The sequence below is a fragment of the Pseudomonas sp. Pme6b genome (assembly GCF_058129925.1).
In genome coordinates this window covers 5,383,403-5,498,745 of sequence record NZ_CM176704.1, presented here as the reverse complement: position 1 = coordinate 5,498,745, position 115,343 = coordinate 5,383,403, and the positions used below count along the sequence as shown (strand labels likewise).

Annotated in this window: 94 protein-coding genes, 1 tRNA gene, 18 pseudogenes and 3 other annotated features (2 of these 116 running past the window's edge); of the genes and pseudogenes, 64 read left to right on the top strand and 49 right to left on the bottom strand. The window is 55.4% G+C overall.

From position 1 onward, the window contains the following. The 3 genes from AC4ANE_RS25110 to AC4ANE_RS25100 form a co-directional block, all read right to left on the bottom strand. On the bottom strand, positions 1-715 hold the 5' end (the start) of the coding sequence (locus tag AC4ANE_RS25110; RefSeq protein ID WP_002555557.1) for a flavin monoamine oxidase family protein. Its footprint begins 965 nt before the window's first position; 715 of the gene's 1,680 nt are visible here — the first part of the coding sequence; the start codon lies at positions 713-715; its stop codon lies off the left edge, out of view. Between the two features lie 150 nt (positions 716-865). Then, positions 866-1,327, bottom strand: coding sequence for an Lrp/AsnC family transcriptional regulator (locus AC4ANE_RS25105; RefSeq protein WP_002555556.1), 462 nt, complete (start codon positions 1,325-1,327; stop codon positions 866-868). 10 nt (positions 1,328-1,337) lie between these two features. Further along, positions 1,338-2,405: an FUSC family protein gene (locus tag AC4ANE_RS25100; RefSeq protein ID WP_002555555.1), complete on the bottom strand. Its 1,068-nt coding sequence runs from the start codon at positions 2,403-2,405 to the stop codon at positions 1,338-1,340. Between the two features lie 311 nt (positions 2,406-2,716). Between AC4ANE_RS25100 and AC4ANE_RS25095 the strand changes: the two genes are divergently transcribed. The 10 genes and pseudogenes from AC4ANE_RS25095 (at position 2,717) to AC4ANE_RS25050 (ending at position 13,915) form a co-directional block, all read left to right on the top strand. Next, positions 2,717-3,040: a helix-turn-helix domain-containing protein gene (locus AC4ANE_RS25095; protein WP_004654729.1), complete on the top strand. Its 324-nt coding sequence runs from the start codon at positions 2,717-2,719 to the stop codon at positions 3,038-3,040. Next, a complete protein-coding gene (locus tag AC4ANE_RS25090; RefSeq protein WP_031596855.1) occupies positions 3,040-4,266 on the top strand; it encodes a type II toxin-antitoxin system HipA family toxin in 1,227 nt (408 codons plus the stop codon). Before AC4ANE_RS25095 ends, AC4ANE_RS25090 begins: the two co-directional genes overlap by 1 nt. 302 nt (positions 4,267-4,568) lie before the next feature. Continuing rightward, positions 4,569-5,864 (top strand): M20 family metallopeptidase, encoded by a 1,296-nt coding sequence (locus AC4ANE_RS25085; RefSeq protein ID WP_031596857.1) that lies wholly within the window; start codon positions 4,569-4,571, stop codon positions 5,862-5,864. Positions 5,865-5,981: 117 nt separating this feature from the next. Further along, positions 5,982-6,485 carry a GNAT family N-acetyltransferase gene (locus tag AC4ANE_RS25080; protein WP_005735085.1) on the top strand — a complete coding sequence of 168 codons (504 nt, stop codon included), beginning with the start codon at positions 5,982-5,984 and terminating at the stop codon, positions 6,483-6,485. A gap of 327 nt (positions 6,486-6,812) precedes the next feature. Beyond that, positions 6,813-10,853: a Pls/PosA family non-ribosomal peptide synthetase gene (locus tag AC4ANE_RS25075; RefSeq protein WP_460408583.1), complete on the top strand. Its 4,041-nt coding sequence runs from the start codon at positions 6,813-6,815 to the stop codon at positions 10,851-10,853. Next, positions 10,850-11,494, top strand: coding sequence for a 4'-phosphopantetheinyl transferase family protein (locus tag AC4ANE_RS25070; protein WP_031596860.1), 645 nt, complete (start codon positions 10,850-10,852; stop codon positions 11,492-11,494). Before AC4ANE_RS25075 ends, AC4ANE_RS25070 begins: the two co-directional genes overlap by 4 nt. A gap of 107 nt (positions 11,495-11,601) precedes the next feature. Next, entirely contained in the window at positions 11,602-11,853 is a 252-nt protein-coding gene (locus AC4ANE_RS25065) for a helix-turn-helix transcriptional regulator (protein WP_460408582.1), read from the top strand. A gap of 15 nt (positions 11,854-11,868) precedes the next feature. Continuing rightward, a pseudogene (locus AC4ANE_RS25060) lies at positions 11,869-12,324 on the top strand (HipA domain-containing protein); the annotation flags it as partial. Between the two features lie 129 nt (positions 12,325-12,453). Beyond that, complete coding sequence (locus AC4ANE_RS25055; RefSeq protein WP_031596862.1) at positions 12,454-13,290, top strand: AraC family transcriptional regulator; 837 nt, start codon at positions 12,454-12,456, stop codon at positions 13,288-13,290. Positions 13,291-13,339: 49 nt separating this feature from the next. Further along, positions 13,340-13,915 (top strand): LysE family translocator, encoded by a 576-nt coding sequence (locus tag AC4ANE_RS25050; RefSeq protein ID WP_460408581.1) that lies wholly within the window; start codon positions 13,340-13,342, stop codon positions 13,913-13,915. A 172-nt stretch (positions 13,916-14,087) separates the two neighbouring features. On the opposite strand, the gene AC4ANE_RS25045 is transcribed toward AC4ANE_RS25050, so the two are convergent. After that, complete coding sequence (locus AC4ANE_RS25045; protein ID WP_005735093.1) at positions 14,088-14,903, bottom strand: formate/nitrite transporter family protein; 816 nt, start codon at positions 14,901-14,903, stop codon at positions 14,088-14,090. A gap of 236 nt (positions 14,904-15,139) precedes the next feature. On the opposite strand from AC4ANE_RS25045, the gene AC4ANE_RS25040 reads away from it, so the two are divergent. From AC4ANE_RS25040 to AC4ANE_RS24975, 14 genes are all read left to right on the top strand, one after another. Then, positions 15,140-16,399, top strand: a complete 1,260-nt coding sequence (locus AC4ANE_RS25040) for an IS256-like element ISPsy17 family transposase (protein WP_460237255.1) — start codon at positions 15,140-15,142, stop codon at positions 16,397-16,399. 304 nt (positions 16,400-16,703) lie between these two features. Continuing rightward, positions 16,704-17,210: a peptide-methionine (S)-S-oxide reductase MsrA gene (msrA, locus tag AC4ANE_RS25035; protein ID WP_031598392.1), complete on the top strand. Its 507-nt coding sequence runs from the start codon at positions 16,704-16,706 to the stop codon at positions 17,208-17,210. Between the two features lie 829 nt (positions 17,211-18,039). Continuing rightward, positions 18,040-18,771, top strand: a complete 732-nt coding sequence (locus AC4ANE_RS25030) for a hypothetical protein (RefSeq protein ID WP_031598391.1) — start codon at positions 18,040-18,042, stop codon at positions 18,769-18,771. A 137-nt stretch (positions 18,772-18,908) separates the two neighbouring features. Beyond that, the gene (locus AC4ANE_RS25025) at positions 18,909-19,550 is read left to right on the top strand and encodes an SOS response-associated peptidase (RefSeq protein WP_031598390.1); all 642 of its coding nucleotides are present in this window, start codon (positions 18,909-18,911) and stop codon (positions 19,548-19,550) included. 139 nt (positions 19,551-19,689) lie between these two features. Further along, positions 19,690-19,959 carry a hypothetical protein gene (locus AC4ANE_RS25020; protein ID WP_031598389.1) on the top strand — a complete coding sequence of 90 codons (270 nt, stop codon included), beginning with the start codon at positions 19,690-19,692 and terminating at the stop codon, positions 19,957-19,959. Between the two features lie 126 nt (positions 19,960-20,085). Continuing rightward, positions 20,086-20,751: an AbiV family abortive infection protein gene (locus AC4ANE_RS25015; RefSeq protein WP_060401974.1), complete on the top strand. Its 666-nt coding sequence runs from the start codon at positions 20,086-20,088 to the stop codon at positions 20,749-20,751. 259 nt (positions 20,752-21,010) lie between these two features. Further along, positions 21,011-23,641, top strand: a complete 2,631-nt coding sequence (locus AC4ANE_RS25010; protein WP_223227225.1) for an AAA family ATPase — start codon at positions 21,011-21,013, stop codon at positions 23,639-23,641. A 37-nt stretch (positions 23,642-23,678) separates the two neighbouring features. After that, positions 23,679-23,915 carry a hypothetical protein gene (locus tag AC4ANE_RS25005; protein WP_031598386.1) on the top strand — a complete coding sequence of 79 codons (237 nt, stop codon included), beginning with the start codon at positions 23,679-23,681 and terminating at the stop codon, positions 23,913-23,915. A 173-nt stretch (positions 23,916-24,088) separates the two neighbouring features. Further along, positions 24,089-24,481 (top strand): hypothetical protein, encoded by a 393-nt coding sequence (locus tag AC4ANE_RS25000; protein ID WP_460408580.1) that lies wholly within the window; start codon positions 24,089-24,091, stop codon positions 24,479-24,481. A 20-nt stretch (positions 24,482-24,501) separates the two neighbouring features. Continuing rightward, entirely contained in the window at positions 24,502-25,482 is a 981-nt protein-coding gene (locus AC4ANE_RS24995) for an IS5 family transposase (RefSeq protein ID WP_044424202.1), read from the top strand. A 68-nt stretch (positions 25,483-25,550) separates the two neighbouring features. Further along, positions 25,551-25,832 carry a hypothetical protein gene (locus AC4ANE_RS24990; protein WP_031598384.1) on the top strand — a complete coding sequence of 94 codons (282 nt, stop codon included), beginning with the start codon at positions 25,551-25,553 and terminating at the stop codon, positions 25,830-25,832. Positions 25,833-25,850: 18 nt separating this feature from the next. Beyond that, on the top strand, positions 25,851-26,126 hold the full coding sequence (locus AC4ANE_RS24985) for a 4-fold beta flower protein (RefSeq protein ID WP_074809599.1): 276 nt from the start codon (positions 25,851-25,853) through the stop codon (positions 26,124-26,126). 85 nt (positions 26,127-26,211) lie between these two features. Next, positions 26,212-26,730, top strand: coding sequence for a hypothetical protein (locus AC4ANE_RS24980; protein WP_183144207.1), 519 nt, complete (start codon positions 26,212-26,214; stop codon positions 26,728-26,730). A 505-nt stretch (positions 26,731-27,235) separates the two neighbouring features. Further along, positions 27,236-27,550, top strand: a complete 315-nt coding sequence (locus AC4ANE_RS24975; RefSeq protein ID WP_031598381.1) for a hypothetical protein — start codon at positions 27,236-27,238, stop codon at positions 27,548-27,550. A gap of 341 nt (positions 27,551-27,891) precedes the next feature. On the opposite strand, the gene AC4ANE_RS24970 is transcribed toward AC4ANE_RS24975, so the two are convergent. The 3 genes and pseudogenes from AC4ANE_RS24970 to AC4ANE_RS24960 form a co-directional block, all read right to left on the bottom strand. Next, positions 27,892-28,482, bottom strand: coding sequence for a recombinase family protein (locus AC4ANE_RS24970; RefSeq protein ID WP_031598379.1), 591 nt, complete (start codon positions 28,480-28,482; stop codon positions 27,892-27,894). A 401-nt stretch (positions 28,483-28,883) separates the two neighbouring features. Continuing rightward, positions 28,884-29,594 (bottom strand): methyl-accepting chemotaxis protein, encoded by a 711-nt coding sequence (locus AC4ANE_RS24965; RefSeq protein WP_369812049.1) that lies wholly within the window; start codon positions 29,592-29,594, stop codon positions 28,884-28,886. A gap of 159 nt (positions 29,595-29,753) precedes the next feature. Continuing rightward, positions 29,754-29,933, bottom strand: a pseudogene (locus tag AC4ANE_RS24960) (HAMP domain-containing protein); the annotation flags it as partial. A gap of 1,370 nt (positions 29,934-31,303) precedes the next feature. Here AC4ANE_RS24960 and AC4ANE_RS24955 point away from each other — a divergent pair. The 4 genes from AC4ANE_RS24955 to AC4ANE_RS24940 all read left to right on the top strand — a co-directional run bounded on the left by AC4ANE_RS24955 (position 31,304) and on the right by AC4ANE_RS24940 (position 35,803). Beyond that, a complete protein-coding gene (locus AC4ANE_RS24955; protein WP_005782565.1) occupies positions 31,304-31,864 on the top strand; it encodes a recombinase family protein in 561 nt (186 codons plus the stop codon). A gap of 4 nt (positions 31,865-31,868) precedes the next feature. Further along, a complete protein-coding gene (locus AC4ANE_RS24950) occupies positions 31,869-33,506 on the top strand; it encodes a DDE-type integrase/transposase/recombinase (RefSeq protein ID WP_178090293.1) in 1,638 nt (545 codons plus the stop codon). Continuing rightward, complete coding sequence (locus AC4ANE_RS24945; protein WP_057425950.1) at positions 33,496-34,467, top strand: ExeA family protein; 972 nt, start codon at positions 33,496-33,498, stop codon at positions 34,465-34,467. The genes AC4ANE_RS24950 and AC4ANE_RS24945 overlap by 11 nt, the downstream gene beginning before the upstream one ends. Before the next feature lie 610 nt (positions 34,468-35,077). Beyond that, positions 35,078-35,803: a hypothetical protein gene (locus AC4ANE_RS24940; RefSeq protein ID WP_460408578.1), complete on the top strand. Its 726-nt coding sequence runs from the start codon at positions 35,078-35,080 to the stop codon at positions 35,801-35,803. A gap of 761 nt (positions 35,804-36,564) precedes the next feature. Here AC4ANE_RS24940 and AC4ANE_RS24935 read toward each other — a convergent pair. From AC4ANE_RS24935 to AC4ANE_RS24925, 3 genes and pseudogenes are all read right to left on the bottom strand, one after another. Further along, positions 36,565-36,801: pseudogene (locus AC4ANE_RS24935) on the bottom strand (Y-family DNA polymerase); the annotation flags it as partial. Further along, positions 36,788-37,219, bottom strand: a complete 432-nt coding sequence (locus AC4ANE_RS24930; RefSeq protein WP_058886795.1) for a LexA family protein — start codon at positions 37,217-37,219, stop codon at positions 36,788-36,790. The gene AC4ANE_RS24930 and the pseudogene AC4ANE_RS24935, both read right to left, overlap by 14 nt. 52 nt (positions 37,220-37,271) lie before the next feature. Beyond that, a complete protein-coding gene (locus AC4ANE_RS24925) occupies positions 37,272-37,520 on the bottom strand; it encodes a DUF1654 domain-containing protein (RefSeq protein ID WP_058886796.1) in 249 nt (82 codons plus the stop codon). Positions 37,521-37,910: 390 nt separating this feature from the next. Between AC4ANE_RS24925 and AC4ANE_RS24920 the strand changes: the two genes are divergently transcribed. The 3 genes and pseudogenes from AC4ANE_RS24920 to AC4ANE_RS24910 all read left to right on the top strand — a co-directional run. After that, positions 37,911-38,600, top strand: a complete 690-nt coding sequence (locus AC4ANE_RS24920) for an NYN domain-containing protein (RefSeq protein WP_460408577.1) — start codon at positions 37,911-37,913, stop codon at positions 38,598-38,600. A 383-nt stretch (positions 38,601-38,983) separates the two neighbouring features. After that, positions 38,984-40,199, top strand: a pseudogene (locus AC4ANE_RS24915) (IS3-like element IS51 family transposase). Further along, positions 39,262-39,378: a sequence feature (AL1L pseudoknot), on the top strand. It overlaps the preceding pseudogene by 117 nt. 41 nt (positions 40,200-40,240) lie before the next feature. Further along, positions 40,241-40,735: pseudogene (locus AC4ANE_RS24910) on the top strand (SOS response-associated peptidase); the annotation flags it as partial. Between the two features lie 131 nt (positions 40,736-40,866). Here AC4ANE_RS24910 and nicB read toward each other — a convergent pair. Both nicB and AC4ANE_RS24900 read right to left on the bottom strand, forming a co-directional pair. Beyond that, positions 40,867-41,829 carry a 6-hydroxy-3-succinoylpyridine 3-monooxygenase gene (gene nicB, locus AC4ANE_RS24905; RefSeq protein ID WP_031599023.1) on the bottom strand — a complete coding sequence of 321 codons (963 nt, stop codon included), beginning with the start codon at positions 41,827-41,829 and terminating at the stop codon, positions 40,867-40,869. Positions 41,830-42,015: 186 nt separating this feature from the next. Further along, positions 42,016-42,235 (bottom strand): annotated as a pseudogene (locus AC4ANE_RS24900) (tyrosine-type recombinase/integrase); the annotation flags it as partial. A gap of 255 nt (positions 42,236-42,490) precedes the next feature. On the opposite strand from AC4ANE_RS24900, the gene AC4ANE_RS24895 reads away from it, so the two are divergent. Together AC4ANE_RS24895 and AC4ANE_RS24890 are read left to right on the top strand one after the other, a co-directional pair. After that, entirely contained in the window at positions 42,491-42,742 is a 252-nt protein-coding gene (locus tag AC4ANE_RS24895) for a hypothetical protein (RefSeq protein ID WP_031599195.1), read from the top strand. A gap of 10 nt (positions 42,743-42,752) precedes the next feature. Next, the gene (locus tag AC4ANE_RS24890) at positions 42,753-43,169 is read left to right on the top strand and encodes a PDDEXK family nuclease (protein WP_460408575.1); all 417 of its coding nucleotides are present in this window, start codon (positions 42,753-42,755) and stop codon (positions 43,167-43,169) included. A gap of 25 nt (positions 43,170-43,194) precedes the next feature. Here the strand turns inward: AC4ANE_RS24890 and istB (AC4ANE_RS24885) are convergent, their stop codons facing one another. Next, a complete protein-coding gene (gene istB / locus AC4ANE_RS24885) occupies positions 43,195-44,004 on the bottom strand; it encodes an IS21-like element ISPsy4 family helper ATPase IstB (RefSeq protein WP_005741073.1) in 810 nt (269 codons plus the stop codon). Further along, on the bottom strand, positions 44,001-45,023 hold the full coding sequence (istA, locus tag AC4ANE_RS24880) for an IS21-like element ISPsy4 family transposase (RefSeq protein WP_002551322.1): 1,023 nt from the start codon (positions 45,021-45,023) through the stop codon (positions 44,001-44,003). Before istA (AC4ANE_RS24880) ends, istB (AC4ANE_RS24885) begins: the two co-directional genes overlap by 4 nt. Positions 45,024-45,441: 418 nt before the next feature. On the opposite strand from istA (AC4ANE_RS24880), the pseudogene AC4ANE_RS24875 reads away from it, so the two are divergent. Next, positions 45,442-45,948: pseudogene (locus AC4ANE_RS24875) on the top strand (YecA/YgfB family protein); the annotation flags it as partial. A 99-nt stretch (positions 45,949-46,047) separates the two neighbouring features. Beyond that, a pseudogene (locus AC4ANE_RS24870) lies at positions 46,048-46,155 on the top strand (SEC-C metal-binding domain-containing protein); the annotation flags it as partial. Positions 46,156-46,255: 100 nt separating this feature from the next. Here the strand turns inward: AC4ANE_RS24870 and AC4ANE_RS24865 are convergent. Next, positions 46,256-46,549, bottom strand: coding sequence for an HU family DNA-binding protein (locus AC4ANE_RS24865; protein WP_002556165.1), 294 nt, complete (start codon positions 46,547-46,549; stop codon positions 46,256-46,258). Positions 46,550-46,919: 370 nt separating this feature from the next. On the opposite strand from AC4ANE_RS24865, the pseudogene AC4ANE_RS24860 reads away from it, so the two are divergent. The 7 genes and pseudogenes from AC4ANE_RS24860 to AC4ANE_RS24830 form a co-directional block, all read left to right on the top strand. Next, positions 46,920-47,153, top strand: a pseudogene (locus tag AC4ANE_RS24860) (helix-turn-helix domain-containing protein); the annotation flags it as partial. A 514-nt stretch (positions 47,154-47,667) separates the two neighbouring features. Continuing rightward, positions 47,668-55,506 carry a XopAD/skwp family type III secretion system effector gene (xopAD, locus tag AC4ANE_RS24855; RefSeq protein ID WP_460408573.1) on the top strand — a complete coding sequence of 2,613 codons (7,839 nt, stop codon included), beginning with the start codon at positions 47,668-47,670 and terminating at the stop codon, positions 55,504-55,506. Positions 55,507-55,551: 45 nt separating this feature from the next. After that, entirely contained in the window at positions 55,552-56,190 is a 639-nt protein-coding gene (locus AC4ANE_RS24850) for a hypothetical protein (RefSeq protein WP_460408571.1), read from the top strand. A 341-nt stretch (positions 56,191-56,531) separates the two neighbouring features. Continuing rightward, positions 56,532-57,740 carry an IS91 family transposase gene (locus tag AC4ANE_RS24845; RefSeq protein WP_460408570.1) on the top strand — a complete coding sequence of 403 codons (1,209 nt, stop codon included), beginning with the start codon at positions 56,532-56,534 and terminating at the stop codon, positions 57,738-57,740. Between the two features lie 273 nt (positions 57,741-58,013). Beyond that, the gene (locus AC4ANE_RS24840; RefSeq protein ID WP_460408568.1) at positions 58,014-58,295 is read left to right on the top strand and encodes a hypothetical protein; all 282 of its coding nucleotides are present in this window, start codon (positions 58,014-58,016) and stop codon (positions 58,293-58,295) included. Between the two features lies 1 nt (position 58,296). After that, positions 58,297-59,505, top strand: coding sequence for an IS91 family transposase (locus AC4ANE_RS24835; RefSeq protein WP_460408567.1), 1,209 nt, complete (start codon positions 58,297-58,299; stop codon positions 59,503-59,505). Between the two features lie 174 nt (positions 59,506-59,679). Beyond that, positions 59,680-59,787, top strand: a pseudogene (locus AC4ANE_RS24830) (helix-turn-helix domain-containing protein); the annotation flags it as partial. 151 nt (positions 59,788-59,938) lie between these two features. Here the strand turns inward: AC4ANE_RS24830 and AC4ANE_RS24825 are convergent. Continuing rightward, complete coding sequence (locus tag AC4ANE_RS24825; RefSeq protein ID WP_460408566.1) at positions 59,939-60,520, bottom strand: recombinase family protein; 582 nt, start codon at positions 60,518-60,520, stop codon at positions 59,939-59,941. A gap of 169 nt (positions 60,521-60,689) precedes the next feature. Between AC4ANE_RS24825 and AC4ANE_RS24820 the strand changes: the two genes are divergently transcribed. The 4 genes and pseudogenes from AC4ANE_RS24820 to AC4ANE_RS24805 all read left to right on the top strand — a co-directional run. Beyond that, entirely contained in the window at positions 60,690-60,962 is a 273-nt protein-coding gene (locus AC4ANE_RS24820; RefSeq protein WP_002556168.1) for a CopG family ribbon-helix-helix protein, read from the top strand. Then, positions 60,950-61,243, top strand: coding sequence for a type II toxin-antitoxin system RelE/ParE family toxin (locus tag AC4ANE_RS24815; RefSeq protein ID WP_002556167.1), 294 nt, complete (start codon positions 60,950-60,952; stop codon positions 61,241-61,243). The genes AC4ANE_RS24820 and AC4ANE_RS24815 overlap by 13 nt, the downstream gene beginning before the upstream one ends. Continuing rightward, complete coding sequence (locus tag AC4ANE_RS24810; RefSeq protein ID WP_002556166.1) at positions 61,243-61,782, top strand: hypothetical protein; 540 nt, start codon at positions 61,243-61,245, stop codon at positions 61,780-61,782. The genes AC4ANE_RS24815 and AC4ANE_RS24810 overlap by 1 nt, the downstream gene beginning before the upstream one ends. 50 nt (positions 61,783-61,832) lie before the next feature. Further along, positions 61,833-62,552, top strand: a pseudogene (locus tag AC4ANE_RS24805) (IS3 family transposase); the annotation flags it as partial. A 48-nt stretch (positions 62,553-62,600) separates the two neighbouring features. On the opposite strand, the gene istB (AC4ANE_RS24800) reads toward AC4ANE_RS24805, so the two are convergent. After that, positions 62,601-63,410, bottom strand: a complete 810-nt coding sequence (gene istB, locus AC4ANE_RS24800; RefSeq protein ID WP_005741073.1) for an IS21-like element ISPsy4 family helper ATPase IstB — start codon at positions 63,408-63,410, stop codon at positions 62,601-62,603. After that, positions 63,407-64,429 (bottom strand): IS21-like element ISPsy4 family transposase, encoded by a 1,023-nt coding sequence (gene istA / locus AC4ANE_RS24795; protein WP_002551322.1) that lies wholly within the window; start codon positions 64,427-64,429, stop codon positions 63,407-63,409. The genes istB (AC4ANE_RS24800) and istA (AC4ANE_RS24795) overlap by 4 nt, the downstream gene beginning before the upstream one ends. 313 nt (positions 64,430-64,742) lie before the next feature. Here istA (AC4ANE_RS24795) and AC4ANE_RS24790 point away from each other — a divergent pair, with 313 nt between their 5' ends. The 6 genes and pseudogenes from AC4ANE_RS24790 to tnpA all read left to right on the top strand — a co-directional run bounded on the left by AC4ANE_RS24790 (position 64,743) and on the right by tnpA (position 70,208). Then, positions 64,743-65,777: an IS110-like element ISPsy16 family transposase gene (locus tag AC4ANE_RS24790; protein ID WP_015060660.1), complete on the top strand. Its 1,035-nt coding sequence runs from the start codon at positions 64,743-64,745 to the stop codon at positions 65,775-65,777. Between the two features lie 348 nt (positions 65,778-66,125). After that, positions 66,126-66,376: pseudogene (locus tag AC4ANE_RS24785) on the top strand (IS5/IS1182 family transposase); the annotation flags it as partial. Between the two features lie 282 nt (positions 66,377-66,658). Then, positions 66,659-67,699 carry an alpha/beta fold hydrolase gene (locus AC4ANE_RS24780; protein ID WP_057443019.1) on the top strand — a complete coding sequence of 347 codons (1,041 nt, stop codon included), beginning with the start codon at positions 66,659-66,661 and terminating at the stop codon, positions 67,697-67,699. Positions 67,700-68,052: 353 nt separating this feature from the next. After that, the gene (locus tag AC4ANE_RS24775) at positions 68,053-68,328 is read left to right on the top strand and encodes a hypothetical protein (protein ID WP_032074545.1); all 276 of its coding nucleotides are present in this window, start codon (positions 68,053-68,055) and stop codon (positions 68,326-68,328) included. A 66-nt stretch (positions 68,329-68,394) separates the two neighbouring features. After that, positions 68,395-69,617 (top strand): IS3-like element IS51 family transposase gene (locus AC4ANE_RS24770; RefSeq protein ID WP_095178853.1). Its coding sequence is split into 2 segments (ribosomal slippage): positions 68,395-68,680 and positions 68,680-69,617, totalling 1,224 coding nucleotides; the frame shifts between segments, so codons are not numbered across the junction. Beyond that, positions 68,673-68,789, top strand: a sequence feature (AL1L pseudoknot). (Overlaps the previous gene by 117 nt.) A gap of 258 nt (positions 69,618-69,875) precedes the next feature. After that, on the top strand, positions 69,876-70,208 hold the full coding sequence (tnpA, locus tag AC4ANE_RS24765; RefSeq protein ID WP_080719056.1) for an IS66-like element accessory protein TnpA: 333 nt from the start codon (positions 69,876-69,878) through the stop codon (positions 70,206-70,208). 125 nt (positions 70,209-70,333) lie between these two features. On the opposite strand, the pseudogene AC4ANE_RS24760 reads toward tnpA, so the two are convergent. Further along, positions 70,334-70,945 (bottom strand): annotated as a pseudogene (locus tag AC4ANE_RS24760) (IS5-like element ISPsy2 family transposase); the annotation flags it as partial. A 593-nt stretch (positions 70,946-71,538) separates the two neighbouring features. Here AC4ANE_RS24760 and AC4ANE_RS24755 point away from each other — a divergent pair. Continuing rightward, positions 71,539-73,821 (top strand): C48 family peptidase, encoded by a 2,283-nt coding sequence (locus tag AC4ANE_RS24755; RefSeq protein ID WP_200877642.1) that lies wholly within the window; start codon positions 71,539-71,541, stop codon positions 73,819-73,821. A gap of 158 nt (positions 73,822-73,979) precedes the next feature. Here AC4ANE_RS24755 and AC4ANE_RS24750 read toward each other — a convergent pair. Then, positions 73,980-74,297 (bottom strand): annotated as a pseudogene (locus AC4ANE_RS24750) (integrase core domain-containing protein); the annotation flags it as partial. Between the two features lie 190 nt (positions 74,298-74,487). Between AC4ANE_RS24750 and AC4ANE_RS24745 the strand changes: the two are divergent. The 3 genes from AC4ANE_RS24745 (at position 74,488) to AC4ANE_RS24735 (ending at position 76,773) form a co-directional block, all read left to right on the top strand. Further along, positions 74,488-74,997 carry a hypothetical protein gene (locus AC4ANE_RS24745; RefSeq protein ID WP_223812328.1) on the top strand — a complete coding sequence of 170 codons (510 nt, stop codon included), beginning with the start codon at positions 74,488-74,490 and terminating at the stop codon, positions 74,995-74,997. 398 nt (positions 74,998-75,395) lie between these two features. Next, the gene (locus AC4ANE_RS24740; protein WP_031598251.1) at positions 75,396-75,911 is read left to right on the top strand and encodes a GAF domain-containing protein; all 516 of its coding nucleotides are present in this window, start codon (positions 75,396-75,398) and stop codon (positions 75,909-75,911) included. Between the two features lie 331 nt (positions 75,912-76,242). Beyond that, positions 76,243-76,773 carry a hypothetical protein gene (locus AC4ANE_RS24735; RefSeq protein ID WP_031598249.1) on the top strand — a complete coding sequence of 177 codons (531 nt, stop codon included), beginning with the start codon at positions 76,243-76,245 and terminating at the stop codon, positions 76,771-76,773. A 101-nt stretch (positions 76,774-76,874) separates the two neighbouring features. Here AC4ANE_RS24735 and AC4ANE_RS24730 read toward each other — a convergent pair whose 3' ends face one another. Further along, positions 76,875-77,834 (bottom strand): tyrosine-type recombinase/integrase, encoded by a 960-nt coding sequence (locus AC4ANE_RS24730; protein ID WP_002556075.1) that lies wholly within the window; start codon positions 77,832-77,834, stop codon positions 76,875-76,877. A 337-nt stretch (positions 77,835-78,171) separates the two neighbouring features. On the opposite strand from AC4ANE_RS24730, the gene AC4ANE_RS24725 reads away from it, so the two are divergent. After that, the gene (locus AC4ANE_RS24725; protein ID WP_002556076.1) at positions 78,172-78,420 is read left to right on the top strand and encodes a type II toxin-antitoxin system prevent-host-death family antitoxin; all 249 of its coding nucleotides are present in this window, start codon (positions 78,172-78,174) and stop codon (positions 78,418-78,420) included. Between the two features lie 12 nt (positions 78,421-78,432). Continuing rightward, the gene (locus AC4ANE_RS24720) at positions 78,433-78,783 is read left to right on the top strand and encodes a type II toxin-antitoxin system RelE/ParE family toxin (RefSeq protein WP_002556077.1); all 351 of its coding nucleotides are present in this window, start codon (positions 78,433-78,435) and stop codon (positions 78,781-78,783) included. A gap of 93 nt (positions 78,784-78,876) precedes the next feature. Here AC4ANE_RS24720 and AC4ANE_RS24715 read toward each other — a convergent pair whose 3' ends face one another. The 4 genes and pseudogenes from AC4ANE_RS24715 to AC4ANE_RS24700 form a co-directional block, all read right to left on the bottom strand. Continuing rightward, a complete protein-coding gene (locus AC4ANE_RS24715; RefSeq protein WP_031598244.1) occupies positions 78,877-79,281 on the bottom strand; it encodes a hypothetical protein in 405 nt (134 codons plus the stop codon). Beyond that, positions 79,271-82,093, bottom strand: a complete 2,823-nt coding sequence (locus AC4ANE_RS24710; protein ID WP_031598243.1) for an RHS repeat-associated core domain-containing protein — start codon at positions 82,091-82,093, stop codon at positions 79,271-79,273. The genes AC4ANE_RS24715 and AC4ANE_RS24710 overlap by 11 nt, the downstream gene beginning before the upstream one ends. Beyond that, complete coding sequence (locus AC4ANE_RS24705) at positions 82,090-83,583, bottom strand: RHS repeat domain-containing protein (RefSeq protein ID WP_460408564.1); 1,494 nt, start codon at positions 83,581-83,583, stop codon at positions 82,090-82,092. Before AC4ANE_RS24705 ends, AC4ANE_RS24710 begins: the two co-directional genes overlap by 4 nt. Before the next feature lie 17 nt (positions 83,584-83,600). After that, positions 83,601-83,804 (bottom strand): annotated as a pseudogene (locus AC4ANE_RS24700) (hypothetical protein); the annotation flags it as partial. Between the two features lie 581 nt (positions 83,805-84,385). Between AC4ANE_RS24700 and AC4ANE_RS24695 the strand changes: the two are divergent. After that, positions 84,386-85,366, top strand: coding sequence for an IS5 family transposase (locus AC4ANE_RS24695; protein ID WP_044424202.1), 981 nt, complete (start codon positions 84,386-84,388; stop codon positions 85,364-85,366). Positions 85,367-85,496: 130 nt separating this feature from the next. Further along, positions 85,497-86,210: a DUF6531 domain-containing protein gene (locus AC4ANE_RS24690; RefSeq protein ID WP_460408563.1), complete on the top strand. Its 714-nt coding sequence runs from the start codon at positions 85,497-85,499 to the stop codon at positions 86,208-86,210. 82 nt (positions 86,211-86,292) lie between these two features. Here AC4ANE_RS24690 and AC4ANE_RS24685 read toward each other — a convergent pair whose 3' ends face one another. The 11 genes and pseudogenes from AC4ANE_RS24685 to AC4ANE_RS24635 all read right to left on the bottom strand — a co-directional run. After that, complete coding sequence (locus tag AC4ANE_RS24685; RefSeq protein ID WP_044424202.1) at positions 86,293-87,273, bottom strand: IS5 family transposase; 981 nt, start codon at positions 87,271-87,273, stop codon at positions 86,293-86,295. Between the two features lie 1,307 nt (positions 87,274-88,580). Then, positions 88,581-88,796 carry a hypothetical protein gene (locus AC4ANE_RS24680; RefSeq protein ID WP_080719071.1) on the bottom strand — a complete coding sequence of 72 codons (216 nt, stop codon included), beginning with the start codon at positions 88,794-88,796 and terminating at the stop codon, positions 88,581-88,583. A gap of 67 nt (positions 88,797-88,863) precedes the next feature. Beyond that, positions 88,864-90,249 (bottom strand): P-type conjugative transfer protein TrbL, encoded by a 1,386-nt coding sequence (trbL, locus tag AC4ANE_RS24675; protein WP_054082399.1) that lies wholly within the window; start codon positions 90,247-90,249, stop codon positions 88,864-88,866. 203 nt (positions 90,250-90,452) lie between these two features. Next, a complete protein-coding gene (gene trbJ, locus AC4ANE_RS24670; protein WP_002556080.1) occupies positions 90,453-91,208 on the bottom strand; it encodes a P-type conjugative transfer protein TrbJ in 756 nt (251 codons plus the stop codon). Positions 91,209-91,248: 40 nt separating this feature from the next. After that, a complete protein-coding gene (gene traJ, locus AC4ANE_RS24665) occupies positions 91,249-91,623 on the bottom strand; it encodes a conjugal transfer transcriptional regulator TraJ (protein ID WP_031597115.1) in 375 nt (124 codons plus the stop codon). 328 nt (positions 91,624-91,951) lie between these two features. Further along, positions 91,952-92,194: a TraK family protein gene (locus AC4ANE_RS24660; RefSeq protein ID WP_080053433.1), complete on the bottom strand. Its 243-nt coding sequence runs from the start codon at positions 92,192-92,194 to the stop codon at positions 91,952-91,954. Between the two features lie 53 nt (positions 92,195-92,247). Then, on the bottom strand, positions 92,248-93,045 hold the full coding sequence (locus AC4ANE_RS24655) for a helix-turn-helix domain-containing protein (RefSeq protein ID WP_460408562.1): 798 nt from the start codon (positions 93,043-93,045) through the stop codon (positions 92,248-92,250). 55 nt (positions 93,046-93,100) lie between these two features. Further along, positions 93,101-93,319, bottom strand: a complete 219-nt coding sequence (locus AC4ANE_RS24650; RefSeq protein ID WP_003433273.1) for a MerR family transcriptional regulator — start codon at positions 93,317-93,319, stop codon at positions 93,101-93,103. A gap of 475 nt (positions 93,320-93,794) precedes the next feature. Further along, positions 93,795-94,891: pseudogene (locus tag AC4ANE_RS24645) on the bottom strand (integrase). A gap of 127 nt (positions 94,892-95,018) precedes the next feature. Then, positions 95,019-95,095, bottom strand: a tRNA-Ile gene (locus AC4ANE_RS24640). Between the two features lie 15 nt (positions 95,096-95,110). Next, positions 95,111-95,539 (bottom strand): annotated as a pseudogene (locus AC4ANE_RS24635) (EAL domain-containing protein); the annotation flags it as partial. On the opposite strand from AC4ANE_RS24635, the gene AC4ANE_RS24630 reads away from it, so the two are divergent. Further along, positions 95,512-96,734, top strand: a protein-coding gene (locus AC4ANE_RS24630; RefSeq protein WP_095178853.1) for an IS3-like element IS51 family transposase whose coding sequence is annotated in 2 segments (ribosomal slippage) — positions 95,512-95,797 and positions 95,797-96,734 — 1,224 coding nt in all. Because the reading frame shifts where the segments join, the coding sequence is not laid out codon by codon here. The pseudogene AC4ANE_RS24635 and the gene AC4ANE_RS24630 overlap by 28 nt on opposite strands. Continuing rightward, positions 95,790-95,906, top strand: a sequence feature (AL1L pseudoknot). (Overlaps the previous gene by 117 nt.) 40 nt (positions 96,735-96,774) lie before the next feature. Here AC4ANE_RS24630 and AC4ANE_RS24625 read toward each other — a convergent pair. The 4 genes and pseudogenes from AC4ANE_RS24625 to rpsU form a co-directional block, all read right to left on the bottom strand. Beyond that, positions 96,775-98,895, bottom strand: a pseudogene (locus AC4ANE_RS24625) (PAS domain S-box protein); the annotation flags it as partial. A gap of 277 nt (positions 98,896-99,172) precedes the next feature. Further along, on the bottom strand, positions 99,173-101,023 hold the full coding sequence (gene rpoD / locus AC4ANE_RS24620; protein WP_002551876.1) for an RNA polymerase sigma factor RpoD: 1,851 nt from the start codon (positions 101,021-101,023) through the stop codon (positions 99,173-99,175). Between the two features lie 67 nt (positions 101,024-101,090). Further along, positions 101,091-103,046 (bottom strand): DNA primase, encoded by a 1,956-nt coding sequence (gene dnaG, locus AC4ANE_RS24615; protein WP_031597121.1) that lies wholly within the window; start codon positions 103,044-103,046, stop codon positions 101,091-101,093. Between the two features lie 509 nt (positions 103,047-103,555). Then, on the bottom strand, positions 103,556-103,771 hold the full coding sequence (rpsU, locus tag AC4ANE_RS24610) for a 30S ribosomal protein S21 (protein WP_002551877.1): 216 nt from the start codon (positions 103,769-103,771) through the stop codon (positions 103,556-103,558). A gap of 198 nt (positions 103,772-103,969) precedes the next feature. On the opposite strand from rpsU, the gene tsaD reads away from it, so the two are divergent. Next, on the top strand, positions 103,970-104,995 hold the full coding sequence (tsaD, locus tag AC4ANE_RS24605; protein WP_002551878.1) for a tRNA (adenosine(37)-N6)-threonylcarbamoyltransferase complex transferase subunit TsaD: 1,026 nt from the start codon (positions 103,970-103,972) through the stop codon (positions 104,993-104,995). Positions 104,996-105,030: 35 nt separating this feature from the next. Here tsaD and plsY read toward each other — a convergent pair whose 3' ends face one another. Then, positions 105,031-105,600 carry a glycerol-3-phosphate 1-O-acyltransferase PlsY gene (plsY, locus tag AC4ANE_RS24600; RefSeq protein ID WP_004660108.1) on the bottom strand — a complete coding sequence of 190 codons (570 nt, stop codon included), beginning with the start codon at positions 105,598-105,600 and terminating at the stop codon, positions 105,031-105,033. A 74-nt stretch (positions 105,601-105,674) separates the two neighbouring features. Between plsY and folB the strand changes: the two genes are divergently transcribed. Together folB and folK are read left to right on the top strand one after the other, a co-directional pair. Beyond that, positions 105,675-106,028, top strand: a complete 354-nt coding sequence (folB, locus tag AC4ANE_RS24595) for a dihydroneopterin aldolase (protein WP_002551880.1) — start codon at positions 105,675-105,677, stop codon at positions 106,026-106,028. Beyond that, a complete protein-coding gene (folK, locus tag AC4ANE_RS24590; RefSeq protein ID WP_031597124.1) occupies positions 106,019-106,543 on the top strand; it encodes a 2-amino-4-hydroxy-6-hydroxymethyldihydropteridine diphosphokinase in 525 nt (174 codons plus the stop codon). Before folB ends, folK begins: the two co-directional genes overlap by 10 nt. Before the next feature lie 96 nt (positions 106,544-106,639). Here the strand turns inward: folK and AC4ANE_RS24585 are convergent, their stop codons facing one another. The 8 genes from AC4ANE_RS24585 to rsmA all read right to left on the bottom strand — a co-directional run. After that, complete coding sequence (locus AC4ANE_RS24585; protein ID WP_002551882.1) at positions 106,640-107,869, bottom strand: multifunctional CCA addition/repair protein; 1,230 nt, start codon at positions 107,867-107,869, stop codon at positions 106,640-106,642. A gap of 97 nt (positions 107,870-107,966) precedes the next feature. Next, entirely contained in the window at positions 107,967-109,529 is a 1,563-nt protein-coding gene (locus AC4ANE_RS24580) for a SpoVR family protein (protein WP_002551883.1), read from the bottom strand. Next, positions 109,526-110,797: a YeaH/YhbH family protein gene (locus AC4ANE_RS24575; RefSeq protein ID WP_002551884.1), complete on the bottom strand. Its 1,272-nt coding sequence runs from the start codon at positions 110,795-110,797 to the stop codon at positions 109,526-109,528. Before AC4ANE_RS24575 ends, AC4ANE_RS24580 begins: the two co-directional genes overlap by 4 nt. A 121-nt stretch (positions 110,798-110,918) precedes the next feature. After that, positions 110,919-112,841 carry a PrkA family serine protein kinase gene (locus AC4ANE_RS24570; RefSeq protein ID WP_002551885.1) on the bottom strand — a complete coding sequence of 641 codons (1,923 nt, stop codon included), beginning with the start codon at positions 112,839-112,841 and terminating at the stop codon, positions 110,919-110,921. 284 nt (positions 112,842-113,125) lie between these two features. Then, on the bottom strand, positions 113,126-113,446 hold the full coding sequence (glpE, locus tag AC4ANE_RS24565) for a thiosulfate sulfurtransferase GlpE (RefSeq protein WP_002551886.1): 321 nt from the start codon (positions 113,444-113,446) through the stop codon (positions 113,126-113,128). After that, on the bottom strand, positions 113,443-114,339 hold the full coding sequence (locus AC4ANE_RS24560) for a symmetrical bis(5'-nucleosyl)-tetraphosphatase (RefSeq protein WP_002551887.1): 897 nt from the start codon (positions 114,337-114,339) through the stop codon (positions 113,443-113,445). The genes glpE and AC4ANE_RS24560 overlap by 4 nt, the downstream gene beginning before the upstream one ends. Then, the gene (apaG, locus tag AC4ANE_RS24555) at positions 114,339-114,719 is read right to left on the bottom strand and encodes a Co2+/Mg2+ efflux protein ApaG (RefSeq protein ID WP_002551888.1); all 381 of its coding nucleotides are present in this window, start codon (positions 114,717-114,719) and stop codon (positions 114,339-114,341) included. The genes AC4ANE_RS24560 and apaG overlap by 1 nt, the downstream gene beginning before the upstream one ends. A gap of 113 nt (positions 114,720-114,832) precedes the next feature. Beyond that, positions 114,833-115,343, bottom strand: partial view of a 16S rRNA (adenine(1518)-N(6)/adenine(1519)-N(6))-dimethyltransferase RsmA gene (gene rsmA / locus AC4ANE_RS24550; protein WP_002551889.1) — the 3' portion only. Its footprint extends 296 nt past the window's final position; 511 of the gene's 807 nt are visible here — the last part of the coding sequence; its start codon lies beyond the right edge, outside the window — the gene reads right to left on this strand; it ends in the stop codon at positions 114,833-114,835.

The following is a 115,343-nucleotide window of genomic DNA, read 5'->3' as shown; positions in this document are numbered from 1 at the left end:
GGAAGTCCGAGTCCCAGCCGCCGGTGCCGAAGCCTACCTGACCGAATACCTCGCGATGATAGAAAGACAGTTTGGCGAAGGCCTTGGACGTCGCGACGAAATCGTAGAAGGTGCGGTCGTCCCACAGCGGCACCAGCTTGTTCCACAGCTCTTTGAGGCGCGGCACATCACGGTCACGGATGGCCTGCTGGATGTCACCGAACTGCGAGCCGCTTTCCAGTGCGTCGGCCCAGGCGTCGGCCACTTCCTGAAACAGCGCCGGCAGATCCGAGAGCATTTGTGCGTAATAGGTGGTGCCTTCCAGGTCGATGACGGTGCTGCCTGAAGCGGCGGTCAGCGGGTTGGGAAAGGGCCTGGACTCAAGGCCCAGTTTGTCGACGTAATGAAAGAATGCGGTCGATGACACCGGAAAGCGCATGCCGCCCAGTTCGGCAACGATGCCTTTGGCACCCTCAAACTCTTGCGAACGCAACCGCCCACCCATCTTGGAGGCTTCGTAAACCACTGGCTTGAGGCCCATCTTCATCAGCTCGTAGGCCGCCACCAGCCCGGCGATACCGGCACCGATAATCGCTACTTCCGCGCCATGATTTTCAGCCGGGATACTGCCCAGACCTTTCGGGTGTTCGATCCAGTCATCGAAGGCGAAGGGGAAGTCGGGGCCGAACATCGTGATCGGCTTTTTGCCGTTGGCGGGGTGACGGTTGTTCTTCATGACGGACCTTGATGGGCAACGGCGAAAACAACAGTCTAGAGAAGGGCGGGCACGTTAATAAGACGCAAATTGTCGTCGATATGCTGTTTATTTATGCAAAGTGACGAATATTTTGGTCATCTTGTATGGTTTCGTGCAGCTATGGCTTGCTTATACCGGCTGGCCGCGGTCGATCTTGCTGCTGAGGATGATCGATGTCGTGGTCTTCTCGACACCATCCACGCTGCCGATCAGGTCCAGTAGCTGGTCCAGTTGCTCGGGAGAGTCCGTGCGCAGCCAGGCGACATAATCGAACTCGCCACTGACCGCACATAACTGCTGCACCTGCGCCATGGCGCTGAGTCGGCGTAGCACTTCCTTGCCCGAACGAGGTTGCACGGTGATGCCGACATACGCCTGCAATCCGCCACTGACCACTCGCTGGCCAAGGCGCACGCCATAGCCGGTAATCACCTTGCTGCTTTCCAGGCGTGCCAGCCGGGAGGTGACGGTGGTACGGGCGATGCCCAGTTGACGGGCGAGCATGGCGACGCTTTCGCGTGCATTGATTTGCAGCGCTGCGATCAACTGTCGATCAATTTCGTCCAGCACGGGCGGGCGGGTATCGGGCACGGGTATTTCCTTAAAACTTCCAGCGTTTAGCGGTCTTGGCCAGGCGTGCCTGGAGCCCGTCCAGGTTCTGTGCCAGTTGCTGAGTCATCAAGTGATAGCCCATCAACTCGGCTGGAATGACCGGCTGCGTGGGAGCGCTTTCCGATGTGCGCACCAGACGCTCGGTTGCGCCGGTTTGCAGCGCGCGAGCCATGCCGATCAACTGACGACGTATCTGCCGGTAATCGTTATCCAGTGAAGTTTTAAACGACTCGCCCGCCACTTTATCCAGATCGGCAGGGCGAATATTGGCGAGAATCTCCAGGGTGCTCAGGCACATGCGGAAATGGCCTTGAATGGCGTCCAGCTCGACCATGGACATCTTCACTTCCTTGGAAACCGACGGCAGCAGCGAGCGCAATTGCAGCATCGTGGCGTTGAGCCTGGCGGTCAGCTTGAGATGCTCGTCAGCGGCGACCGGCTGGCCTTGCACGATGCGTCCATAGACCTTGGCGCAGTCACGCAAGCCACTGGCCAGGTTGTAGCGCCAGGAAAACACGGCATACAGTGGCAGCGCGAAGGAGAAGGCCAGCGCCAGCGCGATACCGATCAAAATATCTACGGTGCGCCACAACCCGTCACTGATCGGGTTGTAGCCATGACCGGCCACGATAAACAGCGTTATTGCCGACAGCAGCGCGGTGTAACCGCCTTTGCCGATAGCGTGATAAGCAAAAAAACCGCACATAACCGACATCATCGCGTAGGTCAGTAGCGGCATTTCCAGATAGCCCTGCTGGACCACCACGATCAGGCCAAGACCAGCTCCGATCAACGTTCCGTAGGCGCGCTCGACTGACTTTTTGCCGATATTGCCGTGGTGTTGCAAACCGCCGATGACGATCAGCATTGTCACCGACGCCCACTCGCCATGAGGCAGATTGAGGCCCGTGGTCAACAGAATCGTTACCAGCAAGCCCACCGCAATCCGCGCCGCGTGGATCAGCCGCGCATGCCGATAACGGCGATATGGGTCCAGCAGCGGACGCAGAACAGGGCGAAGCCAGGAGGGTATGAAAGCAGAGCGCGAATTCGTCATGCGTTAAGAGACCGCGAGGGTAGGGAAGAGATTCCCTGATTGGATGATGGCAGGTCTCAGTAAGCCACATTTTGAGAGGAGATGGGTGGTGTATGTTGGTGATCAGTGAACATGACATCGTGGATTCAAGCGGTAGTAATCACGATCTGAATTCAGTAAGGATGAAATCCAGCACTTTTTAAGATGCCTTTATATGAGGCTTTATGGTCATTAATGTGTGCTTTTATGATCTATTATCTACAGGTTCAAGCCTGCAAACGTGCTACTTTGTGATTCCTTGAACCCCCGCGCCTGCTCGCTGGTAACTGCTCATGAAAGCTTTTTTCCCCGTTCAATGCAGCGACACGCTGTTGCGGATTGCCCTGCTGGTAAAGCAGGCCCGGCTACAACAGGGCGTTCGGCAAGTGGATCTTGCCGAGCGGCTGGGCATTTCGCTGCGTACATTTCGACGCATCGAAGCAGGCAGCGCAGACGGCGTATCGCTGCGCGACTTCATGCTGGTGGTCTGGGGGCTGGGTGTGTCAGAGCGCTTGTTTCAGGGGCTGCGAGACGACGAGTCGTTTAGCGTCGAACAGCTTGAAGCGGCCGACCGCAAGCGCGTTCGCCTGCCCAGAAGCAAGCCGGAGGACTTCTGATGGCTCAGGCCTACATTTATATGGAGTGTCCTGTCAGCGGACAGACACTAACGCTGGGCAAATTGACGATCCAGTCCGGTGTCGGGACGTTTCAGTATTCACCTGATGCAGTGCAGGAGAACATCTGGGTGCCGGACCCCTTCAGGTATCCGTTGTCTGCGCGGGCCTATTCCGTGCCGAAAAATGGCGGTGTGCCGGGCTTTATCGATGACGCCATGCCCGATGGCTGGGGGGAGCGGTTGTTGCATCGGGTTGAAAAAGGCCCATTGGACCCGATACAGCTTTTGCTCAAATCTCCCAACAGCGACAGGGCGGGCAACATCATGGCCGGACTGGCTCGCACAGCACAGGACGGACTGGGCCAGACGCCCCCCAAAGCCCTGCATGCCAAGGGGCTTGATCATTTCATCGATGCCTGTGAAGCGATCTACGACAGCCAGCTTAGTGGTGAGCAATTAGAGGCGCTGAAAGTCAGGGATCAGCGATCCTCCGCTGGCGGCGCTCGTCCGAAGCGAACTTATCTGGGCGACAGAAAACTGATTCTGGCCAAGCCTCGCGATAAGTTCGATCACTATGACCTGCCCTCTGTGGAGCATGCCTGCATGACGTTCGCAGGGCTTAAAGGGCTTCAGGCGGCCAACACCTCTTTGTATCGCGGCGAGCGAATCAATACGCTTCTGGTCGAGCGCTTCGACCGCGTCTTTGATGAGCCGACCCGGCGCTTTCGCCGGCTGCCGATGCTCAGCGGTTTGACCTTGCTGGACGCCGAGTGGAAGGCTCGGACACACCCGGACTGGCAATATGCAGCACTTGCAGATGAGTTGTATCGCCGTGGTGCGCCAGACCAGGACCGACAGGAACTGTACCGACGCATGGCTTATAACGTACTGGTCGGTAACGCCGACGATCATCCTCGTAACCATGCCGTCATCTGGAAAGAAGGCGTCTGGAGGTTATCGCCGCTGTACGACGTACTGCCGATTCTGGACGAAGGGCCTGCTCAGGCACTCGCCATGTCAGTCGGTATAGAAGGGCCACGTCTTAACCGGGGCAACCTGCTCAGCCAGCACGCCCACTTTGCCCTGAACAAGGAAGAAGCCGAGGCAGCTCTTGATGAAGTGGCGGGCTGGGAAGCCGAGCTGCACGACTATTACAGTCAATTTCTGGCCGGTGCAGAGCTGGATGCTGCGGTCGATGCGACCAGTGCAGCGCGTTTGAAGCGCTAGTAGATCCAGAGATGTTCGGACATTGGATATGCCTTTGAGGTGAGCCGAATACGGGTTTAATCGGCTCATAAGGTGAGCCGATTGTGCTGGCTATTCGGCTCACCGTCCAGACGTTGTTTCGGGCCAAAAAATTTCAACTACCGTTCGTCCGCCTTCATAGTGGTTCACTTGCTGGCGCAATGGAACCGTATCAGCCTTCCCGACACTTATGACGGCACAGCATCGCTCCTTGTGGGCAATCTGATGAGATCCCGGGCGCAATGCCCCGGTCGTCACTAATGGCCAAGCGGAGTTTATCCTTCATGAAAAAAAGTATTTCCCTGCTCACGACTTTGTTTTTCTGCCATGGCGCATTGGCAGGAACGATGCTCGATGAACAGAGCATTACTTCGTACGTCGACAGTCACAGTGTCGAGCAGGTCGCGTTGCTTGAAAAACTGGTGAACATCAACAGCGGCACGGACAACGTGGACGGTGTCGTCAAGGTCGGTGATCTGATGAAGGCAGAGTTGGAAGCGCTGGGCTTCGATACCCGTTGGCACGAGTTGCCGGCAGGGATGAACCATGCCGGTAGCCTTGTCGCGGTGCATGACGGTAACAAGTCTGCGAAACGAATCTTGCTGATAGGCCATCTGGACACGGTGTTTCCGGCCACCAGCAAGTTTCAGGAGTATTCATTGATAGATGGCGGCAAAAAAGCCAAAGGCCCCGGAGTGATCGACGATAAGGGCGGCCTGGTCACCATTCTTTACGCCTTGCAGGCGCTGAAACACAGCGGCGCATTGCAGGACATGAATATCTCTGTGGTCCTGGTTGGTGACGAAGAGCTGGCGGCCAAGCCGACTGAAATTTCCAGAGAATGGCTGATTGCCGAAGCCAAAAGAAGTGACATAGCACTGGGCTTTGAATTCGCCTTGTCGCCCAATCAGTTAATCACCGAGCGCAGAGGATTGAGCGAATGGTTTTTGACCAGTACCGGCATAGACAAACACTCAGCGACTATTTTTCAGCCTGAAACCGGTTTCGGTGCGGTGTACGAGTCGGCCCGGGTGCTTGATGAAATTCGCTCCAAACTCTCCGGTGAGCAAGGCTTGACCATCAACCCTGGGCTCATTCTGGGCGGCGCCACAGCCCAGGAAGATGTACCAAACGGGCAAGGCACTGCCTCGGGGAGAAAAACCACAATCGCCAGAATAGTGTCCGTGCATGGCGACCTGCGGTTCAGCAGTGAAGAACAGCGAAGCTCTACCGAAGCCCGCCTGCAGGAAATAGCCAGTCACTCGCTGCCACAGACTCATAGCGAGTTGAAGATCAAGGCAATCATGCCGGTCATGGTTGATCGCGAAAGTAATCGCAAACTTCTGCAAGCCTACAGCAAGGTCAGCCAGGACCTTGATGGACCTTCACTGGAATCGGCTCCGTCAGCGGAAAGAGGCGGTGCCGATATTTCCTATGTGAACAAATATGTAACGGCGAGCCTGGACGGTCTTGGCGCGTGGGGGCAAGGTGCCCACAGCGAGAATGAAACCATCGATCTGGGTTCGCTGCCCGTGGTGACCAAACGCGCCGCGCTGTTCATCAGCCGCTATGGCAAATAGCTGTTCTTCAGCCGGGCGCTGAGCCCTGCCTGGCTGAAGAGCACAAGGCCGACGGCAGCACCTGATGCGTGTTGCCGTCCTCACCTGCAGTGTTGACCAGCCAAGGAGAAAAGCCAGATGGAATTTGATCTGCGGTTGTCGCATGACAACGATCTGGAGCAGTTGCAGCGTCTCTCTGCGCGGGCTCGCCAGCGGTATACGATCATTCCCTCTTTGGCTCATGTCGCCGAAAGCCCACCGCTGGGCGCAGACAGATTCGAAGCCTGCCGGGTCATGGTTGCTGTAGACAGGCATAGCGATGAAGTCATCGGTTTCGTAGCCATGCGCCTACTGGATGATTACTTATACCTGGACAATATCTCGGTCGAACTCCTTGCTTCAGGCAAGGGCGTTGGAAAAAGCCTGCTGTCGTCTGTCGTGGCATACGCGCATTTGCGTCGGGCTGATGCGGTAAGCCTGACAACATTTCGCGAACCACCCTGGAATGGCCCATGGTTTCGTCAGCATGGGTTCTGTCCGATGCCGACGGATTGTATTGGCGATGGGTTAAGGCGCGTCATGAAGCGTCAGTCGCAGACTTTCGATCCTGCGACGCGTGAGACCCTGTGGCGTCTGCTTTAACCCATGCCAAGTCATGGATGCAATCCACTTTAGCGAACTGCGCTTTCCTCATCGAGCTGCAAGGTCGATACATAAATGCCTTGTTGGCTATCCGCCATCTTCGTTTTGTTGTTCAAGATTCGTACAGCCAGTCTTTGCCATATTCGCCTTGCCAGCCTGTTCTTTCACCGCGGTGAGAGCTGCAGCGCTCCAGCCAAAATGTATCAAAACAGAAATATTGTGGACACCTTGTCACCACAAAATGCACGCCACTCGCTGATGCACCGGCTCTGACCCCATAACCAGAAATCTCAGGCATCTCCTTCAGACGAGCGAATATTTGCTGCCATGAATAACCTGAACCTGCTGCAGACCTGCCAGAACGAACAATCGGCGGACGTGATTTACGGTCCGATTCAACCTGAACTGCTGCGCGAGGAAGTGCTGGCCGATTTGCTGGAAGCCAGCGCCCGGCGCAATCCGCAGCAAGTGGCACTGATCTTCGGCGAGCACCGGATCAGTTATGGGGAGCTGGACCGGCAGGCTGATCAGGTGGCTTCTGCGCTGATCAAGGCTGGCGTAAGGCCTGGGCACATCGTTGGTCTGTGGCTACCGCGAGGCATTGAGCTTCTGGTGATGCAGGCCGGTATCGCCAAGGCGGGTGCCGCCTGGCTGCCTCTGGATCAGGACACTCCGGTGGAGCGTCTGCAAATATGCCTGGACGATGCCAGCGCAGTGGGGCTGGTGTCCTGCAACGCGCTGAGCCCGTTGCTGGCTGGTAGCGGTCTGAACGTATGGACGGCCGAAGCGCTGCTGACACAGACCGACGCAGCGTTGGTGCGCCGCAGTGGTGTGCTTCCCGATCATCCTGCGTACGTGATCTACACCTCCGGCTCCACCGGCAAGCCCAAGGGCATCCTGATTTCCCAGCGCAGCATCTGCCATTTCCTGCGCAGCGAAAACGCGGTACTCGGTATCTGCGCCAGCGACCGGGTCTACCAGGGCTTTTCCGTGGCATTCGACATGTCGTTCGAGGAAATCTGGATTGCCTATCTGGTGGGCGCAACGTTGTGGATAGGCCCAAAGGAAACCAGCGGAGACCCCGAAACCCTGCCACGTCTGCTGAACGAGCAGCGCATCAGCGTTTTGCACGCGGTGCCTACCTTGCTGGCGCTGTTCAGCGAAGACGTCCCCTGCCTGCGGGTGATCAATCTGGGCGGCGAGATGTGCCCTGAGTCGCTGGTCGACCGCTGGGCCACGCCGAACCGGCAAATGTTCAACACCTACGGGCCCACCGAAGCCACTGTGTCGGCGAGTCTGGCGCGGTTGTCGCGTGGTCGCCCGGTCTCGATTGGTACGCCGCTCCCCAATTATGGTCTGTTGGTAATCGCCAATGACCCAGCGGTCGGCAGCAGCCTGGCACCCAGCCTGCTGCCCCGTGGCGAAGTCGGCGAACTGTGCATCATTGGCCCCGGTCTGGCTGAAGGTTATCTGGGCAGACCGGATCTGACCCAGGAAAAATTCCTGCCTAACCCGTGGTCCACCGGCTATCACGATGCGCGCCTGTATCGAACCGGCGACCTTGCGCGGATCGACGATGAAGGACAAGTACAATGCCTGGGACGTGCCGATGATCAGGTGAAAATTCGTGGCTTTCGCGTCGAACTGGGCGAGATTGAAGCGCTGTTGGCGCAACAGCCCGGCGTAGGCACTGTTGCCGTCCTGTTGCGCAACGAGGGTGGCGTTGATCAGCTGATTGCTTATCTGGTTTGCGATACATCGACGGATTCCAAATTCACCAGCCAGTTGCGCAAGGTCTTGCAGGCCCGGTTGCCGTCGTACATGGTGCCGGGGCATTTCGAGTTGCTCGACAGCATGCCGCGTCTTACGTCCGGAAAAATCGATCGCAAAACACTCAAGGCCCGCCCGTTGACGGTTGATGCCGCGGGTGCTGGCGCAGAGTCCGACGTGGCTGAAACTGAAGGCGAAATCGCACTGTTTGCTGCGTTGGCCTCACTCTTTCCTGGCATGCCGATCCGCCGCGATGCGGACTTTTTCACCGATCTGGGCGGGCATTCCTTCTTTGCCGCTCGTTTGGCCTCGGCCTTGCGGGCGAACCCTCGCTTTGCACAAATCACCGTGCGCGACATTTACCAGCAACGCCGTATCGACGCGATTGCCGAAGTGCTGGATCAAGCACCGCAAGAGATGGCTGCCCCGGTCGACTGGACGCCTCCGTCCGCGTGGCGTCGCTGGCGTTGCGGCGTGGCTCAGGCTCTGGCATTGCCGGTAATGGTCAGCCTGCGAATGACCCAGTGGCTCGCGCCGTTCTTTACCTACCACTTGCTTACCGGTTCGCCTGACGACTCAGTGGCTTTGGCAACTCTGGCTTCTATCTCGGTGTTTCTGATTGCCACCGTTCTGCAGTTTTTCATCGCGTGGGCGGCCAAATGGCTGATCGTTGGTCGCCTGAAGCCTGGAATATATCCATTGTGGGGCGTCACTTATTTTCGCTGGTGGGCCGCCGACCGTATGGTCGAGTCGGCACCGACTTACCTGTTGAGTGGTTCTTCGCTTTATCCCCTGTGGCTGCGCGCCCTGGGAGCAAAGATCGGTGAGGAAGTGATTATCGGCGGGGCCACGGTGCGGGCCCACGACCTGCTGGAAATCGGTGACGGGGTCAGCGTCGGCAACGGCGTGAGCTTCGAGAACGCATGCGTCGAGCGGGGTCAGCTGCATCTGGGACGTATCGCCTTGCAGGACAATGCCTGTGTCGGTTCCTACGTGATCATGGAGGGCAATACGGCTATCGGTCCGTGGGGGCATCTTGAGGCGCAATCGGCCATGGCCGACGGCCGGGAGGTTCCGGCGCGTCGTATCTGGCAGGGCTCACCTGCGCGTGATGTCGGCGCGTTCGACACGCTCGGCCAACCTGCGCGGCCTGTGACCAGCCCTGCGCGTTTGCGGGCAGAAAAACTGTTCTTCGTGTTCGGCGTTCTGCTGGTCGCGACGCTGTTCTTCATCCCGGTCTTCCCGACCTTTTTCCTGATCGACTGGTTCGACACGCAGAACGTCTTGCCATGGTTCGAGGGCAGCGGACCATCGGGACAACTGGCGCGCTATTTCCTGCTCGCGTTCCCGGCCAGTGCGGTGCTGATTGTCGCGACTGTTCTGGCCTCTGCCGCATTGCGCTGGATCGTCTTTCCACGTCTCAAGCCGGGTCGCTACGCGGTACACAGCAACACTTATTGCGCCAAGTGGCTGATCAGTCAGATTCAAGAGGCCAGCCTCAATGTGCTTTCCGGTATCTACGCCACGGTGTACTCGCCCTTCTGGTATCGACTGTTGGGTGCGAAAGTGGGGCGCGACGCCGAGATTTCCAGCGCACAGGGCGTCATCCCGGACATGCTGACCCTGGGCGATGAAACCTTTATCGCCGATGCGGTGATGCTGGGCGATGAGCGTATCGATGGCGGCTGGATGACCATGCAACCCACAGTCGTATCCAATCGCAGCTTTGTCGGCAACGGCGGTTACATTTCAGATGGCACGGTGCTGCCGGAAAACGTCCTGATCGGCGTCCATTCCTGCGCGCCGCACAACAGCAAAATGGTCGACGGCGGCACCTGGCTGGGCTCACCACCGATCCACCTGCCTGCCCGCGAGCAGGTGAGTGGCGCTCCCGAATCACTGACCTTCAAGCCTTCACCGCTGCGCCGCCTGGCCCGAGGACTGGTCGAAGGCGTGCGCATTGTCACCCCGCACGCGGTAGTGATCGCCGTTGGCTACACGGTCATGCTTGACCTGATGCCTCTCGCCGACGACGAGCGCTGGGGCGCGGTGCTGGCCTACCTTGCAGTGATCGGCGTGGCGTACAGCGTGGGTAACTTTCTGCTGATCGCGGCCCTGAAATGGCTGGTGATGGGCCGCTATCGCAAACGCGCAGACCCTATGTGGACACCATTCGTATGGCTCTCGGAAGGTATCACCAGCCTCTATGAAGGCATGGCCGCACCAAACTTCATGCGCTACCTGCGCGGTACTCCGTGGTTGCCGCTGGCCTTCAACCTGCTCGGCTGCAAGATTGGCCGAGGGGTTTACATGGACACAACCGACATCACCGAATTCGACTGCGTCAGCATCGGTGCAGATAGTGAGCTGAATGCCGGTGCCTGCCCGCAAACACACCTGTTCGAAGACCGGGTCATGAAGATTGATCACGTCAGCATCGGCGAGCGCGTGTACATGGGCCCACGTAGCGCCGTGCTCTATAGCGCCGTAGTCGGCAACGATGCGCACCTTGGCCCACTGACCCTGGTGATGAAAGGCGAGCATATCCCCGCGTGCAGTCGCTGGGCCGGCTGCCCGGCGGTACCTGACAGGGCATGAAACGCGGGGCGAGCTGGGCATTCGATGAAGATGGCCGGCTCGCCCCTCCAGAGTCCTTCCCTCGGCAGAATGTATTGCTGGTCAGATGCGTCACCAGGCCAGGCTGTGCAAGAGATGAGGCCAGAAACCGCATTCGGGCTTGCGTGCGAACCGCCGTGGAGCAGTGGCTCGAATTGCCATCGGAAGCGATCACGTTCATCAGCGCCCCAGGTCTCGCGCCGCGATTGATGATCGACGGCCTGCCGGAGCCCGGTTTTTCCATCAGCCACGAAGCTGGATTCTCTCTGGCTGCGGTCAATCTCAACGGAGCGGTGGGTGTGGACTTGATGCAGGTCCAGCCTGTACCGGACTGGCAGGTTATTGCGCGGGATTATCTCGGGCCAGATGTAGGTGCGCGACTGCGGGATGTTTCCGAGACGATGCGCCCGGTCGCGTTTGCCAGGGCCTGGTGTGAGCGAGAAGCGTTTTTGAAACTGCATGGGCGTGAGTTGGGGGAATGGATAGAGGTGGGGCAGTTGGAGGGCGTGGGCATCGAGGTTGAATTGGGGACGAATATGGTTGGGGTAGTGGCTTTGAAATGGCCTCGATATGTAGCTCTGAGCCGCCAGGCCTCATCTGACTCTGTAATAGCGTTTCAATAAATCCGCTAGCCGGTGCCGCGACTCAAAGCCCCGTTCACACATCAGTTTGATTTATTCAAAGGTTAGGTATACGTTACATTTAATCTAATTTGTTATGTATACGGAACATGGACTATTCCCTCATCGCAACGCGTCTTGGCGAGCAGATTCGGCAGCGCCGCCTCAATCGAGGGCTTACGCAAGCCAGGCTCGCCGCGATGGCAGCCGTCACCCGGCAAAAGATAATCGCCGTAGAAAAAGGTGACCTCTCAGTAGGTATGACGGCCTATGCGCGCGTGCTCGGGGCGCTGGATTGTGAGCTCTCGGTCATACCCGCTGTCATGCCTACACTGGATGAAATTGAGGGAGTATTCGACTGATGATGACCACGCTGCAAGAGCTACTCCGCTATCGCCAAAGCAATCCGCCTGTTCTGTGCCCCCGACCAGGTACAGGACTCATTGGCCCAGCTATTCGCCATCGTGACCCTGAGCTGTATTGTCGGCAACGGCGACGCCCACCTGAAAAACTTCGGTCTGCTGTATTCCAACCCCACCCAACGAGATGCACGGCTCGCTCCAGCTTACGACATCGTCAACACCACGGCTTACATCCCCGAGGACGTGTTGGCACTGGATCTGCTCGGCAACAAGTCGCTATTCGCCTCGCGGCAGGGCCTACTGGATTTCGCCCAGATCTGTGATGTGACACGTCCAGAGGAGGTGATTTCCGGACAACTTCAGGCACTGGAGCAAGTACTGGCGCGTTCGGTTGAGCTGAACGAGCAGGCGCCGGAGGTCATCGCTGCGGTCAGGCGATGTGCTGAGCCGTTTATGAGAACCTTTGGGTAGCAAGCCGTTGGGCTTCGTGTCGCTACCTTTGGCAACTGCAATTCCAACAGACAGATGAATGCACGAATGTTCTAGACTCACCTTCCGACGTCAGCGATAACCAATCGCTTTCATCGATTCAGGTGTTTTATGCCTTCCACACACTGGATAGACCTCGCTCGCGACCTTGATACGGGCATCGAGACGCTGCACGCGCACTTTCAGGGGCATGCCTATGATCCCCATTGGCATGACAGCTATCTGGTGGGCGTTACCCGGCAAGGTGTGCAGCAGTTCAATTGCCGCCGTCAGCGCCATGCCAGCACGCCCGGGCAGGTGTTCACACTGGAACCGGGGGAAATTCATGATGGCAATGCCCCGTGCGCCGAAGGGTTCACCTATCAGATGCTGTACCTGGACCCGCATTGGCTGAGCCGGGAGCTCAGTGGGTTGTTCGAACAGGCTCCCGACCAGCATCTGCCTTCTTTCGCCAACACCCTGCAAACCGAATCACGGCTGGCTCACGCGGTCACGTTCGCTTTCACGGCGCTGCATCAAAAAGAACTACGCATCGTTCGTCAAAGCGCGTTGGATGAATTACTGGCGCAGCTCATTGATAGGGTGCAATGGCGACGCATGACCGATCCCGATCCGCGCTTGCCGCAGGTGGCCTTGCGGGCGAGGGATTATCTGCACGCGCATCTGCATCAGGACGTGGGCATGAACGAGTTGGCAGCTGTTTGTAGCGTTGACCGCTTTCGCCTGACGCGGGCGTTCAAGGCGACCTTTGGCCTGCCACCTCATGCATATCTGGTACAACTGCGCCTGGCCAAGGCCCGTCGAATGCTGGCAGCCGGAATCTGGCCCGCTCAGGTGGCCAGCGATCTGGGCTTTGCTGACCAAAGCCATCTGGGCCGCTGGTTCAGGCGCGCTTACGGACTTAGCCCGGCGGCCTATCGCTTGCGCTGCTCAAACCTTCCAGACTGATCCTGTGGTATGTCGCAGCATGGGCGTTTTCAGCCCTGGATTGCCGATTATGCTGCCTTTCATTCTGTTCGCCTTCGTCGCCTCGATTACCCCCGGCCCCACCAACATCCTGGTATTAAGCAACGGTGCCCGCTTCGGCTGGCGCGCCGTCGTACCGTTGATTCTGGGAGCCTGCACCGGCGCTGCACTGTTGGTGTTGCTCGTTGGCATTGGGGTCGGCCACTCATTGCTCGCGATCCCCAATGCTCAGCGCGTCATGGCATGGGTCGGCGTGCTGTGGCTAACCTGGCTGGCCTGGAAGATAGGTGCCGGCCCGACCGACTCAATCGAGCGGCAAAACAGTCTGCCGATGGGCTTTATCGGTGGCGCAGCACTGCAATTAGTAAATCCCAAGACCTGGGTCATGGCGCTGGCGGTAGTCAGTGTGTTCAGCCAGAGCAACCCGGTGTCTTACCTGGCGCTGGTGTTCTTTCTGATCTCGTTGCCCTGCTTAGGCTGCTGGGCGCTGATGGGCGCAGGCTCGTCCCGCTGGCTCACATCGCCTTGGCGAGTGCAGTGGGTGAATCGAGTGCTGGCGGTTTTATTGCTGCTGGCGGCGTGGATCGGTTTTATGGACAGTGTCTGAGCGCGTGCGGCCTGGGTTGGCGGTGGGTACGCGAGGAGTCGGCTTAATTTCAAAAGCTGATCTTGTCGAGCCAACTCGACTATTTGCTTGTGACGTGAGCTTTGCTCTTCAGCTTGCTGGTTTGCTCTGCGGTCGTCATCTCTTTTCACCACAGAGCGTGTATGGCGTCAGATTATTCCGGTGCTTGCGCGCCGCTGGCCCTGGACAGCTCAGCAGGTCGGGCTGCCGCATTGAAGAAGGCCAGGTGATAGGCCAGGCCTACGAACACCGCACCGCCCACCGCGTTACCCAAAAATACCGGAACGAAGTTGTCGCCGAACTGCGCCCAGCTCAAGGCGCCGGCAAAGATCGCTGCAGGAATGACGAACATATTGGCGACGATGTGCTGAAAGCCGATCGCGACGAATGCCATCACCGGAAACCACATGCCGACCACTTTACCGATCACGTCCTTGCTTGCGTAGCTGAGCCACACCGCCAGGCACACCAGCCAATTGCAGCCAATACCCGATATGAATGCCTGTTCGAAGCTGGCCCCTACCTTGGCATTGGCGATGGCCACAGTCTTGGCCATGAATGGGCCTTCAGTCAGCCCCACCACATGGCCGAAACAATAGGCGACGAACAGCGCGCCGATCAGGTTGGCCAGCGTCACCAGTACCCAGTTGCGCACCAACTGACCCAGACCGATACGCCCGGCGAATAGCGCCATGGGCAGGCTCATCATGTTGCCGGTCAGCAACTCGCCACCGGCCAGCACCACCAGAATCAGCCCGACCGGAAACACCACAGCGCCAAGCAGATTGCCCAGCGACGCCCACTCGTGAGGGATCATGGTGCTGACATGAATATCGAGAAGAAACCCGAGGGCAATGAAAGCCCCTGCCAGAAAGCCCAGGATCATCAACGACGACAGGCCCAAGTGGGCTTTCTTGACGCCACTTTCGACGGCAATTTCAGCGATTTGCTGCGGGGTGTTCAGAGACATGGTGGGCTCGTGCGTGGTCGTGGGCTGAGCGTGGGGAGCAGAAGCTCAAGCGGTGCGCGCCTGTCGCACGGGGAAACAACGTTACGGAATGTTTCGAAGGATGGCTAATCGGATGTTTTGATCGGGTGATTGAGAGGGTCGATGACTGGACTTACAGTTGTTTGGTTGGCAGGTTTGTAGTGGGAGACTGTCAGAAATTTTGTGTTCGGGCATAACATGTAGCTAGAGGTGCATGTATGCCGACCAAAAAGAAGTCCGCCAATGCAACAGCGAGGGAGTTGCCCTCGATTCCCCAAGAGCTGATCGAGCAGTTTGTTAAAGGCCCGATGAGCGCCGAAGCCATTCAAGACGCGTCCATGGCGTTCAAGAAGGCTCTGATCGAGCGTGCGCTAGGCGCCGAGCTGGGTCACCACCTTGGTTGCCCTCAGGGCGCGGAGCGCCCTGAGGAGTCGACCAATCAGCGTAATGGCAAAAGCAGCAAGACGGTTCTGACCGACGACGGGCCGCTTCGCCTGGATATCCCCAGAGACCGCGATGGTAGCTTCGCCCCGATCCTGATTCCCAAGCACGAACGCCGTTTTACAGGCTTCGACGACAAGATAATTGCCATGTACGCCCGGGGCATGACGGTGCGTGAGATCCGCGCTTTTCTGTCTGAGCAGTATGGAACTGACGTGTCCCATGACTTCATCAGCTCAGTCACCGATGCGGTCATGGAAGAGGTGAGCGCTTGGCAGCAACGACCCTTGGAACCGATGTATCCGGTGATCTTCTTCGATGCGTTACGGGTCAAAATCCGGGACGAGGGGTTAGTGTGCAACAAGGCTATTTATCTGGCGCTGGGGGTATTACCTGATGGCACGCGCGACATTGTGGGTATATGGATCGAGAGCACCGAGGGTGCCAAGTTTTGGATGAAGGTGTTCAACGACCTCAAGACTCGTGGCGTTGAAGATGTTCTGATCGCCGTCACGGATGGCCTCAAAGGAATACCGGAGGCGTTGGGGGCGGTTTTTCCTGCCACGACGCTGCAAACCTGCATCGTGCATCTGATCCGCAACAGCTTGGACTATGCCGCTTGGGATAAACGTCGGGCACTGGCCAAAGCACTCAAGCCGATCTACCAGGCGATCAATGCAGATGTGGCTGAGCAAGAGCTTAACGCCTTTGAAGCGGGCCCCTGGGGCAAGCAGTATCCGACTGTGGTTGCTGCATGGCGTCGCGCCTGGGATCGGGTTATACCGTTTTTTGTTTTCCCGGCGGGCATCCGCAAAGTGGTTTACACGACCAATGCCATCGAGAGCATCAATGCCCAGTTACGCAAGATCATCAAGACTCGAGGGCACTTCCCGACCGATGAGGCCGCGACGAAACTGATATGGCTTGGGTTGCGCAACATCACCGCCAACTGGGGTCATGCGGCACACGACTGGAAAGTGGCAATGAATCAATTTGCGATCCTGTACGGAGACCGATTTACCAGACCGAGCTGGTAAAACAAGGGCCTGCCTGACGGCAGGCCCTAACCAGCCCGAACACAAAAAAACTGATACTCCCTGTAGTGGGTCAACTAAACCCGATCACTGAGTTGTCAGCGAACGGGCCATCTTGGAAACGCTGACTAAACCGCACAAGCCGGCGGATTCTGAAGCAACTGTAGACTACGGAGCAAGGCGCCAAGGCTTCTGTAGGACGTGTACTCGTTCCGCAACACGATCCTGTTTTTTACTTCATCCGGCTTGGTATTGCCCGACATCACCCCATAACTATCCCTGTCTCCATGAACCGCAAGGACAGACTATGACCAACTCAACCGAAACCGCCATCCTTGCCGGCGGCTGCTTCTGGGGCATGCAAGATTTGTTGCGACGCTACCCCGGCGTGCTGCGTACGCGAGTCGGCTACACCGGTGGCGAAGTACCGAACGCCACCTACCGCAACCACGGAAACCATGCCGAAGCGATTGAGATCGTGTTTGACCCGGCGGTGATCAGCTACCGGCAGATTCTTGAATTCTTTTTCCAGATCCATGACCCGAGCACGCCTAACCGGCAGGGCAATGATCTTGGGCCGAGCTATCGTTCGGCGATTTACTACCTGAGCGAACAGCAAAGGGATATTGCCGAAGATACCGCGGCTGACGTGGACGCCTCCAAGCTGTGGCCGGGGCGTGTGGTCACGCAAATCGAGCCCGCCAGGGAGTTCTGGGAAGCGGAGCCGGAGCATCAGGATTATCTGGAGCGGATACCGAACGGTTATACCTGCCACTTCATCCGGCCAAACTGGAAGTTGCCCAAGCGGGCTTGAACCTGAATCGGACCTGGAAGGCCACGATAGGGGAGAGCGCAAAAGCTGACCAGTATCTGAGAGAACCACCCAGAAACACAAAAGCCGCGCAATGCGCGGCTTTCAAAGGTGGTGGGCCCACACGGACTCGAACCGTGGACCAAAGGATTATGAGTTGCTGGGCGACGTGCTATGCCTAGAGAAATCGTTCGTAGGTGAACGTAGGTTGGCATAGCTGGAGGCCCCGTAGTTAGTGGTGTTGAGCGTAGTTTTGATAAGGTTGATCAAGCTGGGTACTGTACCGTGGTTGTACTGATTTTGCAGCGTATGAGCTTCGACTTAAAGTAACGCGGTCACCATGTTCAATTCTGAAGAGGCGAATGCTTGGCCTCGAATGGGCTCTTGGCGTTGGTAGCGGCTGAGCCCCGGCTTCCGGTTACACCAGGAGGCCGCAATCTGTCGCAGCAAGCTCCCTCTTGAAGCACTGCCCCAGCCGGATCATCATTCGGGATGCGCATTCTCTGCTTTTGCCAGAAGCGCCTTAATCTCGTTCATGCTGAGAAATTGGCACAGCACCAGTTCCCGTATCGATCAGCTTGCCCCCAGGCATACTGGAGAAAATTGAGGACGATGTGCGTGAAAATAAGCGCTCCGGGAAAGCACACAGGACGGTCAGCGCTATTGTCAGGCGTGCGTTGGAAGCTCAAGGGTATACGCTTGATTAATTAAAAATTATTGAATCATAATTAACATGCAACAGTTTGGGCGCGGTGACGAAGTACTAGCGGCTTGGTCGGCGATATGCATCGACCTCCGTTATCTTCTGTAAAATTTTTATATTGAGTGGAAAATGTCAGAAGTCGAACTGAAAGAAGATACGGAAAAAAAAGCTGCAACGTTTATGGGATGGGGCAAGCTTGGAGCCTTGGCTTTGGCTATTTCAGCCCCTATGTTTTACTTGAATGGAAAAGCCTACCACGAGGGCTACCTCTCCTATTTGCACCTTGAGCCGTCTATGTTTCCTCTGTTGGCCACTGAGTATGTCGAACAAACTGCGGTGGGTTGGTTCAGAGTCATAGTCGGTTGGTTCAACAACGGATTTGACACCTTGGGGAAAAACTGGCTCTTGGCTAGTATGAGCATGGTTGTCCTAAGCTTGATTTTTGGCCTTGTTGACTTCATGACAGACCGTACGGGTTGTGATGACCGGAAAAGTCACAAACCTAAGGAGGAGAAACGGTCATTCTTCAAATCCTGGCGAAGAGTCGCGTTGTTCCTGTTTGTCAGTAGCTATGGTGTTTTTATTATCCTGTGCTTGATCTCCACATCTCTTGCGATGCTAATTATGCCGTTCGTCGATGCGGGACGAGAGACTGCTAGAGGTGATGTTGAGCGAGGCTTCAGCGACGCCCCCATCGTAACTCTGAAGCTACCCGGATCAGATGAAGCCACTCAGTTCCGGATCATTCAGTGTGCCGACAAATTCTGCGGCCTTTTTGCTAACGGCAGGGCATACACTGTACCGGTGTCAGCCGTCACCTGGGCGGTCTCAGATATGCCAGGGGTAAAAACAAAAATGTAACTTTGGCGGTAATCGGAAGCTTAGAAGGTGCTTTGATCGTAAGCGGATGGCGAATGCACCTAACAAGTCGATTAGATGGAACGGAAGGGAAGCGCAGCGCCTCACATCAATACATCTACACGTGCCTGTGAGGCCCTATGTGCAGCCATTACGAAGCACCCACTCCGGACCAGGTCGCCGAGGCGTTCGGCGTGGCATTGCTCGACCAGGGAAGACTTGATTTGTGGCCAGGCTACATCGGTCCACTCCTACGCAGTCCTGACGGGCGCGCCGAGGACAACGAATCATCCGCAGTAATGGAAGTGCTGGCCGGCTCCTTTGGGCTGATCCCGTCCTGGAGCAAGGACAACAAAATAGCCAGGCGCACCTACAATGCTCGATCAGAGACAGTGGCCGAGAAACCGTCATTCCGGCATGCATGGCGTCAAGCGCAACACTGCATCATCCCAGCGGTGGCCATCTACGAGCCGGACTGGCGATCGGGTAAGGCAGTTGCCACGCGTATAGCTCGAGCAGACGGCGAGCTGCTGGGCGTTGCGGGCCTTTGGGAGCAGTGGCGCGATCCGTCCACCGACCAGGTCCTGCACAGCTACACCATGCTGACCGTGAATGCAGATGATCACGCCTTCATGAAGGCGTACCACAAGCCCCAGGATGAAAAGCGCATGGTCGTGATTTTGCCGAAGGGCTCGTATATGGACTGGTTGACCGCGCAGCCGGAGCAGAGCGCAGCGTTCATGAACCAGTATCCGGCAGATCGGCTGACCGTGGACATGTGATCATGTCTTCCCTGGAGCAGGTGATGGACAGGGTGACTTGTCGCGCTGGACGGCAGCAGCCACCAAGCCGCAGGCGCGGTAGGATTTTCCTATAATACTGTGTAAATACTGTGGTCCAACTGTCGCTAGGAAAATCTCCATGGCAAGCAAGAAGCCGCCTCACCCTTTGCGAGCAAGTGAACTAGAGCGCTTCGAGCGGAACCTGGCTAATTGGTTGAAGCTGGACCCTGACCATGCTATGTACCACCGCTTCCAAGGTATGTTGGAAAGCCAAATCGTCACCCTCCAGATATGCGGGGTTATCACTAGCCAAGGAGCCACAAAGCTGCACGTACGTATGGGTGAAGCGAGGCGTGAGATGAACGCTTCGGATGCCGAACGAAAGAACGAAGGCTTAAAACTGGTTTGATGTAGGAAAAATCAGCAACGGCCAAGCCCCGCACCTGCGGGGCTGAGGCAGTATAGGAACGCCAATTTGGATTCTACACTCACCGCTAAAAACAAGGATGATTGAAGACCAATGAAGCCAACGAAAATGGAGTCTTACAAAGGGATTTTGGATTGCGCTCAGGTCGCAGAAGGAATCAACGCGGCGAACGCCAACGCACGCCGTTTGGCGACCGATGCCCAAACCCTGTTGGACGCGGGAAGCTTTGCTACCGCTGCATCCCTTGCCGCTCTTGCCATCGAGGAATCGGGAAAAGTCTCCATCCTCAGAGCTATCGTCTTAACAGAAGATGAGAAGGCATTGAGGTCTGAGTGGAAGAGGTACCGGTCCCACACGAGCAAGAACTGTCACTGGATTTTTGCTGACCTAGTAGCAAAGGGCGCGAATCACATCTATGACTTAAGTCCAATTTACGATGATGCTTCGGATCATTCGAGTATTTTGGATCAGTTAAAGCAACTGGGCTTTTACACGGATTGCTTGAACGAGCATGCTCATTGGTCAAAACCCACTGATGTCATCCATGTAGAACTGGCGACTGCCCTAGTGAACTCAGCCAAGCTATTCAGTCAGCGGTCACTGGTAACGGAGCGCGAAATCCAAATATGGGTTGAGCACATGAAACCATTTTGGAACAAAGATTTGCAGGGAATGAAGCAAGCCCTGGTCAACTGCTACAGCGCCATGCAGCTAGAAGGCTTCCAAGTTGAGGGTCCCAACAAAATGGCGGAATTCGTCCTAGGCCCAAAGTAAGATCTGAAAAATCCGTACCAGTACCTCAAATCCGCGCTGGCGCATAAGTGAATGGTTGGCTGTTCAGCGCAAGGCCTATCTCTTGAACGCTTACGTTTCATCTAATTTTACATTCATGCAATCTAAGCTTTACTGGTGATGTCAAATTCACATCGCTTCAGCTTCATACCCTGAGCGGGTTGGAATCTGGGTCGGTTTTTCGTGCGGCGCGGCCCACATTTAGGTTCGGAATTGGGAGACAAGGATGACGTCGGCTTTAATGGATTATCAACAGTTCGTACGCTGGATTCACTCACCCGAGAATGCTGCCTCAGAGGATGCTCGCAGGGTGGCCAATATCGTTCTTCAGCGTTTTTTTGATATCGCGGCCACCAGCCGGCAGCGTAACCAGCGGTCCAACCTGCTGATCGATCTGATGCGAGAGTCACTCGCGACAACGTTGCCTACTCTGCCCGCGATCGCACCTCCGCCCCCCAATGACGGTTGGCAATGGAACAAGTTAAAGCACCTGAAGGTAGGCCCATTCCGGGGATTCCGGTTCCCCGAGCCGTTTGATCTGCATGAACGAATCACTCTTTTCTATGGGCCGAACGGCAGTGGCAAGACCAGTTTGTGCGAAGCCTTGGAGTTCGCTTTGCTCGGGGCTGTCGATGAGTCGGGTATGAAGCGCATCGCGGTGAAACGGTATTTGTCCAATCACCATGAAGGTAAGTACATTCCGCCCGAGCTCAAGGCTGTCACAGCTCAAGGGCAGATGATCCCCGTTGTCGCTGATGCAGAGGTCTATCGGTTCTGTTTTATCGAGAAGAACAGGATCGATGCCTTCTCACGAATTGCCGCCAAACCCACTGTGGAAAAAACCGAACTGATCGCCGCGCTATTCGGCATGGATCAGTTCAACGATTTCGTGGGTCACTTCAACGATTCCATGGAAGGGCTTCTGACACTTCTTGCTTCGAAGCAGGTCGAGCTGACAGCGAAGCGCGGCGCCTTGGGCCGAGACCATGAAACCGTCGCAAATGAAGCTGCTGCGCTTGCACACCAGGCGCAGGTTGAAAGCGCCTACGCCGCGAGCATCCAGCCAGGCATGACCTATTCAGACTTGCTTGCCGCCATCGGGAGCGAGTTGAACCCAGGTCGCCTGCAGCAACTGGACAATCAGCTTAACCAGCCTCAGGCTTTCATCTATGGCATCAGCAGCGCCGAGCTCCTGCAGGCGTATCAAGCAGCGGACGCCGCTCAAAAAGTGGTGCTAGACGTCACTGCCGAACTGGCAGAGCGGACTTATGATTCCTCATTCCAAGATCTTTACAACGCAGTTCTGGGGCTCCAGCGCGTTGCGGGTGACCAATGTCCAGCTTGTGATACCCCCTTGGCAGGTGAGCATCAAGTCGTCCACAACCCTTATGAAAAGGCGACAGCAGGGTTGGCCGGGCTGCAAGCGCTCAAAGAAATCCAGGGTCGCCATCATCTGGCGATCCAAGCACGCAACGAGGCCTCCGAGGCTCTGCGGGTTAAGCTTTCAGCCTTCGCCCTTCGTGTGGGTGCCACTGAGCAGAGTACTCATGCCGTTGTGCGGTATCTGGCCAATCCAGGTGTTGATCCGCTACGCGATTGGTGGACAGACGGATACCGAACCGACGTATCGGTGCCTCACTTGGCTAATCAGGCTGTGGCTTATGCCCATCAGCTGGAGCAACAAGACACGCAGTCTGCCTTGGCCAATGCCGAGCGCAGCAAGCTGATCTCTGAGCGCGACCGACTGAACCAGGCCAGGGTCGACGTCGGGGCGCACGGTGCATCACGCCAGCGTTTGGCTCAGGCTGTGTTGGAAGCGAAAAAGCGTATTGCTGAATTTGAGCAAGACAATTCCGAGCTGATCAAAGTAGCTGCCGATGAAGCCAACGCCATCCTTCGCGACCGTCGTATCAATATCGCCTATGACCAGTACCTAGTCTTGCTGCGTAGTTACAGAACTCAGCTCCCAGGCACCTTGATGGCGGGCCTGAATTCCTTGGCTCTTGAGCTGTACAACGAGTTCAACGTCCGAGATCTTGATGCTGACAAGCTGGCTGGGCTGAGTCTGCCGGTGACAGGGGAGGGGCGAATCGGGCTTTCCTTCCGAGGTAAGCCGGATGTGTCAGTCGATGCGCTGCAGATACTCAGCGAGGGGCATGTGCGGTGCTTGGGGCTGGCTATCTTGCTGGCCAAGGCCCTGAAGATCGGAGCGCCCGTGATTGTGTTTGACGATGCGATCAACGCGATCGACCACGAGCATCGGCAAGGGATCAGAGAAACAATCTTCGAGAGCGAGCGCTTCGCGGGTACGCAGCTGCTTGTGACCTGCCATTCCAACGAGTTCATGAAGGACGTCCAGAATCGCGTGCCCAGTGAGCATTGGACATCCTATGTGTTCCGTCACCACAACGGAAACTATCAGCCTCGCGTACTAGGGAATGTTGCCCCGCAAACCTACCTGCTCAACGCTCGCGCTGCGATCGATCGAGGTGACGCGCGCACGGCATTGGCGGAGTCCCGGCAAGCGCTCGAAATGTTGAGCGACAAGCTGTGGAGATGGCTAGGTAAATTCGACATGGGAGCTCTGAGCCTAAAGATCGCCGGCCCTGGGGCGGAGCCGAATCTAAGAGGTGTGTGTGATGCCATGTTCGCTCGCCTCAACAAAGCCCCTGAATTCATGCACCTAGACAAGCCTATCGTCTTACAGTCACTCGGTTTTATTTTGGGTCAGCCCGAGCAGTCATTGGTATGGCTGTATCTGAACAAAGGTACGCATGAGGAGGCAGACAGGGATGATTTCGATGATGCGCTTGTCGAGAAGATTGTGGGGCAGCTCGATGCGCTCAATGGTTTGAGACTGAAGGGGCGTTAGTACGGATGCCCAGTAAAGAACAGGAAGGAAAAAAGGTATGGATTTTAGCCTTCGCCCAGGCGAGCCGACGCCGCCATTATTCGAGCCCTGCGCACAGCTGATATTCCACATGATTGACGGGAGAAGTCACCCGTTAACGCTGATCGCAGGCGGCCATTGGTTGAAATATGACGGTAGTGCCTGGACGATTGATGCGGATGAGCACGCGACAGAGGAAGAGTTAACCGCAATACTGGTTGAGGCTGATGGTATCACCACGTGGTGGGGCGTATAAGTTTGGGAAGCACTGGCCAGCCTGCGGTGCTGACATGGACGAGCTGAAAGCCGAGATGCAGACAGCTTTACCGCGAACCGATGACCAGTCGGATGAAGATATCCGCTCTCAAAGCAGGTCAAGAAACCTCAGATAAAATCTAGATTTCGGACCAAGTGTTAAGGGAAAAGACGATGCCCACCCAGCCTATGGAGCTTATTCAGCGACTAATCGCTCTTTCCCAGCATGAAGCGGCGCACTGGATTATTGCGGTTGCGTTGGGTTTTGACGCGCAAGAAATCAAGCTGATAATCCAATCCCTAGAAGCCCATAGGGGCAAGGCCAACACTACATTTGATGCGCGGTTCGAGACCATTGAAGAGATGCGTAATGTGGTGCGGCGGCGAGCACTGATTAAGCTAGCGGGAGCGATGGGCGAAACCATAGATCGTGGACAACAGAAAGTTAACGCCCAAGCAGCACATCTAATCCTTGAGGACGGAGAAACAGGCGCAGGCCAGGATTATGCAGTTGCACGTGAGCTAGGGAATCTCCGAACAAGTCCCGGTTATGCGAAAATCGCCTGACCACCTGATCCGAGCCTCCCATGAGCCAGATGAGCTTTTCCGATTTCGAATATGCCAGCAAGCGCAAGCAGACACGCCGCGAACGCTTCCTCGCCGAGATGGATCAGGTCGTCCCCTGGACAGGTCTGCTGGGCCTGATCGAACCGTTCTACCCCAAGGCCGGCGGTGGCAGAAAACCTTATCCGCTGGAAACCATGCTGCGCATTCACCTGCTGCAGAACTGGTTCTCCCTGAGTGATCCGGCCATGGAAGAAGCGCTCTACGAAATCACCCCCATGCGCCAGTTTGCACGCCTGACGTTGAGTGCGCCGATACCGGAAGACACCACGATCATGAACTTCCGGCACCTGCTGGAGAAACATCAACTGGCTCCTGCAATCCTCGCGGTCATCAACGGTTATTTGCAGGAAAAAGGCCTGTCGCTGCGCCAGGGCACCATCGTCGATGCCACCATTATTCATGCCCCAAGCTCGACCAAGAACAAAGACGGCGAGCGTGATCCCGAGATGCATCAGACAAAGAAGGGTAACCAGTATTTCTTCGGTATGAAGGCCCACATCGGCGCTGACGTTGAGTCTGGACTGGTTCATCACGTCCATGGCACTGCGGCCAATGTGGCCGATGTCACTCAAGTCGCCGAACTGCTCCACGGGGAAGAAAACGCGGTCTATGCGGACGCTGGCTACACCGGTGTCGAGAAGCGTGAAGAGCACGAAAATCGTAACGTGATCTGGCAAATCGCGGCGCGGCGCAGCACGTATTCCAAGCTGAACAAACGCAGCCTGTTGTACAAAGCCAAGCGCAAGATCGAGTACTGCAAAGCGCAGACACGCGCCAAGGTCGAGCATCCGTTTCGGGTCATCAAGCGCCAGTTTGGTTACGTGAAAGTACGCTTTCGTGGGCTGATGAAAAACACGGCCCAACTGACCACGCTGTTCGCCCTGTCGAACCTGTGGATGGCTCGAAAGCGACTAATGGGTTTGGGTGAGTTGCGCGCTTAACACGGAAAACCGAGCGAAAAACGCGCTCGACTCACACTGCATCAGACCGTTTTCAGAAAAATAGCGCTATGTGCCTGGCAAATTACGGCTTGCCACCGCTGCGCGGCAAGTTGATCGGAGCATCCCTAACCGTGTTGCTCCACAATTCGAAGCCGCTCAGCGAGGGCTTTTCATCAAGAGATTTACTGATCGAGCTTCTGGCTGAGGCATTGACCCTGGTCGCACTCAACATGAAACCGATATGTGACCTGGCAGACGCGCTGACCCAAAAGGTGATGACCGGAAAGGGGGTGGGGGAGGTCAGCAAGGAAGACATTCATCAGCTCCAGCTCTACTGCCAATTACCATAGGAAAAGGGAGAGGTGAATATGGATCTGTATACAAAGAACGGGAAGCCGCTTCAGTTGTCGGACACTACTGTGTATAGCCGCTCTGGCAAGGTGGTAGGCCGAATAAAGGGCGACAAGGTATTCGGTACTGATGGGCGGTACGTCGGCTCGATCGTTGGTGATCGCTTGGTTTACCGCTCTACACAAAGTACAGCCATCAGCTCACCATTTGCATCCGCCAATCGTGCTGGATCCGCGAAGGCCCAGCGAGCAGCTTCTGCAGTATGGGGTAATGAACCAGACATACCGGAATAATCGCCTATTCACTAAGCCCGCCTCTTACGGGTTTCGACAGTATAAGCCAGACGCTTTCGGCCTTAGCGATCAGATAGGAAAAAAAATGGGGGAATTCTTGAAGTTTGCAGTACCTGCTATTTTGGCAGTACTGGCTTGGTGGATGAAATCAGTACGTGAGCACAATACGGTAGGTAGGGCTATTTGTGCAGAAATACTTGCATTACTGGACATCATTAAAGAGCGCGACTTTCTGGCAGATCTTAAGAATACTGAGCAGTATTTCAGAGAGAATCCAGAGGCGGCAGCGGTTTCATACAATGTACCTGTCGCGGACCACTACTGCAGGGTCTATGCCGGAAATATTCAAAACTTGGGTTATCTGGAGCCTGACCAAGCGGAGCTAATCGTCCGGTTCTACCAAATGGTGGATAGCGTAGTTCGAGATGTTTCCAGCGGCGGCCGTCTTGCGGAGGGGACTTCTGACCCTAATGATTACAAAGATACAGGTAGGATTCTCCAGAACGCGGTTATGACAGCCAGTTCGCTTATATCGTTACGCAATGAACGGGCGGCCGAACCATGGTGGAGACGGTGCTGGCGTGCCCTGTCTTTACTCAACTGAACCGCAGGCCGCGATCCACTTTGAAGCGAATGCCGTATCCAATGGATTTGTGGATGCTGCCTGCCAGGGCACAGCTACTCCATGTGTTCGTCGCGTATGAAGGCGTGTGGAACGCTACCGCAAGCAAGACTCTCCACTGACCACGGAAAAAGAGGAATGATGAAGCGCGCTGCAATTACAACACTGGCCTTTCTGACCGCACTCCCATCAATCTACTGGTTGCTCGGCGAAGCGGCAGTGATATTTGAAATGGCAAGCACGGGAGCCAAATCAAGAGCTGAGCTGGCAGATGACTTTGGCCTCGGTATCATTGGGCTCTTCATTGTCGCACCTGCAACCGTAATCGGCGCTGTGATCACAGCCTCTTTTTTTTGGTGGCAAATGAGGCCCCGCGGGAGGGGCTAAATGCTTAACAAACCATCCAGCACTTGCAGGCTTGCAGGCAGCTTATCTATAGGGTGACGTTACCCCCGTCCACCACCAGCTCCACGAACAACGGAAAAATATGACGGAAGAAGAAATGCGGCAAGCACTGTTTGGTTCGGGCAATCATACCGGACCTTCAGCTATCCCACAGGTCCAGTTGCATACTGTGACCAAAAAGCCGGTGCCATCAGAGGTCAGGCGCAAGACCACCAAGAATTTTGTACCCAGGTTGATCGTCACGTTACGTGTAGGCAATGAGTATGAAGGCAAGACCGAGCTGATCACCCACGAAGCCGATACGCTCAGTCACCTTCAGGCTGAAATGGATGCATTGAAGATCGCACGTAAGAAATACAGATATATCGAAGTGGTGTCGGTCAAACCGGCGAAGTAGCTATACAGCAGGCATCTGTCACAGGGGCTCGTTGAACATGCAGATCTCCCGTCCCCAATGCCCTAAGAAACCATCACGCTGCTTGCAACCACTGAACTCAGTCCGTATCTACTACGGCTTGCGTTTATAAAACGTTGGGCTCGCGTTTATCCGTCATTTTGAACCCACATTATTTGACGCTATCGGGAATGTCCGGCCCACATTATTTGATTCTATCCAGACAGTTGCCCACATTAACTGACTTTATCCGCGTTCCCGACCCACATTATTTGCGTCTATCCGCAAGCCATAATGCATCAGCCTCAACGAGGCATCTCTGCCTGGTGCCCCTCCAGGTCCGCTCATGTCGCAGCAACTCCAATTGATTGGCGCGCAAGTGTTCGATAGACCGTTGGTCTTGATATGGAAAACACTTCGGCCAGATCACTGATCGAGTACTCCCCAGAGTCGTGCATCCGACGCAGCTCTTTCTGCTGGCGATCCGAAAGTTTTGGTTTCTTGCCGCGCAGCTTACCTTTGGCCCGTGCGATGGCCATCCCCTCTCGCGTGCGTAGCCTGATGAGGTCCGACTCGAACTCGGCGAACGTGGCGAGAATATTGAAGAACAGTTTGCCCATCGGATCAGAAGGGTCATGAACACTGGTCCCGATCTGCAACCTCACGCTGCGGGCCGTGAGTTCATCTCCAATCGCTCGCGCGTCAGGAACGGAGCGCGCAAGGCGGTCGAGTTTAGGGACAACGAGCGTATCCCCGTTGCGTACAGCGGCGAGGGCCTGGTCGAGCCCCGGCCGTTCCCGTGTCGTGCCGGTAAAGCCATGGTCGGTATAAATGCGATCAGCCGCCACACCGAGTTTTAGCAAAGCCTCCTTCTGCGAGGCGAGGTCTTGCTTGTCGGTTGAACAGCGGGCGTAGCCAATGAGTGTATGTGTCATGGTGCGACTGTAACGTAAAAGGTGGCTTCATTGAGAAAAATATCGTACCACTCAAATGAGACAGCTCGCGTCCAGGCAGGAAAGGCTTTCGGTCTCTTGGACGGAAATGCAAAAACCGTCCGTTGAACGTCCTCTTTCGGACAGACGCTTAGGTTCGGCTCATGGAGAAAGAAGGCCAATAGCTACTATCCTTAAGTCGGTTCGCTGTTCCATTGCTCCCCGGACCCCTAAAACAGTAAGACGTTGAAAACGTATTGTTATATTGCTACAAAACTGACCGCAAACGATAGCTAATGTACGATTTTGTCCTAATTCTGCGGGCTCCCCTTCTTAAGTGCATTTTCTGTTCCGTTACTCCCCACACCCCGTGACAGACATTTCGGCAGTTTGTGCCGGTCTGATCAGACAACCAGCTTGAAACGTGCGACGACATTGCGCATGTCGCTCGCAACCCGTGCCAGTTCGTCGGCGGTCACTGCGTTGTTGTCGATACCCAGCATCAAGGTCCCGGAGCTGTTGCGAATTTCCATGACGTTACGGTTGATGTCTTCGGAAACCGCATGCTGCTGTACGGCAGCGCTGGCGATCTGGGTGTTCATTTCGACGATACGCTCGACACCCTCGCTGATGCTCGACAGGCTGCCGGATGCTTCGCTGGCCGCACTGATGCACGCTTGAGCCTTGTGCTGCCCTGCCTGCATTTGCTGCACGGCAGCGTCGGTCGCGCTTTGCAGCTGTTGAATGATGCTGCGGATCTCTTCAGTAGACGCCTGAGTACGCGATGCCAGCGTGCGGACTTCGTCAGCCACGACCGCAAAACCACGACCCTGCTCGCCGGCACGTGCCGCCTCGATGGCCGCGTTGAGCGCCAGCAGATTGGTCTGATCGGCAATAGTGCTGATCACCTGAATGACGCCGCCAATCGACTGGCTGTGCAAGGCTAGCGCCTGAACCTTCTGGGCACTGACTTCCACTTCATCGGCCAGGGCCTGAATCGTTGTGTGGGCCTGATGCATGATGCGCAGCCCATTACGCGAAGCGGTATTGGCCTCGTCAGCAGCCGATGCTGCGCCTTCGGTGTTCTGCGCCACATCGGCGACGCTCGCAGTCATCTCGTTGATAGCGGTGGCCACCTGTTCGGTTTCGGCCTGCTGCGCGTTCATCGATTGCTTGGCCAGACCAATGGAAGTGCCCAGTCGCGCCGCCACGTCAGACAGTTCATACGATGTACGATCCATGTGCGAGATGGAGCTTGAAAACGCTTCTGCCATCAGGTTCAGACCATTACCGATATCGGCCACTTCATCCTTGCTGACCACTTGCACTCGCGCACTCAGATCACCGTCGGCCAGTCGACGGGTGACACCCAACAGGCTGTCGATGGCGATGCGCAAGGCGCGATAGATGCTGCTGAACGCATAGAGCAGCAACAAACCTACAATCACGCACATGGCGATCATCATCTGGCGTAGCTGGAGCAACGAGGTGTAGCGGGAATCCAATTGGTCCTGCAGTGCAACCTGGATTTCGTCTTGTGCCTTATAAAGGGCAGCGACCGCAACGTTACCCTGAGCACCGAGCGCCTGACCTCTTGGTGCCGAGTAGTCCGTGCCTTTGACATAGGCTTGCAACTCATTGCGGAAACTGTCCATTGCCGTGGTGGCCGTGGCGATCGGATCATTGATGCGGTTGGCCAGTTCTGGAGAGCGTCGTTTGAGCAAACGAACGCTCTGCTCAAGCTCGCCACGGAACAGCAACTCGAGCCTCAACAGGCTGTCGAGCGAACCGCGCATCGAGGCGGTCAGGCCCTGTCCTGTGCTAATGCCCGCAGTGATACCTCGGACCTGACCGGCCACGTTGATTTCCCTGGGCATACGAATGGTACTCAGGTCGATCAGAAACAGCGTCGCAGGATCATCGTCCAGCACCAGACCAGAGGTGGCCGATACGTAGTAGATAAAGTTGAGCGTCTGCGCCAGTTGCTCGTTCCACTGAGCAAACAAATCGTCCGGCGACAGGCCCGGTTTGACACCTTCCATCAGTGAGCGCGCACTTTCGCGAAGGCGCTGCACGCGATTCTCTGTTTCCAGCTCAGGGCCCTTGCGAGCATCCATATCGGAAAGATTATTGAAGGCCGTTTCAAGCTGGTTGCGGTTATTGGCAAGGTCTTGAGCAGCAGACGCATCACCTGACAACAGACGGTTGGTGTGCGCGCGCTGGAGCATGGAAAGCCGCAGAATAGGCGTGACGGTAAGCAGGTATTCGCGACCGACACGCTCTTGCTCGACGCTATCGATTCTTGAATTCAGGTTGCTGAACACCCTCATACCGAGAATGACCAGTGGAATAACGATAATTACGGCTAAAACGGCAAATTTGGCAGGGAAGCGCAGGCGGTTGGTAAGGCTGATACCAGGCGAAAGAATGTTCATGTCTTTTCTCGTTTTAATTGAAGGTGCCTGATCAGGCTCAAGAAACACCCTTCTTTGCAGGTGCAGGTCAGTTTTGCGATGCCAAAACAGCTCATCTACATGAATAGATGGCTCTATGGCATCACTAATGGCAACTCATCATTGAGAAGTTCAATGACGGCCATAAGCTGAATATAGACCTATCGGCAATGCCACGCAGAACGTGAGCCTGAGAAGGGGTCGTTTCCGGCTGGGGCGTGCAGGCCCTCGTGCCGCTTGGGCTGTATCCGAAAGAAGTACACCCTTGTGAGACGCGTGGCTGAGGCGCTTTTTGCGTCTCAATAGGGTGGCTTTTCATTTTTGATATGGTAAGTTCTCAGCTTCTAGAGCCTAAAGAGACATACTTGAGGATGGCCCTTTACGGATACGCTCGTGTTTCCACAAGCGATCAAGATTTCGTTCTGCAAGAAAAAACTTTGCGTGAAGCGGGTTGTGATGTCGTGCGTGCCGAGAAAAAAAGCGGGGCTAGCCGGGTTGGTCGGACGGAGTTGAAAACACTGCTCGATTTTCTACGCCCTGGCGATACATTAGTGGTGACGCGTGTTGATCGTCTCGCACGAAGCATCAAGGATCTTCAAGACATCGTTTATACGCTCAAAGAACGTGGGGTTAGTCTCAAGGCGACGGAGCAACCAATCGATACGCAGAGCGCAGCCGGAAAAGCATTCTTGGACATGCTGGGCGTGTTCGCTGAGTTTGAAACCAACCTGCGACGCGAACGGCAGCTTGAAGGAATTGCTGACGCTAAAGCTCGTGGTGTTTACCGGGGTCGCAAACCGTCGATTGACCCGCTGGAAGTTCAGCGCTTATGGACCGAAGAAAATCTAGGTGCCACAGAAATTGCTCGAAAGCTTGGCGTTGGTCGCGCTTCAGTGTATCGAGCCCTAGCTCAAAATGGACGCCAAGCGTAGTTCCATTCCTGTTGACTCGTTGCTGCAATTGCGGCAACGGCTCGACCGCTTGCCGAAGAAAAGCCCTGAGCGGGCTACACAAGTGGCCGCGATAGCTGAGTTGTACGGCGTGTCCCCCAGCACCGTGTACCGGGCGCTGAACCTCATCCATAAACCCCATACGGTCCACCGTGCCGATCGCGGTAAGACGCGTGTATTGCAGCGGGCCCAGCTGGAACGCTACTGCGATCTGATCGCTGCGCTCAAACTACGTACCACGAACAAGCAAGGGCGGCACCTTTCCACTCGCCGCGCTATCGAGCTGTTGGAGGATTACGGGGTGGAAACTGAGCAAGGCTTGGTCAGAGCACCCAAGGGTATTCTGACCCGTAGCACGGTGAACGAATACCTCGGTCGCTGGCTCCTGAATCAGTCGCGATTACTGCGGCAACCGCCCGCCGTTCGGTTTCAGGCTGAGCACAGCAATGACTGCTGGCAATTCGACCTGTCACCTTCCGACCTCAAGCACATCGACAAGCCTGAATGGATTGACCCGAGCAAGGGTGAACCGACGCTGATGCTGTTCAGCGTGGTAGATGACCGCAGCGGTGTGGCTTACCAGGAATACCACTGCGTTTACGGTGAAGACGCGGAAACGGCGCTGCGCTTTCTGTTCAACGCCATGGTACCGAAGGCTGACCCGACCTTTCCGTTCCAAGGCCGTCCCAAGATGATCTATCTGGACAACGGCCCCGTGGCCAAACGTCGCGTTTTCCAGAACGTCATGCAGGCGCTCGGCATCGAGTGGCAGACGCACATACCGGCTGGCAAGGATGGCACACGCACCACGGCTCGCTCAAAGGGCAAGGTTGAGCGGCCCTTTCGTACCGTGAAGGAAGCTCACGAGACGCTGTACCACTTCCACAAGCCGGAAACCGAGGTGCAGGCCAACGAATGGCTGATGCGTTACCTGGTGCGCACCTACAACGTGCAAGGCCATCGTTGCGAACCGCATTCGCGTATTGAGGACTGGCTAGCCAACCTGCCCGCCGAAGGCCTGCGCGAGATGTGTACCTGGGAGCAGTTCTGCCGCTTCGCTCGCGAGCCAGAGAGACGCAAGGTTGGCATTGATGCACGCGTCACCATTGAGGGCACAACCTTTGAGGTCGAGCCTGACATGGCGGGAGAATCCGTGGTGTTGCTCTGGGGACTGTTTGATAACGAGCTGTATGCTGAGTTCAATGGCGAGCGCTTCGGCCCTTTCTACCCGGTGTCCGGCCCCATACCGTTGCATCGATACAGAGCGTTCAGGCGTGGCAAAGCCGATGAACGATCCGAACGCATCCGTTCACTGGCCGATCAGTTAGGCCTGCCCATCGCCGCGCTGGCCGGGAACGACGTGAGGCTGACACCGTCCGCCGTTCCCGTGGAGTTGCCACGTCTGCCCTTCGATGCCGAAGCGCATGAGTACCAATTTCCCAGTGTTATCGCCGCCAAGCTGGCCGTCGCCAACGAACTGGCGCAGCCATTGGCCAAGCTTTCGAAAGAGGATCTAGCGTTTATCCACCAGGTGGTGAGCGAGACCTTGATTCGACGGGTTGTCCTTGAACGCGTCAGAAGCTACTTCCGCAACAAGAAAACAGGAGACGAACATGCGGGTTGAAGTGATGCATCACTACGGGCTGACGTTGCCGCTGAACCAGGCCGGTTATTTTGAGACTGCCCACCATCAGCAACTGATCAAAGACATCAAGGGCGCGATCTTCGAAGGCCGCCTGATTGCGCTCTGTGGCGTCATCGGCAGTGGCAAAACCGTGATGCTGCGACGGCTTCAACAGGTGATGGAGGCAGAGAAGAAGATCACCGTGTCCAAGTCCCTCGCCATTGAGAAGCACAGCATCAAACTGGCCACCTTCATCGCCGCGCTCTACTACGACCTGTCCACCGAAAAACAGGTACGCATCCCGACCCAAGGGGAAAAGCGTGAGCGCGATTTGCGCGAGCTGGTGAAGAAGAACAAACGCCCAGTGGCGCTGTTCGTAGATGAGGCCCATGACCTCAATGGCCATACGCTGACCGGACTTAAGCGCTTGATGGAGCTGGTCGAGGACGGTGACGGTCGGTTGTCGGTGGTGCTGGCCGGGCATCCCAAACTGCGCAACGATCTGCGTCGGCCGACGATGGAGGAAATTGGCTACCGCACCGACATCTTCTCACTCGACGGCATCGCTGGCAGTCAGCGTGAGTACATCCACTGGCTGCTGGAGACCTGCACGGAGGGCAGGGTTGACGCTAAATCGATTCTGACCGAAGACGCCATCGACCTGCTCGCCACCAAGTTGCGCACACCGCTGCAAATCCAACTGCACATCAGCCTGGCACTGGAGGCCGGTTACCTGACAGGCGAGAAACCTGTCTCAGCGGAGTTGGTGGAATCCGTGCTGTCGCGGCAACTGGATGATCTGGAACCAACCCTGACGCGCCATGGCTACCGCATCAAGGATCTGGTCGAGCAGTTCGACGCCAGACCCACCGAGATCAAAGCGCTGTTCAGTAACGCACTCGATCCGGCTCGCACCACAGAACTGCGCGACAGGATGCTGGCGGCGGGACTGCCGATTTGAAATCGTTTACTTTAATTCGCAGCTAATATGAGTCGGAAGCGACGGAATGCGGTTTCATTCGCAATTAATGTGAGGCCGTGAGCACTTCGATTTTAAATGTCCGATTGAAGTGATGACCAAGTAAGTTAGTGTGCAATATGCTACGTAAACTTTAATTCAGTTACTGTGCTGCATTCTGCCCCTGCAACCGCCGTCTAAAAATAAAAGTTCGCAGTTAGGGTTCAGACCATAGCCAGTAAAATATATTTTATTTAATAGACTGCTTTATGTGGAACCGATTGAGGGGTTCTGATCACATAAATAAAAATTCAAGATGGAGAGTGTACTAAAGCAGATTATGCCATAACAAGTCTGTAGCTCTATAGCCGTCTAATTTGATATTTTGCAAGACATTCAATAAATAGCTATTAAATTAATACTTACACAGGCAGTAATGATGATGAGAATACAAGGTGGTACGTCTTTTAGCATTCAACAGAACACAACATTTGAGCATAACCAAGCTCAAGAGCAAGGGAGGGCTTCTTTCGGCGAGGAAAGGGATTCAATCAGCTCGCCTGTCGGCTCCCCAACATCAGTGTCAACGGAACCCACTGAAAACGCACGAGTTATGAGCGCCGTGCTGAACCCACAAAGGTCCAATTTAAAGAAAGCAGATCTTATTCCAGGCGATATTTTGCTTCTGATCGATGAGCCACATGATACCGAGAAACTGCATAAAATTATTATTGCTGGCCAAAAACTTGAAGGTCTGTCTATGCTGAGGAACAATATGGGTAAAGCCAGTGCGGTTCACGCAATATTGTGGACTCGAAATCCCCAAAATCCAGTTTCAACCGAGCGTGGTGGGAAGGGGGAGAGTGAAGTTGTTGAAATGCGCGGCGGCGGTATAATGGACACCGCCTTGCGCAAGGGCCTTTATCAGGTTTACCGGCCTAAAGACAAAAATATAGGTGACTGGGCAGCGCAGTCAGCCATGTCATGGGCAAGCGAACGAAAAATACCTTACAATGCAATTAAGTCCGCTAAGTCTGTCACTCGCTTTTCAAACTTTGGTCCATTAGCCATAGCCTCTGCAAAAAAATATAGCCAAGACGCGTTCGAATCCAATCCAAAGTGGGGGGAAGACGGCGCGTTCTGTTCTCATCTTGTACTTGCTGCTTATCAGGCAGCCGCCCAAAACGTGGGAACTCCTTTGAATGGGGCATTAAAAGTGGATGCGAAAGGATGTTCTGTTAGAACGCTTAGTCACTTTCTACAAAAAGACACGACCCAGTTCGAGTTCACTGGTCACTTACGTATAAAACCAGACGAAGTTCTTTTTCCTGAGGATTAATTCTATAGATTTGTCAGATAGTGTCGAAAAGATAGGAATTTAAGCTCGATAGTTGCCACAGTCGACACCCTTCAGTCGCAATTAGTCCTGGTCGGCTGTGCTCGATTGCAGGTCGAAGCGGATGGATGCAGGTTCATTGGCACTGAATCTCGGTTTGCGGTGCTGAATAACCGCAATTAATTCGGGTCGGAAAAGGCGTTGATTGCAGGTCGAGGCCTTTTCCATTGCAGGTTGCTACAATTATCGGACCCGTGAGGCTGCTCAGGCGGACTCACGTGATAGTCGATCAATTTATCCAACCAACCGTCTGCTTCCGACCGGTCTACAAAGACTCGCAGAGGCAGAGGTTGCCTCTCGGATGCTCGAAAGCCGCTGGCTGTTGCCATCACTAAAAATACTGTGTCCATGCTTCTTCCCCTCAACTCTCGACGACCTGTAGCGCTGGCACATCAACCCAGTCCGCACGGAACATCCAAAGTCGGAATTCTTCAACAGTCTGCCCACTTTTAGCATGTAGCCCCGCGAGCAATCCTGAGAGACGCTGCTCATGGATCTCGTTTTCTTCATCAAATGAGACAGAAACGGCGAGTGGTCACTCTCAAATAATTCCGGTTCATGGCGGTCGATTGCAGGTCTAACCAGATGAATGCAGGTTCATTCGCAAATAATCCCGGTTTGCTGGCTCGAATAGACGCAATCAATCCTGGTCGAAAAACGCGATGATTGCAGGTCGAGGCCATTTCGATTGCAGGTCGTTACACGTAATTGCTGCTGAACGCCACGATGCCGTTCTGGCGCAGCGTGTCCTTGATCTGGAAATACGGGGCGCCCATTTTCACGAAGGGCTTGGCGTCGTAGCTGCGGGCAATCACGCAGCCATCGTTGTTACTCAAGACGACGATAGGCGTCTTGGCCAAATCCGGGCGAAACACACGCTCACAAGAGGCATAGAACGAGTTGCAGTCGATCAGCGCAAAGACTGGCTCATGGGTAGGCATGATCGCGCACGCTGTAGCGAACTACTCCCCATATCCCCAGCTCGTCCCCTTCAAGAATGTGACGCGGCGGGAAGCCTATGTTTTCGGACGTCAGCAAGATTGCGTTGCGCGTCTTGTTCAAGCGCTTGCACACCGGCTCGCTGTTGAGCGCCGCAATGACGATATCGCCATGTTGGGCCTCCCGGCTGCGGTCGACAATCACCAGGTCGCCCGAATGGATGCCGGCGCCGATCATGCTTTCGCCTTCAATCTTCAACAAATACACATGCGGGGCCCGGATGTTGAACAGCTCATCCAGGGAAATGTGTTTTTCCAGGTGGTCAGCTGCTGGGGAAGGGAAACCAGCAGCCACCCGGTGAGAGTAAAACGGCAGTGGCACCCCTTGCGCGAGCAAGGGGCCGATGATTGTGAACGACATGTCTGTCTCCTTCTGTGTGTGTTAAGCCCGGCAAGCGAGCGAATGAGTGTGCTTAATCGTCTTTAGGCACTGTCCAGAACACCTGGACGTGGCCATCGTCGCGGTAGGCAAGCGTGACGTTATCCGTATCGCCGAGTTCTTCCATGATCCGGTCCCAGTCGTCCGCTCGATCATCAGGCAACCGCTCCAAGAGCGCTGATTTTGCGCGCTGTGCAGCCGGATTGTTGATCGTGCGCTGAAGGCGCATACCTAAGAGCTCATAAGAATCCGGAAGCCGAGGCGCTGCGGCCTTTTTTGCCATTTTCGCTCCTGAATACTGGTTATATGAACAGTACTCTAGCGGATAATAAAAAGGCTCGCACCACTTTCAAAGGGGATGCCGCTGGAAGGTCAAAACGCATGCCTAATTAAAGAAATGGCGGTTTGTAAGACGAAACGCAGAGCTGTCGAGGACAGATCTACTGCTTTCATCGCGCCAAGGAAGGCGCAGCCAGAAAGGTTGAGGGGTGATCTGGGGTGATTCTGCGTGAGCCACGGTGATCAGAAATGATCAATAACACTTGTATTGCATTGTCTTTCCTTGCACAATTTATCCACTACTCAGCCCCGTACGCAGTGATTCAGTTCGCTGGCCGTTGGGGTGAAGAAACCGGCCCCGAGCCGGTTTTTTCGTTTCTAAGGACTGAAAATTTTGCGTACAGCTTGCTTTGTCGACGGCTACAACCTGTTTTACGGCCTGTTGGCAGGTACGCCCTACAAGTGGCTCGATCTCCCTTCGCTTCTGGCTCACATCATTCGTGTCGAGAACCCCAACAGCACGCTTGATGCCGTCAGTTTTTTCACGACCGGTGTAATGCCGACGCTAGCCACCCGTGGAACGGTGTCAAAAGAAGCCCAAGACACGCATGTGCGCGCCTTGAAATTACGTGGGGTTGAGGTGTTGTATGGGCGTCACCAGCTCGAACCGCGCAATGCACCACGCTTTGTTGACAAAAACACACCTGCCTCCCGATCTGACCAAGTTGGGATCTGGAAGCTGGAGGAAAAGGAGACGGACGTTCACATCGCGATCAGCATGTACCGCCTTGCCGCTCGTCAAATGGCGTTATCGCCTGAAGATCGTATCAAGCAGATCGTCTTGGTGTCGGCAGATACCGACATGACTCCGTCGCTGAGAGCAATCAGGGAAGACTTTACAGGCCTGCGTATCGGCGTGATCTTGCCACACCGTGAGGGTGCTAAACGAACGGTTCCGGGCTCTTTAAAGCTGCATGCGCACTGGATGCGGCACGTGGTGACAAACGTAGAGCTGGCCGAGCACCAATTTCCGCTCCGAATACCCACCCGCAAAAAACCAATCGATAAACCAGACTATTGGTGAGGTTTTTACCCCATGCGCTAGGATTCCAGGGACAAAAAAAAAAGCTCCGATACGAAAAAACCGCCATTTAGGCGGTGAACCGTAAAATCATGGCTCCAGCGTTTCCAAAAGCTTAGGCATGTCATCGACAGGGTGACTGCAGGTCCAGCTGACTGGCGTAGTCATCATAGGATTTTTACAGCCAGGAACGTTTGCCGCTCCTGATCGCTCGCAATGAGGGGCTCATAGTTGTAGACCGCATCTTTCATGGCTTTGCGGTAGCCGGGAAATTTGGAAACCGTTTGTGGGATGGTTTGAGGGTCAGCGAGTGCCCGCTGCGTCTCGAGTCGCATATGAACCGCCCCGGGTTTCTCGGAGACTCCAACCTTTGAGAGGATGGAGCGATGAAAAAACTACCGAAGTATTCCCCAGAGGTCCGTGAGCGGGCCATCAGGATGGTTTTCGAACACCTTCCTGAGTACGAGTCGCAGTGGGCCACCATCAGTGCCATTGCCCCCAAGATCGGCTGCACGCCCGAGACATTACGGCTGTGGGTTCGCCAATCTGAGCGCAACAGCGGCCAGCGTGATGGGCTGAGCACAGTCGAACGTGAGCGAGTCAAGCTCTTGGAGCGTGAGAACCGTCAGTTGCGTCAAGCTAACGAGATCTTGCGTAAGGCCTCAGCCTATTTTGCCCAGGCGGAGCTCGACCGCCCATTCAAACGATGAAGACGTTTATTGATGAAAACCGCCAGTCTTACGGGGTCGAGCCGATTTGCAAGGTGTTGCCAATCGCCCCGTCGACGTACTACCGGTACGCTGCTCAGCAGGCTGACCCCAGCCAGCAGTCAGCGCGTGCGCAGCGTGACCAGGAACTGGGTGAGCACATCCAGCGAGTCTGGGATGAGCACTTCCAGGTATATGGCGTGCGCAAGGTCTGGCGACAATTGCTGCGTGACGGACTGCAAGTCGCCCGCTGTACGGTGCAACGTCTGATGGGAGAGCTGGGCCTGCAAGGCGCGGCAAGCCCGTCAAGACGACGGTCAGCGACCAAGCCAGGCCGTGCCCGCAGGATCATGTCAACCGTCAGTTTGTGGCTGAGTGCCCGAACGCCCTATGGGTATCGGACTTTACCTACGTCAGTACCTGGCAGGGTTTTGTTTACGTGGCCTTCATCATTGATGTCTTTGCCCGATTCATCGTCGGTTGGAAGGTGTCCAGTTCAGCGCGTACCGATTTTGTACTCGATGCACTGGAGCAAGCCCTTTACGCCCGTCGCCCAGTCAAGCAGGGTGGACTCATTCACCACAGTGACCGTGGCGTGCAGTACGTGTCCATTCGCTATACCGAGCGTCTTGTCGAAGCCGGTATTGAGCCATCGGTCGGGAGTGTCGGTGACTCTTACGACAATGCTTTGGCTGAGACCATCAATGGTCTTTACAAGGCTGAAGTGATTCATCGACGCTCTTGGCCCACACGGGGGGCGGTGGAGCTGGAAACCCTGAAATGGGTGGACTGGTTCAATCACCGCCGCCTGCTGGAGCCAATCGGTCATATTCCACCGGTCGAAGCAGAAGCAATCTATTATCAGCAACTCACCGAGTCTGCCCAGGTGGCATGACTCAAACAAAAGGGTCTCCGAGAAACCCGGGGCGGTTCAATTCTCCCGCAACCATGGAAGTGCTGACCGGCTCCTTTGGGTTGATCCCGTCCTGGAGCAAGGACAGCAAGTTTGCCAAACACACATACAATGCTCGATCAGAGACAGTGGCTAAGAAGCCGTCATTCCGGCATGCCTGGCGCCAGGCGCAACACTGCATTATCCCAGCAGTAGCCTTATACGAGCCCGACTGGCGATCAGGCAAGGCAATTGCCACGCGTATAGCCCGGGCAGACGGTGAGCTGCTGGGCATTGCGGGCCTATGGGAGCAGTGGCGCGATCCGGCCACCGACCAGATCCTGCACAGCTACACCATGCTGACCGTGAACGCAGATGATCACGACTTCATGAAGGCGTACCACAAGCCCCAGGATGAAAAGCGCATGGTAGTGATTTTGCCCAAGGGCTCGTATGCGGACTGGTTGACTGCGCGGCCAGAGCAGAGCGCGGCGTTTATGAACCAGTACTCGGCAGATCGGCTGGCAGTGGCCGTGTGATCAGTCTTCCCTGGCGCTGGTGGTGGGCAGGGTGACTTGTCGCGCTGGACGGCAGCAGCTACCAAGCCGTAGGCGCGGTAGCATTTTCCGTAAACTCCCCGACACGTGGGCTTGTAAGCTATTCAGGCGACTCAGTGTTCATGGTGTTCATCCGAAACGGGGTTTTGTGCATGCTGCGTAATCCAGCTCCTCATGTACTCCAATACGCGAGTCGCACCATCGAAAGATTCAGCAAGCTCGATTGGTCTCATATCGTCTAAATAGGGGTTAGGCTGTTCCATCCATTTAAACGCTGCAGCCTTACTGCCGCGCACCGGAATAGCCAAATCTAGAATCTCCTGCAGCAGCTCAGGTTGCCCATACCAGGATTCAGGCTTGGTGGTCGGCTTCCGCCCCTGGATTACCCGGGGCAACTGGCATGCTGCAAGCTCGCTTGCGTTGATATATTCCCGCTTCCAGTGTGCAAGTTTTACAAGATCAGTATTCGGAGGCCGCGTCTGATCAGTAGTTGGCACAACCACCCCGATCAGGACGTTGGTATGGGCCCTAATCATTTTTAACGCAGGCGCGATGTCCGTGTCATTAGTGACAATCACGGCATGGTCGATCTGTCCGGTGATCGCGTCGTGATAGGCCTGCAACGCTAAGTTCACGTCGCTTTGCTTCTCCTCGACCTTCCACGCCTGGATTTCTTGGCACTCGCGGGGAGCTCTGTGAGGATACTCAGCGTCGACTATCTTGACCTTCATTTTGTTGACAGCGTAGTAGCCTTCAATCAGCTCAATTCGACCGTCATGCAGCTTGCGTAACGCTGTGTGATAACGCGCCTGAGATGAAACAGAATCAGCGGCTCGGGCTACGGACTCGATGATTTTCGCGGTGAAGAATTTAATTGAAGGCGAGGTAAGCAGAAATGAATGCCTAATACGGCCTTCCCCATCCATGACTAGCGCTGATGGCAGAATGTGTTTTTCAAAGAGGGGCAGCAGATCCAGCCATTTGTAGGGAGTGCCCCGCAAACAGCCGTAATAGAAATTGTATCCGTCGATATAGATGCGAGTGCGCAGAGGCTCTGACTCAGGCATTCCATGCATTTCCCATACTCCAGAAACGAAAAAACCGGCTAGCGCCGGCTTTTTCCCCCTCGAACCAGATGGTCAAGCCACACCGGTCATGAGGGTTAGTTGTTGGTAATGATTATGTCGAAGGATGACACATGCGTCAACTCGCTTACGTAGGCTATTTCACTCACTGCGTCGAAATGCCAGGCGAAGACTAAGTTCCTCACTACGCAGACTGTGGTACAGCAACACCGCGCGAATAGCTCGGTCACGACTCTCCGTCAGCGTACTGGGCATCCGGCGCCTCGAGCAGAGGCTTGGCCTGATGATCGCCAAGGGCAGGGGGCTGCCCTCATTCGTTGGGTCGATTGACGCCGTGCACCAGAATGCTGACGGCGACGGCATTGCTCTCCATCAGATGATCGAACAGGCTGGCCCAGTTTTCAATCAGCTCCAACACAGCTGTCCCCAGTAGCGAGGAAAAACACCCTGGAACTCTGCTGGCTGAGCTGAACCTTTACCGCCAGGCTCGGCATGACTACTTCAGTTGTCCGCACGATCTGCCGGACTTAGAGCGCAATCGCCGTCGCCAGATTCTTGAGCACCTGAGCGAACGATTGGCCTCGACCCTTGCCATTGAGGTGCGTATAGAGATGGGCGAGCCGTCCGATTTTGAATGAGGGGAAAGTCAGCCGTGACCAATCTTAGTGAAGCGCTTCGTGCAACTGCCAGAAAATGGCGGAATGCTAACCAGGATCACCGTGGCGGCGTCGTGCTGATCTGGCAAGGCGCGGTGTACGGCTGGAAGGATTCCTTGCGTGATGCGAGCGATGAGAGCCCAGGCGTATACGCTGTGAATGAAACAGATCACATTTTCATTGCCGAAGGCGGTGATGAATGTAACGGCGCGAAATGCTGGGTAGCCGCTGTCTTGGGCAACAAGTAGGAAAAAAGTCATGGCCACGTCCGAAGAACACAAAAAACTGACCAAGCTGGGGGCCAGCTGGTTTCGCAAGAATGGCTTTGGAGTTGTGGCCACAGAGTTGTCATCAGCGGGGAGCCGCGAGCAGCCGGACGTTATCGCGTTCCGCAGTAGCTGTTCCGCAATGATTGAGGTCAAGGTCAGCCGCTCGGACTTTTTCGCTGACCGCAAGAAGCCTGAACGCAATGCAGGGGGGATTGGCATTTATCGGTTTTATCTGTGCCCTGAAGGCATGATTAAACCTGAGGAACTACCGCCCAGGTGGGGGCTGTTGTACGCAAAAGGTCGGTCGGTGGTCGCGGTCGTGAAGCCACAAGGCAACATTTGGCCCCCACTGGAAAAGCAACACCCTGGGTCTGAGGCCTATTTGTCAACGCCAACTAAAAAGTGACCCCCTTCCGTGCTAAATCGCCAACTTAGTTTTGACCCCCCTCGGGTTCATATTTTCGAGCCGGTTCGGCCCGAGAAGATTTGGTTCCTGCTTTGCGCTTGTCCTTGAGTCGATAGCTTTCACCTGTCATCTGCACGATATGGGCATGATGTAACAGCCTGTCCAGCATGGCCGCTGTCAGTGTTTGATCATCCGCAAAGGTTCCGGCCCACTGGGTAAACGGCAAGTTACTCGTGAGGATCAGGCTGCCTTGCTCGTAGCGCTTGGCGACAACATTGAAGAACAGGTTGGCTTCATCACGACCAAACGGCAGGTAGCCGATTTCATCGATGACCAACAACCCAGGGGCCATCACCACACGACTGAAGTATTCCTTGAGCCGTTCCTGGCGGTGCGCAGCGGTCAGTTGCAGCATCAAGTCAGCCGCCGTGACGAAGCGGGTTTTGATACCGGCCATCACTGCCCGGTAGGCCAGGGCGATAGCCAGGTGGCTCTTGCCTACACCACTAGGCCCCAGGAACACGATGTTCTCGGCACGTCCAACAAAACTCAGTGCTGCCAGCTCCTGGAGCTGTGCCCGGGGGACGCCGGTGGCAAACGCGAAGTCGTATTGCTCCAGCGTTTTCACAGCGGGCAGCGCGGCAGTTTTCAGCAGGGCCTGTCGAGAGCGTTCACTTCGGGCATCGGTCTCGGCAGCCAGCAGCTTTTCGAGGAAGTCGGCAAAGCTGTCTTCGCCGCTTGCTGCTTGTTGGGCCAGGTGCGGCCAGTCCACCCCGACGCGCTCAAGCTTTAGCCCCTTGCATAGTTCTGTCAGGCGAGCATGTTGAAGGTTCATGCTCTCACCTCCAGCAGTTGCTCATAAACCGACAGCGGATGCTGCAAGCTCTCGTACGGCAGGACCCGTCCCAGGCGTAGGCCTTGGGCGGGTTGTGGGCGCAGGCTCTGTGTTGGCAGTGGTAATAGTACCTGCTGCTCTTGGGCCAGACGTACCGCCGGTTGAACACCCGTCGTGCCGTGAATCCGCTGATGAGCGACTTCGTCGAGCCATTGGCCGATATGTGCGTTGGCCGTCACCACATCCAGCGTCAGACCCGCACTCTTGAGCGTAGCGGCCAACGGGGTAATGAAACTGCCCTTCAGATACCCGTTGAAGCGCTCAACCTTGCCCTTGGTCTGGGCACGGTAAGGGCGGCAGACCTTGGGAATAAAACCAAACTCATCGGCCAGCGCAGCCAATCGGGGATGCCAACGGTGCTGGCCCTCCCCAAAAGCATCTCGCTCGGTGATGATGGTTCCGGCGTTATCAAACAATGCCTGCTCGGGCACGCCGCCAAAGTAAGCGAACGCCTCCCGAAGCCCTGTCAGCCAGGCTTCGCTGTCCTCTCGCTCGGAGAAACGGACAAAGCTTGCTCGACTAAAACCAAGTGTCGCCACGAACGCCTTAAGCGGCTGACGGCCTCGTCGAATGGTGGTGAAGTCCACCTGTATCTGCTTGCCGGGCAGTGTCTCGAAACGTACCACCGGCTCTTCTGCCTTACGTTTGAAGGGGCGAATATAAGCCTTCAGACGACTGACGCCGCCGCTGTACCCCAATGCCGTGATCTCACGCAGCAGGACGGTCGCCGGAATCCAGTGTGGGCGCGCCGCCTCAATACGCTCGTGCAGGTAGTCCTTGAAGGGGTCGATTTTGCACGGACGTGCGGGTCTCACCTTGTCACTGGGTAGCGACCGGGCCTTTCGCAGGTACTTGCGCACGGTGTTACGCGAAATACCCAGCTCACGGGCGATGAATTTGATGCCATGGCCCTGACGGGCCAACACTTTAATTTCCACAGACTGCTCCTGGGTCAACATATTGGCAGCTCAAAGCCGCCAGTTTTACCCAGGGGGGTCAATTCTAGGTTGGCGTTAGGGGGTCATTTTTACAGTGGCGGTGACATGCACTTAGCCCAGCTCCTGAAGACCACTGTCTGATGGACGATAAATCATCGGTTTTTCAGTCGCATTTAATCCTGGTCGGTTGCGCTCGATTGCAGGTCGAAGTGGCTGGATGCAGGTTCGTTTGCAGTCAATGCTGGTTCGCGGTGCCGGATAGACGCAATCAATCCCGGTCGAAAAACGCGATGATTGCAGGTCGAGGCCATTTCGATTGCAGGCCGTTACACCTAGCTGCCGTCGCCAAGATTCCGGCCACTACAACGACTGAAATCAGTTCAGCTTAACGTACTTTAAAATCCTTTTTCTGAGGCGGCCCCTATTGGAACAAACACCCATGAGCCATCCACCTTTCCAACAAGCACTGACCGAGGCCGAACTCGATAGGCTGACTGGTTTTCTTGATGCCATTGGCTCACCGGCCATGAACATTGAAATGCTTGACGGCTATTTTGCGGCACTGATCTGTGGTCCGGAGATGATGCCTCCCAGCGAGTACCTGCCACAAATCTTGGGCGAGAATTTCAGTTTTGAAAGCAACGCTCAGGCTACCGACATGATGGGGCTCATCATGCGCCACTGGAATACGATTGCATCGGTATTGCTTAACACGCTGGAGGAGCCTGACGTGTATTTGCCAGTGCTATTGGAGGATGACGATGGCATTACTTACGGCAACGATTGGGCTCTGGGCTTTATGCGCGGAGTTCAGGCCCGACCTGGAAGTTGGCGTGACCTGATCGACAGCGACGAACATAGCGGGCCGATGCTCCCCATCATGCTCTTGGCCTATGAGAATGACCCCGATCCAGCGCTGCGACCACCGTCGGTTACTAACGAAAAGCGTGAAAAAGTGATTGAGATGATGATCGCCAGTTTGACGATAATCTATCGCTTCTTCGAGCCTCATCGATGGTCGCTGGCACTGTCACCACCCGATGTACCACTACGCAGAGAAGGACCGAAAATTGGACGAAACGCCCCCTGTCCGTGCAGCAGTGGACGCAAATTCAAACATTGCTGCGGATCCAACTCCCCAACGATGCACTGACCATCAGGAAATTGCGCTTAACTGACTTCCTTGTTCCATTGCTCCCCAGACCCCAGCAACTGACGAAGGAATTTTCGGCGGTTCCGGCGTGCAACCCATTCTATGAGACGCCGCCCTTGTTGATCGCATCGTTCAGCACTTTAGCCGAGACGAACTTGACGACTTTCTTGGCAGCGATTTCGATGGCGGCACCAGTCGAAGGGTTGCGTCCAGTGCGTGCTGGACGCTCTGCCACTTTCAATTTGCCGATGCCCGGTAGAGTGATTTCTGCACCGCTTTCCAGTTGGTCGGCAACAATCTGTCCCAATTGCTCAAGAGCCTTACGCGCTGTGGTTTTTGGCGCATCGATAGCTTCTGCAATACCGGCAACCAATTGGTCTTTCGTCAGAGCCATTGTGGTGTTCCTTCCAGATCAAATTCATTTGGATTGCAGAGTAAGGCGTCGGCTTTGGGCAGACAAGAGCACAGCTCTCCAGTAGCAGCCCCCATTGGTCGCGAAAGGTTGAGACACGAACCAGGCTTGAGTTCGGCCAGAACGGGGGTGTAAGCCGGAACCCCGGAAAATTCCGTCGGAAAACGTCACCAGAGCGGTTTACGGCTGCTTTTGCTATCCGACACGGTTTTCCGTACATGTTTTGGCCGCTCAATCAAACAGTTTTCGGCTTGGCGACGTCGCAGCCGGAAAATAACTGTTTGGCGTCAATCCGCACCAGTACTGGCTTCTCGCCCATGACGGAAATTTCTGGGATTCCGGCTTACAACCCCAAATAGCGCGTGACGACTTCGAGGACCGGCGAGAGCGACAGCGCCAAGGCATCGACTTAGCCAAGGGCGCCGGTCGATACGCTGGGCGTAAACCGGATACCAAAATGCATGAACGGGTCATCGCTCTTAAAAGCGGTGGATGTAGCATTGCGGAGACTGCAAGGCTGGCCGGGGTTAGTGTCAGCCAGGTAAAGCGTGTCTGGGCACAGAACCAGGCTAAAGTTAAGGTCTGAATGTAGCAAGAACCCTCGTTTTCACGCACGGTCTCCCGGGCGTCGCGCGTTTGATGTTTCGTGCTCCCTGATATGCCCCCCCCACCGACGTTTAAAAGCTTTGGCGTTGGCCCACGTTCGCAAGGAACCGAATCCGTCCAAAAGGCCACACAACGCGACACTTTTAATGAAAATTTGGTGGCTACATAACTTCTGCGTCGGCGGTCAAAAACCTTTTTAAGGCAACGCTGCAAAAATAGCCAACCGCTCAGCAGGCCCGGCAAGAGGCTGGCTCGCTTATTACACAGCCGCGTAGAGACATCACTGCAGTTCGAACGCGAGGCGTGAAGCGGCCAAACGGCACCTTGGCTGGACGCGCCACTGGCCACTGAGGTGACCCTGTTGGAGGAGCGGATAAGGTGCAAGAGCTAAAGGTCGTATTGCATCAGATCCACAACGCCTTGACCGCCAAGAACCACGGCCCAGTGCAACTCAACCGTGACAACGACTAAATTCGGATGGACTAATTGCAGGCATGAGAATCCCCAACGTCAATCTAAACGCATTGAGCACAAACCGGTCTTTCAGTGAAGAGGACCAGTTCAGGCAGACCGGGGATCAGCCGGAAGCCAGTACCGGCACCAGCTGCAATGAGCGGCAGCCGGCCAAACGGCGACGGGTGGAGCAGGATGAACCTGGAGCCGGTGGCCGCGCACGGGACAGGGACGCTCGGCAACAGCCTACCATTCACGCGCACTTGCGCAACGATATCACCGACCGACATCGTACCAAGTCCGAGCGGCCCCATGACAGAGCGCCCGCTGACGTCAGTGCATCGTCATCGCATCGTAGGCCACAAAGAACAACGCATGGCTGGGAGGCGCGCTTGGCCGAACACACGTTCGACCGGGCGGAAGGAAAACGACCTCGGGAAGAGCGAGAGCCGTATCGGCAGCCAAAGCGGCCAATGCATGACTTGGAGTGGACGGCGGCGGATCTTCACCAGGCCGAACATCAGCTCGATCTAGCTGCAAAAGAGCAGCTGCAGGAACAGCGAGAGCAGTATCGGAAATGGCTGAGTGCCCCCAGCCGAGTGCCTCAGAACCACAACGCTCGCTTGTGCGTGTCGGTGGCAAAGGAAAACGCGCTGGCGCGTCACATCGGTTGCGGGCTGGCGCTGCCTTTCCTGGATGAGAGCGTCAAAGCGCAAACCAATGCGCAGTGGCTCGACAAATACCTTCTGATGATTGCCAGTGCAAGGCGCGCCACAGGGGCAGGCGTAACGCATAGCGAGCTCGATCGTTGCACGGAGGTTGCGGCGCAGTATCTCTGCAAGACCAAGTGGTTTGACGGTGCATCGCTGACGCAGCTGGCCCATGTGGGCAACAAGCTGAGCAAGCATCCGAACCAGCAAGCGTGCATGGATGCAATCGCGTGGATCGCCGGACAGCTCAATCAGGCAGATGATTTATCGGGACTGGATGGCCGCCACTCAGTCCTACTCCTGAACGCCTTCGCCAAGAACTTCAACAGCGGCAGGTGTGAACGCGCGGTGGCTCGTCTGGCACGTCACCTGCAACGTAACCATCCTGCCCGGTCGTCGCTGGACGCGCAGAACATCGGCCTGGCACTCAATGCATTCAGCAAGTGGCCCGACAATCCGGACTGCCAATCCATGGCGTACTTGCTTGCTGATATGCTCGCAAGCAAAAGCCGCTTGCGTCATGCGATGGATGGGCAGAGCGTCGCGAACGCGCTCAACGCCCTGAGCAAATGGCCCGACACACCGCACTGCGCGGACGCCGCCAACGCACTGGCCTTGAGGCTGGCCAATGATCGCAACTTGCGCTACGTCCTCAAACCGCAAGAATTCGGAAACACATTGAATGCCCTGAGCAAATGGCCTGACACGCCGGACTGCACTGCCGCCGTCAAGGCGCTGGCCTCGCGGCTGGCCGACGAGCGCGGTTTGCGCAACGCCCTCGGCCCGCAAGGCGTGGCCATCGCGCTCAACGCCCTGAGCAAATGGCCCGACACACCGGACTGCGCGGACGCCGCTAACGCACTCGCCTCGCGGCTGGCCGACGAGCGCGGTTTGCGCAATGCTCTCAACCCGCAAGAACTGACCAACGCGCTCAACGCCCTGAGCAAATGGCCCGACACGCCGGACTGCGCGGACGCTGCCAACGCGCTGGCCTCACGGCTGATCGACAATCGCGATTTACGCAACGCCCTCAACCCGCAAGGCGTGGCTAACGTGCTCAACGCCCTGAGCAAATGGCCCAACACGCCGGACTGCAAGAACGCTGCCAACGCGCTGGCCGGGCGACTGGAAGTCGAGTCCCAATTGCGCAATGCTCTAGACCCGCAACACATAACCAAAACGCTCAACGCCCTTAACAAATGGCCCGACACGCCGGATTGCGCGGACGCGGCCAACGCACTGGCCTCGCGGCTGGCTAATGAGCGCAGCTTGCGTAACGCCCTCGACCCGCAAGGCGTGGCCAATGCGCTCAACGCCCTAAGCAAATGGCCCGACACACCGCACTGCGCGGACGCTGCCAAGGCACTGGCCTCGCGCCTGGCCAATGATCGCGAGTTACGCAACGCTCTCAACCCGCAAGGCGTGGCCAACGTGCTCAATGCCCTGAGCAAATGGCCCGACACGCCGGACTGCACTGCCGCCGTCAAGGCGCTGGCCTCGCGGCTGGCCGACGAGCGCAGTTTGCGTAACGCCCTCGACCCGCAAGGCGTGGCCAACGTGCTCAATGCCCTGAGCAAATGGCCCGACACGCCGGACTGCACTGCCGCCGTCAAGGCGCTGGCCTCGCGGCTGGCCGACGAGCGCAGTTTGCGTAACGCCCTCGACCCGCAAGGCGTGGCCAACGTGCTCAATGCCCTGAGCAAATGGCCCGACACGCCGGACTGCACTGCCGCCGTCAAGGCGCAGGCCTCGCGACTGGCCAACAATCGCGATTTACGTAACGCCCTCACCCCGCAAGAACTGGCCAACGCGCTCAACGCCCTGAGCAAATGGCCCGACACACCGCACTGCGCGGACGCCGCCAACGCGCTGGCCTCGCGACTGGCCAACAATCGCGAGTTACGCAACGCTCTCAACCCGCAAGGAGTGGCCAACGCGCTCAACGCCCTGAGCAAATGGCCCGACACGCCGGACTGCGCGGACGCTGCCAACGCGCTGGCCTCGCGACTGGCTAATGATCGCAGCTTGCGCAACGCCCAAGCCCCGCAACACATGGCCAACGCGCTCAACGCACTGAGCAAATGGCCCGACACGCCGGACTGCGCGGACGCTGCCAACGCGCTGGCCTCGCGACTGGCCAATGATCGCGAGTTACGCAACGCCCTCAACCCGCAACACATGGCCAACGCGCTCAACGCCCTGAGCAAATGGCCCGACACGCCGGACTGCGCGGACGCTGCCAACGCGCTGGCCTCGCGACTGGCCAATGATCGCGAGTTACGCAACGCCCTCAACCCGCAACACATGGCCAACGCGCTCAACGCCCTGAGCAAATGGCCCGACACGCCGGACTGCGCGGACGCTGCCAACGCGCTGGCCTCGCGACTGGCCAATGATCGCGAGTTACGCAACGCCCTCAACCCGCAAGGCGTGGCTAACGTGCTCAACGCCCTGAGCAAATGGCCCAACACGCCGGACTGCAAGAACGCTGCCAACGCGCTGGCCGGGCGACTGGAAGTCGAGTCCCAATTGCGCAATGCTCTAGACCCGCAACACATAACCAACGCGCTCAACGCACTGAGCAAATGGCCCGACACGCCGGACTGCGCGGACGCTGCCAACGCGCTGGCCTCGCGACTGGCCAATGATCGCGAGTTACGCAACGCCCTCAACCCGCAACACATGGCCAACGCGCTCAACGCACTGAGCAAATGGCCCGACACGCCGGACTGCGCGGACGCTGCCAACGCGCTGGCCTCGCGACTGGCCAATGATCGCAACTTGCTCAACGGCCTCACCCCGCAAGAACTGGCCAACGCGCTCAACGCCCTGAGCAAATGGCCCGACACGCCGGACTGCGCGGACGCTGCCAACGCGCTGGCCTCGCGACTGGCCAATGATCGCAACTTGCTCAACGGCCTCAACCCGAAAGGCGTGGCCAACACGCTCAACGCCCTGAGCAAATGGCCCGACGTGGACGTTAGCCAGGCCTCCGCTGACGCCTTGGCCTCGCGACTGGCCAATGATCGCGAGTTACGCAACGCCCTCAGTCCTATCGGCGTGACTCAAGCACTCAACGCCTTGAGCAAATGGCCCGAACGTGCGAACTGCGAGAAGGCCACCGATGTCTTGGCAGGCAGGCTGGCGGAGGACAACGATCTGCGACAAGCCATGGATGGGCACCACGTGGCTGTGTTGCTCAATGCGCTGAGCAGATGCCTCGGAAGGCCGGCGTGTCATCCGGCAGTGTTGCTGCTCGCCGAACGCGCCGGCTCGGCAGAGTTGCCGTGGCAGCAGTTCGAGATGGGTGAGCTCGCCATGGTGGCCAACGCGATGTCCCGTCTGCTGCACCTGGATGAGGAACAGTTCCAGATTTTGGGACGCGCCAAACTGCTGGCAATGGCCGGGCACCTGGAGCTGCACCGTGAGCGTTTTGAGTCTGCCTCCGCGCAAGACATTGGTATGCTCTTCAAGGCCCTTTCATCGGCGCAACTCCATCGCCAGATGCGTCCGCTGGCGCGGTCGGCCCTGGAGCGGGTTGCGGTGCTCGCGCAGGACGACGGATTACGGGAAACCAACCTTGAGGGTCTCGGCAGCCTGTGCATGGGATTTTTGCCGTTGATCCGCAGCCCAGAGTTGACCTCTCGCCATCGGGGGCACGCATTGCGCGTGTTCAATACGTTGCAGCCCATCATCGAGCGCAAGATCGACTTGTACCTTACCGGCGGTGTCCCGCCGTCTTCGACCGACCTCGAACAGTACGCCACTCGATGCCCGGCGCTGACCTTCTTCCAGGTGCTCAAGGCTTACAGCATGGTGAGCCGGCAATGCAAGCCGCGCCACATCGAAGGCTCGCGCCAGGAAATTCGCCAACGTCGCGAAGAGTTGGGGAAATGGGTTGACAGGACGCTGGAGCGGACACGCGAGGCCATCGAGGAGGACCTCGGCGAGATGAGCTGGAACTTGATCGCGCAGATCGAGGCCGGTGACATCGTATTTGACGCCTTGGACCTGCGCCTCGCGAAGGAAGCGAAGAAGATTACGCAGGCCCATCCACCGAGCCAGTTCGACCTTGACACCGGGCGCCTGAGCATGCGGTCGGAACCCGGCGAACCCGTCACGCCGGCACCCGGCAACGGCAGCACGACCCACATCGTGGTCGATCTGCGTGGCAAGGAAGTGTCGACCAATGCGACCGAAACGAACAAGCCGTACTCGCTGTTTACACGGCTGACGGGCTTGCCGCTGGTGGAGGTCCAACTGCCTGGGGCGATTTCGACGTTCATGCTCGCGCGTACGCTCACCTACCAGGACGAACCCTGGCGCTTTGACATGTTCGGCGGCAGCCGCGCCACGCGAGGCAACACGAGTCGCCCCGCCCAGTTGCTGTCCGGCACATCCGGAGCACCGTCGCTGCTGCCGGCAATGCGCTATACAGACACCGCGCCGGGCAGTAGCCTGATGCAGCTCATCGCCAAGCTTGCCCCGCAGCGCGAAGACTGGTCGCGGATGCAGCGCTCGCTACTAGAGATGGTGCCGACCGATCACGTCATTGAGGGCACACTGCGTCTGGGATTTTTTGAAGACGTCAGCGGCCCTGCGCACCCGTTCAAGCCAACAGCACCGGACGGGCATGCATTGGCGCTGTGCCCCAACGATGGTTGCGGCTTCCTGAAGCTGGAGGTGGCACTACGCATACCGGCCTTCCGTGAGTACTTCTCTGCCTGGCAAGCAGTGCAGGCCGGTGAGGCCAGCCAGAAGCAGCGTGACCTGATTGCCAAGGATAAGGGACCCACGCGGCTGGCACCGCAGGCGCTGCAGCACTTCCCACGTGACGAGGCGGCACTGCAGGAGGCGCGCGAGGCGATGCAGAGCCGGTTGCAGGCGCTGCCGTCGGAGTTGAGTCAACTCACGTTGTACGAACTGGCCACCAGCGGCGGCTACCAGGGCCAAAGAGTCAGGGCGGTGCCTGCTGCCGACGACAAGGTGCACCTACCGAGCGAGCGCAGCCAGGCCTTCGACGCCGCAGGCGGCGCCTTGCTGATCGGCAAGCCGCCCTACGACAAGGAGAACCTGCTGCCCGTGCCGGAAGAACGCGTCGCGACAGTGGCGCAGAGCGACGCCACCGCCGAATTCCTCTCGCAGTCCTTTGGTATCCAGTACAGCTACACAGGCTTCGACGACAGATCGGGCAGCGATGCCGAGATGCTGCACAGCAAGGGCATGCTCATCGTGGTGCCATCAAAGAACTGGCCAGCCAATTTTGCGGACATGGATCTGGCCTGCTCGAAGGAGGACCTCAAGACCTTATCGCGCTGGACGACCGGTCGCGACCGCAGTGCCGTGCCGCAGGACATGCTCAGCACCGGCAGCCTGCGGCTCAAGGACATCGTGGAGCCCGGACGCATGGGCGCACTGCCTATCCCGGAACTGCGCAAGCGCAACATGGACACCGACGGCGACGACGCGTTCGTGTACGCGGGCTACCCCAAGCTGGCCGCGCTGATTTCGCGCGAGATGGCTGATCGCGAGGTACGCCGCGGCCAGCCACGTTCCTTCAAGCCGCCGAAAACGGCCACGCCGGCCATTGATCCTGACAACGGCCATTACCAGGCGGGGCGGCTGTCCGAGATCATGTCTCTGCAACGTGGAGGCCAGATCATGGGGGCGGCCAGCACCTTGGCAGCGCGCTTCATGGCGCAGCCTGACCACCTGCGTGAGGCAATGGCGCGCAATATGATGTTCGGCACTTATGACGGCATTGAGCGCGACCTGCGTAACGGTCTACGTGTAGCACTCGACGGCAAAGCCAGAGATCCTCAGGTGTTGACGGAACTGCGCAACCAGGCATACAACGCCATCGGGCGCGCCCACCTGCCCGAGGCACGTGAAGCCGCCGAGCTCCTGCATGCACAACTGCTTCGACTGGAGCCGGGGGCATCATCGCGTGCCGAAGTGCCGGATGCGCTGGGCGAGGCCTTCCCACGCCTCGCCCAGGCGTACCTTGCTGCGCCTGATACTGAGGCACGGATTCACGCCATCATCGACAACTACCCGGTGTGCAGGCTCTCGCACGCGCAGTTCCCGGCCGGGCAACCGGGGCTCATCCCCGGCGAGCCGGAACTGAGCATGCGCAACCTCTTCACCATCGCGATCAAGGTGGGCACCGATGCGCTGAAGTCTGACACCGGCACGGCGCTGTTCGCCAAGATCGTGGAGTCGTGCGAACGATCCGAGCGAGGGTTCGCTGATCGGGTTCGCAGCGTACCGTATGGCAAGGTGACTGCTCGGGCCATGCATGATGGTCGCTTCGACGCCGAGCAGACCCAGGTGGACCTGCAGAACATGCCGACGATGGCTGCGGGCGTCATGCAAGACGCGCTACACTCGCTGCAGCAAGCAGGCCTGATCGACCCACCGCCACCGCCCGCCGAGCGCCTGCGCGCCGTGCAGCCAGAGGACATTGCGCTTGAGGCGCAGAGCTTACTGACGCGTGCTCGCGAGATGGAACCTAAGGTAACTTGCATGCTGAGGCGCGTCGCCGAGTCCCATGCTGGGCAACTGGCGGGCATGGACCATCAACTGAAGTCGGTCGGCTCGTTGAAAGAAAAGCTAATGCAGCAGATGGCTTTGAAAAACAAGACCCTGGAAGATGCCGTGGCCGGCGTGAACGACGCGCTGCGCTACAGCGTGGTACTGGATCCGCAGCACTTCACCGCTGGCTTGCGCGGTGTGCTGGCCTCGCTGGACGATCAGGGCCATGTGCGCGTCAAGCTGAACAACCTGTTTGCCAAGCACCGGCCAGCCTTCAAAGCGGTCAATGTCACGATGCGCAGTCCCGAAGGTGCGCTCTGGGAGATCCAGTTCCACACGCCCGACACCTTCAGGCTCAAGGAGCAATTCCATGATCTTTACAAGCACAGCCATGCGCTGCAGTTTCAGGGCGCCCCACTGACTGATCAGCGAGAAGTGCAGGCGCCCGCGCAAGACGCCTTCAGACTCGTGCCTTCGCCGCCAGAGTGCGACGATATCGACGACTGGGAGGAGGAGAACGTCCCGGCCTTGGCAATGAAAGCTGCGGCTTTCAAATCCCAACCAAACAATCGCAAAGACGCCGCAAAATTCCGTGCAGGCGTGAGCAGCACACCGCAAGTGGCGCTGTCACAGTAGAGGACGCCAACGCGATTCAATGCAAACGCATCGCCAGCACAAATATTGTTCGACGTTGCCGCAAGCAAGCAAGAGTCGCTTACACCTGTATTCAACAAGCTGGCCGACGACTTCGACGCGCGGCTCTGGGGAAACGTTCGCTACAACGCTACGGACGACCGGATCGAGCAGCTACAGAACGCACCGTTCCAAAAATCGATCGCATCGATCAAGAGCAAGATGCGGAGCCATGTGCAAGTCGGCATGACCGAGGCACAGGCAAATCAGAGCGTGGGCGATGCGCTGCGCTACGTGCTCCAGTTGCCTTCCGAAGATTTTGTTGCGAAGGTGCTAGCGGTAAATGATGTGCTGCATCGGCAAGGGATGACTTGCGTGAAGCGTAAAAATTACTTTACCACAGGAGACGGCACCTACAAGGGGATCAACGCACGCTTCACGGATGCTGAGGGATATGAGTTTGAAGTGCAGTTTCACACTGCCGACAGCTTCAAAGCCAAGGCACAAACGCACCTGCTATACAAAGAAATGCAGTTGGCACAGAACAGGCTTGAAAAGGAGCAGCAGAAAAATCCACCCAACCTCGATAGGCAGGCAAAACTGACCAACGATCTAGCAAAGTACACAAACGCAATGCGCGAGATCATGACTGCCGTAAACAGGGCAGCCTGCGGCTGCAAATTGTGAGATTTTGAAATCGGTTATAATAGCCGAAATTGAGTCGATACCTCCTCAGCACAGGCTTACACATGGCGTCAGAGACCAAAAAACGTAAACGGGCGAGCCGGGCAAAAGCCAAGGCAAAGCAGACCTGTCTCCAACGCGCCGGGCATACTACGTGCCCGATACCGACTTTTCCTTCGATATCGATCCTTTGGGTGATGTCGATCTTTGTAGTGGCTGCCAGACAGCGTATCTGAACGACAGGTTTCCCGACGCTTCTTGCGTAAGCGTTTCAATGAGAGAAGGGCCAGGCGGATTCGCCATCACCGCCGTCATTCACCACGATGAGGAGCCATCCTGCTGACGTGGCCTCTGCACCGCCCGCTTACAAACCTCGACCGCTGAAAAACCTCTTCACGGCCAACGGCTGCTGGGCAGATTTGCTGGAAGCCGGCGGTCTGCGCCACATCGAAGTGGAGTCGATCAGCAAAATGCTCGCCTGCGGCACCTCGATACTGGGCGTCAAACACTACACCTGTGCCAATGAGCAATGCGCGCACGTCAAATACCTGTGCAACACCTGCCATTGCCGGGCCTGTCCTTCCTGCGGCAAAAAGGCCACCGACCAGTGGATCGCCGTGCAAAACAACCGTCTGCCCGACTGCCCCTGGCAGCATCTGGTGTTCACGCTGCCCGACACGCTATGGCCCCTGTTCTTCTACAACCGCTGGCTGCTCGATGCGCTGTTTCGTCTGGCGGCCGATAACCTGCTATACACCGCCAAGCGGCGCGGTTTGCGCTTCGGGATTTTCGGTGCGCTGCACACCTATGGCCGGCGGCTCAACTGGCATCCTCACGTCCACCTGTCGGTGACCGCGGGCGGCCTGGATGAGCAGGACGTCTGGAAAAATCTGTCGTTCCACAAAGAGGCCCTGCGGCGGCGCTGGATGTGGCTGGTGCGCGATTACCTGCTGGGACAGCCGCTTTCGCAATTGACGATGCCGCCGCAGCTGGCCCACATCCACTGTGAAAGCGACTGGCACCGTCTGATACTGACCGCTGGTGGCCAGCACTGGCACATCCACTTGTCGAAGAAGACGGAAAACGGCCGAAAGACCGTCAATTACCTGGGCCGCTACCTGAAAAAACCGCCGATCTCGGGCAGTCGTCTGGCGCATTACACCTGCGGGGCCACGTTGAGCTTTACCTACCTGGATCACCGCACGCAGACCTATCAGCAGGAAACGCTGAGCCAGGCCGACATGCTGCGCCGGGTGGTGCAGCACATCCCGGAAAAGCATTTCCGGATGATCCGGTATTTTGGTTTTCTGGCCAATCGGGTGTGTGGGAAATACCTGCCGAAGGTCTATGAAGCACTGAAGATGGCGACGCCAGGACCGGTACCAAAGCTGTATTTTGCGCCGATGGCCAAAGCCTTTCTAAACGTCGATCCGTTCCGCTGCGTGCTGTGTGGCGCGCGGATGGTCTACACGGCGGCAATCAGCGGGCTGACGGTGCAGGGACTGGTCCTCAACGCTCAGGCAATCGCGCAGATGAGGTACGTGAAGCCCTGACAGGGGGAAGGTGCGTCCGCACCTAGGCTCAGCGGTAAAATAACCTGCACAAATTCGGATTGATAGGGATTTTCACTGCATAAGTAACGCATCAGCGTCTTCCTACGCATCGCTATGAAGGCATGACGCCTCCTTCACAGCGTCAGGTTCATGCATAGGCATTTTGAAATTCCTATGCATGAACAGGGCAGCCTGCGGCTGCAAATTGTGGGATTTTGAAATCGGTTATCATAGCCGAAATCGAGTCGATCCCTCCTCAGCACAGGCTTACACATGGCGTCAGAGACCAAAAAACGTAAACGGGCGAGCCGGGCAAAAGCCAAGGCAAAGCAGACCCGTCTCCAACGCGCCGGGCATACTACCTTCGTGCCCGATACCGACTTTTCCTTCGATATCGATCCTTTCGGTGATGTCGATCTTTGTAGTGGCTGCCAGACAACGTATCTGAACGACAGGTTTCCCGACGCTTCTTGCGTAAGCATTTCGATGAGAGAAGGGCCAGGCGGATTGGCCATCACCGCCGTCATTCACCACGATGAGGAGCCGCCCTGCTGACGTGGCCTCTGCACCGCCTGCTTACAAACCTCGACCGCTCAAAAACCTCTTCACGGCCAACGGCTGCTGGGCAGATTTGCTGGAAGCCGGCGGTCTGCGCCAAATCGAAGTGGAGTCGATCAGCAAAATGCTCGCCTGCGGCACCTCGATACTGGGCGTCAAACACTACACCTGTGCCAATGAGCATTGCCCGCACGTCAAATACCTGTGCAACACCTGCCATTGCCGGGCCTGTCCTTCCTGCGGCAAAAAGGCCACCGACCAGTGGATCGCCGTGCAAAACAACCGTCTGCCCGACTGCCCCTGGCAGCATCTGGTGTTCACGCTGCCCGACACGCTGTGGTCCCTGTTCTTCTACAACCGCTGGCTGCTCGATGCGCTGTTTCGTCTGGCGGCCGATAACCTGATCTACACCGCCAAGCGGCGCGGTTTGCGCGTCGGGATTTTCGGTGCGCTGCACACCTATGGCCGGCGGCTCAACTGGCATCCCCACGTCCACCTGTCGGTGACCGCGGGCGGCCTGGATGAGCAGGGCGTCTGGAAAAATCTGTCGTTCCACAAAGAGGCCCTGCGGCGGCGCTGGATGTGGCTGGTGCGCGATTACCTGCTGGGACAGCCGCTTTCGCAATTGACGATGCCGCCGCAGCTGGCCCACATCCACTGTGAAAGCGACTGGCGCCGTCTGATACTGGCCGCTGGTGGCCAGCACTGGCACATCCACTTGTCGAAGAAGACGGAAAACGGCCGAAAGACCGTCAATTACCTGGGCCGCTACCTGAAAAAACCGCCGATCTCGGGCAGTCGTCTGGCCCATTACACCTGCGGGGCCACGTTGAGCTTTACCTACCTGGATCACCGCACGCAGACCTATCAGCAGGAAACGCTGAGCCAGGCCGACATGCTGCGCCGGGTGGTGCAGCACATCCCGGAAAAGCATTTCCGGATGATCCGGTATTTTGGTTTTCTGGCCAATCGGGTGTGTGGGAAATACCTGCCGAAGGTCTATGAAGCATTGAAGATGGCGACGCCAGGACCGACACCGAAGCTGTATTTTGTGCAGATGGCCAAAGCCTTTCTAAACGTCGATCCGTTCCGCTGCGTGCTGTGTGGCGCACGGATGGTATACACGGCGGCAATCAGCGGGCTGACGGTGCAGGGACTGATCCTCAACGCTCAGGCGATCGCGCAGATGAGGTACGTGAAGCCCTGACAGGGGGAAGGTGCGTCCGCACCTAAGCTTCGCGGTTAAATAACCTGCGTTAACGCTTATTTATAGGTATTTTCACTGCATAAGTAACGCATCAGCGTCTTACTACGCATCGCTTTGAAGGCATGACGCCTCCGTCATAGCGTCAGCCTGATGCATAGGCATTTTGAAATTCCTATGCATGAACGGATCATCGCACTTAAAAACGGTGGGTGTAGCATTGCGGAGACTGCGCGACTGGCCGGGGTCAGTGTCAGCCAGGTGAAGCGTGTCTGGGCACAGCACCAGGTTGGGGTTCTAATCACAAACCGCCGAAATTTCCGTCACCCCAAATCCATACCCTCCAGCAAGGTATCCAAATCCAGCATTTTGCCACCATCCTCGAAGGTGTCTTGTTCGGCATCCGATAGGACGTTCAACCGTTCGCTTTTGGAGGTCATTTCTGTGACGCTACGCTTGAGGTTGTACGGGTGGATTGCAGCGCTGCATACAGGGACGTTTTGCTCACTTTAAGGCGTGTAGCGGCCTCCCGGACATTTAGCCCGTTAGCGATATATTTACGTGCCTGCTGCAACTTGTCAGTGGTAATGACCGGCTTGCGCCCGCCCTTTCGCCCGCGAGCGGCGGCAGCGGCTAAGCCGGCCTTGGTGCGGTCGCGGATCAGGTCGCGTTCAAACTGGCCCAATGCCCCGAACACATGGAAGATGAGCCGACCACCTGACGTGGTGGTATCTATATTTTCCATCAGTGATCGGAAACCGACGCCTCGCGCTTCCAACGCTCCTATCGTCTCGATCAGGTGCGGTAGGGAGCGCCCAAGCCGATCCAGCCGCCAGACGGCCAGGACGTCGCCGTCGCGAAGATAGGTGAGAGCAGCAACCAAGCCGGGCCGGTCAGCCTTGGCCCCAGAAACCACATCCTCAAAAACCCGCTCGCAACCCGCCTGATCCAGTGCATCCGTCTGTAACGCAGTGTTTTGTTCTGTTGTCGATATCCGCGCGTAGCCAATTAGAGCCATTTTTTAACCTTTTGTCCGTCATTCCGTCCGAATATCTTATTTTCCGAAAACTCATTAATCAAGAATATTTACGGACAATATCCGGAATGACCGACAAATGATCGTTTGATGGACAGAACGGGGCAGGCTAAATTATTACTAGGTATCACCAAGTGATAGGAGAATATCAATGGCCACATCGCTCAAGATCGACGATACGCTCAAAGGCCGCGTCCAATACCTTGCTAGTCAGCGCCGCCGTTCACCGCACTGGATCATGCTTGAAGCCATCCAACAATACGTCGAACGGGAGGAGGCCCGTGAAAGCTTCAAGCAGGAAGCCTTAGCTTCCTGGGCTGCTTATCAGGAAACCGGTCGGCACCTGACCGGCCAGGAAGTGCGCACCTGGTTAAACACTTGGGGCACCGAAGACGAAAAGGCGGTGCCTGAGTGCCACAAGTAATCGTCACAGAAGGCGCGGCGCAAGGATTTGAGCGATGCCGGCGGTTCTTAGCTGCAAAGGACCCAGAAGCTGCGAAGCGGGCTGGCCAGGCCATTGAACGGCAATTATTGCTACTGGAAACAGCCCCCGACATTGGCCGACCATTCCCTGAAATGCCGGAGCTACGCGAGGTGGTGATCGCCTTCGGGGATTCTGGCTATGTGGCTCTGTACCGCCAGGAAGCGGCCGCCGATACGGTCTATATCCTGGCATTTCGGCACCAGAAAGAGGCAGGCTACTGATGAGCATGAACGAATTCCGCCGACTGGCCGAGAAGATCGACCAGCATATGCAGCAGCTTGACGCGCAGGGCGTCAGCGAGGCGTATGCCGTCATCAATCGCATGATGGGGTACGTGCCCGACTTGCACAAAATTTGGGTCGGCACCAACGACCAGCAACTCATCGCGCTATCCCGCGAGTTCCCTGGATTCTACCGCTACGCCCGGCTCATGGAAGAGGCCTCCGAAGCCGAACGCCAAAAGGCGTCGCGCCCCTATGACGGCATGCCCGAGTTCTCTGATAAGCACAAGCAAATAGGCGAGCAACTGCTGACCACGGCGGCCACGCTTGAGCGTACCTACCAGGCGTTTCATGCGCGCCCCCCTCAAGTCTTGCAGCCTCAGCGCGACGAACTGGGCCACCTGCATCGGCAATGGCTGTCCGACCTGGATGCTTTCAAAGATTCGCTGCGCAGGCAGGGTGCAGGCCCCAAGGTTCTGGAATACGTGGACGAGGTTTTCGGCCGTCTAGCCGAGCGTATCAAACAGCTTTCCGGGTGATCGTCAGGTCGCCTGACGGAAATTTCGGCGGTTTGTGATTAGAACCCCAAAACCGCCAGTCTTACGGGGTCGAGCCGATTTGCAAGGTGTTGCCAATCGCCCCGTCGACGTACTACCGGTACGCTGCTCAGCAGGCTGACCCCAGCCAGCAGTCAGCGCGTGCGCAGCGTGACCAGGAACTGGGTGAGCACATCCAGCGAGTCTGGGATGAGCACTTCCAGGTATATGGCGTGCGCAAGGTCTGGCGACAGTTGCTGCGTGAAGGCCAGCAAGTCGCCCGCTGTACGGTGCAACGCCTGATGGGAGAGCTGGGCCTGCAAGGCGTGGTACGCGGCAAGCCCGTCAAGACGACGGCCAGCGACCAAGCCAGGCCGTGCCCGCGGGATCATGTCAACCGTCAGTTTGTGGCTGAGTGCCCGAACGCCCTATGGGTATCGGACTTTACCTACGTCAGCACCTGGCAGGGTTTTGTGTACGTGGCCTTCATCATTGATGTCTTTGCCCGATTCATCGTCGGTTGGAAGGTGTCCAGTTCAGCGCGTACCGATTTTGTACTGGATGCACTGGAGCAGGCCCTTTATGCCCGTCGCCCAGTCAAGCAGGGTGGACTCATTCACCACAGTGACCGTGGCGTGCAGTACGTGTCCATTCGCTATACCGAGCGTCTTGTCGAAGCCGGTATTGAGCCATCGGTCGGGAGTGTCGGTGACTCTTACGACAATGCTTTGGCTGAGACCATCAATGGTCTTTACAAGGCTGAAGTGATTCATTGTCAACGCCAACTAAAAAGTGACCCCCTTCCGTGCTAAATCGCCAACTTAGTTTTGACCCCCCTCGGGTTCATATTTTCGAGCCGGTTCGGCCCGAGAAGATTTGGTTCCTGCTTTGCGCTTGTCCTTGAGTCGATAGCTTTCACCTGTCATCTGCACGATATGGGCATGATGTAACAGCCTGTCCAGCATGGCCGCTGTCAGTGTTTGATCATCCGCAAAGGTTCCGGCCCACTGGGTAAACGGCAAGTTACTCGTGAGGATCAGGCTGCCTTGCTCGTAGCGCTTGGCGACAACATTGAAGAACAGGTTGGCTTCATCACGACCAAACGGCAGGTAGCCGATTTCATCGATGACCAACAACCCAGGGGCCATCACCACACGACTGAAGTATTCCTTGAGCCGTTCCTGGCGGTGCGCAGCGGTCAGTTGCAGCATCAAGTCAGCCGCCGTGACGAAGCGGGTTTTGATACCGGCCATCACTGCCCGGTAGGCCAGGGCGATAGCCAGGTGGCTCTTGCCTACACCACTAGGCCCCAGGAACACGATGTTCTCGGCACGTCCAACAAAACTCAGTGCTGCCAGCTCCTGGAGCTGTGCCCGGGGGACGCCGGTGGCAAACGCGAAGTCGTATTGCTCCAGCGTTTTCACAGCGGGCAGCGCGGCAGTTTTCAGCAGGGCCTGTCGAGAGCGTTCACTTCGGGCATCGGTCTCGGCAGCCAGCAGCTTTTCGAGGAAGTCGGCAAAGCTGTCTTCGCCGCTTGCTGCTTGTTGGGCCAGGTGCGGCCAGTCCACCCCGACGCGCTCAAGCTTTAGCCCCTTGCATAGTTCTGTCAGGCGAGCATGTTGAAGGTTCATGCTCTCACCTCCAGCAGTTGCTCATAAACCGACAGCGGATGCTGCAAGCTCTCGTACGGCAGGACCCGTCCCAGGCGTAGGCCTTGGGCGGGTTGTGGGCGCAGGCTCTGTGTTGGCAGTGGTAATAGTACCTGCTGCTCTTGGGCCAGACGTACCGCCGGTTGAACACCCGTCGTGCCGTGAATCCGCTGATGAGCGACTTCGTCGAGCCATTGGCCGATATGTGCGTTGGCCGTCACCACATCCAGCGTCAGACCCGCACTCTTGAGCGTAGCGGCCAACGGGGTAATGAAACTGCCCTTCAGATACCCGTTGAAGCGCTCAACCTTGCCCTTGGTCTGGGCACGGTAAGGGCGGCAGACCTTGGGAATAAAACCAAACTCATCGGCCAGCGCAGCCAATCGGGGATGCCAACGGTGCTGGCCCTCCCCAAAAGCATCTCGCTCGGTGATGATGGTTCCGGCGTTATCAAACAATGCCTGCTCGGGCACGCCGCCAAAGTAAGCGAACGCCTCCCGAAGCCCTGTCAGCCAGGCTTCGCTGTCCTCTCGCTCGGAGAAACGGACAAAGCTTGCTCGACTAAAACCAAGTGTCGCCACGAACGCCTTAAGCGGCTGACGGCCTCGTCGAATGGTGGTGAAGTCCACCTGTATCTGCTTGCCGGGCAGTGTCTCGAAACGTACCACCGGCTCTTCTGCCTTACGTTTGAAGGGGCGAATATAAGCCTTCAGACGACTGACGCCGCCGCTGTACCCCAATGCCGTGATCTCACGCAGCAGGACGGTCGCCGGAATCCAGTGTGGGCGCGCCGCCTCAATACGCTCGTGCAGGTAGTCCTTGAAGGGGTCGATTTTGCACGGACGTGCGGGTCTCACCTTGTCACTGGGTAGCGACCGGGCCTTTCGCAGGTACTTGCGCACGGTGTTACGCGAAATACCCAGCTCACGGGCGATGAATTTGATGCCATGGCCCTGACGGGCCAACACTTTAATTTCCACAGACTGCTCCTGGGTCAACATATTGGCAGCTCAAAGCCGCCAGTTTTACCCAGGGGGGTCAATTCTAGGTTGGCGTTAGGGGGTCATTTTTACAGTGGCGGTGACACCTATTTAGGCCCACGGCGGGAATTTCAGCATGTACCAGATGCCATCGCAGAGCGCAGCGCTTTGTACTCAATAGCAAGGCGCCTGAGCAGCGGCACCGCCGCATAGGAAAACCTTAGCGAATGAAAGGGACTTCCCCGTCCAGAGGGCGCGGCGAAAGTCGCGAATCGGCATCGAAGTGCCATGATGAAGTGTCAAACCTGCATCAAAACCACAGGAGGGGAAGTCCATGCCAATTATTACCGTGGGAATCGATCTAGCCAAGGCCGTATTCGCCGTTCACGGCGTCGATGAGGCTGGTAAAGCCACCTTGGTGAAGCCCAAGGTTGCGCGGGATCAACTGGTGCCATTGATCGCCCAGTTGCCCCCGTGCTTGATTGGTATGGAGGCTTGCTCAGGCGCTCATCATTGGGCGAGGGTGTTCGCCGAGCACGGCCATACGGTCAAGTTGATGGCTCCTAAACTCGTTTCGCCTTATCGAATGTCGGGTAAGCGCGGCAAGAACGATGCCGCAGATGCTGCCGCGATCTGTGAGGCAGTGACCCGACCCAGCATGCGGTTTGTCCCTGTTAAAGACGAGCATCAGCAGGCCACTCTTTGCCTTCATCGAACCCGCCAGGGATTCATCGAAGAACGCACCTCTACGTACAACCGACTGCGCGGATTACTTTCTGAATTCGGCGTGGTCCTGCCACAAAGCCCAGAGCGATTGAGAAAAGAGATTGGTCCCTGTCTGGACACCTTGCCTGGCTGGGCAAGACGGTGCATGAGTGAACTGTTGGAGCACACCAGCCATATCGAGGATCGGCTGGTGGAACTTGATCGAGCCATCAATCAGATCGCTCGCGAAGATGATCGTAGCCGTAGGCTGCTGCAATTGCGTGGGGTTGGCTCGACCACTGCAAGTGCTTTAGTGGCCAGTATTGGAGATGGGCACGACTTCAGAAACGGACGCCAAGTGGCTGCCTGGCTCGGTTTGACGCCAGGCCAATACAGTAGCGGCGGCAAGCAGCGCCTGGGGAGTATCACCAAAGCCGGGGATGCCTATTTACGCAGTCTACTGGTGCTTGGAGCTCGATCTGTCATGGCCAACCTGGGCGATAAGCAAGACCCTCTCAGTCGCTGGATCCGCAACCTCATGGAGCGACGGGGTTACTGGCGTGCGGCCGTGGCGATTGCCGCCAAGAATGCGAGGATGGCCTGGGCCGTTCTGCATTACGGCGACACGTTCAAGCCTGAACAGGCAGAACCAACGGGCGCGTAAACACCAGAGGTCATGACTGATCACCTTGTAAGGCGTTAGGGCGAGGATCATGAGCGGATAAAAGGATCAATGTGCACTGCCGTCGTTGATGTGAAGCGGGTTGGACCTGCGTGGGGGATACCTGAAAAATCGTATGGGAAATTCAGTCCCGGTTAGCGAACGAGGCCCTCACGTGCGTCTTTCATCAGGGTCCGAGCGATCAGCTCAAGATGACCGTTTGTAGTACCGCAGTCCTTCACCTTCTTACGTCGATCCGGCATATGCAGCGGAGTCAAACAGAAACTATTGGGCTTGTGCTCAATGGGGAAGCCCTTGTAGTACGATTTTTTCCGAATTCTCTAGGCTCCCCAAATAGTCCGCGGACCGACCAGTATAACGACAGGGCACTGGGGCTCGCAGCAAGGCGACCTGTTCACGGTTTTACCTCTTAAAACCGGCTTCGTGTTGATGCGCCAGCGTTGGTAGTAAAACGCACTCACGCCTAGAATGAGAACGGGCTCGATGACTGATCGTGCGCCAGGATCGCCTGTTTGCTGTGAGCAGGTTCTGGGGTCTGGCTTGCTGAAGCACGGATGCTCGCACGCTGGCCTACGACATGAATTTTGTCTACACCCTTCTAACGCTGGATCATTCCTTAGCCTTGCTGAAATCGATCAAGCGTGATTATGTGGCGTACATACCAAACCGGATTGGGAAACGACGCTGCACGATTCGAGGGTGCCGTCGGGCCTTGCAGCAAGCAGCATCCTCTCAGTGCTTTAAAATGCCTGTCGCTGCGAGAGTTCACGCACCGAGTAGCGGGATCGACTAGCTGGGAGTTGGTGTTCGGATCGGCAGCGGCAAGACCAGTAAATCGCTGTCACGTTAAAGAGGATAGACTTATGCTGAATAATAAAAATGCCAGCAAGTTTCGGGAGCAGGGTATGCGGACAAAGAGCCTGGGCTGGACCTTGGTATATATGCAAATATGCGTTGCCGTTGTGCTCAGTTTTTATGGAGGGCTGAGTGCACGAGCAGGGTCAGTAGACTATCCAGACAGTATGGTGTGCGGTACGTACAAGCTTCGCCCTGACAAAATCGCGAGTGTCCGTGAACAAATCATCAATACGTCGAATGGCAGCATCGCTTATTATCGATTCGGTCATGGCAGCCCCATCGTTTTTTTAACCGGCTACCGTGCCACCATTTCTGAATGGAACGTCTATTTTCTTGAAACACTTGCTGAGCGTCATGAAATAATTGTTTATGACAACCGTGGAGTTGGCCGTTCGATCTCCGCGGCTGTGCGTTACGGAATAAAAGATATGGCCGACGATGCTGCAAAGTTAATTTCATCGTTAGGGCTGAGAGACGTGACTGTTGTGGGGTGGTCAATGGGCGGCGCTGTCGCTCAGCAACTTGCTCTGGATGCGCCTCAAGACGTCCGCCGTCTAGTATTGATAAACGCTATGGCCCCCGGCCGTTTGGGGGAGGGGCCGCCGCCTTCCGTAATCAGAACTTTATCAGGCAAAGGGCCGACGCATTTTTCAGCTGTCATGCGTTTGCTTTTTCCTGAGCCTGCTGTCCATCGTGCAGAGAAATGCTTCATTCAGGATATGTTTTCGCCGCAGGGATACCAGCCCGCTTCCGTTTCAGCCTCTGCGGCGCAAGCTCAAGAAGAAATCATGCGGAAGTGGTTAAGAAGTGATTCGGTTTACCACGACCTCCGGAAAATTACTTTCCCGGTATTACTTTTAGCCGGGCAAGACGATACCGTACTGTCGCCTAAAAACTCAGACTCTCTTCATAAGGTTTTTTCCAAATCTACTCTGACCAGCTACCGGAATGGCGGTCATGCGATGATGTATCAGTACCCCAGACAGATGGCTGCCCAGATCGTGAAGTTCATTCATTCAGATAATGTTCGCGGGTTCCATCCCTAAGAGGGTGTAGACAAAACCCAAGGTCGTATCCAAGGCCGCGGGCGATTTTTTGTCCTCGGCGCGACCGTCAGGACGGCGTAGGAGTGAGCCGTTTAGTCATTAGATTGTAAGGCCATATGCGCTGAATTAATTCTCAAACAGGAAATTTTACCCGTCGCGTGATCCTATCGTGCCGTAGCCCTCACTTATACTTCCAGTCAACTCGCTCCAATGCAGTCACTACGGCCCCTCCCGCGTCACCAAAGGATCGAATCCGTACGGGTTTGCAGATGGTGTTAACAGACTCAAATCTATGGAACGAATCGACAGCTGTGAGATCGATAGACTTATTCCTATCGTTAAGGTGTTATTGAATGAAAAAAGTATTTCTGTTCCCCCTGCTGGTGGGTGCTGCACTGTTGGTTGCCGGATGTGAGAAAACTTCTGAAGATCATGTGCAGGATGCCGGTAAGCACGAAGAGACATTCTTGCAGAAGCAGGCTCAGGGAGATAAACAGCAGGCAGCTGATGAAAAAGCGAAGGCTGAGAAGGACTACTCGGAGGCTAATCAAGCCCGATCTACTGAGGATCGGCATCAACCCCCTTCTTCTGATGTACCCAATTACATAAAAGCACCGGAAAAAAACTGATTCGAGGCCGATTATATGAACCGCCCCGGGTTTCTCGGAGACTCCAACCTTTGAGAGGATGGAGCGATGAAAAAACTACCGAAGTATTCCCCAGAGGTCCGTGAGCGGGCCATCAGGATGGTTTTCGAACACCTTCCTGAGTACGAGTCGCAGTGGGCCACCATCAGTGCCATTGCCCCCAAGATCGGCTGCACGCCCGAGACATTACGGCTGTGGGTTCGCCAATCTGAGCGCAACAGCGGCCAGCGTGATGGGCTGAGCACAGTCGAACGTGAGCGAGTCAAGCTCTTGGAGCGTGAGAACCGTCAGTTGCGTCAAGCTAACGAGATCTTGCGTAAGGCCTCAGCCTATTTTGCCCAGGCGGAGCTCGACCGCCCATTCAAACGATGAAGACGTTTATTGATGAAAACCGCCAGTCTTACGGGGTCGAGCCGATTTGCAAGGTGTTGCCAATCGCCCCGTCGACGTACTACCGGTACGCTGCTCAGCAGGCTGACCCCAGCCAGCAGTCAGCGCGTGCGCAGCGTGACCAGGAACTGGGTGAGCACATCCAGCGAGTCTGGGATGAGCACTTCCAGGTATATGGCGTGCGCAAGGTCTGGCGACAATTGCTGCGTGACGGACTGCAAGTCGCCCGCTGTACGGTGCAACGTCTGATGGGAGAGCTGGGCCTGCAAGGCGTGGTACGCGGCAAGCCCGTCAAGACGACGGTCAGCGACCAAGCCAGGCCGTGCCCGCAGGATCATGTCAACCGTCAGTTTGTGGCTGAGTGCCCGAACGCCCTATGGGTATCGGACTTTACCTACGTCAGTACCTGGCAGGGTTTTGTTTACGTGGCCTTCATCATTGATGTCTTTGCCCGATTCATCGTCGGTTGGAAGGTGTCCAGTTCAGCGCGTACCGATTTTGTACTCGATGCACTGGAGCAAGCCCTTTACGCCCGTCGCCCAGTCAAGCAGGGTGGACTCATTCACCACAGTGACCGTGGCGTGCAGTACGTGTCCATTCGCTATACCGAGCGTCTTGTCGAAGCCGGTATTGAGCCATCGGTCGGGAGTGTCGGTGACTCTTACGACAATGCTTTGGCTGAGACCATCAATGGTCTTTACAAGGCTGAAGTGATTCATCGACGCTCTTGGCCCACACGGGGGGCGGTGGAGCTGGAAACCCTGAAATGGGTGGACTGGTTCAATCACCGCCGCCTGCTGGAGCCAATCGGTCATATTCCACCGGTCGAAGCAGAAGCAATCTATTATCAGCAACTCACCGAGTCTGCCCAGGTGGCATGACTCAAACAAAAGGGTCTCCGAGAAACCCGGGGCGGTTCAATACGAAACGTACAGTACAGTATCAGGCGTCCATTCAAGGACGCCTATTTTATTGATTGCCCTGGCACATAGCCGTTCTGCAGATTAGCTACGTCGCACTTTTGAGCAGGTTAGACGTATGCGTCCGGCCAAGTCATCTACCCAGCCCTGCAAAGCCAAGACATGGTGTGCACTTAAATTTAAGTGGGCACCAGTTCTAGCCTTTTAAGCGGGTATTTCATGCAGCCAACACGCCGTTCCTACTCCAAGTCCTTTAAACCCCAAGTCATTCAAGAGTGTGCCCAGCCCGGTGCTTCGATTGCCAGCATCGCGCTCAGCCATAGCCTCAACGCAAACCTCGTCCACAAATGGATTCAGTTACACACGCAGCAAAATACGGCGCTGCAACCTGCTTTCATTCCGTTGCCCATGCAGCTGGCTGGAGCAAATTCGCAATCCGCATCGCCAAATATCTGCGTTGAGATCCAGCACCCGCGCGGCACCGTCAAAGTGAACTGGCCAACGGAAAATGCTGCCGCTTGCGCGACCTTTCTTCGAGACCTTCTGCGATGATTCGCATCGACTCCATCTGGCTCGCCACCGAGTCGATGGACATGCGCGCAGGCACCGAGACGGCGTTAGCCAGGGTTATTGCGGTGTTCGGTGCGGCGCAGCCGCACTGTGCTTATCTGTTCGCCAACCTGCGTGACGTCTGCCACATTGGCCGCTGTTACTACCACGCTGTGCACCAGGCCTGACTCGTCGTCGGCGCCGATGTGAGCCTTGGCGCCGAAATAGTACTGGTTACCTTTCTTGGTTTGATGCATCTCAGGATCGCGTTTGCCATCCTTGTTCTTGGTCGAACTGGGCGCGTGAATCAGCGTGGCATCAACGATGGTGCCTTGACGCAACGACAAGCCACGGTCGCCCAGATAACCATTAATTACGCCGAGAATCCCGGTCGCCAACTCGTGCTTTTCCAGCAGACGACGGAAGTTGAGAATGGTGGTTTCGTCTGGAATTCGCTCCAGGCTCAGGCCTGAAAACTGACGCAGGATGGTCGTCTCATACAGCGCTTCTTCCATCGCCGGATCGCTGTAGCCGAACCAGTTCTGCATCAGATGAACACGCAGCATCGCCATCAGTGGGTAGGCGGGCCGGCCACCTTCTCCTTTTGGATAATAGGGCTCAATCAGGGCAATCAAACCTTTCCAGGGCACCACCTGATCCATCTCGATCAGGAACAATTCCTTACGGGTCTGCTTGCGCTTGCCGGCATACTCGGCGTCGGCGAAGGTCATCTGTTTCATCATCGAAAAGCTCGGCGACTGGTGTCCGGAGATTTTGCCAAATTAGGAAGTCTTTTTCAGAGTTTCCCTAAGGGAGAGGATATTTTGAACAAAATACAGCGAGCCCGCGCGGCAATGACCACGCAGGCATGAGAGAAGTTAATTTTGAGACGGTACACTAGCGCAGCGTGAGACCTCCCTTCACTGCAACAAATGGAGTACCCGCTAAATGAGACACCTGATGGTGTGTATCTGCGGGTATTAAGCTGTTTCTTGCTGAGCGTCCGTTGGACAATCCTCTTTCGGAAAGGCAATAACGGCGCAAATCCTGAGAAGAGCGCGGACCGTTACTACCTTAAGTCGGTTGGCCGTTCCATTGTTCCTTGCCCTCCTGCAACCTCTTTTTTTCGGTTTTTTTGATCCAAGTCAATAGCGAGAAAAACTGGCCCACTGCTGGTGGAACCTAATCGCTGGAGAGGCCTACTAATGATTGTCTTGCTTAAGAGATGCGAATATTAAAATTCAAATCAACCTGTTGATTATTATTTATGGCTTTCTAATGGCAAACCAGTATCGGCGCTAAAATTACGGAAAACCCCAATACAGAAAAGTCTATGGGTATCACAGCAAGAATAATACAAAATTATTTTAACATCTCAGAGAGATTTTCTGACAGAATTGCCATCAACCAGGAGGAATATATGTGGAATTTTAATAATTGGAGCAAAAGCTTGGACGCTTATCAGAGACTCCAGGAAACGCAAAGTAAACTTCATGAGTTTCTTTCTTCTGATACAACATCCTCAGTCCAACCCGATGGGGGGGGCGCGCACGACCTGCCGCAAAGACAGCGATATTCTATTCAGCAAGCTGAGTCTCAGGGCAGGCGGCTCGTAGATCAAGCAGAACTACAAACGCAGGTTGAGCGCCGCTTTTCAAAAAAGTCTGAGACAAGATATGTAACGGAGGTTCAATTTGTTCCAGATCACCTTGAGGATACTGAGTATCGATACAGCTCTAGAAAAGTCCCCTATTGTGAGGATATAGCACTCATTGAAAGATTTTGCGAGGGTGCTCTGCTAGGTGGTAGCAACTCTAACACCGTGGACTTTTATAAAAATCAGTTGATCTCTATTAGTGACTATCTTCAGCGACAGCACATGCCAGCGATTAACGCACGTTTATTCTCTGATAGTCTTGAAAGCGATTTAAAACAGTATGCGTTTCAAAACAATCGCAGTGATACGCTGGCAATTATAGGTCACTTACGACGTATTGAATCTAACAAACACGGGGTTAGTGCTATTCTGCCTTTCAAAACAAAAAGTTCAGATTTAGACGAATGGTTAATCGATCAAGTGTTTTCCGACGAAAACCAGACTACTTCCTCATATAGATCAACTTTGCGCGCGCTCAGTCATTGGCTCGCAGCACAAGAAAAGCCGGGGCTGTGTGATCCGGACTATCTCCATTCCCACGAATTGACGGGAGATGTGCTGAAGTTCAGCTGTTTGCCAGGCCGTCACCAATGTAGCGCGGCGTTGCAACACATGCGAAACTATGACCTTGGTAGTAAAGTTCGCCTAAAGAAGCAACGTGATACCCGTAATATCCCAGACGAGGACCAAACGTTAATCTCGCACTACCAAAAAATTGCTAACGATGCCTTGGTAATAAAAAATAGTAAAGCCGGAAAAAAAACGAATCGTGATCCTCATGGAAGAACGAGCGTTGACAAGTACGCGTCTGTACTACGCTCATTCAGCGCGTGGCTTAAGGAGGAGGGAAAAGGAAGCTTGTCAACTCTTCTTCACGATCCAGAGTTGGATACGTATAGGGATTTATGGACGCACAACAAAAGCTCTTCTAATGCCAAAACGGTTGTAACCCTGCTAATGAAATTGCGTGAAATATTTCCACCCTTCTCAGTAGAAGCGGTACAAGAGCCTAGTCACTCCTCTTTTACGTTGCCAAATTCAGAGTGGTCAGGTTGGGGCTGGAATCCAGATACGCCGCAATACCCCCCTCAAAGTCCAGCTTCGACCTTCAACGGACTCTCCTCCCTGAGTGATTACGGCCGCGAATTCGACCTCAATACGCCCCAGCAAGAGCAGCCGTGGAGCACCTATGGGGACTATGGCACTCAGGCTACAATGGAGCACTCGGCCCTGCCCCCCATGAGTCCCGAGAGGATCGATGTGGACAATCTGCCGTTTACCCAGGACGTCGAAGACCCCGAGCTGCCTCAAGTGACTGAGACTTCGTGGCTGCTAGACGGACATTTGCACGCCTACACCAACGACCTCGCTCGCCGATTGCAAGAGGAGTCCAATGCCCATTTACTCCACTTTGCCGACTCGCAAATAGTCACTATGCTGAACTCCGAGGATGAAGCACAGAGAAACGTTGCGTTGCGCCGTCTAGTCGGAGACGCAGTCAACCCTGCCCCACCCATCGCGTTCATGCCCATCAACCGAGATAACGTCCATTGGTCGCTTCTCGTCGTCGACCGTCGAGATAACCACTCGCCTGCAGCCTACCATTACGATTCCATGGGAACTCCGCATCCACATCAGCACTGGCATGCCCAAATGGCAGCCTGGCGCCTGGGCCTTGATGCTTCGCAAGTCTATAAAATGCCCACCGCCATACAGCCGGACGGTTATTCTTGCGGCGATCATGTGCTGACCGGTATAGAGGTGTTGGCTCACAGGGTGATCGACGGCATGTTCGATTACGCGGGCGGCAAGGACCTGAGCGATATCAAGCCAGACCGCGACTTCATCAGGGATCGTCTTGCCCCAGCGGATCAAGCGCCAGCAGAAAGCAGTGTCAGGTCAGTTCCCGAGCCGCCCGTCGAACAGAAGAAAAAGAAAAGCAAGTGGTGGAAGTTGTAGCGGCTTGATGTATAGGAATTTCAAAGTTTCTATAAAGGGCAATCGTCCCCAAAAGTCACCTCTGCGTGATGCCGAGGTGGCGTTGAGGCTGGTGAAACGCTTTTCTCACGCCACATCGGCGTCTAAAAACGGGGCCATTGCGACGTTCTGTGTAGTGGTCAACTGATCCCGGACACGACGTTAAGGTTGAGCGGGCGCCAGTCCACCTTTGTACTGGTGTGGTCGAATCCAGTTGTAACGATGCATCAGATAATGACTGATATCCCGCTGAGCCCCTTGGGCTGTCGTGTAGCCCACACAGTCGGTATCCACTCAGCTTTCAAACTGCGGAATACACTCTCCATCGGCGAGTTGTCATAGCAATTACCTCGGCGACTCATGCTCTGGCGTATGCGGTATCGCCAAAGCCGCTGGCGAAACTGTCGGCTCCCATATTGGGTGTCCTGGTCTGAGTGAAACAGCAGGTCCTGAGGCTTCTACATCGTAGCCACAGTCATCGATAAATTCAGTGACTTTTTGATACAGATCAATAATAGCTATCAGGCTTGACTGATCATTGAACTAAATCTCTGAATATGCAATTAAAAACCCACATTTCTGGAAATGTGAAAAGTTTTTAAATATGGTAGCTAGAAACCTGTAATCCATTTTAAAGCGCAGCAAAAGATGAGTGTAAGAGAGGCTGTTGTAGTCCTTTTTTCAAAATCCATAGGCTCTCCAATTTTAGAGGTTACTATGCAAACCTATAAATACTACCCCAAGAATCTACCTGCCATTGGCACCGTTCTGCTGACGACTTATGGCTTGTTCGCCCATAAAAACGAGATCCCCAAATCTCATGTAACTGATGTTTTAAAAATTTGCAAAAAACTCACCGATGGTTTCGATGACGAGATGCATCATTTAAGCGCTCTTATGCTGATGATTGCTGACGCTCCAGTGGAACCTTTGCTCAACGCATCTGTCGCTCACAAAGGCTCCATCATCGGATTTACTTCTCTTGGCTACCTTCTATCCTATGGATCTATTAGTGAAACGGCTAAGAGCATCATCCAGACAGGTAATGGTGTTTTTCTCGTGGAGCTAAGTGGTAATATTGACAACCCTACAGCTGATCTCAAAGTTTTCAACTCTTGGTCTCAGTATCAAAAATTCCTCAAATGGGGACGAAATTGAGACTAAGAAGCATTCTTGGAAACGTCGTCAAGCCTACTAATTAATAGTAAAAAATCCATACCCATAAAACCGCGGCCCTGGCAAATGAGCGGTGCCCCAAGCTGGCCCCGTCGAACGATAGGTTCTACGCCCTAATGCATATGGTTGGCGTTGTGCGAGCGCGCTACGAAGCAACAGGAGTCTTGGCAAGGCAAGCTCGCGGAGCACCTTCCTGACGGCTGTTCAAAAGACGTTGAGTTAACATAACGCTTGCGCTGCAGCTCTGCCACAAACCTTTCGGGACTTCTGCTGTACGAAACGGTTAAGATATCTTACGAACGTCCGACAAGCCTGCGGTGCTGTGGCGCTGGGAGCGGTCTAAAAGAAAGCTTTATCTGAGACAATACACCAGGATGAACATGAGATTTTCCAATACCAACGCAGATAACCCCCTGATTACCAAAGCTGAAAATTCTGCTATCGCTGAAATCGAAGCCACCGCAAGCACATTGCAACTCGTCAGCCGCCTTACTCAGATGAGGTTCGTGTCCATTGCCAAATTTACAGAAAGCGACTGGGTTGCCTGTGCAGTTCATGATGCGGTGCATTTCGGCATCGAACCAGGTGATGCTTTTGCTTTGGAGTCTAGTCTTTGCAATGCAATGCGTTTTGATCATAAGGCTTTAGTGATTCCGAGGTTGAGCCAGGATCCAAAATACCGTGATCATCCGAACGTGAGCCGTTATGGCTTCGAAAGCTACATAGCGATACCTATCTTTTTTTCCAACGGATCGCTATTTGGTAGTCTTTGTGCTATCGATTCACAGCCAGCGGTGCTGGATGACCCAGATGTGATTAGCACTTTAGAAATAATTGCCAAGCTGATCGGCTTGATTTTCTCTATGCATATAAACCAACAGGACCATGCGTCGTAGCTACGGTGGAAAAGCTTCATATTTACAGTACGTCTGGGTTACGTATACCCCCCCCCCCCCCCATAGTATATTTTACTGTTATAACTGTATCATTGTAATTATACTAAATAGCGGTCATAAATTGGGGTGGGGGCTGGATCCTCAACGCATGATATTCAGCGATCAAGAGAAATTTTAGTTGAACCGGCGTATTCGCTCAGAGACTAACTTCCCGCGCGACGACCGCCGCGCCGGGGTAGTTTTACTGGCTGTTTAGGGTCACTCACCTGAAACATTCGCTGAATTAACAGGCTTTTTGAATCGCCCCGGGTTTCGTAGTCACGGAAAAAAAATGCCCAATAGCCAAAAAAAGTCACTTCTCGAAATGCCAAAAGATTGGCCTTTGCCAGATTACTATCTTCTTGAGCTAGGCCGCATAGCTGCAACCTGGTCGGTCCTTGAAGGTAGCTTGAATATCTATATAAAAAAGTTGTTAGGTATCAATGACCCTGACGACGCTAGACCACAAATAATCACTACACATATGAACTTCAAGCAAAAGCAGGATGCCTTTGGAACGCTATGTGACATTCTAAAAGATTCACATCCAGGATTGAAAGACTACCAGGCGGTAATAGCAGCCATGAATAAAGCGGCAAAGGCACGCAACATATATGTGCATGGTTCGCTTCACTATGACACTGAGACGGCGAATCTTTTGCTGTCTTCGGTGAGTGCACGAGGAAGCTTCAAAGTCACATTTGTCCCTACAACGGTGGAGGATTTGAAAGGTGTGTCTGTACTCATTCACAAAGCAAGCGTGGCTCTGCACAACCTAGTTACAGGGTCTAAACATCCAGGTCTTTTTCCAACACAGGCATGAAGCTGAATGGCAAATTCTTGGCATGCAGATCTCCCATCCCCAATACTTTTTAAGCCGTTTCACAGCTTGCCGCCGCTGAACTCAGTCCGTATCAAGCCACGTCAGTACTTCACTTTAAACGTCGGCGAATCCTCCGGCCGCTGACCGCGCCGGTCATAAAGGCGGGTGGTGCTGATGTTCGCGTGCCCCAGCCACATCTGTACTTTGGCGATATCGGCGTCGTGCTCCAGGGCGTTGGTCGCCGCCGTTGCGCGCAGGCCATGCACGCCCAGGTGCTCGACGACGATGCCGGCCTTCTTGGCATAGGCCTCGACAACGGTATAGATGCCGTTGGCCGTAATGCCGGCGCCGGTGGTAGTACCGCGCAGCGAGCGAAACAGCGGACCCGGCGCGGTGTCTCGTTCAACATCCTGTTCCAGGTACGCGTGGATGCGCTCGGCGGCCATGGGATGCAGCGGCAAAAAGCGGATCTTGCTGCCTTTGCCATGCACCCGCAGGTGTTTAATGCCACGCCGCTCCTGCAAGTCGCCGGTCGTCAGTTGTGCCGCTTCTTCTCGACGCAGGCCGTGGTACAGCAGCACGGCCAGAATAGCCCGATCACGCAATCCCTTGAGCGTTTCAGTGTCCGGAGCCTCTAGCAGCTGCTTGGCCTGGTGATCGCCGAGTGCCGGAGTCTTGCCTTCGTTGGTCTCAATCCGAGGCCGTTTGACGCCATGCACCGGGTTGCCGCCAGCGACGGCATTGTTATCCAGGAGGTGATCGAAGAGGCTGGCCAGTGCGGCCAGTTTGCGCCGGATGGTGGCCCCGGCCAGGCCGCGTTGTTCCAGATCGGCGCGCCAGGCCAATACGTGCGATCGGGTGACCTGGCGAAAGTCATCGGCGCTGGCCAGCCCTATAAAGGAGCAGAAATCCGTCAGGTCATTTTGATAGGCACGGCGTGTGCGCGGATTGTCGAGGTTGGCAAACCACTCGACCGCTGACGGAACTCTGGCCAACTGCTGAAATTCGACCGCCGATAGCCTGCGGTGGTCGCCGGAGACTACTTTCGTCACTTCCTGCATGTACAACCATCAATCGGATTATTAGCGATCACGTATCACCATTCCAGTCACCAAAACGACGCCAGTACCCAGCAGCGTACACGATTCGGAAAAGGCCGCAATAAGTGGTGATAACCTATTTTATCACCAGTAACCATAAAAATTACACGGTGTGATATTTTTGCATTACCAAACAATGGTCTTGACTCTGAAGGAAAAATAAAACTAGTAAAGAGCCTATATTTGGTCTATATTTGGGCTTCTAACATTAGCTTAGGTGATCCTCGGCCTAAGACAACCAAGCGTTATGCACCAGTTTATCGCGGTGCAAATACAAACATGAAGGAGGTCTCAACTCATGCGAGTTGAAACAATCAGTTTTCTGAAACGCAACGCAGCCGACCTGCCTCTCGATGAGCCATTGGTCGTCACGCAAAATGGTGTCCCGGCCTACGTGGTGGAGTCTTACGCTGATCGTAAGCGCCGCGATGAGTCAATCGCCTTGGTGAAGCTCCTGGCAATCAGCTCCCGCGAGTACTCCCAAGGCAAGCACTGTTCCACTGACGAACTCAAAGCCCGATTGAGCAGGAGGTTTACCCAGAAATAAATAGGAGCATTAATGAATACGTTTGCACTGCGCTTTACCGATGTTGCCCAGCAAAGCCTTGAGGATCAGGTTGAACACCTGGCTGTCCATCAGGGATTCTCATCAGCTGCTCAACGCATAGATACCCTTATCGATGCCATCCAAGACAAGCTCCTGTCTACCCCGTTGGGCTACCCGGTCAGCCCTCAATTGAGTGAGCTGGGTGTACTGCACTATCGTGAGCTGAACACTGACGGATACCGGATCTTTTACGAGGTGATGGATTCAGATGGTATTACCTTCATCGTCATATTGCTCGTATTAGGAGGTAAACAAAGTGTTGAACAAGCCCTCATCCGCTATTGCCTTCTTCAGCCTATATAGTGTCTGATGATCCTGCGGCCAGCTTAGTGTAAGTCTCCATTTCTGACGGCTCGTAAAACACTTTGAAAGGAGCGTAATCAACGCTCCTCATATTTAGTCCACTACCTTAATTTCTGGGCTGTTGAACGAAACTATATCTAGACTTTCGTCTGCTAGAAGTAGAGAAAAGTGAATTACTCCGTCAAGATCACCAACGCCATAAGTTTCAGCCTTGAACCATTCGATATATTTCGAATTTTCAACCTTAAATAGTGAGTAGTCGGTTCTTCTCGTCGTTCGCGCGCTATCAGACCTCCAGCTATAACTATCATTAGCAAGTTTAAAGCCGACAATGTCTTTTAACTCAAATATTAACTCTATCTCAAAAATCTGATCATTTCCAGCAAGCAATATTATTTTTAGTTCCGTCTCAGTTCGTGAAAAAAAACGCAGAGCACACCGACCAATTTCGATGTCAGGTATTATCCAGTCTATATAGTTTTCGAGTTTATCGACCATATCTCACCTTTACTCGGTCACGTCCGTTCTGAATCTCCAATGTAGGTCGGCCGTCAGAACTATCAGGGCGCACAACAATTTTTCGACCGTCTGGTAATGTTCCTGCTCTACCGTTTGGTATATCTTTAACGTCAGAGGGATTCATATCATCGAAGTCATTATTTGCTGTATCCATGTCTCCTTCAGGCTTGATCCATATATCACTAGGCCCTCTAGTTTTGTCACCTGGAATCGCATCAGGTACTGGACTATCAACACTTTCATTATGGTAACACCCTCCCGCAGGACACTCTCCATTACCCAGGGAAGGTGAGTAAAGTAAGCATGACGCCCCGGCACCTAAGCCTAAGCCGACACCTCTCCCAACTTGGGGTAGAATATCTGGAATGCTATCAAACCAGGTTGGCAATGCAATTGCTGCTAATCCCATAGGATCAATATACGACATAGGGTTGGCGTTAACGTACGCGTAAGTATTACGTCCACCCCCTAGCCCAATCGGATCACTCTGCACATACCGCCCGGTGTCCGGGTTGTAATCCCGATGATAGTTATAGCTCAGCTGCGTTTGCGCATCGTAGATCTGTCCTGGAAACCTTAGTGCTATGGCCGTGGCTTTGCCGTCGCCATCCACATCCTCTTCAGGCGCGCCTACACCATACGCATCGCTGTTCCAACGCCACAGCAGTGCCTGGGAACTGTCTGTCGCCAGTCTCGGTGTGTTCAGGTGATCGACATGAAGGTAAATCAGTTTGCTGCTGCTCACTTCACCCAGCGCAGAGAAGTTCGCCGTCAGCTGTGCCAGCGGCATGTTGTCCAGCCAGAACCAGTATTGGCCACTGGTTTTCTGGCCATTTCCGTCATAGAACGTTTGGCCGATCAGCTTGCCGCTTGGGTCATACAGGTAGGTGGTTGTGCCCGCCAACGCCTGACTACCCATGACGTAAGAGCGTTTGATGATTCGCTGGCCTAGTGCGTTGTATTTGTAGTCGGCAATTTTGTAGATGTTTGCCTGATAAACCTCGCTCAGACGGCCTTGGCTGTCGTAGGTGAATCGGCGGCCATTGATCTGCGTGTGGTTACCCGCAGCGTCCACAGGCAGTGTGGAGCCATTGACGCTGGTTAGCCGGTTGCTGTCGCTGGCATAGGTTAAAGACTGAGTCTGCGTGGCATCACTTGTGGTCAGGCTGGTAGTGGTACGCTGAGTTCTGTTGCCAGTGGCGTCGAAGCTGTAAGCCTTCTTGATGCTGTTGGTTTGCTCCTGAGTCAAACGGCCCAGTGCATCATATTCATACTGCACCGCACCCCACAGACTGGTGGCTGTCTCGGCGATATTACTGTCAGCGTCGTACCGATAAGTTGTTTGCCAGTTGCCGACTTGCTGCTGGGTCAGTTGATAGTCCTGGTCATAGGTTCTCGACAGCAGGATACCGTTGCCCCAGGTAAGAGAATTGACTGGACCAAAAGGCTGGTAAGAGATGTTGCTGGCCAGCGTTGCTGTCTTGTTGCCGATGGCCAGTTTGATGCCCGTGACCTGTGCCGCGCTGTTACGCGTGTAGGTCAGGTTGATATTCGATGGATAGCCGATCTGCACCAGATTACGGGCGGCGTCATACCCGTAATTCAGTGTTTCATAATAGTCGCCGCTGTTAACGCCAACCGAGCGATACTGCCTGACCAGATTGCCCTTGGCGTCGTAGGTATACGTCAGAACCCCGGCACTGTCCTGTAGGCCGGTGAGGTGGCCAATTCCAAGATTGCCATCAGCAGTCTGATCATAGAGAAACTTGATATTGAGCGCCGGTGTGGCCGGATAGCTTTTACTGGTCAGACGATTGAGCGCGTCGTAGGCATACTCGGTCACAACCCCACGTGCATCAGTGCTGCGAATGAGATTGTTGGCCTCGTCGTAGGCATAAGTGCTGGTACCGCCGTCCGTGCTTTTGCTGCTGATGCGGTTGCCTAAACTGTCGTAGGTATACAGCGTCGTCACGCCACGTGGGTCGACTACCTTGGTGACTTTGTCGTCAGAGTTGTAGCCCAAGGCCGTCACGCCCTGCAGAGCATTGACGATCTTGCTGACCCGATTCAGAGCGTCGAACGCTTGCTGCGTTTTGTTGTTACGCGGAGTGGTATAGCTCGACTGATTGTCGTTCAGGTCATAGCCATAACGTTGCGTCTGATCACCAGCACCCACAACCCGGATCAGACGACCTAACTCATCGAACACACGTCGCTGAAGATGGACCACGGCTCCATTGGTGTCTTTGGTCTGTTCCGCCGTCCGATTACCCATTGGGTCGAGAGTGTAATTGATGCTTTCACCAAGCCGATTGCGCACCCCGATAAGCCTGCGGGCATCGTCATAGCTGTACTTGACCCAGTTTCCATCAGCCGTGGTCACTTGCAGCAAATCACCGACTTCGTTGTACCCATACTGGGTAGTCGACGAATCAACAGTCAGACTGGCAAGCCAGCCTTGAGGGGTGTAGCTGAGGGTCGTCACCACCCCGTTTGGGTCAGTGACACTTTGCGGATTGCCGTAGCTGTCGAAACTGGCAAGCGTGTAGACCTGACCCAGCGCGTTGGTCACCGTTGTAAGGTTGCCTTGGGCGTCGTATGCATACCGAGTAACATCATCCACGTCAGTACGCGCGCCATCCACACTCGCAACCTGCCCCAAGGCAGTATAGGTCCGGCTGATCGTGCCGGCCTGGGCAGAACATGCCAGCCAAGCGCAGGCAATACCTACTGCAGTTTTACGCAAGAAAGAAACGGTCATGCTCAGATCCTTGAAATAGGGAGTGCTCATCGGGATGTGCTCTGCCGAGTGAGCTCGCGTCCTTGATTGTCATAGCTATACACAGTCACGCGATTGGGTTCAATTACCCTGATTGGCAGAAAACGATCAGGGTCCCATTCCGTTGTAGTGGTGCGTGCCAAGCTAGTACCGCTGGCCTCGGTGCGGCTGATTTCCAGGCCCCTGTCGTTGTACTCATAAGTGGTAACCAAGCCTTTGGCATCGGTTTTGGTCAGTACGAGGCCGCGGTCGTTATAGGTGTAGGAGGAGTTGGTAGCTGGGCAGTCGGGGGTAGGTTCACCTTTAACTTCGACTAATCGCTTCACGCCGGAAATAATTTCGTACCTATATGTTGTATCTTTACCAAGCTCATTTGTTACGACACTGGATAAGTCAGATGTATAAGATATCTTGACCGCACCCGCATTACCTGCATGCTGACTGGAAATAGCCCTGCCTGCCCTGTCATAAGCCCAAGTGGCAAAGCGAACACCTCGCTCATCTGTAATCCCTGTAAGTAGATTACGGCTGAAAGAGTCTTCGCAGTGGTACTTTCTGATAGAGACACTACCGTTAGAAGTCAGTTGCCGCTCGGTCAAATTTTGATTATTATCATATACGAAAGTAATATCTTGCGTAGTTGTCTTTACTGATTTAATCCTACGTCGCGCGCCTTCCACCAAGACAACAGACTCGCCATAGTTATTGTTTACAACTATCTCACGCCCTGTACCTCGCTTACTGTAAACCAACTTATATACAACCCCTTGCGGATCATTAACTTGAGTCAGATCACCCGAAGCTGAAAAAAATAATACCTCATGATTTAAGCCGTCATATCGCCACGAATCGTTTTCCTTTTTTAGAATTCCGACATCAGTTTTGGAAATGTAATTTTCAGTACTCGGCGAAAATAGATTTTCTTTACCGTCCGATCTTACCATAACCGCAGATCGATCCGAAAAGAAAAGGTAGGTAGAAAAATTATGTCTCCAAAGACTGTCCGAGCTATTATAGAAACGCGAAATCCTCATGGTTTTCGATTCAAAGTCAGTTTCATCTTGAATCTTATTTCCATATGTGAAATTGATAGGATTCCCTGCTAGAGTTGATGGGCTCGAGCAACTCATAGAGTGATCATCGCGCCCTTTAGCAGACTCCTTTGTACAAGCACTGTACCGTGGATTTGGTCTCTCTCCCTCAGGACAGTTTAGTGTAATCAACACCCCATCGCCAAACGTAGTTGGATAAGAAGAGTTAAAACCACATGCGTAATAGAACTGAGATATATATCGATTATTTTCGGGTTTATAGAACTGTGTCATATGCGGCCACGACTCATATAGTGTTTCGCACATCTGCTCTGGCGTTTCAAAATAAGCGTCAGGAAGGTTGCCGTCCGTCCTCCAAGTTTTATAAACGTCTGCACGAACAGGCGACAAGTATATAGCTTGAGCAATAAAGACTAAAAAAGTCTTGAAAAAAATCTTTTTACTTTTCATGAAATGCCTTTTCCAATTTGAGCGTCGTATGCGTAACGAGTGACGTCATCCACATCAGTACGCGCACCAACGATACTTGCGAGCTGCTCAAGGGCTGTATAAGTGCGACTGATGGTGCTTGCTTGCACAGAGAATGCCAGCCAGGTGCAGGCAATTCCCACAGTGGCTTTGCGCAAGAAAGAAACGGTCATGCTCAGATCCTTGAAATAGGGAGTGCTCATCGGGATGTGCTCCGCCGAGTGAGCTCACGTCCTTGATTGTCATAGCTATACACGGTAACTCGATTGGGTTCAATTACCCTGATAGGCAGAAAACGATCAGGGTCCCATTCCGTTGTAGTGGTGCGTGCTAACATAGTACCACTGGCCTCGGTGCGGCTGATTTCAAAGCCCCTGTCGTTGTACTCATAAGTGGTGATCAAGCCTTTGGCATCGGTTTTAGTTAGTACGAGGCCGCGATCGTTGTAGGTATAGGTGGAGTTGCTGTAGGGGCAATTAGGCGTAGGCTCTCCTTCAATAGATGTAATCTTCTGTATGCCTCCAATAACCTCGTAATGATAAATCGACTTGCGTCCTAAAGAGTTTATAACCGTAGAATAACCTGTTCCGTAGGTAATCTCAGTTTTCTGAGATTCATTTGCATGCTTTGAGGAAACGGCACGACCAAGGCTGTCGTACTCCCAACTGGCATAAACGATTCCTCGTTCATTAAGTATCCCTGTTAGGAACTTATCAGAGCTAGGGAATCTCCGAACAAGTCCCGGTTATGCGAAAATCGCCTGACCACCTGATCCGAGCCTCCCATGAGCCAGATGAGCTTTTCCGATTTCGAATATGCCAGCAAGCGCAAGCAGACACGCCGCGAACGCTTCCTCGCCGAGATGGATCAGGTCGTCCCCTGGACAGGTCTGCTGGGCCTGATCGAACCGTTCTACCCCAAGGCCGGCGGTGGCAGAAAACCTTATCCGCTGGAAACCATGCTGCGCATTCACCTGCTGCAGAACTGGTTCTCCCTGAGTGATCCGGCCATGGAAGAAGCGCTCTACGAAATCACCCCCATGCGCCAGTTTGCACGCCTGACGTTGAGTGCGCCGATACCGGAAGACACCACGATCATGAACTTCCGGCACCTGCTGGAGAAACATCAACTGGCTCCTGCAATCCTCGCGGTCATCAACGGTTATTTGCAGGAAAAAGGCCTGTCGCTGCGCCAGGGCACCATCGTCGATGCCACCATTATTCATGCCCCAAGCTCGACCAAGAACAAAGACGGCGAGCGTGATCCCGAGATGCATCAGACAAAGAAGGGTAACCAGTATTTCTTCGGTATGAAGGCCCACATCGGCGCTGACGTTGAGTCTGGACTGGTTCATCACGTCCATGGCACTGCGGCCAATGTGGCCGATGTCACTCAAGTCGCCGAACTGCTCCACGGGGAAGAAAACGCGGTCTATGCGGACGCTGGCTACACCGGTGTCGAGAAGCGTGAAGAGCACGAAAATCGTAACGTGATCTGGCAAATCGCGGCGCGGCGCAGCACGTATTCCAAGCTGAACAAACGCAGCCTGTTGTACAAAGCCAAGCGCAAGATCGAGTACTGCAAAGCGCAGACACGCGCCAAGGTCGAGCATCCGTTTCGGGTCATCAAGCGCCAGTTTGGTTACGTGAAAGTACGCTTTCGTGGGCTGATGAAAAACACGGCCCAACTGACCACGCTGTTCGCCCTGTCGAACCTGTGGATGGCTCGAAAGCGACTAATGGGTTTGGGTGAGTTGCGCGCTTAACACGGAAAACCGAGCGAAAAACGCGCTCGACTCACACTGCATCAGACCGTTTTCAGAAAAATAGCGCTATGTGCCTGGCAAATTACGGCTTGCCACCGCTGCGCGGCAAGTTGATCGGAGCATCCCTAGCATGCAGTGTAAGCGAATTGGTGCCCTTGGGCGTACAACTGAAATTTCTACTTGTGATGTACCAACAAGCACGCCGGATGTTTTTGTAGGTAACCCAGTAAATGTTATTTCCGGAAACAAAATGCAACAGGAGATTGACTTTACAGCTGGCGGGGCCCATAGCATAAAAGTTTTTCGTACTTATAATAGCTTGAATGGGGCCTGGGTCCATAATTTTTCCTCACGCCTGGATTTCGCTAGCGGCTCTGTGGTTGTGATAAAAGGAGATTCCGGAGCATCAGCTTATACAGAAAAGTCAGGCGTTTATACCTCCGTTTCAGATATCGGAAAATTGAGCTATGACGGAGTCAATAGCCAATGGATCTATAATTCTGTAGACCGCTCAACATATTTTTACTCCGCCATTGGGAAATTAATAAAGATTTCCAACCCTGACGGCGGAAATGTGACTCTGAATTACGTAGTTGGTAGTTCGAGTACTAGAATACAGTTATCAGACGAGTATGAAAATATTGTTGAACTAGAGGAAGACTCTAGGCACCAGTTGTTAAGCATGAAAAGCAAAGACCTCATGGTAAACTACACTTATAATTCAAGTGGCATGCTATCTCGTGTAGCTAAGTCAAACGGGAGTGTCGAGATGGTGCGCTCTTATAAGTATGAAAGCCCTAGGGATGCTCCGATCAACTTGCCGCGCAGCGGTGGCAAGCCGTAATTTGCCAGGCACATAGCGCTATTTTTCTGAAAACGGTCTGATGCAGTGTGAGTCGAGCGCGTTTTTCGCTCGGTTTTCCGTGTTAAGCGCGCAACTCACCCAAACCCATTAGTCGCTTTCGAGCCATCCACAGGTTCGACAGGGCGAACAGCGTGGTCAGTTGGGCCGTGTTTTTCATCAGCCCACGAAAGCGTACTTTCACGTAACCAAACTGGCGCTTGATGACCCGAAACGGATGCTCGACCTTGGCGCGTGTCTGCGCTTTGCAGTACTCGATCTTGCGCTTGGCTTTGTACAACAGGCTGCGTTTGTTCAGCTTGGAATACGTGCTGCGCCGCGCCGCGATTTGCCAGATCACGTTACGATTTTCGTGCTCTTCACGCTTCTCGACACCGGTGTAGCCAGCGTCCGCATAGACCGCGTTTTCTTCCCCGTGGAGCAGTTCGGCGACTTGAGTGACATCGGCCACATTGGCCGCAGTGCCATGGACGTGATGAACCAGTCCAGACTCAACGTCAGCGCCGATGTGGGCCTTCATACCGAAGAAATACTGGTTACCCTTCTTTGTCTGATGCATCTCGGGATCACGCTCGCCGTCTTTGTTCTTGGTCGAGCTTGGGGCATGAATAATGGTGGCATCGACGATGGTGCCCTGGCGCAGCGACAGGCCTTTTTCCTGCAAATAACCGTTGATGACCGCGAGGATTGCAGGAGCCAGTTGATGTTTCTCCAGCAGGTGCCGGAAGTTCATGATCGTGGTGTCTTCCGGTATCGGCGCACTCAACGTCAGGCGTGCAAACTGGCGCATGGGGGTGATTTCGTAGAGCGCTTCTTCCATGGCCGGATCACTCAGGGAGAACCAGTTCTGCAGCAGGTGAATGCGCAGCATGGTTTCCAGCGGATAAGGTTTTCTGCCACCGCCGGCCTTGGGGTAGAACGGTTCGATCAGGCCCAGCAGACCTGTCCAGGGGACGACCTGATCCATCTCGGCGAGGAAGCGTTCGCGGCGTGTCTGCTTGCGCTTGCTGGCATATTCGAAATCGGAAAAGCTCATCTGGCTCATGGGAGGCTCGGATCAGGTGGTCAGGCGATTTTCGCATAACCGGGACTTGTTCGGAGATTCCCTAGGAAAGTCTAGAACCTCCGAATTATCACATGTCACTTCCCCATAGTCTACAGATCCAAAATATCCTTGATTCAAATCAGAGCCACATTGAAAACGCTTAGATTTATAGTAGGGATCATAAAAACTCTTTTCCGGACGATAAGCCGAGGAAATCCCCGGAAGCTCAACATAGTATATATATTCACAGCCCTGTTCCGGAGTTTGGAATATAACTGGAGGGATGTATCCTTCCCACCAAAATTTATAGGTCCGAGCTTGGGCAGACTCTTCGCTTACAAAAGCTAAAGTTATTAGTACAGCAAAAAACCTTGTAAAATTATTCAATGTCATAATCCACGCGATAGATGAATTGCAAGAGTCCAAAAGTCTTAACCGGTCTAAAAGAGAGTAGGCCGCTCAGCGAAATCACGGTTCGGCCTGGAAAGTGGCGGCGGCTATCCAGATCGACCACACCGACAAGGCGAACCGGCTGATACGAGAGCAAGGCAAGGTCATGCACAGATCCTTCTGGTAGAGGGTATTCAATAGCTAAATGGTCATGTCAGCGAGGAATGACTTGCCGGCCGGTTTCCCGGCCTGACTGTCGTAGGTGTATACCGTGGTACCGGCGGTTCTACAACCTAGGTGCGCAGGAAGCGGGTGGGGTCCCGTTCGGAGGTAGTGACTGGGGCATGAGGAGTGCCGCTGTCTTCGCCGATAATATCAAAATGATATCCATTATCGGCAATTTTCGGAGCCGAATTGCATGGTAGTACGACTTGCCAGCGCGTAGGTTATCCGTTCCTGTCCAGTGCTTTGACAGCAACCAGGCTAACAAAGGGACTACGTACGAGTAAAAACGTATTCCCGTTACGCGCTTTGGTTATTCTTAGGTGCTCTGGTCCGTGGTAGATATTGATTTTGGGTGTTATAGCTGATGCAGAATTTACCCAGCTGCCGACTTGGTGTTGCCCATAAGCATTCAGCATTAAGTCAGACCTGCAAACGCTTCACGAAGTAGAGGCTTGGGTCAGCGAAATTTCGGCAGATGGGTCAATTCTGCATCAGCGGCAACACCCATGTAGGCCTTAGTGTTGACCACTGATGATAAAAAGCCTCTGTTCATTCGCCTTCGCCAGATTGATATTGGGTGTTCCTGTGATTCTAGCGAAAAAATGAGGGTTGCGAAGCCGCCTCGGACCGCGCTTAGCTTATGCCGTTAGGTAAAGTGGGCCCCGTTTGGGCAGCTCCTTCGCCGCGAATAACTATCTATTTGTTCCGGACGGCAGCTCATCCATTGTTGTATTGGAGGGCATCAGTTCGTCGGGCTTTGAAGACATGCCAAGACCCGATATTTTTGCTCCATGTTTGTTGAGGATCGCTCGGAGGGTCGTGCGCGTGACGAAGATGGGCGGAGGATCGATGAGGCCGTTGTGATGGTCTACGAATCGTGGTTCGGTAGTAGGCGTCAGCTTTTCCATGCTTTGCTCCCGAGTCTAAATGACATAGATACCCGCCGCAGCTCAGTCGCGGTGGCCTCCGTGATATTTAATCCGGAGTAGGATCTCTGTTGATGAAGTCTGCAAACTCATCGGATCCACTCACGCTATCACCGTTGAACCTCTCGGTCTTGTCGGAATGTGACGGTTTGCGATTCTCATTGATCGAAGCCGCGACCCTGCCGCCCGCCGTATCTGCTGCCGCCGCACTGGCTCGACTGCTTATGCTCTGGCCCACTTGTTCAGCGATGAGCGCCCCGGCACTTGCTGCCAACCTTCCAGTCCGGGCCACCCTCGAAGCATAGTCTGTGTTCTGTCCATTGCCCATGGCTTGCCCAAAAGCCGATTGTCCCGAACCACTCATGGTGTGCTCCTCGCTGCCGGAACTGTATTCAAAGCTACCTGTGTCAGTGGAGCCGCTGTCCATGTGGGCTTCGGCAGCTTTAAAGGCAGCCGTGAGTGCTGAAGTGCCTCCAGCTATCTCGTTGGCTCCCGCCAACGCGGTGCTCGCTGCCGAAGATACGGTAGAAGCAGCCATAGTTGCTGCTCCTATCGCAGCTCCAGCGCCGAAACTACCGATGCCTGAGGTCTGCCCTCCAGAGCTGATTATGCCGGCAAGCATTGGGGGTAGCTTATTGACCAGAGTGAGCAATACCACGGATGCGACCAGGAGTACGCATAGGCTATTCAGATCAGGCGTCCCAACTGAAAAGGCCTGGTAGTATTGGTCCAAAAATGATCTTCCTACACCGATCAGAAAAGTCATTGTGAAAAGCTGGATACCGACGCCAAGTACAGTTTTGTAGTAGTTAATCGCTATGTCGGAGGTCCATTGGCTACCGCCAAACCCTAGAAGGAAGATCCCGGCGTAGGCCAGCAACCATGCCGAGATGAGCAGCAGAAGCATGTTCACCGCGATCAGTGCAAGGATTACCAACACTACGATAGCTGCCGCGAGCATCAGGGCGGTGACTACCGGGTATAGCAGCGAGGCTGACTCGCTGACCTTGGTGAGAATGTTGAATCCTATGTCCACGATGCTCGACGGAGAAAGGCCGCTTCCAAGTCCAGAAGCGTTTGCGCTGATATCTCGCATGGTGTCGATGATGGACAAGGATATAGCTGGTCCATTGATTAGTAACCACCAAAAGAATCCCAAGGTTACGAAGAATCGAATGGTCTCGACGAAGAAGGCTTGGATGTCGGCGTTACGCAGGATCATCAGGCCATAAGTCCAAACGATGCTTATGGATGCTAACCCCCAAAACAGCCATGAGGCGCGCTCTGTGATCTCGTCTTTCCAAGTCACTGCGACCGTCGAGAAGTTATCCAGAATTTTGTTGAGCATGTCGCCGCTGTCCAGACCCGCTGCTTGAGCCGTACTGCTGAATGCTAGCGCGATGAGCAGCAGGTGGATTGGTAGTAGCCTTTTCATAGAGTCACCATTTCCTGTCTGAGCTTTGGGTGTTTTTATGCCCCAGGACACACGCTTCCTGGTTGTTCGTTTTAGACGACGCCTGCTCTGTTTGTGGCGCTCCGCAACCAGAGGGCATGCTGTCATCAGCGGCTCCGCAACCACTGGTCAGTAACGCGATGAGGACAAGCCACGTGGTTCGCCGAATGAAAGCATTCATATCGTCACCACTGCCTGTCTGCGCTTTGGCTATTGCGGCCGCTGAGAGCTTTTCGATCCGCAGCAAGCTTCTGAGCGTCACGATCAGCCTCCACCTGTGCGTTTGTTGCGAGCGCGTTTTGCTGTGCAATTAGCAGGCTGCGAATTTGTAAAAGCTGACTGGTTTGTGCGCTGGCAAACTGGTTTGCTGATTGAATAGCCTGCATCTGACCTGTAGCGCCACTCGCAGCACGCTGTATACCTGCAAGAGCTTGGGCATCGGATTGCAAGGTTTCTTGCTGACGCGAGACGCTTGTTAGAAGGGCGTCATTTGCCTTTTTTCTGGCGGTGGTGGCATCGCTCTGCGAGTCGGCAATTGCTTGTTGGTCTTGAGTCATACACGTGTCCATACCGATGCAGGGTGCTTTAGCGTAGTGAGCCGCATCCTGATAACGCGAAAGGTACTGCTCTAAGCTCCCAGCTTGATTTTTGTAGTAGCTGAGTGTGTCCTGAGCCGCGAGTAGCTTTGAAATCGTCTGGTCAGCCTCACTCCAGATGTAGGCCGCCGGCGCAGCTGTGTTCTGCAGCATGGTTTGATATTGCTGAAGCTGAATTTTGTACTGTTCAATCTGTTTGGCTACTGCCGCTACGTTCTGAATTGCGCTAATGGTTGTTTGGCTGGTGTTCGCGCCGTCGAATACCGGAACGCCTGCCATTGCGAGGTGAGGTATGGCCGCAGCGATAAGCAAACTAATCCATCGTGGGGTTTCGGGAATTTTCATTTGGACTCCAAAGGGTAGGGTGAGCGGAATTTTTTAGCCGCTAAAATTTCAGCGCCTGTACCAGTCGGAGCATTTCGTCCTGGTTGGTCTCAATCCGCTTTAAAAGTGCGCGTACGACTGCGGGCGTCCAATTGCCACCACAGACAGCCAGCTTGGGGTCATCTGTTAACCACAGCTTTAGCAATCCACCTAATCTGCCTTGGTCAGCGTTAATCTTTACGATTTGCAATACATAGGTGGAATCCAGCGTGCTCTTGACCTCGTATCCGAGGCTCAAGCGGCGTAGATATTCCGCCACTGTCAGACCAACATTTGCTGCGTTCTCTTTAATCGTCTGCTCTTCGTCAGGTAGGACCGGCACTCGCAGATGCTTTCCGTATTTTCGTGTGTGTTCCTGCTGTTTGTGAGGACTCATTTTTAACCTCCTTCTGGTGTTCATAACGTCGCGGAAGCGACCTGCCTCGCAGAGCAAGACAGCATTGAGTGCCGCAGGCGCGAATACGCGATAGTGGAATTGGCTAACCGACTTGTCGGTTGGCTAACTTCACCTGTCTTGCCCTCGAAATCACCGTTGTTTAGCCAAACAGTGTCCATTTCTCCGAGCGAACTACAGCATTGTTTTGCCGCACAAAAGGAAACTAATCGGTAGAACAACGGAATTGTTCGGCAGATGAACGTGAAAAGCGGTATTGATCGCTGTAGCAACGAAAAAAGTCTGGTTGCTGATAGCTTGTTTGGTCTGTTTAGTGCGTCTTGTTATCCGCATTTATGAGTACGCGAGCATATCGGCGAAATGCTTGGTAACCGAAATTGATTACTCCCTCTTCGCTGAGTGTTTTCCAAATGCTCAGCAGTGAGCATCCTCGCTGAACTGCATCCTCTATCTCTGATCTATGTATGATCATTACCGCGCGGTGCGCCAAAGAACTTTCTGGTTTTGCGCTTTGAATTACACGCTCTGCGATTCTGAGGCTTAGTGATTTCATTGCGTTTCTCTGGTCGCCTTATTGGCCTTGCTCCGAGCGAGGCCCCTCATCTGTCACGTCGCATTAGGGCGACGAGTTTGGGCTACGCGTAGTTTTTTTAATTTGCCTAGATACTCCAAGCCTACGTCAGAGCGCTTGCTTGCATTGACACTTGGGGGGCTGTCGCGCGCCGTACTAACTGATTTAGCAGGACTGTTCTCCTGAACGTCCTGTGACGTCAGCGCTGTAAAATTGAAGGCCCCTTCTCGGTACCGCTTGAGCGCGCCATGAAACCAGCGGATCGGCGTAGTCTTGATTGCCCCTGACTTTATCGCTGCACATAACTCGTCGAGCATGCGTTGTCGATCAAGTGGATCTACCTGCCCCAGTGCTTTGAAAACTTGCTCACTGGTTTCCGTAAGCATCGGAGCGGTCAGTCGCAGTTCCTGCTGGACCTCGCCAAGGATAGGGGGCTGGGTTGTAGTAGTATTTTTTGTTTTTGGTTTTTTTGTTTTGTAAGTATTTATAGGTCTAGGGTTATCCGAAATCGGGTCGCCCGAATGTGGGTTTTCCATATACGGGAGATCTTGGCTAATTTCGGTCACTTTAGAGTTTTCGGGCTGATCCCTCAGCCGCCATTCGTACCCAGCATAATGGCCGCGTGTATCGTATTTTTGCTCTACTTTCAAGTACCCAGCGTGCTGTAACTCCTTTATCCCGGACCTGATTGCGGTAGTCCCTGTTTTATACTTGACTGCCAGGCGTTCAACGCTTAGGTGTTCATAACCTGGCGGTAAAGAAAGCAATGCTGAGATTAGTCCCTTCGCCTTGAGGCTTAGATTTTCATCATTGATTATGTGGTTGGGTATCATCGTAAAGCCTCTTGATTGGCTTTGTCTTTCCACGAGCAAAGTTATAGACATACCGCTAGCCCTGATCGATGGCTTTGGCTACATCAGCAGTACGAAAATAAATTCTTCGTCCAATCTTCACTTTGCAAGGTAGGAATTTTCTAGAGACCTCGTTATCACCGCTCAAGCTAATCCGTAGACCGTCCTTGCTTCGATGAAGTACCTCCGCCAGCTGATCAATAGACAAGAGCGGGGCCCCAGAAAAAAGCGCGCGTATTGACTCTTCGGTTGTCATATTTTAAGTCTCGTTCGGTTAGCTTCAAATATCCTATGACAACTTCCACTGGTATTGGAAGCTTTTCTTTAAAATTATCTTGGCATCTATAACTTTAGCTAAGCTAGTTGGGGTGGTGTGACGTAAATTTTAGCGGCTAAAATTTTGTTCCTAATGGAAATGGCTGCTAGCTTTGCGGCCAGGTTCTCTGATCTGAGATGCGTGTACCGCTTCAGTATCCGCACTGATTTGTGGTTTCTACACTGGAAACCTCAAGGTCAGAAAGGCCGCCGTCAACGAGGGGGCTCACCACCCAGTACCTTAAACCATGAAATCCGGCGGCGTGAACTTTTTAACGAAAACTCCTGTATTTAGGAAGTCGGCTAAATTCGGAAACCCCAAGGGGGATTTTGTTAGTTCTAGAGAAATTTATTTACCACTTGATATTAATATTTATAACTTTAGCTAAACGTTGCTTTGGAATTAACTAAGAAGGTTAAATGGACGCGACGCGCTTTTTAGTCGCTAAATTTTTTTTCCTAATAGCCATAGCGTCCAGTTTTTCCACCAAGTCCTCTGACCGTAGGTGCGTGTATCGTTTCAACATCTGCATTGATTTGTGGCCGCTAATACTGGAAACCTCTTGGTCAGAGAGGCCTCCTTCAACGAGGCGGCTCACGGCCTCGTGCCTTAGGTCGTGAAATCTGAAGTCTGGCAACTCAAGCTTTTTAACGAGCAACCTCCACGTTTTGGTAAAGGCATAAGGGCGACGCTTTGTATCCTTGCCGGGTTCACCGAAGAACACCAGATTGCATTCACTCGGTCGAGCTGGATTTTCCATGGCCGATTGGAAGAGTGCTGTCGCTCGCTTGCTCAAAGGCACAGTGCGTTGTGCGTCGTTCTTCGTATCCACAAGCTTCACGATACGACGCTCCAGATCAACTTGGGATTTACGTAGCGAACTGATCTCTGCAGACCGCATACCTGTCTCTAGAGCGATACCAACGATCCAGCCGAGCATGGGGTTGCTGTGCTTATTCATGGCGATCAGTAACCGGCGCTCCTCGTCATGTGATAGCCGACGATTCCGGCCTTCTCCCGGGCTCGGCTTGCGGATGTTCAGGACCGGATTGAATGCGAGGCCCAGCCCCACTCTTGAATTGCAACGGTGAATAGATGGCTCAGTAAAGCCAGCTCCAGGCGAACAGTGTTGTTGCTGGTAGTACCAGCGCGCCCTTTTTCATTCAGGCGCTTGTCGCGATACCCTGCGATGATTTCAGCGGATAGGGCGGCCAATGAATATTTGCCCAGATGCTCGATGAGCTTCTTGGCCTTCGAGGTTTCGCCACGCTGGGTGGTGGGCTTCTTGGTGGGGGTGATGTCACTCAAGTATCGCTTGAGGGCTGCCTCCAACGTCATGCGCTCGGAGCCGCTACGCTGGATATACACACCTCTGACCATTTCGTCTTCGGTGCGACGTGACCAGTCCTCCGCATCGCGTTTGGTGCGGAAGGTTTTAGCCACAGTTGGCCAGCCAGTTTTGCGGATCAAAGCCTTCCAGGTGCCGGAAGGAGTTTTGACTAATGTTGCCATCTGAAAGGACTCCAAAGGTGTACTGGCGCACCAGTACTGTACCGATTTTGTACCTTTGGACCATAGGACTGTATTAGTGGAGAACCACCCAGAAACGCGAAAGCCGCGCAATGCGCGGCTTTGAGTATGGTGGGCCCACACGGACTCGAACCGTGGACCAAAGGATTATGAGTCCTCTGCTCTAACCAACTGAGCTATGGGCCCTCAGTAGGCCGCGGATTATAACGGCGGTTTCGCGGCTGTGCTATCCGAAACGTCCGAAAGATTCATAAGAAGAAATCTCGCGCTGAATTCTTCGGGTTGAAGGGGCAGGCTGATGATGTAGCCCTGGATCTGTTCGCAGCCCTCGCGGGTCAGGAATTGCTGCTGTTCACTGTTCTCCACGCCTTCGGCTATAACGGTCAGTTGCATGCTGCGCCCAAGGGCGATGATGGCGCGGACGATGGCGGCGTCGTGGGTGTCTTCGGGTAGGCCGCGAACGAAGGACTGGTCGATTTTGAGGATGTCCAAGGGCAGGCGTTTGAGGTAGCTCAGGGAGGAGTAGCCGGTACCGAAGTCGTCGATGGCCAGTGAACCGCCCCGGGTTTCTCGGAGACTCCAACCTTTGAGAGGATGGAGCGATGAAAAAACTACCGAAGTATTCCCCAGAGGTCCGTGAGCGGGCCATCAGGATGGTTTTCGAACACCTTCCTGAGTACGAGTCGCAGTGGGCCACCATCAGTGCCATTGCCCCCAAGATCGGCTGCACGCCCGAGACATTACGGCTGTGGGTTCGCCAATCTGAGCGCAACAGCGGCCAGCGTGATGGGCTGAGCACAGTCGAACGTGAGCGAGTCAAGCTCTTGGAGCGTGAGAACCGTCAGTTGCGTCAAGCTAACGAGATCTTGCGTAAGGCCTCAGCCTATTTTGCCCAGGCGGAGCTCGACCGCCCATTCAAACGATGAAGACGTTTATTGATGAAAACCGCCAGTCTTACGGGGTCGAGCCGATTTGCAAGGTGTTGCCAATCGCCCCGTCGACGTACTACCGGTACGCTGCTCAGCAGGCTGACCCCAGCCAGCAGTCAGCGCGTGCGCAGCGTGACCAGGAACTGGGTGAGCACATCCAGCGAGTCTGGGATGAGCACTTCCAGGTATATGGCGTGCGCAAGGTCTGGCGACAATTGCTGCGTGACGGACTGCAAGTCGCCCGCTGTACGGTGCAACGTCTGATGGGAGAGCTGGGCCTGCAAGGCGTGGTACGCGGCAAGCCCGTCAAGACGACGGTCAGCGACCAAGCCAGGCCGTGCCCGCAGGATCATGTCAACCGTCAGTTTGTGGCTGAGTGCCCGAACGCCCTATGGGTATCGGACTTTACCTACGTCAGTACCTGGCAGGGTTTTGTTTACGTGGCCTTCATCATTGATGTCTTTGCCCGATTCATCGTCGGTTGGAAGGTGTCCAGTTCAGCGCGTACCGATTTTGTACTCGATGCACTGGAGCAAGCCCTTTACGCCCGTCGCCCAGTCAAGCAGGGTGGACTCATTCACCACAGTGACCGTGGCGTGCAGTACGTGTCCATTCGCTATACCGAGCGTCTTGTCGAAGCCGGTATTGAGCCATCGGTCGGGAGTGTCGGTGACTCTTACGACAATGCTTTGGCTGAGACCATCAATGGTCTTTACAAGGCTGAAGTGATTCATCGACGCTCTTGGCCCACACGGGGGGCGGTGGAGCTGGAAACCCTGAAATGGGTGGACTGGTTCAATCACCGCCGCCTGCTGGAGCCAATCGGTCATATTCCACCGGTCGAAGCAGAAGCAATCTATTATCAGCAACTCACCGAGTCTGCCCAGGTGGCATGACTCAAACAAAAGGGTCTCCGAGAAACCCGGGGCGGTTCACCAGTTGCACACCGAGTTTCTTCAGTTTGTGCAGCACTGCCAGCGCTTCCTGGGTCTGGCTCATGATGAAGTTTTCGGTGATTTCCAGTTGCAGGCAGCCTGGCTCCAGGCCGTTGTCGGCCAGTAGTTGTTCGACAAGGTTCGTCTGGCGCAGTTGAGCGCCTGCAAGGTTGACTGACACTGGGCCGAACGGCTGACAGGTTTTGCGCCATTTGCCCATTTGTTGGCAGGCCTGCTCCAGCACCCATTCGCCGATTTGCAGGATCATGCCGTTTTCTTCGGCCAGCGGTATGAAATGTTCGGGTGGCACGTCGCCGAAGGTCGGGTGGTTCCAGCGGATCAGCGCTTCTGCGCCTATCAGCGTGTGAGTCAGAAGGCTGATTTTGGGCTGGTAGGCCAGGGACAGCTGATTGCGGTCCAGCGCTCTTCTCAATTCCTGTTCAAGGGCAATACGCTCGCTGGCCTGTGTGGTCAGGTCGCAGGTGTAGCTTTCGACCCGATTGCGGCCCTTGGCCTTGGAGCGGTACATGGCGGCGTCTGCGTTTTTGACCAGTGTTGCTACGTCGGTGCCGTCAGTCGGGAAAACACAGCTGCCAATGCTCGGGCTGATGTAGAGCTCATGTTCGCCAGCTTCAAAAGGCGTGTTGAAGCAGGCCAGCAGTTTGTTGGCGATGGCTTGTGCGTCGCTGGGCTGCAGCAGGCCAGGTAACAGAACGATGAACTCGTCACCACCAAGGCGCGCGACCGTGTCGACATCGCGCAGGGTCTCCTTGAGCCGGTGTGCGATGCCCTTGAGCAGCAGATCGCCGACCGGATGGCCCAGGCTGTCGTTGATGTGTTTGAAGCGGTCCAGATCGAGGAACAGCACTGCGCCAAGGCTGCCGGATTCTTCGCTGTGCAGTAATGCCGATTGAAGGCGACTCTCGAACAGGGTTCGGTTGGGCAGGCCGGTGAGCGGGTCGTGGTGGGCCTGGTAGTCGAGACGCGCCTGGGCGTGTTTGAGGCTGGAGATGTCAGCGAAAACGGCGACGAAATGGGTGGTGAGGTTGGCTTTGTTGCGCACTGCATTGATCGTCAGCCAGCTTGGGTAGAGCTCGCCGTTCTTGCGTCGGTTGCTGATCTCGCCCTGCCAGTGGCCATCGGCTGCAAGTTGATGCCACATTGAGGCATAGAACGCGCTGTCATGCTGGCCTGAGGCGAGCAGGCGAGGTGTCTGGCCGATGGCTTCGCTCTCGATGTAGCCGGTAATCTCAGTGAAGGCACGGTTGACGGCATTGATGCGCTGGTTGGTGTCGGTAATGAGCACGCCCTCGGCTGTGCTCTCGAACACCGTTGCAGCCAAGTGCAGTTTTTCCTGCATTTGTCTGCTTTCGGTTATATCCCGTGCAATCGTCAGCAGGCAGTCGTCGCCTGCGATGACGATCGGGTGCGAGGACAGTTCGCACAGTCTGATACTGCCATCAACATTACGAAGCCGGGCCCTGAAGTCCCGGACGGAGCCGTGCCGCTTCAGTTGCTCAATGAGCCTGGAGCGGTCGCCCAGATCCACCCAGACACCCAGGTCGAATGTCGAGTGTTCAAGGCAGTACGCTTCGCTATACCCCGTGATGCGGCAGAAACCTTCGTTCACCTCTAAAAGCATTCCGTCCTGTTGGCGGGTGATAGCCAGCCCGTCAGGCGAGGCATGAAACGCCTTGGCGAATTTTTCTTCGGAAAGTTGAAGTTGCTGCTGGGCCTGCTTGCGCTGGGTGATATCACGCACTATCACCAGTACGGCTTGCGTCGAGCTCTGGTCGAAAGGCTGGGCGGACATGAGCCCGGAAAAGGTTTCGCCGTTCTTGCGCCGAAAGGGGATCTCCAGGTTATGAATGTTGCCTGTCTGCAGTTGCTGCAAAACTTTTGGGCCTATACCTGGCACTGCCCACAAATCCAGTTGGGTGGGCGTTTTCCCAATCACTTCGTCAAGGGTGAGGCCGGTCCGTTCAACGAATGCCGCGTTGGCATCCATGATATGCCCGTCGGCAAGGCTTGCGATAATCATGGCATCCGGGCACTGAGCGAAGACCGAGGCGAATTTTCCCTCGGACAGGCACGACGCTTCCCGGTCACTGGTGTCGATTATTACTTCACGCATATGCGGCTTACGTCCGTGTCTGACTATCGCTGATATTGTTGTGGCGTGAATTTGTAACAATCACTGGCCAAGGCTCGACTGGCAAGCGCTTGTGTCCTGTGTGATACATAGTTGTAGGTCAATTCGCCATGGCCTGCAATTAGACCGACGTCTGACCTCTGTTTGATTTGATCAATTGACGACTGGACCTGCAAATCCGGATTTCTTTTTCCCGGAAACGCAAAACCCCCGGCAGGCCGGGGGTTTTGTTGACTCGCTGGTACGATTACTCGTCGAGGAACGAGCGCAGGTGCTCGCTTCTTGTCGGGTGACGCAGCTTGCGCAGTGCCTTGGCTTCTATCTGACGAATCCGCTCGCGGGTAACGTCAAACTGCTTACCGACCTCTTCAAGCGTGTGATCGGTATTCATGTCGATGCCGAAACGCATGCGCAGAACTTTTGCTTCACGGGCGGTAAGGCCCGACAGCACTTCGCGTGTCGCTTCTTTCAGGCTTTCAACAGTGGCGACATCGATTGGCGACTGCATGGTCGAGTCTTCGATGAAGTCACCCAGATGCGAATCTTCGTCGTCTCCGATCGGGGTTTCCATGGAGATCGGCTCTTTTGCGATCTTCAATACCTTGCGGATTTTATCCTCAGGCATTTCCATGCGTTCGCCCAACTCTTCCGGGGTCGGTTCGCGACCCATTTCCTGCAGCATCTGCCGGGAAATACGGTTGAGCTTGTTGATCGTCTCGATCATGTGCACCGGAATACGGATGGTGCGGGCCTGGTCGGCAATCGAGCGAGTGATCGCCTGACGGATCCACCAGGTGGCATAGGTCGAGAATTTGTAGCCACGACGGTATTCGAACTTGTCCACAGCCTTCATCAAGCCGATGTTGCCTTCCTGGATCAGATCGAGGAATTGCAGACCACGGTTGGTGTACTTCTTGGCGATGGAGATAACCAGACGCAAGTTCGCTTCAACCATCTCTTTCTTCGCGCGGCGGGCCTTGGCCTCACCGATCGACATGCGACGGTTGATGTCCTTGATCTCGGCTATTTTCAGGCCGGTTTCTTCTTCCAATGCCGACAGCTTCTGCTGGCAACGCTGGATGTCAGGCTGCAGACGACCAATGGCTTCGGCGTATTTGCTCTTGCCCTTGGCCAGTGCGTCAGTCCAGCTTTCGTCAACTTCGTTGCCCGGGAACTGGCGAAGGAAGTCGGCGCGCGGCATACGTGCATCACGTACACAAAGCTGCATGATGGCGCGTTCCTGAGCACGAAGACGCTCAAGGGCACCCCGCACACGCTCTACCAGACCTTCAAACTGCTTTGGAACCAGTTTGATCGGCATGAACAGTTCGGCAAGTGCAACCATTTCGGCAATGGCATGCTTGTCGTCGCGACCGAATTTCTTCAGCGCCTTGCGGGTGATTTCCATTTGATCGGAAACCGCACCGAAGCGCTGCTGGGCGATGACCGGATCGGGACCGCTTTCGACTTCGTCTTCGTCGTCGCTGGCGTCTGCCGATTCTTCCTCGTCGTCATCGGTGCCTTCGGCCTTGACGGCTTTGGGATCGACAGGCGGAGGTACTTCGGCAGGCGGCGCAATGCCGTCGTCCGGGTCGATATAGCCGCTCAGAACATCGGAGAGGCGACCGCCTTCACTGGTGACACGTGTGTATTCGGAAAGAATATGGTCAACCGTGCCAGGGAAGTGCGCAATTGCGCCCATCACTTCACGGATGCCTTCTTCGATACGTTTGGCGATTTCGATTTCGCCTTCACGGGTCAGAAGTTCAACGGTACCCATTTCACGCATGTACATACGAACGGGATCGGTGGTACGCCCGATGTCGGTCTCGACCGCTGCCAACGCTGCAGCCGCTTCTTCTGCGGCTGCCTCGTCGGTATCGGCGTCGGCCAGCATCAAGGCGTCCGCATCCGGAGCACTCTCGTGTACCGGGATCCCCATGTCGTTGATCATGCGGATGATGTCTTCCACCTGCTCGGGATCTGAAATATCCTCAGGCAAGTGGTCGTTGACCTCTGCGTAAGTCAGATACTTCTGCTCACGACCCAGGGTGATCAACTCTTTGATACGAGATTGCTGTTGCGCTTTTCCGGACATAACACCCTATCCACTGAAGGTCTTGGCGGGCAAAAAACAAGCCGAGGATTATACCCGAGCTATGACCTCACGCGCCAGTTGAGGTCGGGGTTTGTGCGGGAACATTGCGATTTAGCAGTTCCCTAAGCTGAATTTTCTCTTCTGCGCTCAACTCGGTTTGACGAGCCTTGCTGATCAGATGTTCCAGACTGCGCTCGCGTTGGCGAGCGGATAAGCTAGTTATAGTGTCGAAAAACTGTTGTTCAAGGTTGTCGGCCTCAATCAGCCATTCCTTTTCTGCCAGAGCGCGCAGCAAACGGCCCTGTTCAGTCCCGTGCCACCTCGCTATCAACTGTAACGACCGCAGGTTGGGATTCTTTTGCCTGGCTTCGATAAGGGCGACCAGCAGTTGCGCGTTAGATTGGTCTTCTGCAGCGAAATGGCTGGCATTTTCGACCTTTTCGGCCAGTTCAGGGTGATGCAGCAAGGTTCTCAGTGCGGCCTGCATGGGTGGCTCGACAGCGGTCGGTACACGCGGCGTTCGAGGTTCGAAGTCCTGACGCTTACCTTTTTTGCCCCAGGATTTGTTGTCCCATTTTTTTTGATTCTGACCGCCGGTTTTCTTTGGCGTCCATTCCTGCTGTGGCTCATAACCGCCTTGAGGCTGGTAATCGGCAAAGTCAGGCATGGCGTCGTAATCGACATAGGGGTCGTAGCTCGGTGGCGCATCCACCGGCGCGCTCTGTACCAACTGACTGACGGCCTCGCCGGTAAGCCCGGTAATTTCGGTCAGGCGTTGGCGCATCAGAATGCGCAGGTTCGCCCCAGGCACTTTATCGATGAGTGGCGCCGCGAGGGTGGCCATGTGCGCCTTGCCCTCCAGCGAGCGTGGGTCAGACTCTTTGGTCAGTTGCTCGAAAAAATAATCGGCCAGTGGCTGGGCGTGCTGATTGATGCGTGCCTTGAACGCGTCGGTGCCTTCGGAGCGCACCAGCGTGTCCGGGTCTTCGCCCTCGGGAAGAAACAAAAAGCGCGCCCGACGCCCGTCCTGCAGGTTCGACAGGGTGGCTTCCAGTGCCCGCCACGCGGCATTGCGCCCGGCCTGATCGCCGTCGAAGCAGAACAGCACGTTGGGCACGACCCGGAACAGTCGTTTCAAATGCTCTTCGCTGGTCGCGGTACCCAGCGTGGCCACGGCATTGCGCAAACCTTGCTGCGCCAGGGCGATGACGTCCATGTAGCCTTCAACGACGATGATTTCGTCGAGGTTGCGATTGAATTTGCGGGCTTCGAACAGCCCGTACAGCTCCTGGCCCTTGTGGAAAACCGGTGTTTCCGGCGAGTTCAGGTACTTGGGCTTGTCATCACCCAGCACGCGCCCGCCAAAGGCGATGACGCGTCCGCGCGAGTCGCGTATCGGAAACATCACCCGGTCACGGAAGCGATCATAGCGTTTGCCGGTTTCGGCGTTCTCGATCAGCAGACCGGCATCGATCATGACCTTTTGCTGCAGTGAGTCGCTGCTCAGGTGCTTGTACAGGTTGTCCCAGCCTGGCGGAGCAAAGCCCAGACCAAAGTCTCTGGCGATTTCACCGGACAGCCCGCGGCCTTTGAGGTAATCCACCGCTGCCTTGCGCGATGGATGGCTTTTCAGCGCCTGGCGATAGAACTCGGCGGCGGCGGTCAGCAGCGGGTAGAGCGGGGAATCGGTTGGCTGGCGGGGCTTCTGGCCTTTTATGCCCTGTTCGCGAGGCACTTCCATGCCTGCTGCTTTGGCGAGGTCTTCGACAGCCTGGGGGAAATCCAGATTGTCGTGATCCATGATGAAGCCGAGCGCGTTGCCGCCAGCGCCGCAACCGAAGCAGTAATAGAACTGTTTGTCCGGGCTGACGCTGAAAGAGGGTGTTTTCTCTTTGTGGAACGGGCAGCAGGCTGTGTAGTTTTTCCCGGCTTTCTTGAGCTGCACGCGCGAACTGACTACATCGACAATGTCGGTGCGGTTCAGAAGGTCGTCGATAAAGCTCTGGGGAATCAGCCCGGCCATGGCGTTCTCATCATTCAAGCGTGGTGCAAAAGTATCGGGAGACTCTACGAGCGTTCCGTCAGCCTGTCAGCCGTCTTTTTGAAGACGTGGGCAATCAACGGGCACGTCTTTGCATCCGATGGGCGGTGTGGGCCTGAAAGGGGAATAAACTTGAGCCTGCGGGCAGGTCATAAGGCTTCACGCTGGGTGTCCACCTGAGGGTGACAAAACCCGGATACATAGCCTGGGTGCACGGAAGACGCTGCCTTGGCTGAGCTTCTTGCGAAGTCATCAAGGCATACTCGTCTTATCATCGACCGGTCTGCTGCCCGAGTGGGCATGGCCGATGTAGCCTGTGAACAGGCTGGACGTGCTTGATTGAATGTCTGAGTCGCATCGGCGGCCTGGACGGGCTCAATCAATCTAGCTAACGCGCAATCCAGTTAACGCAAAAAAGCGAAGCTGGAACTGCCGACAGCCCGGCTGGTTGGCCGGGCTGTCGGCAGAAGCTTGCGACGAAGGTCTGTAAATTAATACAGACGAACGGCGCGGCGCTGTTCGCGCTGGACTTTCTTGGCGTGGCGTTTGACAGCAGCTGCTGCCTTGCGCTTACGCTCCGAAGTCGGCTTCTCGTAAAATTCGCGGCTACGAACTTCAGCCAGAACACCGGCTTTTTCGCAGGAGCGCTTGAAACGACGCAGAGCTACGTCGAAGGGTTCGTTCTCTTTAACTTTGACGGCTGGCATCCAGAGCTACCTTCATTCATTACCGGGGTCAACGCTTAGTGCAAACACTGCACAAAAGTACGTCGGTTTTTAAGGGGTGCGGATGTTAACCCCTCATTGAGAGGAATGCAAAGCCTCTGATCGAAAACCGCTGGTCGGCACCTCGGTCGACGACTATTATGCGCGCCTTCAAATCTGCCCCCTACAAGGCGCAACCCCATGCTAGTACTGGGATTAGAAACCTCCTGCGACGAAACCGGTGTCGCGTTGTACGACAGCGAACGCGGTTTGCTCGCGGACGCATTATTCAGCCAGATCGACCTGCATCGTGCCTATGGCGGTGTAGTGCCGGAGCTGGCTTCGCGCGATCACGTCAAGCGCATGCTGCCGCTGATTCGCCAGACACTGGCCGAGGCGGACTGCGTGGCCACTGACATCGACGCCATTGCCTACACGGCCGGACCGGGTCTGGTAGGTGCATTGCTGGTCGGCGCCTCGTGCGCTCAGGCGCTGGCATTCGCCTGGGATATCCCGGCGTTGGGCGTTCACCACATGGAAGGCCATTTGCTGGCCCCGATGCTGGAAGAAAACCCGCCGCAGTTCCCGTTCGTCGCGTTGCTGGTGTCCGGTGGGCACACGCAACTGGTACGCGTCGATGGCATCGGTCAGTACGAACTGCTGGGCGAGACGCTGGACGATGCAGCAGGCGAGGCGTTCGACAAGACCGCCAAAATGATGGGCATGCAGTACCCAGGCGGCCCGGAGATTTCCAAAGCGGCGATGCAGGGTGTGGCGGGGCGCTTTGTCTTTCCCCGGCCGATGACTGATCGTCCCGGGCTGGAATTCAGTTTCAGCGGGTTGAAAACTTCTGCGCTCAATACCTGGCAGCAATGTCAGGGCGCTGGAGACGACAGCGAGCAAACCCGCTGCGACATCGCTCTGGCGTTCCAGCAGGCGGTAGTGGAGACTTTGACCATCAAGTGCAAGCGTGCGCTCAAACAGACCGGCCTCAAGAGTCTGGTCATTGCGGGCGGCGTCAGCGCGAATAAGGCGCTGCGGGCTTCGCTGGAAAGCATGCTCGGCGACTTGCGCGGTAATGTTTACTACGCAAGGCCCGAGTTCTGTACCGATAACGGCGCAATGATCGCCTTTGCGGGCTGTCAGCGTTTGCAGGCAGGGCAGAAGGAAGATTTGAGCATCAGCGTGCAGGCGCGTTGGCCCATGGAGCAGTTGCCGGGGCTGTGATGACAGGCGAGGGTGCGATGATTTCAGGTTGCCCTTCAGAAATGTCGTTCGCGCCCGGCGAGCAGGTCGCGTAGATTGCCGCGATGGCGCCAGACGATGAGCAGCGTCAATACGCTCATCGGCAACAGCGCATGAGGTTCTTGCCATGCCAGTAATGGCAGGGTCAGCGGTGTGGCAATCAGGGCGGCGAGCGAGCTGGTACGCGTCAGGTAAAGCGTCAGCAGCCAGGCCGCTATGGCCAGGGCGGCTGCGGGCGGGTACAGCCCCAGCAGCACGCCGGCGGCTGTCGCGACACCTTTGCCACCACGGAAGCGAAAGTACACTGGGAACAGGTGGCCCAGCACTGCGCAGACGCCGATCCAGCCCTGTTGCGCGATGTTCAGGTTCCAGGCGCTGGCGATCAGGATTGGCAGCAGGCCTTTGCAGAGGTCGCCAAGCAGGGTCAGGATGGCCAGTTTTTTTCCGGCCAGACGCAGCATGTTGGTAGCACCGGCATTGCCCGAGCCACTGGCGCGCGGGTCTGGCCTGCCGCTCAGGCGGCTGAGCAGAATGGCGAAGGACAGCGAGCCAAGCAGGTAGGCGAAGGTGGCCAGTAACCAAAACATGCTAACCATTCCGGGCGAGGATGCCCTGATTCTAACGGCGCATCGCGCCCTTGTCGTGCAGTGGAGAGTAGTGCTTGGACAGAGTTTTCATCGAGGGCCTTGAGGTTGATACAGTCATCGGCGCCTATGACTGGGAGCGCGGCATTCGCCAGTGCCTGCGTCTGGACCTCAGCTTCGCCTGGGACAATCGCCCTGCAGCGGCAGGCGACGACCTGAGCAAGGCCCTCGACTACGCCAGTGTTTCGACACGTATTCAGGCTTTCGCCGAGCAGGCTCAGTTTCAGTTGGTAGAGACCTTCGCTGAGCGGCTGGCTGAAGTGCTGATGAGCGAATTCAATATTCCCTGGCTGCGTCTGAAACTGACCAAGCCGGGTGCCGTAGCGGCCGCTGCCGGTGTGGGTGTGGAGATCGAGCGCGGATGTCGCTGACGCGGATTTTCCTCGGCCTGGGGAGCAATATCGAGCGCGAACGTCACCTGCATGCCGGGCTGGATGCGCTGGATGGCTTTCTGACTGACCTCAGTTGCTCGCCGGTTTTTGAAAGCCATGCGGTGGGTATCAAGAGCGGGCCATTCTTCAATCTGGTGGTGTCGGCGTTGACCGATCTGCCGTTGATGGAGCTTGATCGCCGCCTGAAATTCATCGAGGCCGACAATGGCCGCTATGCCCCGGATCGCAAAGGGCTGCCGCTGGATATCGATGTGCTGTTGTATGGCGAGCAGGTCGGCAATTTTGACGGGCTGATTTTGCCGAGAGCGGAAATTCTGAAGAATGCCTTTGTGCTGTGCCCATTGGCATTGATTGCCCCTGAGCGTCTGCATCCGGGTGTGGGGATTGCATTCAGCAAGCTCTGGGCTGACGCGCAGATCGATCAGCAGCTCTGGCCTGTGGCTTTTGAATGGCGCGGCGTGGGCCTTACGCCTGAGGGTCTGCTGCGTAGCTGAGTGGGTTCGTGTTTCTCGGGTGCTGAAGATCGGACGCAGAGCGTCCAGGGCTGCGCTCCCACGCTGGTGCGTGGGAGCGATAGTAGTCAGTTAGAGTCAGGCGACGTGCTCCGCCTTATAGATTTTCAGCGCCTTGAGCCGTTCGTTCTTTAGCGCGTCGCCCAGTTCCTTGCCCTTGAAGCCCTTCTCCAGCAGCGGCTGTACTGACACCGTTCGAGCGGCCTGTGCTGCACCGCGCAGGTAATCAGCCTGTGGATAACTGCGTTGTTCGAAGCCGTGACGTCCTCGCGCGTCCATCTCGCACGCCGCAATGAACTCTTCAAAACGTTGCGGGCGGCGGTAGACGTCGACACTTTGCAGCAGCTCCAGCAAAGTCGAGGGTTTCAGTTCCAGCGCCCGATGGCCGTGGGTGTGGTACTGGCCGACCAGCAGTGCCAGTTCCTGACATTCCCTGGGCACCCGAAAACGCTCGTTGACCGCTTTAATCAGGCGCAGGCCGGTATGTTCATGGGCAATGTGCCTGGGCCATTCGGCTTCTGGCGTCAGCCCTTTGCCCAGATCGTGCAGCAGGCAGGCCCAGCGTACGGTCAGCGGGTGTTTGTGAATCGCAGATTGCTCTAGCACGCTGAGGACGTGTACGCCGGTGTCAATTTCCGGATGATGCGTAGCGGGCTGCGGTACACCAAACAATGCCTCGACCTCAGGCATCAGTTCCTTGAGCGCGCCGCAGTCGTGCAGTACCTGGATGAACACCTGAGGCTGCTCTTCCATGAGGGCGCGTGAGATTTCCTTCCAGCTTCGCTCGGCGGTCAGCGCCTTGAGTTCGCCGGATTCACTGAGCTGGCGCATCAGCCCCAAGGTCTCGGGTGCGATGGTGAAACCGTAACGTGCGTAGCGCGCTGCGAACCGGGCCACGCGCAAGACCCTAAGCGGATCTTCGGCGAATGCGGGGGAAACGTGGCGCAATATTCGCGCTTCAAGGTCTTTCTGACCGTTATACGGGTCGGTCAGGTTTCCGTCCTTGTCTTCGGCCATGGCATTGATCGTCAGGTCGCGCCGAATCAGGTCCTGCTCAAGCGTTACCTCGGGGCTTGCATGAAAAACAAAGCCTCCATAGCCCACGCCGCTTTTGCGCTCGGTGCGCGCCAGCGCGTATTCCTCATTGGTCAGCGGGTGCAGAAACACCGGGAAGTATGTGCCGACCGGGCGATAGCCCTTGACCAGCATGTCCTCAGTGCTCGCGCCGACCACGACCCAATCAATATCAGTGACAGGTTGACCCAAGAGGCGGTCGCGTACAGCACCGCCCACTTTATAAATCTGCATAAAAAGCCTCCGTAAGCGCGACAGGATAAACCTTGTGCCGTGCTTGCGGAGGCTAAAGCTGCATGAGCAGCCGTTTAAACAGCCTTTACCCTAACGTCTAAAGATGGACGACCGCCATATCAAGCCGGGGATACTCACTGTCGGCATGCTCGCCTTTTGGAGGTACGTGATGGGTCTTGACCACCTGATCGCCCTGCAGGGTTTCGAGATGGATATCAAAGCCCCACAGCCGGTGCAGGTGCTTGAGCACCTCGTCTGTCGAATCGCCCAGCGGTTTTCGGTTGTGCTGCTGGTGGCGCAGGGTCAGCGAGCGATCGCCTCGGCGGTCGATGCTGTAGATCTGCACGTTGGGCTCCCGATTGCCCAGGTTGTATTGCGCAGCGAGGATCTCGCGAATGGTCCGATAACCGTTTTCATCATGAATGGCAGGCACCAGCAGGTCTTCCTGCTGGTCGTCGTCCATGATGCTGAACAGCTTGAGGTCGCGAATCACCTTGGGCGACAAGTATTGGAGAATGAAGCTCTCGTCCTTGAAGCTGGTCATCGCAAACTTGATCGCCGTCAGCCAGTCGGTGCCGGCAATTTCCGGAAACCACTGCCGGTCCTCATCGGTAGGGTTTTCGCACATCCGGCGTATGTCCTGATACATGGCAAAGCCCAGCGCGTAGGGATTGATGCCGCTGTAGTAGGGGCTGTCAAAACCGGGCTGGAAAATCACGCTGGTGTGCGACTGCAGAAACTCCATCATGAAGCCGTCGGTGACCAGTCCTTCGTCGTACAGGTCGTTCATCAGCGTGTAATGCCAGAACGTTGCCCAGCCTTCGTTCATCACCTGGGTCTGGCGCTGTGGATAAAAGTACTGCGCGATCTTGCGCACAATGCGCACCACTTCGCGCTGCCAGGGCTCCAGCAGCGGCGCGTGTTTCTCGATGAAATAGAGAATGTTTTCCTGCGGCTCGGCAGGAAAGCGTGCGTTGTCCTCTTTGCTGTTTTTTTCGGCGTTCTTCGGAATAGTGCGCCAAAGATCGTTGATCTGGCGCTGAAGATGTTCTTCCCTATCCTTCTGACGCCGCCGTTCCTCTTCAGCGGAAATCGGATACGGACGCTTGTAGCGGTCCACGCCGTAGTTCATCAACGCGTGGCACGAGTCGAGCAAATCTTCCACGGCGTCGATGCCATGCCGCTCCTCGCATTGCATGATGTACTGCTTGGCGAACACCAGATAATCAATGATCGAGCTGGCGTCGGTCCAGGTGCGGAACAGGTAATTGCCCTTGAAGAAGCTGTTGTGGCCATAGCAGGCGTGCGCAACGACCAGCGCCTGCATGCAGATGGTGTTTTCTTCCATCAGGTAGGCAATGCACGGGTCCGAGTTGATCACAATCTCGTACGCCAGCCCCATCTGGCCACGCGAATAGGATTTTTCAGTGCTGAGGAAGTGTTTGCCGTATGACCAGTGATGGTAGCCCAGGGGCATGCCCACCGAGGCGTAGGCATCCATCATCTGTTCGGCAGTGATCACCTCAATCTGGTTGGGATAGGTGTCCAGAGCATACCGCTCGGCAATTCTGCCGATCTCACGGTCGTAGGCCCGGATCAGTTCAAATGTCCACTCTGACCCCGTGGAAAGGGGTTGGCGCTTCTGCTCTCTGGCGGTCATGACACTAACCTTCGCTGGAAGAGTTCGCGGAATACCGGATAGATATCACCGGCAGAGACCAGCTGCTGCTGGGCGAACGTGTCGGCGTAGTCTTCACCGATACGCTCGTATTCGTACCACAAGGCCTGGTGCTCACGCGGCGTGATCTCCACGTACGTGTAGTACTGCACGAAGGGCATGATCTGTTTGGTCAGGATTTCCCGGCAAATGGGCGAATCGTCGTTCCAGTTGTCTCCGTCCGAGGCCTGTGCCGCGTAAATATTCCAGTCGCTGCTTGGGTAGCGTTCGGCCATGATCTCCTGCATCAGTTTCAATGCGCTGGAAACGATGGTGCCGCCGGTTTCCCGGGAATAGAAAAACTCTTCTTCGTCCACTTCCCGGGCGCTGGTGTGGTGGCGAATGAACACAACATCGATCTTGTCGTAATTACGCTTGAGAAACAGGTACAGCAGGATGAAGAAGCGCTTGGCGATGTCTTTGGTCGCCTGGGTCATGGATCCGGAGACGTCCATCAGGCAAAACATGACCGCTTTGGAACTGGGGTTGGGTTGTTTGACCAGCAGGTTGTACTTGAGGTCGAACGTATCGAGATACGGTACGCGACGAATACGTGCTTTCAGTCGATCGATTTCTACTTCCAGTTCCTGAATATCGCCGAAGTTGTCGGGCTCTTCGCGCTTCATACGCTCAAGCTCGACAGTTGCCTCTTTGAGTTTTGCCCGACTGCTGCCGGACAGCGCAATGCGTCGCGCATGCGCCGAGCGCAGGGTACGGATGATGTTGATGCGTGAAGGGTTGCCTTCGTTGCTGATACCCGCGCGCACGGTCTTGAAGGTGTCGGTACCGGTCAGGTTGCGCTTGACCAGGTTCGGCAGCTCCAGGTCTTCGAACATGAACTCGAGAAACTCTTCCTGAGTAATCTGAAACGAGAACTCATCCATGCCTTCGCCGGAGTTGCCTGCCTTGCCAGGCCCTTTGCCGCCACCGCCGCCTTGAGGGCGGGCGATGTGCTCGCCTGTGGTGAACTCCTTGTTGCCTGGATGAACAACGGTCTGTTTGCCGCCACGACCGTGATGCAACACCGGTTCGTCAATGTCGCGTCCGGGAATACTGATCTGCTCGCCGTGTTCCATGTCAGTAATGGAGCGCCGGCTGACCGCTTCCTCCACTGCCTTTTTAATGTGGTCACGGTAACGACGCAGAAACCGCTGCCGGTTTACCGTGCTCTTGTTCTTGCCGTTGAGACGTCGGTCGATCACATAGCTCATAGGCTCCTCCGGGGAGCTTCAAGTTGTAAGCTTCAAGCTGCAAGCGAGCGCGCCATCGATCCCGAAGCCGGGCCTCGATCGCTTTTCGCTTGCAGCTGATAGCTTGAAGCTTGCAGCTGCTTTATTGCGATTTCCGCACGCGCAGATACCATTCGGACAGCAGACGTACCTGCTTGTCCGTGTAGCCCCTCTCGACCATTCGTGTGACGAAGTCGTTGTGCTTCTGCTGATCCTCCTTGCTGGCCTTGGCATTGAAGCTGATGACGGGCAGTAGGTCCTCGGTGTTGGAGAACATTTTCTTCTCGATCACCACGCGCAGCTTCTCGTAGCTGAGCCAGGTCGGATTCTTGCCGTTGTTGTTGGCGCGGGCACGCAGCACGAAGTTGACTATTTCGTTGCGGAAGTCTTTCGGGTTGCTGATGCCGGCCGGTTTCTCGATCTTTTCCAGCTCCTCGTTCAAGGCCACGCGGTTGAGAATCTCGCCGGTTTCCGGATCGCGGTATTCCTGATCCTGAATCCAGAAGTCTGCATACAGCACGTAGCGGTCGAAAATGTTCTGACCGTACTCGCTGTAGGATTCCAGGTACGCCGTCTGGATTTCCTTGCCGATAAACTCGATGTAGCGGGGTGCCAGGTATTCCTTGATGAAGCGCAGGTAGCGTTCACGCGTTTCGGCCGGAAATTGCTCCTGTTCGATCTGCTGTTCCAGTACGTACAGCAGGTGCACCGGGTTGGCAGCAATTTCGTGTGGATCGAAGTTGAAGACCTTGGACAGAATCTTGAACGCGAAGCGGGTAGAGAGACCGTTCATGCCTTCGTCGACGCCCGCACTGTCGCGGTATTCCTGGATCGACTTGGCTTTGGGGTCGGTATCTTTCAGGTTCTCGCCGTCATACACGCGCATCTTGGAGTAGATGTTGGAGTTGTCCGGCTCTTTGAGGCGCGACAGCGTGGTGAATTGTGCGAGCATCTTCAAGGTGTCAGGTGCGCAATGCGCTTTGGACAGCGAGCTGTTGAAAAGCAGTTTGTCGTAAATCTTGATCTCGTCGCTGACACGCAGGCAGTACGGCACCTTCACGATGTAGATACGGTCGATGAAGGCTTCGTTGTTCTTGTTGTTGCGGAAGCTGTGCCATTCCGATTCGTTGGAGTGCGCCAGCAGAATACCGGTGAACGGGATGGCACCCAGCCCCTCGGTACTGTTGTAGTTACCTTCCTGGGTCGCGGTCAGCAACGGGTGAAGGACCTTGATCGGTGCCTTGAACATCTCGACGAATTCCATCAGGCCCTGGTTGGCCCGGCACAGTGCGCCCGAGTAGCTGTACGCGTCGGCGTCGTTCTGTGGGAATTCTTCCAGTTTGCGAATATCGACCTTGCCGACCAGCGCGGAAATATCCTGGTTATTTTCGTCGCCGGGCTCGGTTTTCGCTACGGCGATCTGGTTGAGAATCGAAGGGTAGAGCTTCACAACCTTGAACTGGCTGATGTCACCACCGAACTCGGCCAGGCGCTTGGTCGCCCAAGGCGACATGATAGTGCTCAGGTAGCGTCGCGGAATTCCGAAGTCTTCTTCCAGAATCGCGCCGTCCTCAGTGGCGTTGAACAGGCCCAGAGGCGACTCGAAGACTGGCGAGCCCTTGATGGCGTAGAATGGGACTCTTTCGATCAGTTGCTTGAGCTTTTCAGCCAGGGACGACTTACCGCCGCCAACCGGGCCGAGCAGGTAAAGGATTTGCTTCTTCTCTTCCAGGCCTTGGGCGGCATGGCGGAAATACGAAACAATCTGGTCGATGCATTCTTCCATCCCGTGGAAGTCGGCAAAGGCTGGATAGCGGCGTATCACCTTGTTGGAGAATATTCGCGAGAGCCTGGAGTTGGTAGAGGTATCCACCAGTTCGGGCTCGCCAATGGCCAGCAGAAGACGTTCTGCGGCAGAGGCATAGGCGCTGCGGTCCTGTTTGCAGAGCTCCAGATACTCCTGTAGCGAGAGCTCTTCTTGCCGTGTGCTTTCGAAGCGTTGTTGGAAGTGGCTGAATATACTCATGACGTCACCTCGCTCGATACGTGGAGCCGGCGGCGGATCGTCAGTCGATGCTGGCAGCAACCACAATGCGGCTGCTGTTTCCCCCCAGAACACCTTAAAAGTAACTACCGATGACCCACGCGCCGGTGTACCGGCTCTCCCCTGAATACGGATGGCCTAGGCTAAGGATAGTTCGGATTCGGAAAGATAAAGAAGGGATGCGCGAGAAGACGGGCTGACCGTTCGTCAGATGGCTCGCGAGCCCGCGTAAAACGCGGGATCAGCTGTCATAAAAATATTTTTTATCAGCCTTGCGCGGTTTCGTCAGGGTAAGTGGCGCGCCACAGCTCAAAGCCGCCGTCGACGCTGTATACGTCGGAGAAACCCTGGCCCACCAGGTAGGCTGCAGCGCTCTGGCTGGAGTTGCCGTGGTAGCAGACAACGACCAGCGGCTTGTCCAGATCGGCCTTGGCGATGAAGTCGGCAATCGAGTGATTGTCCAGATGCACGGAGTCAGGAATGTGATTGCTTTGAAAAGTCTGCGCATCACGAACATCGACCAGCACTGCACCTTGCTCGCGCAGTGCCTGTGCCTGTTCAGGTGGAATACGTTTGAATTCGGTCATTGCCTGGGCTCCTGAGCCTGGGGGTTAGTGGCGGTGCCGGCCTGTGCGCTTGTAACAAGCCCGTTGGCGGCCTGGCCGACAGCATCGCAATTGCATTGGTGACGTTCAAAGGTATCAACGTTGAGCAGCGTCATCGAGCCGCCCCAGACACATCCGCTGTCGAGGGCAAAGACGCCAGGCTCGTTGCAGCGACCCTCAAGCGCCGCCCAGTGGCCAAAAATGATTTTCAGCTCACGGGTCTTGCGTTTCGGGTGGCTGAACCAGGGCGCATAGCCAGGTATGGCGGTTTCAACGCCTTCCTTGCTCTTCATGTCGAGCTTGCCGTCGCTGGTGCAGAAGCGCATACGGGTGAAGTAGTTGGTAATCACCCGCAAACGCGTGACGCCTTGCAGGTCGTTGTCCCACTTGGCCGGCTCATTGCCGTACATGCCGTCGAGAAAAGCGCCATACAGCTGGTCGTCCTGAAGTGCATGCTCGACTTCGGCTGCGTGCTTCAAGGCCTTTTTCAGCGACCACTGCGGCGCGATACCGGCATGCACCATGGCGACGTTGCGCTCTGCATCGTAGTGCATCAGCTTTTGCCGACGCACCCAGCCGAGCAATTCGTCACGATCCGGCGCTTCAAGGATTTCGCGCAGCGTATCGCCTTTTTTGAGCAGTTCGTGTTTACGGGCGACGGCAAGCAGGTGCAGGTCATGATTGCCCAGCACGCACACCAGCGATTCACGGAGGCCGTACAGGTAGCGAAGTGTTTCCAGCGATTGCGGGCCACGATTGACCAAATCGCCCACCAGCCAGAGTCGATCATGCTCGGGGTTGAAGTGGACGTGCTCGAGCAGGCATTGCAGAGGTTCAAGGCAACCTTGCAGGTCACCAACGGCGTACACCGCCATCAGTGCAGCGAACCCGGGACGGCCAGACGAAAGGGCTTTATGACCGCATCAAAGCGTTTACCGTCTTCAGCCAGCATCTGATAAGAACCCTGCATATTGCCCACGCGGGTGGTCATTACCGTACCGCTGCTGTAGGTATGGCTTTTACCGACCTCGATCAACGGTTGCTGACCGACCACGCCCTCGCCGCGCACCTCTTCGACATGGCCGTCGCCGTCGGTGATGACCCAGTGACGCGACAGCAGCCTGGCAGGTAATTTACCGTTGTTGTGCACGGTGATGGTATAGGCGAAAGCGAAGCGATTCTGCTCGGGTTGCGACTGTTCCGAGAGAAAGCGTGTGACGACGCTGACGTCGACCTGGTAACGAGAATCGGGCATGCAATAGGCCTTGAAATCCATAACGAAAAAATGGCGTGTGCGGCAGGTAGACAAGTCTAGGACAAGTAAGCGGGAAATGACGACTGGCAGTGCCGTTTACTTGTCCTCAGGGTTCACTCTGTCACAACTTTCTCGCTGAGAGTGTCTGCCAGACGGACGAATGCAGCCAGGTCGAGTTGCTCGGGACGCAAGCTGCCGTCTACTCCGGAAGCGGTAATCTCGTCGCTGGTCAACAGCAACTTGAGCGTGTTGCGCAGGGTCTTGCGACGCTGGTTGAACGCTTCACGCACGATGCGCTCCAGCACGCGGTGATCCTTGGCAGGGTGCGGCAATGTTTCGTAAGGGACGAGACGCACAATGGCCGAGTCCACTTTCGGCGGCGGGTTGAACGCCCCCGGCCCGACGTTGAACAGATGCTCCACGCGGCAATGGTACTGGACCATGATCGACAGGCGACCCCAGTCACCGCCGCCGGGACCGGCAGCCATGCGCTCGACCACCTCCTTCTGCAACATGAAGTGCATGTCGCGGATCAGGCTGGCGTTTTGCAACAGATGAAAAATCAACGGCGTCGAGATGTTGTACGGCAGGTTGCCCACGACACGCAGGCTGTGCGGTTCGGCA

Excerpts from the sequence above, each read along its gene's own strand:
- msrA (WP_031598392.1), top strand. The coding sequence starts at position 16,704 with ATGACCAACTCAACCGAAACCGCCATCCTTGCCGGCGGCTGCTTCTGG.
- AC4ANE_RS25085 (WP_031596857.1), top strand. The coding sequence starts at position 4,569 with ATGAAAAAAAGTATTTCCCTGCTCACGACTTTGTTTTTCTGCCATGGC.
- AC4ANE_RS24680 (WP_080719071.1), bottom strand. The coding sequence starts at position 88,796 with ATGGAAAAGCTGACGCCTACTACCGAACCACGATTCGTAGACCATCAC.
- AC4ANE_RS24965 (WP_369812049.1), bottom strand. The coding sequence starts at position 29,594 with ATGACTGCGAGCGTCGCCGATGTGGCGCAGAACACCGAAGGCGCAGCA.
- istB (WP_005741073.1), bottom strand. The coding sequence starts at position 44,004 with ATGAACCTTCAACATGCTCGCCTGACAGAACTATGCAAGGGGCTAAAG.
- AC4ANE_RS25015 (WP_060401974.1), top strand. The coding sequence starts at position 20,086 with ATGGAGTCTTACAAAGGGATTTTGGATTGCGCTCAGGTCGCAGAAGGA.
- AC4ANE_RS24650 (WP_003433273.1), bottom strand. The coding sequence starts at position 93,319 with ATGACAACCGAAGAGTCAATACGCGCGCTTTTTTCTGGGGCCCCGCTC.
- AC4ANE_RS24955 (WP_005782565.1), top strand. The coding sequence starts at position 31,304 with ATGGCCCTTTACGGATACGCTCGTGTTTCCACAAGCGATCAAGATTTC.
- AC4ANE_RS25045 (WP_005735093.1), bottom strand. The coding sequence starts at position 14,903 with ATGTCTCTGAACACCCCGCAGCAAATCGCTGAAATTGCCGTCGAAAGT.
- AC4ANE_RS24970 (WP_031598379.1), bottom strand. The coding sequence starts at position 28,482 with ATGACACATACACTCATTGGCTACGCCCGCTGTTCAACCGACAAGCAA.
- istA (WP_002551322.1), bottom strand. The coding sequence starts at position 64,429 with ATGTTGACCCAGGAGCAGTCTGTGGAAATTAAAGTGTTGGCCCGTCAG.
- AC4ANE_RS24995 (WP_044424202.1), top strand. The coding sequence starts at position 24,502 with ATGAGCCAGATGAGCTTTTCCGATTTCGAATATGCCAGCAAGCGCAAG.
- AC4ANE_RS24730 (WP_002556075.1), bottom strand. The coding sequence starts at position 77,834 with ATGCAGGAAGTGACGAAAGTAGTCTCCGGCGACCACCGCAGGCTATCG.
- AC4ANE_RS25050 (WP_460408581.1), top strand. The coding sequence starts at position 13,340 with ATGCTGCCTTTCATTCTGTTCGCCTTCGTCGCCTCGATTACCCCCGGC.
- AC4ANE_RS24660 (WP_080053433.1), bottom strand. The coding sequence starts at position 92,194 with ATGAAATCACTAAGCCTCAGAATCGCAGAGCGTGTAATTCAAAGCGCA.
- AC4ANE_RS25025 (WP_031598390.1), top strand. The coding sequence starts at position 18,909 with ATGTGCAGCCATTACGAAGCACCCACTCCGGACCAGGTCGCCGAGGCG.
- AC4ANE_RS24715 (WP_031598244.1), bottom strand. The coding sequence starts at position 79,281 with ATGGTCGATAAACTCGAAAACTATATAGACTGGATAATACCTGACATC.
- AC4ANE_RS24940 (WP_460408578.1), top strand. The coding sequence starts at position 35,078 with ATGAGCGCCGTGCTGAACCCACAAAGGTCCAATTTAAAGAAAGCAGAT.
- AC4ANE_RS24720 (WP_002556077.1), top strand. The coding sequence starts at position 78,433 with ATGAATACGTTTGCACTGCGCTTTACCGATGTTGCCCAGCAAAGCCTT.
- plsY (WP_004660108.1), bottom strand. The coding sequence starts at position 105,600 with ATGTTTTGGTTACTGGCCACCTTCGCCTACCTGCTTGGCTCGCTGTCC.
- AC4ANE_RS24865 (WP_002556165.1), bottom strand. The coding sequence starts at position 46,549 with ATGGCTCTGACGAAAGACCAATTGGTTGCCGGTATTGCAGAAGCTATC.
- AC4ANE_RS24810 (WP_002556166.1), top strand. The coding sequence starts at position 61,243 with ATGAGCATGAACGAATTCCGCCGACTGGCCGAGAAGATCGACCAGCAT.
- AC4ANE_RS24570 (WP_002551885.1), bottom strand. The coding sequence starts at position 112,841 with ATGAGTATATTCAGCCACTTCCAACAACGCTTCGAAAGCACACGGCAA.
- traJ (WP_031597115.1), bottom strand. The coding sequence starts at position 91,623 with ATGAGTCCTCACAAACAGCAGGAACACACACGAAAATACGGAAAGCAT.
- AC4ANE_RS25040 (WP_460237255.1), top strand. The coding sequence starts at position 15,140 with ATGCCGACCAAAAAGAAGTCCGCCAATGCAACAGCGAGGGAGTTGCCC.
- AC4ANE_RS24575 (WP_002551884.1), bottom strand. The coding sequence starts at position 110,797 with ATGAGCTATGTGATCGACCGACGTCTCAACGGCAAGAACAAGAGCACG.
- AC4ANE_RS24980 (WP_183144207.1), top strand. The coding sequence starts at position 26,212 with ATGGGGGAATTCTTGAAGTTTGCAGTACCTGCTATTTTGGCAGTACTG.
- istA (WP_002551322.1), bottom strand. The coding sequence starts at position 45,023 with ATGTTGACCCAGGAGCAGTCTGTGGAAATTAAAGTGTTGGCCCGTCAG.
- tnpA (WP_080719056.1), top strand. The coding sequence starts at position 69,876 with ATGCAGCCAACACGCCGTTCCTACTCCAAGTCCTTTAAACCCCAAGTC.
- glpE (WP_002551886.1), bottom strand. The coding sequence starts at position 113,446 with ATGACCGAATTCAAACGTATTCCACCTGAACAGGCACAGGCACTGCGC.
- AC4ANE_RS25070 (WP_031596860.1), top strand. The coding sequence starts at position 10,850 with ATGAAACGCGGGGCGAGCTGGGCATTCGATGAAGATGGCCGGCTCGCC.
- folK (WP_031597124.1), top strand. The coding sequence starts at position 106,019 with ATGTCGCTGACGCGGATTTTCCTCGGCCTGGGGAGCAATATCGAGCGC.
- AC4ANE_RS24825 (WP_460408566.1), bottom strand. The coding sequence starts at position 60,520 with ATGGCTCTAATTGGCTACGCGCGGATATCGACAACAGAACAAAACACT.
- xopAD (WP_460408573.1), top strand. The coding sequence starts at position 47,668 with ATGAGAATCCCCAACGTCAATCTAAACGCATTGAGCACAAACCGGTCT.
- AC4ANE_RS24780 (WP_057443019.1), top strand. The coding sequence starts at position 66,659 with ATGCTGAATAATAAAAATGCCAGCAAGTTTCGGGAGCAGGGTATGCGG.
- AC4ANE_RS25010 (WP_223227225.1), top strand. The coding sequence starts at position 21,011 with ATGGATTATCAACAGTTCGTACGCTGGATTCACTCACCCGAGAATGCT.
- trbJ (WP_002556080.1), bottom strand. The coding sequence starts at position 91,208 with ATGAAAATTCCCGAAACCCCACGATGGATTAGTTTGCTTATCGCTGCG.
- nicB (WP_031599023.1), bottom strand. The coding sequence starts at position 41,829 with ATGCATGGAATGCCTGAGTCAGAGCCTCTGCGCACTCGCATCTATATC.
- AC4ANE_RS24560 (WP_002551887.1), bottom strand. The coding sequence starts at position 114,339 with ATGGCGGTGTACGCCGTTGGTGACCTGCAAGGTTGCCTTGAACCTCTG.
- AC4ANE_RS24585 (WP_002551882.1), bottom strand. The coding sequence starts at position 107,869 with ATGCAGATTTATAAAGTGGGCGGTGCTGTACGCGACCGCCTCTTGGGT.
- AC4ANE_RS24775 (WP_032074545.1), top strand. The coding sequence starts at position 68,053 with ATGAAAAAAGTATTTCTGTTCCCCCTGCTGGTGGGTGCTGCACTGTTG.
- AC4ANE_RS24925 (WP_058886796.1), bottom strand. The coding sequence starts at position 37,520 with ATGGCAAAAAAGGCCGCAGCGCCTCGGCTTCCGGATTCTTATGAGCTC.
- AC4ANE_RS24755 (WP_200877642.1), top strand. The coding sequence starts at position 71,539 with ATGGGTATCACAGCAAGAATAATACAAAATTATTTTAACATCTCAGAG.
- AC4ANE_RS24840 (WP_460408568.1), top strand. The coding sequence starts at position 58,014 with ATGGCGTCAGAGACCAAAAAACGTAAACGGGCGAGCCGGGCAAAAGCC.
- AC4ANE_RS24945 (WP_057425950.1), top strand. The coding sequence starts at position 33,496 with ATGCGGGTTGAAGTGATGCATCACTACGGGCTGACGTTGCCGCTGAAC.
- rpsU (WP_002551877.1), bottom strand. The coding sequence starts at position 103,771 with ATGCCAGCCGTCAAAGTTAAAGAGAACGAACCCTTCGACGTAGCTCTG.
- AC4ANE_RS25020 (WP_031598389.1), top strand. The coding sequence starts at position 19,690 with ATGGCAAGCAAGAAGCCGCCTCACCCTTTGCGAGCAAGTGAACTAGAG.
- AC4ANE_RS24890 (WP_460408575.1), top strand. The coding sequence starts at position 42,753 with ATGGCCACGTCCGAAGAACACAAAAAACTGACCAAGCTGGGGGCCAGC.
- AC4ANE_RS24745 (WP_223812328.1), top strand. The coding sequence starts at position 74,488 with ATGAGTGTAAGAGAGGCTGTTGTAGTCCTTTTTTCAAAATCCATAGGC.
- AC4ANE_RS25065 (WP_460408582.1), top strand. The coding sequence starts at position 11,602 with ATGGACTATTCCCTCATCGCAACGCGTCTTGGCGAGCAGATTCGGCAG.
- AC4ANE_RS24790 (WP_015060660.1), top strand. The coding sequence starts at position 64,743 with ATGCCAATTATTACCGTGGGAATCGATCTAGCCAAGGCCGTATTCGCC.
- AC4ANE_RS25090 (WP_031596855.1), top strand. The coding sequence starts at position 3,040 with ATGGCTCAGGCCTACATTTATATGGAGTGTCCTGTCAGCGGACAGACA.
- apaG (WP_002551888.1), bottom strand. The coding sequence starts at position 114,719 with ATGCCCGATTCTCGTTACCAGGTCGACGTCAGCGTCGTCACACGCTTT.
- istB (WP_005741073.1), bottom strand. The coding sequence starts at position 63,410 with ATGAACCTTCAACATGCTCGCCTGACAGAACTATGCAAGGGGCTAAAG.
- tsaD (WP_002551878.1), top strand. The coding sequence starts at position 103,970 with ATGCTAGTACTGGGATTAGAAACCTCCTGCGACGAAACCGGTGTCGCG.
- AC4ANE_RS24975 (WP_031598381.1), top strand. The coding sequence starts at position 27,236 with ATGACGGAAGAAGAAATGCGGCAAGCACTGTTTGGTTCGGGCAATCAT.
- trbL (WP_054082399.1), bottom strand. The coding sequence starts at position 90,249 with ATGAAAAGGCTACTACCAATCCACCTGCTGCTCATCGCGCTAGCATTC.
- AC4ANE_RS25080 (WP_005735085.1), top strand. The coding sequence starts at position 5,982 with ATGGAATTTGATCTGCGGTTGTCGCATGACAACGATCTGGAGCAGTTG.
- AC4ANE_RS24985 (WP_074809599.1), top strand. The coding sequence starts at position 25,851 with ATGGATCTGTATACAAAGAACGGGAAGCCGCTTCAGTTGTCGGACACT.
- AC4ANE_RS24820 (WP_002556168.1), top strand. The coding sequence starts at position 60,690 with ATGGCCACATCGCTCAAGATCGACGATACGCTCAAAGGCCGCGTCCAA.
- AC4ANE_RS24655 (WP_460408562.1), bottom strand. The coding sequence starts at position 93,045 with ATGATACCCAACCACATAATCAATGATGAAAATCTAAGCCTCAAGGCG.
- AC4ANE_RS24580 (WP_002551883.1), bottom strand. The coding sequence starts at position 109,529 with ATGACCGCCAGAGAGCAGAAGCGCCAACCCCTTTCCACGGGGTCAGAG.
- AC4ANE_RS24735 (WP_031598249.1), top strand. The coding sequence starts at position 76,243 with ATGCCCAATAGCCAAAAAAAGTCACTTCTCGAAATGCCAAAAGATTGG.
- AC4ANE_RS24705 (WP_460408564.1), bottom strand. The coding sequence starts at position 83,583 with ATGAAAAGTAAAAAGATTTTTTTCAAGACTTTTTTAGTCTTTATTGCT.
- AC4ANE_RS24710 (WP_031598243.1), bottom strand. The coding sequence starts at position 82,093 with ATGAGCACTCCCTATTTCAAGGATCTGAGCATGACCGTTTCTTTCTTG.
- AC4ANE_RS24685 (WP_044424202.1), bottom strand. The coding sequence starts at position 87,273 with ATGAGCCAGATGAGCTTTTCCGATTTCGAATATGCCAGCAAGCGCAAG.
- AC4ANE_RS25005 (WP_031598386.1), top strand. The coding sequence starts at position 23,679 with ATGGATTTTAGCCTTCGCCCAGGCGAGCCGACGCCGCCATTATTCGAG.
- AC4ANE_RS24690 (WP_460408563.1), top strand. The coding sequence starts at position 85,497 with ATGCAGTGTAAGCGAATTGGTGCCCTTGGGCGTACAACTGAAATTTCT.
- AC4ANE_RS25075 (WP_460408583.1), top strand. The coding sequence starts at position 6,813 with ATGAATAACCTGAACCTGCTGCAGACCTGCCAGAACGAACAATCGGCG.
- AC4ANE_RS25000 (WP_460408580.1), top strand. The coding sequence starts at position 24,089 with ATGCCCACCCAGCCTATGGAGCTTATTCAGCGACTAATCGCTCTTTCC.
- AC4ANE_RS25100 (WP_002555555.1), bottom strand. The coding sequence starts at position 2,405 with ATGACGAATTCGCGCTCTGCTTTCATACCCTCCTGGCTTCGCCCTGTT.
- rpoD (WP_002551876.1), bottom strand. The coding sequence starts at position 101,023 with ATGTCCGGAAAAGCGCAACAGCAATCTCGTATCAAAGAGTTGATCACC.
- AC4ANE_RS24725 (WP_002556076.1), top strand. The coding sequence starts at position 78,172 with ATGCGAGTTGAAACAATCAGTTTTCTGAAACGCAACGCAGCCGACCTG.
- AC4ANE_RS24990 (WP_031598384.1), top strand. The coding sequence starts at position 25,551 with ATGTGCCTGGCAAATTACGGCTTGCCACCGCTGCGCGGCAAGTTGATC.
- AC4ANE_RS25030 (WP_031598391.1), top strand. The coding sequence starts at position 18,040 with ATGTCAGAAGTCGAACTGAAAGAAGATACGGAAAAAAAAGCTGCAACG.
- AC4ANE_RS24740 (WP_031598251.1), top strand. The coding sequence starts at position 75,396 with ATGAGATTTTCCAATACCAACGCAGATAACCCCCTGATTACCAAAGCT.
- AC4ANE_RS24930 (WP_058886795.1), bottom strand. The coding sequence starts at position 37,219 with ATGTCGTTCACAATCATCGGCCCCTTGCTCGCGCAAGGGGTGCCACTG.
- AC4ANE_RS24695 (WP_044424202.1), top strand. The coding sequence starts at position 84,386 with ATGAGCCAGATGAGCTTTTCCGATTTCGAATATGCCAGCAAGCGCAAG.
- dnaG (WP_031597121.1), bottom strand. The coding sequence starts at position 103,046 with ATGGCCGGGCTGATTCCCCAGAGCTTTATCGACGACCTTCTGAACCGC.
- AC4ANE_RS25055 (WP_031596862.1), top strand. The coding sequence starts at position 12,454 with ATGCCTTCCACACACTGGATAGACCTCGCTCGCGACCTTGATACGGGC.
- AC4ANE_RS25095 (WP_004654729.1), top strand. The coding sequence starts at position 2,717 with ATGAAAGCTTTTTTCCCCGTTCAATGCAGCGACACGCTGTTGCGGATT.